This is a genomic window from Microvirga lenta (assembly GCF_020532555.1).
Lineage (GTDB): Bacteria > Pseudomonadota > Alphaproteobacteria > Rhizobiales > Beijerinckiaceae > Microvirga > Microvirga lenta.
The window spans coordinates 1-112,749 of sequence record NZ_JAJBBR010000012.1 but is presented as its reverse complement, the minus strand read 5'-3'; the positions used below and the strand labels follow the sequence as shown (position 1 = coordinate 112,749).

Here is a 112,749-nt window from a genome sequence, read left to right as displayed (position 1 = left end):
GGAAGCGCTGGAGGCCATGCCGGAGGTGGTGGCCTGTCACATGGTTTCCGGCACGGCGGATTTCATCGCCGAGATCGTGGTTCCGAACCTGAAGGTCTACGAGCGCCTGCTGACGGAAAGACTCCTGACGCTGCCCATGATCGGCGACATCCGCTCCAACTTCGCGCTCACGCGCGTGAAGTCGGACGGTCCCCTGCCGCTGACCCACCTCAAGCGCGAGGCGGGGGGCAGGGAAGCCGTGGGGGATTGCGACTGATTGGGCGGCCCGTCACAGGCGGCGGACGGTGGAATGTCCGGCGGTGTCGGCTCTGCCGACACGGTCCCGCTCGACCTCCACGTGGAACTGCTCGACCTTCGGGCTCTCGTCGCGGATTGCGCCGATCCGATAGCGGTAGGCGAGCTCGCCTCCGAGCCAGCCGCTGAAGAACAGCAGCGCGGTCGTAATCCCGGAGATCGTCAGGCCCCAGTTCTGGATGCCTGCCGCGGGATCGTCCCAGCGAAGCCAAAGGTTGAGCGCGGCAAGGCCCACGACCACCAGGTTCGCGATCATGTGCGTCCAGGAAACCCAGATGTTGCGGACGCGGTCGATGGACATGAAGTCGATGAAGCCCGGAATGGCCGCGACCAGGGCGGTGACGATGCCCGACAGGAGGAGCCAGAAGGACGCTCGTGCCCAGAACGTATCCGCCGTGCTGCGGAAGGCGATGTCGCTCGCAAAGGCGCCGATCAGGAAAGCGATGGGGAAGACGACGAGCATGTGATGGAGCGGATGCTTGGCGATGGACGCCGTGCTTTCAACCCCATGCCGATGAAACTGACCCATAGGAGCCTCCGTCTGCGATTTCCTGTGAAAATGCGGCGGTGAAGCTTTCGTTCCGGGTGGCATTCGGAGCACTCCCCACGGCGGGATTTCGACCATGGGGAGTGGCATGAGACATGCGTCAGTTGGCGCTCCTGCGCCTGAATCCCCGTAGATGACGCGCCCTGATCGAGGCGGCGGCCGAGAGGTATTCGCCCGCTGCGCAGGGGTCGAAACGGGACAGGGCCTCGATGACGTCGTCGATCCGGGACCTCGGCGTCAGATCCGGGGCCGCGCCCTTGGACACCTGCTCGATGACCAGCTCGTCACGGACCCAGGAGAGCAGGATCGTGCGCTTCTCCTCGTCTGTGAACCAGGGGTGATCCACCACTTCGGCCGGGTGACGGAAGACGGCCGCGGGGTCCAGGAGCGCGTCCAGGAACGAGGGACGGCAGAGGTCTTCCGGATGGCCGTGCCCGGTCATGTCAGGTCTTGCGTCGATGGTGCTCCCGATCTGTTCCAAATCATCCCTCCTCGTCGCGCAAGGTACGTGCCCCGGGCGGCGTCTCCGCCCGGAGCCTGCAGCGGGTTCCTTAGTGCTTGGTCCGCTCGCCCCTGTTGATGGCGATGCGCTTCACGTTCGCGCCGGCCTCGGCCGGTTTCGGCAGCTTCACGGTGAGGACGCCGTTCTTGAACGAGGCTTCGACCTTGTCCTCCTCCACATCCCAGCCCAGCGGGATGCGGCGCTCGAAATGGCCGTAATACCGCTCGCTGAAGGTGTGGTCCTTGTCCTCCGTCTCGGACCGCTTCTCGCCCCGGATGATCAGGGTGCCGTCGGACATCAGAACCTCGACATCCTTCTCGTCCAGGCCCGGAAGCTCCGCCGAGATGCGCATGTCGCGCTCGGTCTCCGTCACCTCCAGGCTGGGCCAGCGGGCCATGCGGCCGAAGGGGCTCATGTCGAAGCCGCGGAAGACGTCGTCGAAGAGCCGGTTCATCTCGCGATGCAGGGTCATGAAGGGATCGCCCTCGTCGCGATAGCGGGTCGGGGTCTGCTGGTTGCGACCCCACGGAATGAGATCGCGCATGTTCATGGTGTTCTCCTCCTTTCGTTCATGCGGATGCGCTCGGCGTCGGCCATGGGCCGGCGCCGTTCGGCATGGCAATGCCGCTGCGTGTTATGCCGCCTTGTTCTGCTCGGACTTGTCGTGCTCGATCACCTTCTGGCCGCTCGTGCTGTTGGTGATCGGGATGCGGCGCGGCTTCATCTCTTCGGGCACCTCGCGCACGAGATCGACGATCAGCAGGCCGTTCTCGAGGTGCGCCCCCGTGACGTTCACGTAGTCGGCCAGGCTGAAGGTCTGCTTGAAGGCGCGGGTGGCGATGCCCCGATGCAGGAACTGGACGTTCTCCTGCTCGGCATGCTTCTGGCCCGACACCAGCAGCAGGTTCTCTTTCTGGGTGATCTCGATCTCGTCAGGGCCGAAGCCCGCGACCGCCATGGTGATGCGGTAGTGGTCGTCGCCGCTCTTCTCGACATTGTAGGGCGGCCAGTTCGGCAGGGGCTCCACCCGGGCCGTCTGGTCGATCATGTCGAAGAGGCGGTCGAAGCCGACCGTCGAACGGTAGAGAGGGGAGAGGTCGAAGGTTCTCATCGCCATATCCTCCAATGAGCAACATGGATCCGAGAGCGCCGGACACCCGCCGGCGCCCGCTTCGCCAAGCTCAACGAGCCTTGGCGAGCGCCGATATGGGAATCGACCCGGCTTTTTGCAAGGGGCGGTCGCGTTCCGGGGACCTCACTCGGAGAGCGGCGTGCCCACGCCGAGCAGGGCCTCGCCCTTGTTCACCGAGAGGCTCGTCAGGCGGTAGAGAACGAAGCCCTCCTTCTCCGAGCGCACCGTGGCGAGGACGGTGCCGAACACGTCCCTGATCTCGCCGAGAACGTCGTCGACGCAGACGATCTCCGACAGGTCCTTGGCCGGGTACCACAGGCCGTCGGCGGGCGCCGTCGGCACCCACATGGTGACGTAGGCCGGCACCTGCGGCGGCGGCAATACCGGCTCGTCGACCATGCCCAGGTAGTGCATGACGCGCCGGATGCCCGCCATCATCTCGCCCACGGTGTCCTCGCCCCAGAGGCCGTTGCCGCTCACCTCCGGCAGCACGCTCGGCACGCCCACCCGGTAGGCCGCGTTGATGGTGTAGCCCTCGCCGCCGGCCGCGACCGCCACGGGCAGCCCGAAGACGGTGGCGAGGTTCTTCGAGACCTCGCAGTCCTTGGGATAGAGCGTGAAGGGCGCGAGGCTCTCGTCCAGGTCGCCGCCATGGAGGTCGAGATAGGCGTCGGCCTGCGGATAGACCTCGGTCACGAGCCAGTGGGCGAGGCGCTCGCTGGTCGTCCCGTCGGGCTTGCCCGGAAACATGCGGTTCAGGTTCTTCCCGTCCTCCGGCATCACGTAGATGCTGCGCTTGCGGAAGCCTTGAACGTTGAGGATCGGCAGAACGAGAAGCGTTCCCCTGATCTCCTCCGGCGACATGCGCATGAGCCGCGCGGCGGACTCGATCGAGCAGTATTCCGAGCCGTGCACTCCCGCGGTCACCAGCAGGAGCGGCCCTGGTTCCGCGCCTTCGACGAGGCCGAACGGAATCTCGACACCCTCGAACGGGCGGATGTGGCCGTGTTCGGTGCGGGGCTTACCCGTGCGCAGCGGGGGAAGTGTGTTCATCGGCGGAAATCCGTTCAGGGGCGTGAGTGCGGGGCTTGCCGAATAGGCAGCGTCCGACATTCGCAGATCACGGCCACGATTCGAAGGCCCAAAGGGAGGGCTCCAGCGCCGGCGGGCCGGGTCAGCGCCGCACACCCTCGGCGCGGATGACCGCCCGCAACGGACCGTATTCCGTCTGCGTCCGGACATCGAGCTGAACGCGCCCGCTCGTCTGGGTTCCGACCGCATCGAGCGCGCGGATTCGGTTCGAGGCGACCAGCGCATCGGCCCGCACCCGGCCGCTGATGCGCACGCAGGTGGTCGAGTTCTGGAGCGCTGCGAAACCCGGCGGGCAGAGGGAGGCCTTCGGCGCCGGTCCGCGTGCGCTCTCGCGCGGGCCCGCATGGGCGGGAGCGACGAGGACGAGACCCGAAAGGGCGAGGGCGAGAGGCAGCGGCTTCATGGCTTTCCGGTCTCCGTTGCGGCGATGATAGCGCAGATTGGCGGCTTGAGGAGAGGGGGCGGCGCAGCGGGGCCCGGCGATCACACGTTCCCCGCGAGGGAGCGGGCCGAGAGCGAACGGCGGATGCTGTCGTCGAGATCCGCCGCGTCGTAAGGCTTGCGCAGGATCGGGAAACCTTCGTCCATCGCCGTCTGGGCCATGCTGCTGTAGCCCGTCGTCAGGAGGATCGGCAGGCCGGGATACCGGTCGCGGATGGTCCGCGCGAGATCGACGCCGTTCGAGTCTCCCGGCATGACGATGTCGCTGAAGACGAGGTCGAACCGGGCGCCGCTGCCCAGCACGTCCAGGGCGCTGCGGGGATCCGCCGCCTGGGTCACCCGGTAGCCCAGTTCCTCCAGGTTGCTGCGGGTGACCTCGGCGATGTCCGCATTGTCCTCCACCAGGAGAATGTGGCCCTGTCCGTCCGGGCGCGGCGCGGGGACTGCGCGGTCGGCGTCTTCCGTGGCCGGCTTCATGGTGGGCGGCAGGTAGAGCGTGATGGTCGTGCCGTGCCCAGGTTCGCTCGTCGCAACCGCCGTGCCGCCCGACTGGCGGGCGAAGCCGTAGACCTGGCTCAGGCCGAGGCCGGTTCCCTTGCCGACCTCCTTCGTGGTGAAGAACGGCTCGAACACGTGCGGCAGCAGATCGGCCGGGATGCCGCTGCCCGTGTCGGACAGGCTCAGGGCCACGAAGGAGCCGCCGATGTCGAGCGGATCGGCTCCGGACAGGGAGACGTTGCGGGCCTCGATGCGCAGGCTGCCGCCGTTGGGCATCGCGTCCCGCGCATTGACGGCGATGTTGAGGATCGCGAGTTCCAGCTCGCTCGGATCCACCTTCACGTTCCAGGTCTCGTCCGGCACCCGGACCTCGACCGCGATGTCGCCGCGCAGGGACGAGCGCAGCATGTCCTGCAGGCCGGAGAGATAGCGCGGCAGGTTCACGACGGCCGGTTCGTGCGTCTGCTTGCGCGAGAAGGAGAGGAGCTGGCGCGTCAGCCCGGCGCCGCGCAGGGCGGCGTTCTCGATGGCGTCGAGGGAGCGTTTCTGCCGCTCGTCAGCCGGGAAGCGCCGGAGGCGGTCGACACTGCCCTTCACGACCATCAGGAGGTTGTTGAAATCGTGCGCCACGCCGCCGGTGAGATGGCCCAGAGCTTCGAGGCGCTGGGCCTGCTTGAGGGCGGCCTCCGCATTCTGGCGCCGTTCGATCTCGGCATGGAAGCTCTTCGTCTGCGCCAGCGCATAGAGGCTGAGGCCGAACAGGACCAGGGTGGTGGGAACGCCGAAGGCCAGGAGCCCCGCCATGGCGGAGCGGAGTTCGCGCCAGATGGCGGCGGTCTCGATGCCGACCTGCGCATAGACCGGGAAGCCCGGCACCTTGCGGTAGCCGATACGGCGTTCGATGCCGTCGATCTGCGACAGGGCCGTGAACTGGCCGCCCTCCGGCGCATCCCGGATCGCCTGGACGAAGGTGCTCTGGGCGTTGAGCCGCATCGTCTCCGTACCGCGTGACGGATAGCGGGCGAGGAACTCGCCGTCGGCGCGGATCAGCCCGAAGGAATCCGCGATTCCCTGGGACATGCGGGCATAGAAATCGCGAAAATGCTCCGGCCGCACCGAGATCGCGATGATGCCGTCGAAGGCGCCGTCGGGGCTCGGCCTCCGCTGGCTGACCACGAAGAACTGGATGCCCCCGATCTTGGCCGTGATCGTCCGGCCGATGAAGGTCCCGGCGTCCTGCTCGGCCTGGGCCCTGAAGTAATCCCGGTCGGAATTGTCGAGATTGCGCGGGACGGGAAAGACCGTGCTCGAGACCAGCGGACGCCCCGAGCGGTCGAAGACCCAGATCGCCTCGATCTGGGGCAGGTGGTCCTGCGTCTGCCTGAGGCGGCGTTGAAGCCGCTCCTCCCCGGCGCGGATGTCCTCCGGCGGGAGATCGCGCAGGATCTCGTTGGTCTCGGCGATGGTCCGTTCGATGGTCTGGAAGGCCTTGAGGGTGTGTTCCTGGAGCACGTCGAGCGCACGCTCGATGCGCTCCTCCGCCTGCTGCTCGATCCGTCGGTGGTTGGCCCAGGCCGAATAGGCGAAGAACAGGGCGGGGCCGATCAGGCTCGCCACGACGAGGACATGCAGGGGCCACAGAATGCTTCGGCTCTTCTGCTTCACGCGACCCACGAACAAGCCCTTCCTGGCCCCGTCTTGCGAAAACTCTCGCGGCGGACCGTTATCCGCCGTCCGCAGGACACGCAAGCTCGGCCGTAACAACGTCCCGCCTCGGGTTTTGTTCCGGGGAGGGCGCTTTGATCCGCTCGGACGCCCATGCTAAGCCTGACCGCAGAGCCGGACGCATCCGGTTCCGGGGTGTGAGAACCCCTTACGTAGCGGCAAGCATCTGCCGTGATGATGCCTTCCTTGCCTTAGGGCCGGGGAGGCGCTGTCGCATGTCCAGGGCGAAAGCCTAAAGGGCAGCGCGGTCGTCCCTGACGGCTTCTCAACTCCCCGACCACCAGGGCTCCTGGTGGTCGCCTCACTCGAAGGGGAGTTTTTTGCGATGGACCAGCCCTATTCCGTCTGGGCCGACGTGCTCAACAAGTTCCACACCTCGTCGGACGCCATCCAGGCGCTGTGGCTCCTCACCGTAGCGGTAACTGTGCTCGGCACGACATGGATCGTGATGCGCGGCTTGCGCGATATTGTGGCGGCCTGATCAACCTATTTTCTCAACAGCCACCGGAACGCCCGCCGCATCTGTTCCGTCCCGTCCCGGTCGAACCATTTGCCGTGGCTGAAGATGACCCGGGCGGGGGCGCGGGAGACGAGGTGGGAGATGGCATAGCGTGCGCCGCGGCGGCGGCGGCGGACGAGGAGGCGGAGATAGGCCGGGGCCTTTCCGTCCGGGGCCTGCACGCCGGTGAGCCTGGCGAAGAGGCGGGTGCCGAAGGGGAGCTTTTCCGGCTCCAGGTTCTGGATCAGGTCGGCGAGGATCAGCGTGCTCGTGGGCCTGTGGAAGAAGGCGACCTCGTGGAAGCCGGCGGCGCCGGTGATGACGGTCTGCTCGATTTCGTCGGCCCATTCCTCCGGCGGGGTCTGGCCGAGATCCCTGTCGAGGCGCAGGCCGGACGACTTCACCTGCGGCCGCTCACGCAGGCCCGGCGCGGCGGTAACGACGGCCCCGGGGCAGGCCTGCTGCCAGTCCTTCACATGGGTCCAGTGCGCCACATTGGGGGCCACGAGGTGGCGGATGGGACCCTGCGCCTCGATCTCCCGCTGCAGTTCCGGACTGAACCGGGTCGGCGAGTGGAGCCACATGTCGCCCGAGTTCAGGCGGATCACGGTCATCCGCACCGGCAGGGAGAGACCCATCGCCTGCTGCGGCCCGCTGTCGACGATCCAGACGTTCTCGGCCACGGGCTTGAGCACGTCGATGGGAGGGTAGGTCACGTCCGGATCCGCTGCCATCTTCGTCTGTCCCTCCCGGCTCGATGAGGCGGCCCGCTATTCCGCCGCCTCTCTGGTAACCTTCTTGTCCTTCTTTGGTGCCGTCTTCTTGAGCGGACGCCGCTCCAGCACCTCCTTGAGGAAGCGGCCGGTATAGCTCTCCTTGACCTTCACCACGTCCTCGGGCGTGCCCTGCGCCACGATCTGACCGCCGCCGTCGCCGCCCTCGGGGCCCATGTCGATGATCCAGTCGGCGGTCTTGATGACCTCGAGGTTGTGCTCGATCACCACCACCGAGTTGCCCTGTTCCACCAGCTCGTGGAGCACTTCGAGCAGCTTCGCCACGTCGTGGAAATGCAGGCCCGTGGTCGGCTCGTCGAGGATGTAGAGCGTGCGGCCGGTGGCGCGCTTGGAGAGCTCCTTGGAGAGCTTCACGCGCTGGGCCTCGCCGCCCGAGAGGGTGGTGGCCTGCTGGCCCACATGCACGTAGTCGAGGCCGACGCGGGCGAGCGTCTGCATCTTCTCGCGGATCGACGGCACGGCCTTGAACAGCTCGCGCGCCTCCTCCACCGTCATGTCGAGCACGTCGGCGATGGACTTCTCGCGATACTTCACCTCCAGGGTCTCGCGGTCGTAGCGCTTGCCCTTGCACACGTCGCAGGTGACGTAGACGTCGGGGAGGAAGTGCATCTCGATCTTGATCACGCCGTCGCCCGAGCAGGCCTCGCAGCGCCCGCCCTTCACGTTGAACGAGAAGCGGCCGGCCTGGTAGCCGCGCGCCTTCGCCTCGGGGAGCCCGGCGAACCATTCGCGGATCGGCGTGAAGGCGCCCACATAGGTGGCCGGGTTCGAGCGCGGCGTGCGGCCGATCGGCGACTGGTCGATGTCGATGACCTTGTCGAGATGCTCCAGGCCCTCGATGCGCTCGTGCGGGGCCGGATGCTCCAGGGCGCCGTTGAGCTTGCGCGCCACCGCCTTGTAGAGCGTGTCGATGACGAGGGTGGACTTGCCGCCGCCGGACACCCCGGTGATGCAGGTGAACGTCCCGAGCGGGATCTCCGCCGTCACGTCCTTGAGGTTGTTGCCCTTGGCGCCGACGACCTTGAGCATCCGCTTCCTGTCGGGCTTGCGGCGCTTGGCCGGCACCTTCACGTTCATCTCGCCCGTCAGGTACTTGCCGGTGAGGGATTTCGGGTTCGCCATGATCTCGTCCGGCGTGCCCTCGGCGACGATCTGGCCGCCGTGGATGCCGGCGCCCGGGCCGATGTCGAACACGTAATCGGCCTGCAGGATCGCATCCTCGTCGTGCTCCACCACGATGACCGTGTTGCCGAGGTCGCGCAGGCGCTTCAGGGTCACGAGCAGGCGCTCGTTGTCGCGCTGGTGCAGGCCGATGGACGGCTCGTCGAGCACGTAGAGAACGCCCGTGAGGCCGGAGCCGATCTGGGAGGCGAGGCGGATGCGCTGGCTCTCGCCGCCGGACAAGGTGCCGGAGGAGCGGGCGAGGGTGAGGTATTCCAGGCCCACATCCACCAGGAAGGTGAGGCGCTCGCGGATTTCCTTGAGGATGCGCCCGGCGATTTCGTTCTGCTTGGCGGTGAGCTTGTCGGAGAGCGCGCCGAACCACTCGTGCGCGTCCTTCACGGACAGCGCCGTGGCGTCGCCGATGTCGGAGCCGGCGATCTTCACCGCCAGGGCCTCGGGCTTGAGGCGCTTGCCGCCGCAGGCCTCGCACGGGGTCTCGCCCATGAAGCGGCCGATCTCGTCACGGGCCCAGTCGCTCTCGGTCTCCTTGTAGCGGCGCTCCAGATTGGGGATCACGCCCTCGAACGGCTTCTTCACCTCGTAGGCGCGAAGCCCGTCGTCGTAGGACATGCGGATCGCCTCGGTGCCGGAGCCGTAGAGGATCGTGTCGCGCATCTCTTGCGGCAGTTCGGTCCAGGGCTTGGTCATGGAGCCCTTGAAGTGCCGGGCGATGGCTTCCAGCGTCTGGCCGTAATAGGGCGAGGTCGACTTCGCCCACGGCATGACGGCGCCGCGCTTGAGCGACAGGGTCTCGTCCACCACAAGGTCGGGATCGATGCGCATCTCGTGGCCGATGCCGCCGCAGGTGGGGCAGGCGCCGAACGGGTTGTTGAACGAGAACAGGCGCGGCTCGATCTCCGGGATCGTGAAACCGGAGACCGGGCAGGCGAACTTGGACGAGAACACAATGCGCTTCGGCTGGCCCTTCTCGTCCTTCTCGTCAGCATATTCGATCACCGCGATGCCGTCGGCGAGGTCGAGGGCGGTCTCCAGCGAATCCGCCAGGCGCGCGGCGATGTCGCCCCGCACCACGATGCGGTCCACCACCACGTCGATATCGTGCTTGAACTTCTTGTCGAGGGCGGGGGCCTCGTCGATGGCGTAGTATTCGCCGTCGACCTTGAGGCGCTGGAAGCCCTTCTTCTGGAATTCGGCGATTTCCTTGCGGTATTCGCCCTTGCGGCCGCGCACCACGGGGGCCAGCAGATAAAGGCGGGTCTTTTCCGGCAGTTCCAGCACCCGGTCCACCATCTGGCTCACGGTCTGGCTCTCGATGGGCAGACCCGTGGCGGGGGAATAGGGGATGCCGACCCGGGCCCAGAGCAGGCGCATGTAGTCGTAGATCTCGGTGACGGTGCCGACCGTGGAGCGCGGGTTCTTGGAGGTGGTCTTCTGCTCGATGGAGATGGCGGGCGAGAGGCCGTCGATCTGGTCCACGTCCGGCTTCTGCATCATTTCCAGGAACTGGCGGGCATAGGCCGAGAGCGACTCGACGTAGCGGCGCTGGCCCTCGGCATAGATCGTGTCGAAGGCGAGCGACGACTTGCCCGAGCCCGACAACCCCGTGAACACCACGAACTTGTCCCGCGGGACCATAAGGTCGACGTTCTTGAGATTGTGCTCCCGCGCCCCGCGCACGGAAATCACGCGCGCATCCGGATCACCCGCCTTGGCGCGGTTGAAGAGTTCGTCGAGTTTGGCCATGGCCCGCCTAAGCCCTGAAGTGAGGAATTCCGGCCTCGTCAGACCGGCTCCGGGATATGTGATGCCTCACCCGCCCAGACAACATGCGGCAGATGATTCCAGGGATGTGACCTTAGAACAAAAAGGGTACGTTGGGCAATGGGGGCGGCTTATGAAACAGCGGGGAATAGCGCTACCGGCGCGAACGTTCATGGTCGCCGGCTTGCGAGGATATGGGTTATATGATACTAAATATCATTTCAAAAAGGAGTCCCGCCTTGCCGTCGCTTGTCATCCAGTCTTTCAGCCGTCCCGGAGCGTCGGCCTATATCGACCGTGTCTCGACGGGGGTGGGCGGCACGCAGGCCGACGGCGCGAGCCTCGGTTCCAGGCTCAGCGGAGACGGTCGATATCTGGTCTTCACGAGCGAGGCGACCAACTTGGTCGCGGACGACCGCAATGACGTGCAGGATGTGTTCCGGAAGGATCTCGTTACCGGCGAGGTGATCAGGGTATCTATCGGCCACGATGCCCACGGTAATGTCATTGACGGTAATATGGAAGTCTGCGGGGTCAGTGCAAATGGTCGCTATATCCTGATGAGCGGATGGGCGAGCAATCTGTCGGTCAATGATATCTTTCGCAAGGACCTCGTCACCGGGGAGTTGATCCGAATAACCACGGGACGCGACAGCCAAGGTAATCCGGTCCCGGCCGACCGCGACACATTCTATGCGGCGATCAGCGCGGATGGCCAGACTGTCGTCTTCTCGAGCAAAGCGACCAATCTTGTCGCGAACGACACCAATTCGTCCAGCGACGTTTTCCGGTGGAGCGCGAGCACCGGTGAGATCACCCGCCTCTCGGTCTCCAAGGATGCCGCAGGGAACGACGTCGAATTCTTGCTCGGCAGCTACCAGCCTACGCTGTCGGGTGATGGGCGTTATGCCTTTTTCCTGAGTGAGGCAAATATCCTCGGACCTGGCTACGTATGGGACGTTAGTCTCTATCGGATCGACCTGAATACAGGTGCTATTACGGACGTATCCTCACCCAAGGATGCACAGGGCAATTTGATCCGAGCATCGGACGACGTGTTCAGCCCTGCCGGCGTCTCGGAGAACGGCCGTTACATCGTATTCAGGAGCAAGGCGAACAACCTTGTTCCGAACGACACGAACAACGGGGGCGACGTCTTCTGGAAGGACCTGGAGACCGGCGAGACGCGTCTTGCTTCGACATCGTCCGCCGGCGTTCAGTCAAGTGAGGATCTAGTTTCAGCGCCAACCGTCAGCAACGATGGCCGCTTCGTCTATTTTAACAGCACATCGGCCAATCTCGTCGACGGGGATACGAACGGCAGCGTTGACATCTTTCGAAAGGATATGGTGACGGGCGAGACGATCCGCCTGTCCGCTGCAGTGAATGGCGTCGAAGCGAATCGCAACAGCTCCGAACCGTTCCTGAGTGCGGATGGTCGCAAGCTTATCTTCAGCAGTTCGGCTATCAACCTCGTGACTGGCGATACGAACGAGACCAGCGACATCTTCGTGGTCAGTATGGACTATCTCCCGCACCGCCAAGCTCTCGTTGATGGCCGTCACGTGGAGGCGACCTTCGCCGTCGGAGCGGCTTCTAAAATGAGCATCGCCTGGGGCGACGGAACCGTGGACTTGGTTACGCCCGCTGCAGGCAGTGCTGCTGTTCGCCATACCTACGCCTCCGCCGGCACCAAAGATGTGGTGATCACCGTCACCGAGGGGGAACAGACCTGGGCTGTTCCCCACACGATCGACATGGCGGCGGGCCGGATGGTGCGCAACACGGCCCTGTTCGACACGCTCTCCGGACTGTCAGGCCCGGACCGGCTGACAGGCGACGGCTTCGCCAACCGCCTCATGGGGCAAAAGGGGAAGGATGTGCACAAGGGCTTGGCGGGGCACGATGTGCTGTGGGGTGGGGCGGACAAGGACACCCTCTATGGCGGCTCAGGCAAGGACGTGTTCGTGTTCGATACCAAGTCGAGCAAGAAGAAGAACCTGGACACGATCCGCGACTTCAACGTGAAGGATGACACGATCTGGCTCGACAACAAGGTGTTCAAGAAGCTGGGCAAGAAGGGCTCGGAAGCCAAGCCGGCCAAGCTGAACAAGAAGTTCTTCAGCCTGGAGAAGGCTAAGGGCAAGGACGACTACCTGGTCTAAAGCAAGAAGAAGGGCATCCTGTATTACGATGCCGACGGATCGGGCGCCGGCAAGGCGGTGGAGATCGCCAAGCTGTCCAAGAAGCTCAAGCTCACCGCAAACGACTTCTTCGTCGTCTGAGAGTCGTTCAGAGCTGGCATTGGCGATGGCTTTACATGATTGCCGATGCCTTCTGATTCCAGCGAGCGGCCTAGCCCCGCCGAAGGCTGGGAAGGACCCTCAAACACGAGAGATTTGGGGCGCTTGCGCACCAAGTTCGATCATTGAACACCGATATAATTTGTTATAATATAACTTCAAATCGATCTGCTGATGCCGATCAGACGAGGGGTGCATTAACATGACTGTATCGAGTTCCACTTTGCTCCAGGGCCAGAACGCCAATCAGACGAGTGCTTCCTCGGGGGGCGCGGCCTCAACCCTGCAGCTCACCGGATTGCATGGCGATACTGTCCTTTTCAATTCCAGCGGACCAGTTCTTCTCGACAATGGTGGGAATGCGACAGTGGCGGCCGGTACGACCTTGAGCAGGCTCCATGTAAGCATCACCATAAATACGCCAAACGAGAAACTTGGAATCTCGACGTCAGGTGGTGTCGGACTTCCCGATGGAATGACCAATGGCGGCCGAGTTAGCGTTCAGGGAACCACGATCGGCACGCTTTCTATTTCTGAACAAGGCACACTGACGTTTTACTTCAACGACGAAGCCACAGCCGTACGCGTGCAGGAACTCATTCGCGCGCTGACCTTCTCGAACACGGCCCCAGCAAACGGGTTCGGCTCCCAAGGAGTCGTCGAACTTCGTCTGTATGACAAGAACGGAACTCTGGCCCAAGCCAATGTCGCTATCATCGACCACATTACTGGCACAAACAGTGGCGACACATTCTCATGCACCAGCAGCAATCTGTCGACAGGCGACATCATCCATGGCGCGGAGGGCAACGATACCCTGCTTCTGACCGGCGGAGGCACGTTCCGGATATCTGAGGTAGGAGCGATCACCAGCGTCGAGACGTTGCAGGGCTCGGCGGCCGACGACCGGATCTGGATCCATGAAAGTCAGTTGAGCGATGTGAGGACGATCGACGGCGGGGGACACGAAAACTGGAATGTTCTTGAAATTCTGGGGACCTCCATCGACTTGACCGGCAAAACCATCATCGACTTCGCTGTCATCCGCCCCTGGGATGACAACGCCACCTTCACGTTCGACGACAAGGAGGCGGCCAAGCTCCTCGAAGGAATCTCGACCGAGAACGATACGCTTATTCTGACGAGCGGCATCCTGTCGGACGCAGAGCGGCAGGCTCTGCACCGCAAGGGCGTAGACACGATCATCAACAACGGGGTCACCACCCGCTACGAAGCTCCCGTAATGATGGGTCTGAACGGTGATCGGATAGAAGCTTCCTTAGGGCACTCCGTCTTCATCGATGCCGGCAGAGACATGACGATCTCCGCCAATGACGCTCTGACATCGCTTACCGTTAGTCTATTGAACGATTACGATCACCTTGGGATCGACACGTCCGGTACCGTATCGCTTTCAAATGGCCTCAATAACGGCAGCAAGGTCAAAGTCGGTACAGTCGAGATCGGCGCGATTCAGACAGACTTCCCTTCTACCTCTTATCTCCGAATTGCGTTCAACGGGAATGCGACAGCGGATCTCGTACAGGAACTCGCTCGAGCCCTGACCTACACACACCATGGATCCATGGGCTCCCTTACTCCACCGTACGAGATCCGATTGTCTCTACGAGATGGAGGAGGGCGCGAAGCAGTGGCCGTTGTTGTCGCCGAAGTGACTGACGCTCCGGCTAACGCTCCAACCGGCATCTCGCTGAGCGGCAACAAGGCGGCGGAATATGCGGCGGCCGGCACGGTGGTCGGCAACCTCTCGGCGACCGATCCGAATGCGGGCGACGCGTTCACCTATACGCTTCTCGACAATGCCGGCGGTCGCTTCAAGATCGAGGGCGACAAGCTTCTGGTGGCGAACGGCTTCAAGCTCGACTTCGAGCAGGCCGCCTCCCACACCGTCAAGGTCAAGGTCACCGACCGCGCCGGCTCAAGCCTCACCAAGGACCTTGTGATCAACGTCACCGACGTGAACCCGGAGATCACCGCCGGTACGGCCGATCACGACGTGTTCTTCGGCGGCGCCCTCAACGACCGGCTCTCCGGCGGCGGCGGCCACGACACCATCGGCGGCGGCGCCGGCAAGGACAAGCTCTACGGCGGCAAGGGCAAGACCAGCAAGGACGCCTTCGTGTTCGACACCAAGCTCACCAGCAAGAGCGTGGCCAACCGGAACAAGGACAAGATCTATGACTTCGGGGCCAAGTACGACAGCTTGTTCTTCGACGATGCGGCCTTCACCAACAAGACCATCGCCAAGTACCTGAAGAAAAAGAACGCCTCGCTCGACAAGCCGGCCAAGCTCAAGGCGAGCTTCTTCAAGAAGGGCAGCAAGGCCACGGACAAGGACGACTTCTTCATCCTCAAGGGCAAGAAGCTGTACTGGGACGTGGACGGCTCGGGCCGCAAGGCCATGGTGGAGATCACCAGCTTCAAGTTCCAGAAGAAGGAGGGCGAGACCCTCACCCACAAGGACTTCTTCTTCATTTAGAACCGTTCAGGCGTATCCGTCGAAGGAAAAGGGTGTTCTAAGCTTTCCGCTGCGTTAAGCTTAGAACCCAATCACTTTTCTCGGAGACGAACCATGATCAATCGCCGAATTGCCATGGCCGCCGCCTGTGCGCTGATCTTCATGGTTCAGCCGGGCCATGCCGGTCCCTGCAGCGACGACATTGCCCGCATTCAGGCTCAGGTGGACGATCGGATCGACGCGATTGCGGGGGCGGGGCCATCCGCGCCCGAAACCAGGGCGGCCCGCCTTCACAGGGAGCCGACCCCCGGGACGATGGCGGCTGCGGAGCAGAAGCTCGGGGAAGGAGGGCCGGCCGAGGCCGCCCTCGCGGCATTGGCCCGGGCACGCGCCGCCGATGCGGCCGGAGACAGGGCAGCCTGCGAGCAGGCTCTGGGGCAGGCACGGCAGGCCATCGCGCGGTAATTTGAACCGCAGGCCGGCATGGGGCGGAGAAGGGCGGAAGACCTGAACGAGCCAGGTCTTCCGCATCGATGCCCGGTCTTAGCAGCGCTGGAGAGCCGGGTCGCCGTAGACGTTGTTCATGCGGCGGTTGTCCGGACCGTAGACATAGCACCAGCCGGGACGCGCCTGAACGACGCGGGTATCCGTGTAGCCCGGACCCGCAGCGGCGCCGACGGTTGAAGTCGCGGCACCGATGCCGCCGCCGACAACCGCGCCGATGGGACCGCCGACGATCGCGCCGGTGGTGGCGCCTGCCACGGTGCCGGTGGTGGTCGGCGAGCAGGCTGCGGCTGCCATGCAGGCTGAAAGTACGAGAGCGACCTTATACATCTGCTCTTCCTCCTCGTTTGAGTGCTTTCAGACCTCTCAGCGAATGGCTAGCTCGGCTTCCTGTCGGTTCGCTCGACTAGTCCAGTCCGCAGGGTCGAACGCTAACGTGTTGAGAAAGACGTAGGTTTCTTCCCAGGTTAGACTTTCCGTCCGTCCGACGACCCTCTGGGCGAGAGACTCAGTTCGATTCCGTACCGTGTGGCCGGCGGGGACCATGCCGACGCTTCCTGGGGACAGACCTGTGCAGAACCTCGCCGGCGGCTTGTCCCGCCGGTCCATGGGCTCCAGAACAGCCTCACGTGAACAGGAGAGGCTCCGATGGCGGGCAGCGTGAACAAAGTGATCCTTGTGGGGAATCTGGGGCGTGACCCGGAGGTGCGGCGGCTGAACTCGGGCGAGCCGGTGGTGAACCTTCGCATTGCCACGTCTGAGACGTGGAAGGACAAGGCCTCGGGCGAGCGCAAGGAGAAGACCGAGTGGCACTCGGTGGTGATTTTCAACGAGAACCTGGCGCGGGTGGCGGAGCAGTACCTGAAGAAGGGCTCGAAGGTGTACATCGAGGGCCAGCTTCAGACGCGCAAGTGGCAGGACCAGCAGGGTCAGGAGAAGTACACGACCGAGATCGTGCTGCAGCGCTTCCGGGGCGAGTTGACGATCCTGGACAGCCGCGGCGGGGGCGGGGCGTCCGAGTACGGCGACGAGGAGCCGGGCCAGATCAGAAGCGGCGGAGACTTCGGACGGTCGGCTCCCACGGAGCGCCGACCGGCCCCGGCCCAGTCCTCCTCCTTCGGCGGCGGCGGGGGCGGCGGATCGCGTTACAACGATCTCGACGACGATATTCCGTTCTAGTCCGGGAGACGAGAAAGGCCCGGAACGCTCCGGGCCTTTCGCTTTGTCAGAGAATGAAGTCGGCGGCCGAAAGGTCGGCCTTGAGGACGTTCTCCAGCTTGATGCGGTGGTCTGACCCGGCCAGGTAGATCATGGAATATCCCGTGCGCTGGGCGATCTCGATGTCGTCGAACGAGGCGATGCGCCAGGCCCGCAGATCGATCTGGTCTTCGCCGGGCTGGAAATACTGAACCACGTCCTTGCCGGAGGCGTGATCGAACGCAAAGATATCCCGCCCTCCGCCGCCGTCGAGCGTGTCGTGCCCGCTGCCGCCGTTCAGGTAGTCGAGGCCCGTGCCGCCATAGGCGGAATCCCCGGTCAGCTTGTCGTTTCCGGCGCCGCCGAGCAGGGTGTCGTTGCCATAGACGGCCTGAGGCCCCGTCGTCCTGGCGTCGCCATAGATCGTATCGTTGCCGGAACCTCCGCTCAGATAGTCGTGTCCGCCGGCACTTTGGTCGCCGAGCGTCAGCGCATCGCCGTAGAGCTTGTCGTTGGACGAGCTTCCATAAAGCCTGTCGTTCCCGCCGACAGAGGCGCCGTACATGGTCGAGGCGTCGCCGTACAGGACATTGGTTCCGCTTTCGCCGTAGATGAGGTCGGCTCCGCCTCTCGCGCTGTCGAAGAGCGTGTGGGCATCGCCATAGAGTTCATCGTTGCTCGTTCCGCCGTAAAGCGTATCGCTGCCGCCGACCGACGAATGGCGCAGTTGGTAGCCGTCGCCGTAGAGGCTGTCGTTCGAACTGCCGCCCTTGAGAAGATCGTGCCCGCCGATCGCGGAGTTCTTGAGCGAGCGCGCATCCCCATAGAGCACGTCGCGTCCGTCGTCGCCGGAGAGAACGTCCGACCCGCCCGCTGCCGAGCCTGCCATGGAATAGGCATCGCCGTAGAGCGTATCGTCGTCGTTGTCGCCGTAGAGGTAGTCCTTGCCCCCGGCCGCCCTCGTCGTCATGGACTGGGCATCGCCGAAGATGATGTCCTCGTCGTGGCCGCCATAGAGCCTGTCGCTGCCGCCGCGGGTGGATGAGGACATCGTGCGGGCGTCGCCATAGAGCTTGTCGTAGCCATGCTCACCCCAGATCCGGTCGTTGCCGCCCTGGGCAAAGCTGCGCAGGGACAAGGCGTCGCCATAGACCGTATCCCGGTCTTCCCCGGCCCAGATCGAGTCCCTCCCGCCGCGCGCGCGGCCGCTCATGGACGACCCGTCGCCGTAGAGGAAATCGGCCCCGCCATAGCCGTGAAGCTGGTCGCCCCCGGCCGTGCGGGAGGTGAGCGACGTACCGTCCCCGTAGATCCGGTCGGACCTGTCCGTCCCCTCGAGGAAAGTGCGCCCGCGCGTGCCGATGCTCCGTGCCATGATGAAAGGCCCCTCATGTTGGTTGCGGTTCTCTGGCTTAACCGCCGATGGGTTATCATTTCATTATAACGTGGCGATAGACGATGGCGATGCGGCATGGGGGCTCGGCTTGTCCACCGTGGGTTAAGCTTCTCCTGCTCGCCATGTGTTGCGACGCATCTGCAACTAAGTTGCTCAAGAAATTGTGATTATGTTACATGAATGCCATGCCCGCCTTTGCGGCAACCAGCGTGAGGAGCGCTCGCCATGACGATTGCAACTTGGGGTGAAGAAATCCGGATCAGCCCTTGGGCCGGCTCGCACCTTTCTCCTTCCGTGACAACCCTGACGGGAGGCCGTCTCTTAGTCGTCTGGGCTGCCGACAATGACGCTGACGACGGGTTCGGGGATCCCGACCGCGGCATCCATGGCCGCCTTTTCCATGCAGATGGGCAGTCGGTTGGGGACGGTGGAGCATTCCTCGTCAACACGACGACAGCGGGCTCACAGCTCTATCCCAAGGCTATCGGATCACGCGACGGCAGCTATATGGTCGCGTGGGAGGACTACAGTTCCGGTACCTCTGTTACGAGGCTCCGCATGTGGAGCCCGCAAGGCTTTGTCGGGAATGACGAACAATGGGGTGTTGCTGGGGCGACAAGGCCTCAGGCCGTCTACGACACGCTGGATGGCTCCTTCCATCTTTCGCATCGCATAGGCAGCGTCGATTATGCGAGAGCGCAATTCGGTAAAATGAGCACCGCTCCTGATGATCGTACGACATGGGACGTGGATCTTCCCGATGCGCCGGGAAAGGTGATGGACACGGCCCGTTCACCGGTCCTGGTCACAAACACAAACGAGCTTTCCTTCATGGCCAAGCAGGAACTGCAGGGAAGCACGGTCGTAGGCTACGGCATCTATGCCGATGCGGGTTCGAGTACTTGGACAAGAATCGCCACTGCTGCGGCGTCAGTCGGCAATGACCTGCGCATCAGAACGGTCGATCTGAACGCTGTGGAGGTGATGCTGATCTGGTTCGATGGTACGAAGCTTGCCGGACGCATTATCAATCGGGGCACTTGGGCAGGCCAGGGGACGAATGTCGAACTCTGGAATCCTGGGAGCAGCCAGCAGATCGCAAAAAATATCACCGTCGCGAAGATGACGGACGGCCTCGCGGTCGCATTCACCGCAGGCAGCAACATTCATGTGATCACATATACTTTGCAGGGTGTCAAAAAGGACGAGCGGGTCTTTGTAGCAGCAGGGAGCGAGCCATCGATCGCCGCACTCCCGGATGGACGGCTCCTGCTCAGTTGGAACGCTGGGGGTATGATCAAGGCCCAGTTCCTGGATCCCAGAACCGCAGCGGCGAACCTTCCAGGATCGAACGACAACGATCACCTTATCGGCACCGGCTTCAATGATGTCATCAGAGGGGGGATCTTCGGAGCGGACACCCTCAATGGATGGGACGGTGACGATACGCTCATCGGCGGCTCCGGCACGGACAAATTGGTGGGCGGCTCCGGATTAGACTTCGCCTCCTACGGGACTGCAGGATCTGCTGTAAAGGCCGATCTTAAACTGGGGCGCGGCACTGTCGGCGAGGCGGACGGCGACACCTTCTCCGGCATCGAGGGGCTTATCGGATCGAATTACGACGACGAGCTCGCGGGCGACGACGGTAACAACGAATTGCAGGGCGGCGGCACCCCTGGCGGCACAGACGGCGGCAAGGATACGCTCGACGGATACAGAGGCGACGACAAGCTGATCGGCGAGGGCGGCGACGACGTCCTCTATGGGCGTGAGGATCAAGACACGCTGATGGGCGGGGCCGGACAGGATTGGCTTGACGGAGGCACCGGAGCGGACTTCCTCGACGGCGGCAGCGAGAGCGACAGGCTCGACGGAGGCACCGGAGCGGACTTCCTCGATGGTGGCGAAGGCACCCTGGACTTCGTTTGGTACATGAATTCCACCGCCGGGGTGGATGTCGATCTCGAACGGGCCGGGCCGGTCGGCGTCGGCGGCACCGGGCTCCACGGCGACGCCGAGGGCGACCAGCTCTTCGGAATCGAGGGTATCTTCGGCTCGCTCGGCAACGATACGCTGAACGGGAGCGCCCTGGACAATGTGATCAACGGCGGAGGCACGAATTTCGACGCGGAGGGCGGTGCGCAGGATGGCGGCGCCGACACGCTCCGGGGGCGCGGCGGCAACGACAAGCTCAACGGAGAAGGCGGCAACGACGTGCTCGACGGCGGCGAGGGCGCTGACACGCTCCAGGGCGGGCACGGCAATCTGGACTTCGCCTGGTACAACAGTTCGTCCGTCGGTGTGGACGTCGATCTCGAAAGGGTGGCGTCCGGCCAGGAACTCGGCGGCTCCGGGCTACTCGGCGAGGCTGAGGGAGACGTGCTGTTCGGAATCGAGGGCATTTTCGGCTCGCTGGGTGACGACACCTTGTCCGGCAACAGCGTGAACAACGTGCTCAATGGGGGCGGCACCAATCTCGGAGCGCAGGGCGGCGCCGAAGATGGCGGCAACGATACGCTCCGGGGGCGCGGCGGCAAGGACAGTCTCAACGGCGAGGGCGGCAATGATACCCTCGAAGGCGGCACGGAGGATGACTGGATCACCGGCGGCCGAGGTGACGACCTGATCGATGGCGGCGCGGATGTCGACACGGCTGTCTTTTCGGGTGCGCTCACTAACTACCTGATCGAGCACAAAGCCGACGGTAGTTGGACCGTGACGGACCTGCGCCAGGGACCGGAGCAGGAGGGCCAGGACACGCTCTTGCACATCGAGTACGTGAAGTTCGGTCAGAACACTTACCGCCTGACCGAGATCGGGGCGGTTCCTACGGACCCGAACGATCCGGATACTCCGACGGATCCCAATGACCCGAACGACCCGACGGATCCGAATACTCCGACAGATCCGAATACTCCGACGAATCCTGGAAACCCCAACACGCCGACAGACCCGAGTATGCCGACACCGCCCCCGCCCTGGGTGGTTCTCTGGGGAACGAAGGGGCGAGATATGCTTGCGGGCCAGGATGGCAACGAGCGCATCTATGGGCTCGCCAATCACGACGTGCTGAACGGCGGCGGCGGTGACGACCGGCTCCATGGCGGTGCTGGCAAGGACCGCCTCACAGGCGGCGGCGGGCAGGACATCTTCGTGTTCGACACCAAGCCGCACAAGAAGAAGAACCTCGACGCCATCCGCGACTTCAACGTGAAGGACGACACGATCTGGCTCGACAACAAGGTGTTCAAGAAGCTGGGCAAGAAGGGCTCGGAGCTGAAGCCGGCGAAGCTGAACAAGAAGTTCTTCAGCCTGGAGAAGGCCAAGGGCAAGGACGACTACCTGGTCTACAGCAAGAAGAAGGGCATCCTGTATTACGATGCCGACGGATCGGGTGCCGGCAAGGCGGTGGAGATCGCTAAGCTGTCCAAGAAGCTCAAGCTCACAGCAAACGACTTCTTCGTCATATGAGGCGCGTTGCCGGTGAGGCGGCCGGACGCCTTTTTGCAGGAGCCTCTTGGCTCCCGCAGCTTCGGAAAGGGTGACACCCCGGCCGGATGGGGCTAAGAGCAGAAGGGCGGCTCCATGCCGCCTTTTTCATGTTCCTCGAACCCTAAGCGGCCCATGACCTCTCCATCCCTCGACACCCTCTGCACCTGGATCCGTACCGAGAGCCCGACCCATGACGTGGCGGGCGTGAACCTGATGATGGACCTCGTGGTCGAGCAGATGAAGGACGCGCCGGTCGCCGTCGAGCGCGTCCGGGGCGAGCAGGGGCTGGGCGATGCGCTGATCCTGCGCGCCGGCCCTGCGCGCGACGAGGCGGGGATCCTGATCATGTCGCATCTCGACACGGTCCATCCGGTCGGGACGATCAAGGAGGACCTGCCCGTGCGGGTCGAGGGCGACCGTCTTTACGGTCCCGGCATCTACGACATGAAGGGCGGCGCCTATCTGGCCCTCGAGGCTTTCAAGGAGGTCGCCCGCCAGGGCAACGCGGCGCGTCCCATGGTTTTCCTCATGACGCCCGACGAGGAGATCGGCTCGCCGATGACGCGCCCGATCATCGAGGATTTCGGCCGCCGTTCGGCTTACGCCCTCGTGACGGAACCGGCCCGCGACGGCGGCAAGATCGTCACGTCGCGCAAGGGCGTCGGCCGCTTCGACGTGCATGTGGAAGGCCGCCCGGCCCATGCGGGCTCGCGCCATCAGGACGGACGCAATGCCATCTACGAGGCGGCGCGCCAGATCCTCGCCATCGAGGCGATGACCGACTACGTTCGCGGCGTCACCACCACGGTCGGCATGATCTCCGGCGGCACGGCGGTCAACACCATTCCGCAGCACTGCCAGTTCCCGGTCGATCTGCGCGTCGAGACGGTCGCGGACGGGGAGGCGCTGACCGCTGCGATCCGGAGCCTGAAGGCCCACAATCCGGACATGAAGGTCACCGTGACCGGCGACATGAACCGGCCGCCCTATGAATGCTCGGAAGGCACCGCGAAGCTGTTCGACCATGCCAAGGGGCTCGCCGCCGAGATCGGATTCGAACTCGTTTCGTCTCCCCGCACCGGCGGCGGCTCGGACGGCAATTTCACCGCAGCCATCGGGGTTCCGACCCTCGACGGTCTCGGCATCGATGGCGACGGCGCGCACACCCTGCAGGAATATGGGCTGATCTCGTCCATCGCCCCGCGCCGGCAGCTCATGAAGCGCCTGCTCGAAACGTTGCGCTGATCTGCCGAGACGATCGGCGGGAGGGGCAGACCTCTCGCCGGTCTCAATTCAGCGCGGGCTGGCACTGGCGAGCTTCGAGGACGAGTTCGACGGCACGGTTGAGCTCATCCTCGTCGAATTCGAAGCAGCCGCAACTGTCGACCACAGACCCGCATGCGTGGGAATAGATTTCGACCCAGAACGGCGGCATCGGCGTGGCCTCGTCTCTCGAGGTCAGTTCCGTCAGGCGAACCTCCAAGGCGCCGAACTGCGCCAGCGTGATGGTCCGCATCCCGCTCGCCTGATCCGGTGTGAGGGCGAGGCGGATGTATCCTCGGATAAGCTCTTCCTCGATCCGGTCGCGACAGGCGGCGGCTCGTGCCGCGGCGTCGCCGGGCATCGCACGAGACTGCGACATCTCATTCTCCATGATTCCAGAGTGCCTTGCGATCCGGGCAGCATCTCCGGATCTCCCCGATGGCGGCTGTAGGTTCGCTCGCGACCAGTGACCGTTTAGTAGCGAACAATTAGATTGTGCGCAAGATAGATATTGCGCAATTTAATGCCGCACCATACAAAAGGTGTAGACACCTCGGGAGAACGCAATGCCGACGAAGAAGACCGCCGCTGTCAGCGCGGAAGACAGTCTGCAGCTTTCGAGCCAGCTCTGCTTCGCCACCTATGCGGCAGCGCATGCCTTCAACCGCTTCTACAAGCCTCTGCTCGACCCCTTTGGGCTGACCTACCCGCAGTATCTCGTGATGCTCGTCCTGTGGGAGCGGGAGAACGTGACGGTCAAGGATATCGGTCAGCGGCTCCATCTCGATAGCGGAACCCTCACGCCTCTGTTGAAGCGGCTCGAGACCGCTGGGCTTGTCCGCCGGACCCGGGACACGCATGACGAGCGGCAGGTGAGGATCGACCTCACCCAGAGAGGCCGCGATCTGAAAGCCCCGGTCGCTGCGGTTTGGCGGGACGTCGTCTGCGCCACCGGCTTGGCCATGGATGAGCTGGACGCCCTCAAGGATCAGCTCAACACCCTGCGCAGGAGCCTGAATGAGGCTGCGGAGAGCAAGGGGCCGGCTGAGGGCTAAAGCGCGGGCGGTCGCAGCAGCGCCTCGACTCCATTGATGATGAACTGAACCGCGAGGCCCGCGAGGATCACGCCGAGCAGGCGGCTCAGAACCACGTTGCCTGTGACCCCGAGGATGCGGGACACGCGGTCCGCCATCATGAAAACCAGGAAGCAGGAGGCGACCCCGAGCGCAATGAGCGCGATGAGGAAACCCAGGTAGATCGGGTTGCTGTCGGCCCGGCCGGCCAGGAGGATCGTGGCGGTGATCGCGCCCGGACCCGCCATCAGGGGAATCGCGAGCGGAAAGGCGGCCACGTTACGGATGTGGTCCTCGGTGATCGCCACGTCGGCGGTATGCTGCTTGCGCTCGTTGCGGCGCTCGAACACCATCTCGAAGGCGATCCAGAACAACAGCAGACCGCCGGAGATGCGGAAGGCCGGAATGCCGACGCCGAGCAGCCGCAGCAGGATCTCGCCGCCCAGGCCGAAGAAGGCCAAAATCCCGAACGCGATCAGGGCCGCGCGCAAGGCGACGCGTCTGCGCTCGTCCGCGTTCATGCCCCGTGTCAGCGACACGAAGATTGGTGCGAGCGCGGGCGGATCGAGCGTCACGAGAAGCGTGACGAGGGCGGCGGAGATGTAGTCGAGGAGCATCGGCTTACCTTATCGCTGGCTTTGCGTTATGGCGTCCCTGAGTCGTTTTGGCGAGGGCGTTTGCAACGATGTTCACGGTTTTGGATCGGATCAGCTGGCCCGGCTCACCCGAAAAGCCCAACGAGGATTCCTGCGGGGCCTGTCGGGACTGGGCCTGGGTCATCGATACCTCCATCTTCCCCGGCACGCCGGCGATCATGGGCGAGGGGAGCGATGCCACCTGGCTGGCAGGCTTCGCAAGCCGGCGCCTGTCCGATCTCGCGCCTCAGGCCGACGATGGGCCGGCGCTGGTGCGCCATGTGATGGAGGAGGCGCGCACGGCCTTTCTCGCGCGGGCTCCGCAGGAGCGGCACGACGCCTTCACCTGGCCGGTCGGAGCCATGACCCTTGTGCGCCGGAAGGGAGGCCGGCTCGACGTATGGTCCTTCGCGGACACGACGGCCTTCGTCCGCCGGTCCGACGGTGCGGTTCTCACGGTCGGCGAGGCACCGGGCATGCGCCAGTTCGAGATGGCCAAGGCCGCCGAGTTGCTGCAGGCGAGCGGAGCGACCCCGAAGACCATCGTGCAGACGACAGTGTTCCAAACCTGGCTGGCCGAACGCCGGGAGCGGCAGAAGCAGGGCCGGGGCCCGGCGCTGCTCGGGCTCGACCCGTCCGCTGCCGATCGACTGCGGCACGAGAGCGTGCCCTGCGACGAGGGAACGGTCGTCCTCCTGACAAGCGATGGCTTCTCGGCGCTGGTGGACCTCTATCAAGCCATGGACGCAAAGGCGTTGGTCGAGACCGCCCTGACAGACGGCCTCGAGGCCCTGGCCCGCCGTGCCCGGGAGATCGAAACGCAGGTCGATCCGGAAGGCAGGCTCTATCCCCGCTTCAAGGAAAGCGACGACACGACAGGGCTGCTGCTGCGCGCCTGAAAGCGGGAGGAGCGCCGCCGCCAAGCCTCAGGCGGGCGCCAGCGGGGCCGCCACGGTGCAAACCACCCCTGTGGGCGCGAAGACGATGCGAACGTCGCCTCCGAGGTCCTGGGCGAGGCTCCTCTCGATCAGGCGGGTGCCGAAGCCCCGGCGGGTAGGCGCCTGCACAGGCGGGCCTCCGCTCTCCTCCCACCGGAGCTGAAGCTGTGGAGGCTCGGCGGGATCGACCTCCCAGGCGATCCGGATCTCTCCCGCGGAACTCGACAAGGCGCCGTATTTCACGGCGTTCGTCGCCAGTTCCTGCAGCATCATCGCGAGCGACAACGCCGTGCGCGGCGGCAGGCGAACCTCCGGGCCCTTCAGGTGGAGCCGGTCTTCCCCCTGGCTGGAATAGGGGGCCACCGCCTGCTCCACGATTTCGTAGAGGTCGGCTCCCTCCCAGTTCTCTCGGGTCAGCACGTCATGGGCGCGCGAGAGGGCGATCAGGCGTCCCTCGATCGCCTCCCGGGCCTCCGCGGCCGTCTCGGACGTGCGCAGGGTCTGGCTGGTGATGGACTGCACCGTCGCGAGCGTATTCTTCACGCGGTGGTTCAGCTCGTTGATGAGCAGGTCGCGCCGCTCCTCCGCCACCTTGGCCGCGGTGATGTCCACGTTGCAGCCCGTATAGCCGAGGAAGCGATGGGCGTCGTCGAGGCGCGGCACGCCCTCGCAGCGCAGCCAGCGGACGGCGCCGTGCCGGTCCAGAACCCGCACCTCCGTCTGGATCGGACGGCGCTCCTGGAACGCCTCGAGGAAGGTCTGCTCAAACTCCTCCAGGTCGTCCGGGTGGACGATGTCGCGCCAGCCGCTTCCGGTCATCTCCGATGCCGGACGTCCGAAGAGATAGTCGTAGTGCATGTTCGCGAAGACGATCCGCCCCTGGTCGTCCGACATCCAGATCAGCGCCGGCGCCGAATCCGCCATGTGCCGGAAACGCGCCTCGCTTTCCCGCAGGGCGGCCTCGGCCTCCTTGCGGGCTGTGATGTCGAGGACGAACTCGACAATCTCGTCGCCGACCTTGCGGGCCGCGAAGAGCCCCCACCACCGGGAGCCGTCCTTGCGGAAATACTGCTTCTCGTACGGCGTGTTCTCTCCCCGGGTGGTGACCTCCTCGACGGCGCGGAGGGATGGCGGAAAGAACTCTTCGGGTGTGAGTTCCTGCCAGGTCTTGCCGAGAGCCTCCTCGCGGCTGAACCCTGTCATGCTCAGGAATGCGTCGTTCACTTCGGTCAGGCCGAACTTGTCGTCCCAGAACATCACGCCGACCGTGCTGATGCTCAATGCGCTCCTCTGCCGCTCCTCGCTTCGGCGCAGCGCATCTTCCGCCCGTTTGCGGTCCGCGATGTCCTTGAAGAGCACTGCCACCTGCCGCCGGTGCGGCTCGCCGATCCTGAAGGCGTTGACGTCGAACCACCGGCCCATCGAGGGCGCGTGATTGACGAACCGCGTGGCCTCTCCCGTGAGCGCGACCTTGCCGTAGATGTCGAACCAATAGGGCTCGATATCGGGGACGAGTTCCCGGATCGTCTTGCCGAGCGCATCCTTCATGCCGGTCTGGCGCTCGAAGGCGGGATTGGTCTCGACGTAACGGTAGTCCACGGGTCTTTCGTCGTCGTCCAGGATGAGCTGGAGAACGCAGAAGCCTTCATCCATGGAGTCGAACAGCGTCCGGTAGCGGGCTTCGCTCTGGCGCAGCGCCGCCTCCTTGCTCTCGCGCAGGGCTTCCTCGTTGCGGACCTTCTCGGTCGTCTCGGTCGCTGCGCAGTAGAAACCGGCGATCGCTCCCGCCTCGTCGCGCAGCGGCGTCCAGGAGAAGGTGAACCAGCTCGTCGAGAGACCCGTCCGGCCAGCCAGGCCCACCGGCTTGTCCACGAAATGCTGCGCCTCGCCGGCCATCGTGGCGGCCAGCACCGGGCGGTACTCCTCCCAGATCTCTGCGAACAGATCCGCATAAGGCTTCCCGAGACCATCTGGATGCTTCGTGCCGAGGATCGGGATGTAGCCGTCGTTATAGAGCGACGTGAGCTCGGGCCCCCAGGCGATATAGACCGGTTGCCGTGAGGCGAGCATCAGGTCGACGGCAGTCTTCAGGCTCTGCGGCCACGTCTCGACCGCGCCGAGCGGCGTCGAAGCCCAATCATGGCCACGTACGCGACCGGCCATCTCCCCGCGGCCGCCCGGCCATTGTGCCGGCGGCGCGGGGATGAGGCTTTCGGTCGGGTTGTATTTCATGGGGGTGCTCGGGTCTCGGCCGACAGGCCCTTTGCAGCGGACGGTATCTGAAGAAATCTGGGGCGGGTTTTCCCTGTTCCCATAAACTCGGAACACAATTAGGGCAGATGCGCAGAATGTCGCTCCAGTGCCGCATCGCCCTTCGTTCCGGCTGTGCCGGCCGGGGCAGGGGGCTGTTCACGCGGCGGGAGCTTCCGGCTCCGCCAGAACGGGGGCGATCACCGGGTGTCCGCCTGCGAAGCGCACCAGAGCATCGATCCGGTCCTCGACGGTGGGATGGGTGGCGAAAAGGTCCGAGAACCCCGAGCGGGGATTGTCGAGGCAGAGCTCCATCACCGCGGAGGGCACACCCTCGATCTCGCCCTTGCCCTCGATCTTGCGCAGCGCCGAGATCATGGCGTCCGGGTTCTTGGTCAGCTCGACCGCCCCCGCATCGGCCAGGTACTCGCGGCGGCGGGAGAGGGCGAAGCGGATCACAACCGAAAGCTGCCAGGCGACGACGATGAAGAGCACGGCCACCAGAACGGCCGCGAGGCGGGCGCCGCCCCCGCCCTTGCCGGAGGAGCGGCGGGAGGTCGATGCACGCCAGAGCCCGGGGCTATTGGCGAGCCAGCGATAGATCATCTCGCCCAGAAAGGAGATGATGCCCACCACGAGGACCGCGACCATCATGGTGCGCACGTCGCCGTTGCGGATATGGGTCAGTTCGTGCGCCAGCACCGCCTCCAGCTCCCGGTCATCGAGGGTGTCTAGGAGCCCGCGGGTGAGGGTGATCGTGTACTGGTCCGGGCGGGTGCCGGACGCATAGGCATTGGGGGCCGTCGTCTCCAGGATGCGCAGCTTCGGCATGGTCATGCCGCGGGAGATGCAGAGATTCTGGAGCAGGGCATAGGGGCGGGGAGCCTCCGCCCGGGTGACGGCCGTGGAGCCGGTGGTGAGATTGAGAATGAGGGTGTTGAGCCGGAAGCCGCACCAGACCCACAGGGCCGCCAGAGCGGTCGCGGCGGGCGCGAGCCAGAGGCTGTCACGGGCCGCCGCCTGCAGGATGGCCTCGAAACTGCCCGTTCCGTCGTCGAGCCAGGCCCGCCGCAGGATCGCGAGTGCGAAGGCCAGCAGGTAGAACAGCACGAACAGCCCGGCGATCAGGAAGCCCGAGCGGCGGCGGTTGGCCTGGATATGGGTGTAAAGGCCGAAGGCGGAGAGCACGGGGCGGCCTAGAACGCCACCTTGGGCGGCGTCTCGAGGGCCTGGCGCTGGGTTTCCCCAACGTCGAAGAAGACCTGCTGCCGGAAGCCCATGAGGCCGGCGAAGATCACCGCCGGGAAGTGCTGAATGGCGGCATTGTATTCGGCCACGCCGTTGTTGAAGAAGCGGCGGGCGGCGGCGAGCTTGTCCTCGATCTCGGCCAGATCCGTCTGCAATTGCTGGAAATTGGCGCTGGCCTTGAGGTCCGGATAGGCCTCCCCGAGCGCCACCAGGCGTCCGAGCGCCCCCGAGAGGGCGTTCTCCGCCGCGGCCTGGTCGGCCGGGCCCTGGGCCCTCAGGGCCGCGTTGCGGGTCTCGACCACCGCTTCGAGGGTGCCGCGCTCATGGACGACATAGCCCTTCACGGTCTCGATCAGGTTCGGGATCAGGTCGTGGCGCTGCTTGAGCTGGACATCGATGTCGGCGAAGGCCTGGTTCACCCGGGTCCGGAACGTGACGAGACCGTTATAAACCGAAATCCCGTAGAGAACGACGAGGGCGACGCCGCCCCAGAGAACCCAATCCATTGCCCATGCCCCCTTGTTTTCGAGGGGTTTACCCATGCCACGGCCGAGCTTTTCCGGCAAGTTATTGCATTTCAGGTTCGGTTTTTCCGCCTATCCCACGGGCATGCGGCAGTTTGTGCCCTCCCGGAAGCTCTCCAGGCTTTGGAAAACCCCTGAAATGCCTTGAAAATCCGGCTGTAATCGCCCATCTAACGAGTTGATTTCACTTGGATTCGCGTGGGCTGCCAGACAGCTTGATGAAGCGGCGGAAAGCCGCCTCTCGCGAAGGGGCAGACGAATTTAGAAAGACCTACCTTGACCGATCCGAACGATATCCGCTCCGGTCCTCCCGCGGGGGATCAGCCGGCCAGCGACGTGAAGCTGATCTCCATCGTCGATGAGATGAAGCGCTCCTATCTCGATTACGCCATGAGCGTGATCGTGAGCCGCGCTCTTCCCGACGCGCGCGACGGCCTCAAGCCCGTGCACCGGCGCATTCTCTACGCCATGCACGAAAGCGGCTACACGCCCGACAAGAAGCACGTGAAGTCGTCCCGCATCGTCGGCGACGTGATGGGTCAATACCACCCGCACGGCGACCAGGCGATCTACGACGCCTTGGTGCGCATGGCGCAGGACTTCTCGCTGCGCCTCCTGCTCGTGGACGGGCAGGGCAATTTCGGCTCCGTGGACGGCGACCCGCCGGCCGCCATGCGCTACACCGAGTCCCGCCTGACCCGCGCGGCGATGCCCCTGCTCGAGGACATCGACAAGGACACGGTCGACTTCAACCCCAACTACGACGAGTCGAAGCACGAGCCGGCGGTCCTGCCCGCCCGGTTCCCGAACCTCCTCGTCAACGGCGCCGGCGGCATCGCGGTCGGCATGGCCACCAACATGCCTCCCCACAACCTGGGCGAGGTCATCGACGGCTGTCTGGCCTTCATCGAAAACCCGGACATTTCGACCGACGAGCTGATCGAGATCATCCCAGGTCCGGACTTCCCGACGGGCGCTCTCATCCTGGGCCGCGCCGGCGTGAAGTCGGCCTACACGACCGGCCGCGGCTCCATCGTCATGCGCGCCAAGTCCGAGGTCGAGGAGATCCGCAAGGACCGTGAGGCCCTGATCTTCACCGAGATCCCGTATCAGGTGAACAAGGCGTCTCTCATCGAGAAGATCGCCGAGCTGGTGCGCGAGAAGAAGATCGAGGGCATCTCCGATCTGCGCGACGAGTCCGACCGCGACGGCATGCGCATCGTGGTCGAGATCAAGCGCGACTCCATGGCGGACGTGGTGCTCAACCAGCTCTACCGCTACACCCCGCTTCAGACGAGCTTCGGCGCCAACATGGTGGCGCTCAACGGCGGCCGGCCGGAGCTGATGACCCTGAAGGACCTGATCCGGGCCTTCATCGAGTTCCGCGAGGAGGTCGTCTCCCGCCGCACCAAGTATCTGCTCGGCAAGGCCCGCGAGCGTGCCCACGTGCTGTGCGGCCTCGCCATCGCGGTCGCCAACATCGACGAGGTGATCCGTCTCATCCGCACGGCGCCCGACCCGAACGCCGCCCGCGAGGCCCTCATGGGCCGCGACTGGCCTGCGCACGATATCGCGCCGCTGATCGCGCTCGTGGACGACCCGCGCCACAAGATCAACGAGGACGGCACCTACCGCCTGTCCGAGACCCAGGCCCGCGCCATCCTCGACCTGCGCCTGCAGCGCCTCACCGCGCTCGGCCGGGACGAGATCGGCGACGAGCTGTCCAAGCTCGCGGCCGAGATTTCGGACTATCTCGAGATCCTGCGCTCGCGGGTGCGCATCATGGGCATCATCCGCGACGAACTCACGGAAGTGCGCAATTCCTTCGCGACCCCGCGCCGGACCCAGATCGTCGATTGGGACTCGGACGTGGACGACGAGGACCTGATCGCCCGCGAGGACATGGTCGTGACCGTGTCCCATGCCGGCTACATCAAGCGCGTTCCGCTCTCGACCTACCGGGCGCAGCGCCGCGGCGGCAAGGGCCGCTCCGGCATGTCCACGAGGGACGAGGATTTCGTGACCCGCCTGTTCGTGGCCAACACGCACACGCCGGTGATCTTCTTCTCGTCCGAAGGACAGGCCTACAAGGAGAAGGTGTGGCGCCTGCCGCTCGCCGCCCCGAACGCCAAGGGCAAGGCGCTGGTGAACATGCTGCCGCTGCGTCAGGGTGAGCGCATCACCACCATCATGCCGCTGCCCGAGGACGAGGCGTCCTGGGACAAGTACGACGTGATGTTCGCCACGTCCCGCGGCACGGTCCGCCGCAACAAGCTGTCCGACTTCGTGCAGGTCAATCGCGGCGGCAAGATCGCCATGAAGCTGGACGAGGGCGAGCACATCGTCGACGTGCAGATCTGCACCGAGAACGACGATGTGCTTCTGACCACGGCCAGAGGCCAGTGCATCCGCTTCCCGGTTCCCGAGGTGCGCGTGTTCAAGGGGCGCGACTCCATGGGCGTGCGCGGCATCAACCTGGCCGAGGGCGACCGGATCATCTCCATGGCGATCCTGCGCCACGTGGAGGCTACCGGTGAGGAGCGCGCCGGCTATCTTAAGATGCGTCGCGCCATCACGGGCGAGCAGGGCAACGGTGAGAACGGGGCCGAGAACGGCAACGGAGGCGACGAGGAGAACGTCGCAGCCGAGGCCCTGTCGATGGAGCGCTACACGGAGATGAGCGCGCAGGAGCAGTTCATCCTGACGCTCTCCGAGAAGGGCTTCGGCAAGCGGACCTCGTCCTACGAGTACCGTATCACCGGACGCGGCGGCAAAGGCATCACGGCCATGGCGGTCAACAGCCGTAACGGTCAGCTCGTCGCCTCCTTCCCGGTGGAGAACGCCGACCAGATCATGCTCGTCACCGATGCGGGCCAGCTGATCCGCGTGCCGGTGGACGGCATCCGCACCGTCGGCCGCAACTCGCAGGGCGTCACCGTCTTCTCCACCAAGGGCAAGGAGAAGGTCGTCTCGGTGGAGCACATCGAGGGCGAGGACGCGGAAGACGGCGATCTCGAAGCCAACGGCGATGCCGGCGATGTGGCCGAGGGCGGCGAGGAGTAAGGCCACCTGCACAGAGCCTTGAGAATCGAAATGGCCGGGCACGGTCCCGGCCATTTCTGTTTCAGGTATTTTCGCTACCGCAGGTGCGGACTGAGCCTGTCAGTGCCAGGGTCTGGCAATGGAACAGGACCGAGTTGGCCCCGATCCGGCACCGGTACGCCCATGGACGCCCCGCACCGCTATGCAGCCGATAGCGGTACCGGAGATCATCACGCCACACGGACCGCCACGTGCCTCTTCCGTCCCGCCGCCAGGATCAGCGTTCCGTCGCGTAGGTCGGCGCTCGTGGCGATGGCGGCCTCGTCGGTGACGGAGGTGCCATTCAGCCTTGCGCCGCCGCCCTTGATCAGTCGCCGGCCCTCGCTCCGCGAGGAAGCCAAGCCGGCGAGATGAAGAAGGTTTGCCACGGGCACCCCCGCTTCCAGTTCGGCACTCGGCAGTTCGATGCTCGGCAAGCCTGCCGTCGAATCTCCCTCGACAAAGGTGCGATGCGCCGTCTCCTCGGCCTCCCGCGCCGCCTCGTCGCCGTGGGCGAGGCGCGTGACCTCCGTGGCGAGGATGCGCTTCGCCTCGTTGATCTCGGTGCCCCTCAGGCGGCCGAGGCGTTGCACCTCGTCGAGGGGAAGCTCGGTGAAGAGGCGCAGAAAGCGCGCGACGTCGTCGTCCTCGGTGTTGCGCCAGAACTGCCAGAACCCGTAGGGGCTCAGCCGCTCGACGTTGAGCCAGACCGCGCCGCCCGCGGTCTTGCCCATCTTGGTTCCGGCCGACGTGGTCAGCAGCGGCGTGGTGAGGCCGAAGAGCTGGCGCTGGTCGATGCGCCGGGCCAACTCGATGCCGTTGACGATGTTGCCCCACTGGTCCGATCCGCCCATCTGCAGCACGCAGCCGTGCTGGCGCGACAATTCCAGGAAGTCGAACGCCTGCAGGACCATGTAGTTGAACTCGAGCAGGGTCAGGGGCTGCTCGCGCTCGAGCCGCTGGCGCACGCTGTCGAAGCTCAGCATCCGGTTGATCGTGAAATGGGTGCCGAAATCCCTCAGGAAAGGCAGGTACCGCAGGGGATCGAGCCAGTCCGCATTGTTCACCATCACCGCGTCGGTCGGCCCGTCGCCGAAGGTGAGGTAGCGCGAGAAGACCTGCTTCAGCCCGGCGATATTCCTTGCGATCTGGTCGTCGTCGAGCAGCGGGCGGCTGGTGTCGCGAAAGCTCGGGTCGCCGATCTGCGTGGTTCCCCCGCCGACGAGCACGACCGGCTTGTGGCCCGAACGCTGCAGCCAGCGCAGGGTCATGATCGGCAGGAGGTGCCCCGTGTGCAGACTGTCGGCGGTTGCGTCGAAGCCGACGTAAGCCGCGATAGGCCCCGCCGACAGCCGCTCGTCGAGGGCCGCGAGGTCGGTGCATTGATGAATGAAGCCGCGCTCGGTGAGCGTCTTCAGGAAGGCAGAGGTGGGACTGGTCATCGTGGTCTCCTTGGCTCGGGGTGAGCCGCAGGCCGGAGACCGATCCTGAAATGAAAACGCCGCCGGACTGCGGCGGCATGGATCGTCAGGTCACAACCAAACGCAGCCGCCCTATGGGGACGGCGTATAATACTTCGCGGAATGGTTGCGGCGTGTGATCATGTGGCAGTTTCTATCCGTTCTCCCCACGCCGGTCAACGGGATCTCTGCGCAGCCACTCGTGCTTATTGGGTATAGCCGATGCCGAATTCCTTCACCTTCGGCCTCACTGCGACGATGGCCGGGTTCGTCGAGCTGGATCCCTGGTCGCTCGACACCTTCATGAGAGGAGCTTCGCCCCTAGGGCCCGGGCACCGTCTCCCATGCCACATCGCCATTTCCCACTCTCCTCTTAGGCCTGTTCCTGTCGGCCAGTAGCGTGGCCGCCCGCAAGGGGCAGGTCACAGATAGGCCGCCAGGGCCGCAGGGCTGAGAACGAGGGCTGCCGTCACAACGACAACGAAAAGACGAAAGATCATCGGACCCTCCTTTTCCAAGGCCGCAGCGGTTTTCGCATGGGAAGGCGAGGGCGGCTGTGCGCTGCGGCACAGCTTGCCCTTCTGCACATCTCAAGCTACGCCATAGGCGCATGACCCGAACCGCGCTCTATACCGGCAGCTTCGATCCCGTCACCAACGGCCACCTGGACGTCCTGCGCCAGGCTTGCCGTGTGGCGGATAGGATCGTGGTGGCCATCGGGGTCCATTCCTCGAAGACGCCGATCTTCAGCGCCGAGGAGCGGGCGGAGCTGCTGCGGGCGGTCTGCGGGCCTGTTCTGCAGGGGCAGGGGGTGGAGCTGGAGGTGGTGACCTTCCGCGACCTCGCCGTCGAGGCCGCCCGGCGTCACGGTGCCTCCCTCATCGTCAGGGGCCTGCGGGATGGGACGGATTTCGACTACGAGATCCAGATGGCGTCCATGAATGCCGCCATGGCGCCGGAGGTCCAGACGGTTTTCTTTGCCGCTTCGCCCCCCGTTCGCCCCATCACTGCCACGCTTGTGCGTCAGATCGCCGGAATGGGCGGCGATGTCTCGGCTTTCGTGCCAGACCTTGTCGCCGAGCGGTTAGGGGCCAAATTCAAGCGGCCATGACGCCGTAATCCTCGAAGGAGACTACCTCATGAAGCGTTTGCTCGCAGCCGGAGCGATCGTGCTCGCCGGCCTCGTCCCGGCCGCCGCCCAGCAGGCGGCCGATCCGCAGAACACGGTCTATCTCGACACCAAGGACGGCCGCATCGCCATCCGCCTGCGCCCGGACCTCGCGCCCAAGCACGTGGAGCAGATCAAGACCCTTACCAAGCAGGGCTTTTACGACGGCGTGGTGTTCCACCGCGTGATCGACGGCTTCATGGCCCAGACCGGCGACCCCACCGGCACCGGAACCGGCAAGTCCGACCTTCCCAATATCCCGGCCGAGTTCACCAAGACCCAGTTTAAGCGCGGCTCCGTCGGCATGGCCCGCTCGCAGAACCCGAACTCGGCCAACAGCCAGTTCTTCATCTGCTACGAGGGCTGCGGCCCGCTGACCGGCCAGTACACGCTCTTCGGCGAGGTGGTGTCCGGCATGGATGTGGCGGACAAGATCAAGAAGGGCGATCCGGCCGCCAACGGCATGGTCACGAATCCCGACAAGATCGTGAAGATGCAGCTCGCCGCCGACGCAAAGTAATGCGTGCCCTGCCGCCATCCGGAGCGTGGCGGGGTGCCGCCGCGTTGCTCCTCGCCCTGGCCGCCGCATCCCCGCTGGCAGCCCAGGACGAGGGGTTTTCGCCCGTCTGGGATCCGGATGAGCGGCAGCAGATGCTCGAGCCGCCGCTACCGCTGCCGGAGGGTTCCATCGGCACGGTTCACCCCCAGGACGATGCGACCCCGCTACGCCGCGTCGACAAGATCCGTGAGGTCTTCCAGGCCATCCAGGCCTGCTGGAAGCCCTCGCGGGATAAGGGATATTCCGGGCAGGAGCTCACCTTGCGCGTTGCCTTCAAGCGCAATGGCGAGGTGCTCGGGCCACCCCGCGCCACCTATTACAAGGCAGGGAAGGACGGGAACCGGCGGGAGGCCTTCACCCGGTCCGTCGGGGAGGCTTTCGAGCGCTGCACCCCGCTTCCCTTCACGGACGGTCTCGGTGCCGCCATAGCCGGACGCCCGTTCATCTTCCGTTTTGTCGACAACCGGCCTATGTGACCGGCACGGCTGTCGGACGACACCCCCTTAGAAAGCCAGAACAGGAGAACCCCATGGCTGACCCGGAAAACACCATCATCATGGAGACCACGAAGGGCCGTGTGGTCATCGAGCTGCGTCCCGATCTGGCGCCGAACCACGTGGAGCGGATCAAGACCCTGGCCCGCCAGGGATTCTACGACAACGTGCCGTTCCACCGGGTGATCGAGGGCTTCATGGCCCAGACCGGCGATCCGACCGGCACCGGAACCGGCGGCTCCGACCTGCCCGACCTGAAGGCCGAGTTCAACGCCGAGCCTCACGTGCGCGGCGTCTGCTCCATGGCCCGCACCAATGCCCCGAATTCTGCGAACTCGCAGTTCTTCATCGTCTTCGACGACGCCCGCTTCCTCGACAAGCAGTACACCGTCTGGGGCAAGGTCACCGAGGGCATGGAGAACGTGGACAAGATCAAGCGCGGCGAGCCCGTGCGCGATCCCGACCGGATCGTGTCCATGAAGGTTGCGGCGGACGCGGCGTAAGAGCCGTTCCGCATCAACTCTCCTCATGGCCGGACACGATCCGGCCATCCACGCCTTGAGCTAATGGATGTCCCCGGGGAGAGCCCCGGGGTCGCGTGGAGAGCGGGATCCCCCATGCGCGTCGACCTCTTCGATTTCGACCTTCCCGAATCCAGCATCGCGCTGCGCCCCGTGGAGCCGCGGGATGCCGCGCGCATGCTCGTGGTGCGGCCCGAAGAGGAGACACCTGAAGATCGCATCGTCCGCGATCTGCCGGATCTCCTGCGGCCGGGGGACGTGCTCGTCCTCAACAACACCAAGGTCATTCCGTCCCGTCTCTACGGCCTGCGCGTGCGCGAGGAAACGGCGGCGCGGGTCGAGATCATGCTGCATAAGCGGGAGGGGGCGGATTGCTGGCGCGCCTTCGCCCGGCCGGCCAAGAAGCTTCAGGTCGGCGACCGGATCCGTTTCGGCGAGGCGTCCGAAAGCACGGCCTGCGAACTTGTGCGCCTCGATGCGGAGGTCGAGGAAAAGGGCGAGGGCGGCGACGTTACCCTACGCTTCTCCTTCTCCGGCCCCTTTCTGGACGAGGCCATTGCCCGGCTCGGGGAGCTGCCGTTGCCGCCCTATATCGCGGGCAAGCGCGCCACCGACGACAAGGACAGGACCGACTACCAGACCGTCTATGCCCGGGACGAGGGAGCGGTCGCGGCGCCCACGGCCGGCCTGCATTTCACTGAGGATCTCTTCCGCCGCCTCGATGAACGCGGCATCGCACGGCACTTCGTGACGCTCCATGTCGGCGCCGGAACCTTCCTGCCCGTGAAGGCGGACGACACGTCCGAACACCGGATGCACGCGGAATGGGGCTCGGTCTCGGCAGAGACCGCGCGCGCGCTCAACGAGGCGCGGGCGAGGGGAGGCCGCATCGTTGCGGTGGGCACCACCTCGCTCCGGCTGCTGGAGAGCGCGGCCCGGGAGGACGGCTCCATTGCCCCGTTCTCCGGCGACACTGCCATTTTCATCACGCCCGGCTACCGCTTCAAGGCGGTGGACGTGCTCATGACCAATTTCCACCTGCCGCGCTCGACCCTGTTCATGCTGGTCTCGGCCTTCGCCGGACTGGAACGGATGCGGGCGGCTTATTCCCATGCTATCGAAACCGGCTACCGTTTCTATTCGTATGGCGACGCGAGTCTGCTGTTTCGGCATTGACGCTCATACCGGTCCCGATGCCCCGGCAAGCGGGAGCGACAGCGAGGTTTTTATGACCACGGAAAACTTCACCTTCACGGTCAACAAGACTGATGGCGCGGCCCGTACGGGCGAAATCCGCATGCCGCGCGGCGTCATCCGCACGCCCGCCTTCATGCCGGTCGGAACGGCGGCGACCGTGAAGGCCATGTATCCCGATCAGGTGAAGGCACTCGGCGCGGACGTGGTGCTCGGCAACACGTACCACCTGATGCTGCGTCCAGGGGCGGAGCGGGTCGCACGGCTGGGCGGATTGCACCATTTCATGAACTGGCCTTACCCGATCCTCACCGATTCCGGCGGCTTCCAGGTCATGTCCCTTGCCGCCCTGCGCAAGATCGACGAGACCGGCGTCACCTTCCAGTCGCATATCGACGGCTCGACCCATGTGCTGACGCCGGAGCGCTCCATCGAGATCCAGGGGCTGCTCGGCTCCGACATCCAGATGCAGCTGGACGAGTGCGTGAAGCTGCCCTGTTCCGACGAGGTGGCCGAGAAGGCCATGCGTCTTTCCCTGCGCTGGGCGGAACGCTGCCGCGTCGCCTTCGGCGAGCAGCCCGGCAAGGCGATGTTCGGCATCGTGCAGGGCGGGGCGGTCGAGCGGCTTCGCATCGAGAGCGCGAAGGAGCTCGCGGCCCTCGACCTCAAGGGCTACGCCATCGGCGGCCTTGCGGTCGGCGAGCCGCAGGACGTGATGCTGCGCATGATCGAGACGGTCGAGCCGCATATGCCGAAGGAGAAGCCGCGCTACCTCATGGGCGTCGGCACGCCGGACGACATCATCGAGGCCGTGCGCCGCGGCGTCGACATGTTCGACTGCGTCATGCCCACCCGGGCCGGACGCCACGGACAGGTCTTCACCCGCCACGGCCGCATGAACCTGCGCAACGCCAGGTTCGCCGAGGACACGAGCCCGCTCGATCCGGAATCGAAGTGCACGGCCTCCAATACCTATTCGCGTGCCTATCTCCACCATCTCGTGCGTTCCAACGAGATCCTCGGCATGATGCTGCTGACCTGGAACAACCTGGCCTATTACCAGGATCTGATGGCGGGTCTGCGCAAGGCCATCTCCGAAGGGCGGCTCGAAGACTATGTCGGCGAGGTCAAGGAGGGCTGGGCGAAGGGCGAACGCGACGCCAAGGCCGATATCGGCGAACACGTGGACAATACCGCCATGGTGGCGGAAGGATGAGCCATCGCTCCAACCCTGCGGTCCGATTTCGTGTGAGGAGAGCCGCGCTGCCGGAGGCGACACGCAATGAAGGCGGGACGCATCGCTAAAGGGCTGGTCGTCTTGAACCTTGCGGCCCTCGTTGCGACGGCGGTCGCAGCTTGGCTGACCGGCACTCGAGCGAATTCCGAGTTGCTCGATTTGGCGATGTATGTGGCGCTCGGCATGGGGGCCTTGGGGGCGCTCACGTTCGGCGGCGCGACCACCGGCTCGAACGGCTCTGCGGAAATCGCCGCGAGCGCCGCGGAGGAGCCGAGCAAGCTGATGAGTGCGCTCTGGACGGACAGGGATGCAGGCATCTCCGCCGGGGCGATGCTCGTCCTCGGCGGCTTGTCGTGGCTCTGCACGGCTTGGCTTGTGGCTGAAATGCTCCCCGACCCGCTGTTTTGACGCCTCCGATGGCGAGGCGAGCGGACAGGCTCCATTCCGGGCTCGGGCCGGGAGCCCGGAATGAGATCGGGCCGTTTCCCTGCTAACCCAAAGCCTTCAGGTGCCGGATCGGCCGTCCCGGAGCGATCATCTCGGCGGCCGCGATGATCCCCTGGGCGTCGATGCCGAAGTGCCGGTAGAGGTCCTGAACCGTGCCGGTCTGCCCGAAATGCTCCACGCCCAGCGAGCGGGTGCGGTGGCCCAGCACCGAGCCGAGCCAGGCAAGCGTCGCCGGGTGCCCGTCGATCACCGTCACGAGGCCGCAATGGGGCGGCAGGTCGCCGAGAAGCCGTTCGATGTGGCTGCGGGCGTGGACGAGACCGCGTTCCCGCGCCCGTTGCGCCGCCGTCCAGCCGGCGTTGAGCCGGTCGGCAGAGGTGATGGCGAGCAGCCCGACGTCCCGCCGATCCTCGGCCATGAGCCCGACCGCCTCGATGGCTTCCGGCGCAACCGTCCCGGTATAGGCGATCACCACCTGGGCATTGGGGCCGGGTTTGCGCATCCAGTAGGCGCCGTCCACGATATCGTCGGCAAGCTCCGGCGTGACGGTGCGCCCGGGCTGGTCGAGGGTGCGGGTGGACAGGCGCAGATAGACCGATCCGCCGGTTTCGTCGCGCAGCCAGGAGCGCTCGTTGGGCTCGCCTTCGCCATCGCGCTGAAGGTAGTCGAAGGCCCAGCGCATGATGATGGAAAGCTCGTCGACGAAGGCCGGCTCGAACGAGGCGAGGCCATCCTGTGCCAGGCCGATGAGCGGCGTGCCGATGGACTGGTGCGCCCCGCCTTCGGGAGCGAGCGTCACACCCGAGGGAGTGGCCGCGACGATGAAGCGGGCATCCTGATAGCAGGCATAGTTCAGGGCATCGAGGCCGCGGGCGATGAACGGATCGTAGAGCGTTCCGATCGGCAGGATCCGCTCCCCGAAGAGGGAGTGGGACAGGCCCAGCGCCGAGAGCAGGATGAACAGGTTCATCTCGGCGATGCCGAGCTCGATATGCTGCCCCTTCGGGCCGAAATCCCAGGTGAAGGTGGATGGAATGCGCTCGGACTTGAAGATGTCCTTCATCTCCTCGCGGGCGAAAAGCCCGCGCCGGTTCACCCAGGCGCCGAGGTTGGTGGAGACGGTCACGTCGGGGGCGGTCGTGACGATCCGGTCCGCGAGCGGCAGATCCGAGCGTGCCAGCTCGTTGAGGATGAGGCCGAAACCCTGCTGCGTGGACATGGAAGGCTGGGAGGGAGTCGGCAATGCCTCCGGCACGGGAATGGCCGGCGCCTCGAAGCGGCGCGTGCCCCGCGTATTGAACGGCACGGAATCGAGGAAGCGCTGAAGGTCCTCGGCCGGCAGGTTCAGGCCTTCGAACTTGTCCCATTCGTGGCCGGGCCGCACCTTCGCGGATGCGCGATAGCCCTCCATCTGCGTCGGGGTGAGCAGGCCCGCATGGTTGTCCTTGTGCCCGGCGAGGGGCAGGCCCATGCCCTTGATGGTGTAGGCGATGAAGACCGTCGGCCGGTCGTGGTCGATGGATTCGAAGGCCTGGAGCAGGCTCGGCAGGTCATGGCCGCCGAGATTTCCCATCAGCCGCGCCAGCTCTTCGTCGGAGCGCTTCTCGATGAGCCGGGTCACCGGCCCCTGATCGCCGAGATCGTCGAGGAGGCGCTTGCGCCAAGCCTTTCCGCCCTGGAAGGTGAGGGCGGAATAGAGCTGGTTGGGGCATGAATCGATCCAGTCGCGGAGCTTCTCGCCGCCGGGCTCGCGAAATGCCTCCTGCATGAGCGAGCCGTGCTTGAGCACCACCACGTCCCAGCCGAAGGAGCGGAAGATCGACTCGAATCGTGCATAGAGGCCCTCCCGCACCACGGCATCGAGGCTCTGGCGGTTGTAGTCGATGATCCACCAGGTGTTGCGCAGGCCCTGCTTCCAGCCCTCCAGGAGAGCCTCGAAGATGTTGCCCTCGTCCATCTCCGCGTCGCCCACCAGGGCGATCATGCGCCCCTCCGGATGCTCCTTCGCCCAGTGCTCCTTCACGTAGTCCTGAACGAGACTGGCAAAGAGCGTCTGAGCGACGCCGAGTCCCACCGATCCGGTGGAGAAATCCACGTCGTCGATGTCCTTGGTGCGGGAGGGATAGGATTGCGCACCCTTATAGCCGCGGAAATTCTCCAGCTTCTCCCGGGTCTGGTTGCCGAGGAGATACTGGATCGCATGAAAGATGGGGCTCGCATGGGGCTTCACGGCCACCCGGTCCTCCGGGCGCAGCACGGCGAGGTAGAGCGCCGTCATGATGGTGGAAAGCGAGGCGGAGGAAGCCTGGTGCCCGCCGATCTTCAGCCCGTCCCGGTTGGGGCGCAGGTGGTTGGCGTTGTGAATGGTCCAGCTCGACAGCCAGAGAATCTTGCGTTCGAACTCGGAGAGATACGGCAGGCGGGGGTCGGTCATCGGGGTGCCCAGAAAGCGGGAGCGGAGGGGGCCCTCGGGCCCACACCGCTTCTCGGTTGAGGATTTCGCTCCCCATACTAAGCGTTTTTGATTGACCCGCCAGCCGAGAGACCCTATTTCGGGCTCACCTCCGGCGGCACACGGCTCAGCCCGTTGATTGTCTGGCGGCCCGGCTCGGGTTCCTTCGCTGAAAAGCAAGGAGTGACAAGGGGTTGGGCGGCGGACGGCGCATTCGGAGCGTCCCTTTAGGGCGCGTAGCTCAGTGGTAGAGCAGCTGACTTTTAATCAGCGGGTCGATGGTTCGAACCCATCCGCGCTCACTTTCTCAAACCCATAACCAGCAAGGGTTTGGCGGTACATTGAGAGTGAATCGCCAAGCGTGCGGAGCTTGCCGTGCGCACCCCGTGCACACCAGCCGACCACGTATCTCTGAGGGCTCGTCTTGACCTCACTACCGTGGAGCGAGTGTGGATCCGGAGTGCTTTAGCCTGCTCGCCATCTGTTGCTAAGCTCAACATAACCGGAACTTATCAGCAGAAGCACTTGTCTAATGCCTGGGGCAAAGCAGACCTTTAGGAAGTCCGCGTTCTGTCTCAACTTGACCCTGGCTGTGTCAAAACGCGGCCGATGATATGATCTCCCTGGACTTGTTTGGGGGATCTGATGAGACGCTTTGTTGAAGGCGTGGATCGCAGCCAGACCACCCTGTTTCCCGAAAGCCTGGACGACTGGATCGGTGAGGACAACCCGGTGCGCGTCATCGATGCGTTTGTCGACGCGCTCGAGCTGAGGGCGCTTGGCTTTGACGGCGTCGTGCCCGAAGCCACGGGGCGCCCGTCGTACCATCCCGCCATCCTGCTCAAGCTGTACATCTACGGCTACCTCAACCGCATGCAGTCGAGCCGCAGACTGGAGCGCGAGGCCGGTCGCAATGTCGAGCTGATGTGGCTCACCGGCCGCCTGGCTCCTGATCACAAGACCATCGCCAACTTCCGCAAGAGCAGCGGGAAGGCCATCCGTCAGGTCTGTGCCCAGTTCGTCACCCTGTGCCGCAAGCTGGGCCTGCTGAACACGGCCAGCGTGGCCATCGATGGCTCCAAGTTCAAGGCGGTCAACAACCGCGACAAGAACTACACACGAGCCAAGGTCGAGCGGCGCCGGGCGCAGATCGAGGAGAGCGTGGCGCGGTATCTCCAGCAGCTCGACACCGCCGACCGGCATGAACCAACAGAAGCGCTGGCGGCCAGGACCACCCGGCTGAAAGAGAAGATCGCCCGGCTCGAGCAGGAGATGCGGCGCCTAGCGGAATTGGAGGCGCAGATGCTGCCCTCTCCCGATCAGCAGATCTCGCTCACCGATCCGGATGCACGCTCGATGGCCACGAGCGGGCGCGGCTCTGGCGTGGTGGGCTACAATGTGCAGGTGGCGGTCGAGACCGAGCATCATTTGATTGTGGCGCATGAGGTGACCAACGACGGCTGCGACCTCGCCCAGCTTTCCACCATGGGCAAGGAGGCGAAGGCTGTCCTGGCGGTGGAGACGCTCGAAGCGGTAGCAGATCGCGGGTATTGGGACAGCCAGGAGATCCTGGCCTGCGATCAGGCGGGGATTACGGTCACATTGCCCAAACCGATGACGTCGAGTGCCAAGTCCAAGGGCCGCTTCGGCAAGCAGGACTTCGTCTACCTGTCGGAGGAGGACGCATATCGCTGCCCGGCCGGTGAGAAACTGCGGTACTACTACAGCAATGTCGAGCGCGGACTGACGCTACGGCGCTATTGGACAACCGCCTGTCAGAGTTGCCCGATCAAGAGCCATTGCACCACAGGTCCGCAGCGCCGGATTGTACGTTGGGAGCATGAGGATGTGCTGGAGGCGGTGCAGCGCCGGCTGGATCTGAACCCGCAGGCGATGCGCCAGCGGCGGGAGGTGGTTGAGCACCCGTTTGGCACGATCAAGATGCGCATGGGCGCCACCCACTTCCTGATGAAGACCCTACCGAGGGTAGCTGGCGAGATGGCCCTGCACGTGCTGGCCTACAATCTCACCCGGGTGCTGAACATCCTGGGTGTCCAGCCTCTCATGGCCGCCCTCAGAGCATAGGGGGCGAAGCTTTGCCCGCGTTCTCCAGCCCATAAGCGTCGAACACACCGCCTACAGGGGTTGCGAGCCTCGTTCCGTCATAAATCAGCCCGTTCGCACTCGCCGATGATGTTGAAGGGCTTTGGAGCGTGGAACGTCGCAATCCGACTTCTGCCAAAGGGTTTTGACACGACCAAGACCCCAAGCGGACATTCCCTGCCTCCTGTGCGCACGCGGGAATCAAAGGTAAGCATCGCAAGGGTGCTACCGCTCAGGCCGCACAACCAAGCCTGAGAACGATCGCCGCCATTCGCTTGGCGATGCCTGCGTCATCCGACTGAAGACACGTGTGAAGTGACTCTGGTCGGCAAACCCGCATTGGCTCGCGACCTCCTCGAGGGGAAGCGTCGTGGTCCTGAGCAGGGTCTTCGCGACCTCGATGCGCCGTTGCAAAAGCCACTTGTGCGGCGGCATGCCGGTCGTCATGCGGAAAGCACGGGCGAAGTGGCTGCGGGAGAGGCCGCACTCGCTGGCGAGCCGATCAAGCGCGACGTTGCCGTCCAGATGTGCCGTCAGGATTTCCTTGGCACGGCGCTCCTGCCAAGCTGCGAGCCCGCCGCGCTTGAGCTGGATCCGGACCGGCGCGTCGCCGTACGTGCCGACTAGATGCGAGAGCAGGGCCAGCGCCAGGTATTCCACGAACAGGGAGTTGGTTTGCTCAGGCCGCTCGAGCGCGGGCAGCAGGCATTCTCCCAGGTCCCGGACGCGTGCATCGTCGACGGGGACGCCTAGCGGGGTACTGATCGACCCGAACCGCAGCAGGCCGTGCTCCTCCACAATCCCATCGAGCGCCTGGCGCGGCAGATACATCGCCACGCAGTCGATGGGCGCGCGCAGGAACGAGGCGTGTCCGAGGTTCAGGTCAAGCAGCGTGAACTGGCCACCCCTGACCGGACTCATCGGCACCGGGCGACCATCCACCCAGTACGGATTGGTCGGGATGTCGCGGCGCTGCAAGCACAAGAGATGGGCATCCTCCCGCGGGATCTCCGCCGCAACCCCGTCCGCCCGATCGTCCCATTGAATGCGGGTGGCCGCGAAGGTCGCCCGCTGGAGGATTTGCACGGTCGTGGTGGGAGGGGCCTCGGCCCCAACGGACGTGCCCAAGCGCTGGCCATAGGCTCCGGTCGCCATTTGCGAGCTCCGTTCACATCACATGCCCGTGAGGGCTGATGCTGTGGGTCATGGGTGAGGGCCCAAATTCGAGCACTAACGTACAAAACGCAGCACTCGCGACACTGGCGAGCTCGATTAGGGTCGGGGAACCTTAGCGCGTAGTTCCCCAAGAGTCGACACAGCGTCGGCCGGGCACGGCCGGCATCCCGACCAGGAGCCACCATGACCAAGTCCAACCATGATGCCCCCTCGGGCGAAGAGCGGTCGTTGTCCGGAGACGACGCACCCCAGCGCGGTCCCTCCCGCCGCTCGATCCTGCAAATGGCCGGGGGGGCGGCCTCCCTTGCTGCCGCCCCCGCAGCGATCGCGCAACCCGCCCCATCAGGCGGTCCAGCTACCGCACCGACAGCGCGTGTCCGTCTGGTCGTCAACGGCAGCGAACGGGAGTTCGAGGTTGATCCCCGGCAATCGGTACTCGACGTCCTGCGGGAGACGCTCGACCTCACCGGAACGAAGAAGGGCTGCAACCAGGGTGCATGCGGAGCCTGCACCGTGATTATCAACGGGCGGCGGGTGACCTCGTGCCTGACGCTGGCCGTCATGCACGATGGCGCCGAGATCACCACGATCGAGGGTCTGGCGAGGGGGGATGAGTTGCATCCGCTCCAGGCGGCCTTCATCGAGCATGACGGGTTCCAGTGCGGCTTCTGCACGCCAGGCCAGATCATGTCGGGCGTCGCCTGCATCGCGGAGGGCCACGCCACCTCGCCCGACGAGATCCAGTTCTGGATGAGCGGCAACATCTGCCGCTGCGCCGCCTATCCCGGGATCGTTGCGGCGGTGGCCGACGCGGCAGGGAGGACCTGACGATGCTTCCATTCAGCTTCGAGAAGGTGCGGACCGAGCAGGATGCGATCCGCGCGGCCGCGGCGGGCGCCCGCTACATCGCAGGCGGTACCACGTTGATCGATCTGATGCGTGACGAGGTTGAGCGTCCGGAGCGTCTGGTCGACATCAATGCCCTGCCGATGGCCGACATCCGCGCGGATGGGGCCGACCTCGTGATCGGCGCACTCGCCCGCATGAGCGATGTGGCGGCCCATCCGGAGACGAAACGCCTCCAGCCCCTGATCGCCGAATCCCTGATCGAGGGGGCCTCACCACAACTGCGCAACATGGCCTCGATGGGCGGCAACCTGTTGCAGCGGGTGCGCTGCCCGTACTTCCGGATGCTGGACGCGGCCTGTAACAAGCGAGCACCGGGCTCAGGCTGTTCGGCCATCGATGGCCTCAACGCCGGTCATGCAATTCTTGGAACGAGCGACCACTGCGTTGCCACGCATCCGTCCGACGTTGCCGTCGCCCTAGTTGCGCTCGGCGCCACGATGCGAGTGAGGGGGCCGAGCGGCGAGCGCACCTTCCCGGTGGAGGAACTCTTCCGGCTTCCCGGCGATACGCCGCATCTCGAACACACCCTACGTCCCGGCGAACTGATCGTCGAGATCCGGGTGCCGGGCGGCCCCTATGCCAGGCAGGCCCGCTATCTCAAGGTGCGCGACCGTGCCTCCTATGAGTTCGCTCTCGTCTCGGCCGCCGTTGCCTTGGAGATGGAAGGCAACACCATCCGCCAAGCCCGCGTCGCGGTCGGCGGCGTCGGCACGCGCCCGTGGCGCCTGCGTGCGGTGGAGGAGGCGCTCAGGGGCAAGGCCAAGGACCGCAATGCCTTCGAGACGGCGGCTCACCTCGCACTGGAGGGAACCCGGCCGCTTTCGCACAACCACTACAAGGTCGAGCTGCTGCCGAGAACCATCGTCCGCGCGCTCGAGATGGCAGGAGATACGGCATGACCATTACCTCGATCGGGAAGCCGGTGACCCGCGTCGATGGGCGGGCCAAGGTCACGGGTGCCGCCCGCTACGCGGCCGACTTCAACCAGCGCGCCCAGCTCCATGCCGTGATCGTCAGTGCCACCGCCGGCCTCGGCCGGGTGACGGCGTTGGACGATGCCGCCGTGCGGGCCATGCCGGGGGTCGTGGAGGTCATCAGTCACCTCAATGCCCCGCGCCTGGCATACGGACCCCACAAGAGCTTCATCGACCCGGAGGTCGGGGAACGGCTTCATGTCCTCCAGGACAATCGGGTTCGGTTTTACGGCCAGCCCGTTGCGGTGGTGGTGGCGGATACGCTCGACCACGCGGAGCGTGCCGCCAACGCGCTGCGCGTGAGCTATTCGGCCGAGAGACCCGTCATCGATCCGCGTGATCCGAAGGCGCAGACCATCGAGCCATCCGGCTCCAGGGGCCACTCCCACGCGGCCCGAGGGGATGCGGATCGGGCGCTGGCGGATGCCCCGGTGAAGGTCGACGTGACCTATGACATGGCACGCGAGAATCACAACCCCATGGAGCCGCACGCGGTCGTCGCCGCCTGGGAGGGCGACCGACTGACACTGTGGAGCAAGAGCCAGTTCGTCGTGAACGAGCAGGCCGAGATCGCGGCGATCTTCGGCCTACCAGCTCAGAATGTGCAAGTGATCTGCCCGTTCATTGGTGGAGCCTTCGGCACGTCCCTCCGGACATGGCCGCACGTGACCCTCGCGGCCATGGCCGCCCGGCAGGTCGGACGTCCGGTCAAACTTGTTTTGAACCGCAGACAGATGTTCTTCACCACCGGCCATCGGCCGCGCACCCTGCAACGCGTCGCAATTGGGGCGACCCGGGATGGTAGAATTATGGGCATCGTCCACGAGGGCAACGGCGAGACGAGCCGCTACGAGGAGTTCACCGAGGCGCTGCTTTCCGCCACGAGCTACATGTACTCGTGCCCCAACGTGCGCACGAGCTATCGTCTGACGCCGCTCGATACCGGCACCCCCAACCACATGCGCGGTCCGGGTGAGTCAAGCGGAATGTTCGCTCTCGAATCCGCTCTGGACGAACTCTCCTACGAATTAGGCGTCGACCCGATCGAGCTGCGGCGCCGCAACGAGCCGACCATGGACGAGGGCGAGAACAAGCCCTTCTCCAGCCGCTCCCTGGTGCAGTGCTATGAGCGCGGTGCCGAACGCTTCGGCTGGTCCCGCCGCTCCCCGACGCCGCGCTCCATGCGGGACGGGCGCCTGCTGGTTGGGATGGGTGTCGCCTCAGCTACGTACCCGGTGTGGTACCTCCCCACGAGTGCCCGGGTCCGGCTGCATGCGGACGGCACCGCCGCGGTCGAGGTCGCGGCAAGCGACATGGGACCGGGCACCTACACGTCGATGACGCAGGTGGCGGCCGAGACGCTCGGGATCCCCGTCGAACAGGTGCGCGTCAGCATCGGACGCTCGGACTTCCCGCCCGCGCCACCGCATGGCGGCTCCATGACGATGGCCTCGGTCGGCTCGGCGGTCTGTGCCGCCTGCCTCGCCGCGCGGGACGAGGTCGCGCGGCGTGCAATCGCTGACCAGCGTTCCCCGGTGTTCGGCGCGGCCCTGGAGGGCGTCGAGTGGATCGGCGGAAGCGTACGCCGCCTTGGGGACGCCTCCGCGGGGCAGTCCTATCGCGACATCCTCGCGGGCAGCGGGCAGCCCATCGAAGCCCATGCTTCCAACTACCGTGATCCCGAGGCTGCCCGGCGCTACTCGATGCACTCGTTCGGGGCCGTGTTCGCGGAGGTGGCTATCGACCCGGACGTCGGCACGATCCGGGTGCGTCGGGCCCTCGGCGCCTATGGGGCGGGCCGTATTGTCAACCCGCTCCTGGCCTCAAGCCAGTGCACCGGCGGCATGATCGGCGGGATCGGTATGGCCCTGATGGAGCAGACGGCCCTCGATGCGCGCGACGGACGTCCGGTCAATGCCCACATGGCCGACTACCTCATGCCGGTGAACCTGGACATCGGGCAGCTCGAGGCGCTGTTCGTCGACGAGAACGATCCGCACGTCAACACGCTCGGGGTGAAGGGCCTGGGTGAGATCGCCCTCGTCGGAATGGCCCCCGCAATCGCAAATGCGATCTATCACGCCACGGGCAAACGTGTGCGTCACCTGCCGATCCGCATTGAGGACCTTCTGACCGCTTGAGGCGGCAAGTGGCGATGAGTCGTGGCAGGGTCCAGGGTACAGGCGGCCTGCTCAAGGAATGGGACAAAAGATGCTGCAATGCGCTCCTGCCATTCGGGTCGATGACCAGCCCGTCGGGATCCCCGGACCGCGGGCGGCTGCCGACGCCGAGACCCCACTCGATGTCCTGCGGTTCGTCATGGAAGCGAGGCAGCGGGGGGGGCAGGTTGCCCTGGTGACAATCACCGGCCTCATCGGCTCGTCATCCCGGCCGATCGGGACGCTGATGGGCGTGGCGGCGGACGGCGGTGTCGCCGGCTCGCTCTCAGGCGGCTGTATCGAGGCAGCCGTCGTTGCCGAGGCACGGGAGGCGATCCGGGAGGGGCAGCCCCGGCAGGTGCGCTACGGTGCCGGCTCACCTTACATCGACATCAGGCTCCCGTGCGGCGGCGGCGTGGATCTTCTGTTCCAACCCAATCCCGATCCGGGCGAGATCCGGGAGGCCGTTGCCTGTCTCGAGGGGCGGCAGCCGCTGGTCCTCGCGCAGGTCAGGGCAGGCGGCTTATGCATCCTCCCTGGCTTGGCCCGGCAGGTACCCGGCTGGCAGACGCCGGGCTGGCAGGGAGAGACGTTCATTTCCTGGTACGCGCCGCCGTTGAGGCTTGTCATCGTCGGGCACGGAGCGGAGAGCCTCGCGCTGGTCCGGCTTGCCCTGACCTGCGGCATCGCTCCAACTGTCCTATCACCTGACGAGCGGCTGCTGGCGCTGGCCACGACGATGGGCGCCCGCGCGAACCTCCTCACGCACTCGCGGCCTCCGCCAGATCTGCGCGCCGATCCGTGGAGCGCCGTCGTGTTCCTGTTCCACGACCATGCCCGGGAGATGTCACTTCTGGAGGAGGCGCTGACTCAGCCCTGGTTCTTCATCGGTGCGATGGGAAGCCGACGGACGCACGCCAATCGGGTGGCGATACTGCGCGAACGCGGGCTGCCGGAAGAGGCGCTCGCACGCATCGTTGCGCCGCTCGGCCTGATACCGTCGGCGCGCGATCCCGTCACGATGGCGCTCTCGGCACTGGCGCAGGTGGTTGATGGCTATCGGCAGGCAACGGTCGTGACGTAGCGGATGCCCCGAGCGAGCAGCCTGTCCCCTCGTCACGGCAGGCGCCTAGGGGTTTCATAACCCGTCTCCGGATGTCGCCTCGCGCTGAGAGCGTGGCCTTTCGCGCGCCGAGGATCGCAGGCCTGTCAGGAGGGTTGTCGAGATGCTGCTCGGCCGGGAACCAGCCGTCGCTCAGGCCAGGCTGGGCCGCCCGGGTGTAGAGCTAGCCGATCAGGCGCCGCCGGTCGCGCAGAGGGCGAAACGCCTGTTCGCCGGAGGAGGCGGTCACCACGTCGTATCCGTCCCTGCGGTGAGCATGGACGAGGCTGTTCGCGAGCCTCGCGTCGGTATCGACGATCAGGATGCATACGGGCCCGGTGCCGGGGGCGACCTCTCCGCTGGCGCCAGAGCCGCTGATGCCCGACTTATACGCACTGTCTGCCTCATCCTGCCCGGGATGCACTCGGCACCTCGGACGGGCAGCACGGCCTCGCGCGGATGAGGGCTTCGGGCAAGGCCGTGCTGCTGTGCATGCCACCGAGGGCCGGTCTCGTGTTCTGCCCCTACGGCCGAGGTTATTTGTTCCATGGTGCATGCTCGATCCAGGTCATGGCGCGATCCCACATGGAAAGCTGCGGAGCGCCGGTGACGATGGGCAAATTTGCCCCATGCCGGTTAGGCCGCCTTGCGGCAGGCCTCGCCGATGGTGTCGCTGATCTGCCGGCGCACGCCCTCGATGGCCTGCTCGCGGGCTTCCGGTCCGAAGGCCAGCTTCTCTGCCCGCAGGAAGGTCACGTCGGTGATGCCCATGAACGCGAGAAGATTGCGAAGATGGGGCTCCTGCGAGTCCATCACCCGCGCGGGTCCCTCGCTGTAGAGCCCGCCGCGGCTCTCGACGACAAGGGCGTGCTTGCCCTTGAGAAGGCCCTCGGGGCCGCTCTCGCTGTAGCTGAACGTGATGCCAGCCCGCAGCACGTGGTCGAACCAGGCCTTCAACGTCGACGGAATGCCGAAGTTGTACATGGGCGCTCCGATGATGAGCGTATCGGCGGCCTTGAGCTCGGCGATCAGCCCGTCCGACAGGGTACGGGCGGCTACCTGGGCTTCGTTGACGGGTTCCCCGCCGCGCAGCGCCGTCGCCGAGTCGGTGGTCAGGTGCGGAATGGGATCGCGTCCGAGATCCCGGGCGATGACGTGAAGGGCGGGATCGTGCGAGCGCAGGCGGGCGACGGTTTCCTCGACGAGTTGGCTGGAGACGGAGACCTCTCCGAGCGCGCTGCTGGTGATGACGAGAGCTGTGGACATATGACAATTCCTCCAAGGATTTCGGTCATTGCGGTGCGCTCGATCTAATGGTTCATGACATGCTGCATAAGACGCACATCCCGCACCATGCTGTTGCCTGGAAAGGAACGCCGCCGTGACCGAGCTGGAAGACCTGAGGAGCTTTGTGGAGGTCGTCGACAGTGGCGGCCTCAACCGCGCCGCGGCCCGCCTGGGGGTCTCCAAGTCGATCATCAGCCGGCGGATCACGCGCCTGGAGGCCGAACTCGGCACGCGCCTCCTCACCCGAACCACGCGCGGCATCAGCCCGACGGAAGCCGGTGCCGAGTTCAAGGCGCGATGCGACCGGATCCTGAGCGAGATCGAGGAAGCGCGCGACGCCGTCGCGCAGCAGGGGCGATCGGTGCGCGGGCGCCTTCGCCTCTCCGCCCCATTGGCTTTCGGCGTGCGGCACTTGGCACCGGTCCTGGGGGATCTGGCGCGGCTCCATCCCGCGCTCGAGCTGGACGTTTCGTATACCGACCGGGTTGTGGACCTGCTCGGGGAGCGGTTCGACGCCGCGATCCGGATCGGCTCCCTCAGTGACTCCAGCCTCGTCGTTCGCCGGATCGCGCCTGTCCATGCAGTGCTGGTCGCAAGTCCCGACTATCTGTCCCGTCACGGGCGACTACGCGCGCCGCAGGATCTCACCAAGCATGAATGCCTGATCTACACGGGCACCCTCGTTCCGGAGTGGCAGTTTCAGTCAAACCAGCGTCGGATAGCGATCCGGCCCGAGGGCCGCCTCAGGTCGGACAGCGGCGAAGCCATTCTCCAGTGGGCAATTGCAGGGCTCGGGATCGCCGACCTTCCATCGTTCCTGGTCTCTGACGCCATTGCGAGCGGCGCCCTCGAACCCCTCCTGCCGGATCATCCGAGGCCCGAGTACGGTATCCACGTCGTGCGGCCGCCGGGTTCCCATGTCCCGGGCAAGGTCCGGGCCCTGATCGATTCCCTTGTCGACCGTTTCGGGGGCACGCCAGACTGGGATCGGTGCCTGACCGGATCCACCGGGCGGTAGTTCTCCGACGGGACAGATCCCTCATATCCGCACTACAATCGAAGGCGTCGCCAGTCGCCGGGCGATGCGTGCATGGTCTTCGAAAACACGCGGGTGAAGTGGCTCTGGTCGGTGAAGCCGCAGCGGATTGCGATCTCGTTGAGGGACAGCTTCGGGTTTCGGAGCAGTTCCTGCGCAAGTTCGATGCGCCGCGCCAGGAGCCATTTGTGCGGCGGCAGCCCCGTCGCCGCCCGAAACGCCCGTGCGAAGTGGCTGCGGGAAAGGCCGCACTCTCGAGCGAGTTCGGCGAGGCCAACCTTCCCATCGATGTGGGTCAGCAGGATGTCCTTGGCCCGGCGCTCCTGCCAGGGAGACAAGCCTCCCCTGAATGGCCGCAGGACGGGAGGCTGCTCGCAGTAGAACGCGGTGAGATGTGCGAGCAGTGCTAGCGCGACATGATCGACGAAGAGCTGGTTCGCGGTCTCGGGCCACTCGAAGGCCGGCAGCAGGCACTCTCCCAGATTGCGGACGATTTCGTCCTCGAATGCGATGCCGCGCGGGGACCTAAGCTGTCCGATGGGAGGGAGCCCATGCTCCTCCCCAAACCGATCCAGGGCATCCCGCGAGGAGTATATGGAAATGCAATCGACGGTCCCATATTGCAGGGACGAGTGTTCTTCGTTGAGATCGAGCAGCATGAACTGCCCGCTGTTGATCGGTAGCCGTTGCATGGGCCGGCCATCCACCCAATACGGGCCGGCCGACAGATCGCGCCGCTGCAAACACACCAGATATCCGTTGTTTCGATCGAGCCGAGTTGGATTGCCAGATCCGGTATCGCGCCAGAGGACCCGCATGGCTGTGAGGTCGGCCAGAGGCAAGGCGCGAGTATTGAGGGTAGGTGGCTGATCGAGCCCCGCGAACTTTCCCAGGCGCCGTCCGGATACGTCAGTCACGCCCCGCTCCTCGGGACCGATTCGGATACGGAAAGAAAACGTGGCTTCACAGCAAGATTATGGCACTTTCATACAAATGCAGCACTCCCAAGGCTTCCGGGAAAGCCTAGTGCCGACAAAGCTGCTCACCATCTCCCAGTATCTGTCTCCTTTGCCGTGACAGCGTAGTGCGTCTGCTATTAGACCTGCGCCCCGCGCCGGAGATTGCATGATGTAACTCACCACACACCAAGCGCGTACCATTGTGCCGGGCGTCGAGAGCAAGGCCGGCGAGTTGGGGCCTCCCGTGTTCATCGCGGTGTGCGAGGCAAATAAAGTTGGCGAGAGGGAAACCTACGTCGAGGGGCTCAAACGAAACGCGGGATCGGCCCCCGTTGTGGCGTCGGATCCGGCAAGTCGATCTCGATCTCGTCGATGTAGCACCAGCCCAAGCCCTCGGGCGGATCATAGCCCTCGATGGTGGGATGCTCGGTCGCCGCGAAATGCCTCGTTGCGTGACGGTTCAGCGAGTCGTCGTAGCAGCCGACATGGCCGCAGGTCCGGCACAGACGCAGATGCACCCAGGGCGAGCCCGTCTTCAGGCATTCCTCGCACCCAGGAGCGCTTAGCGTGACGTCCCGGATAGTCGCGGCATGCCTGCATTGCCCCCTCATCAGGTCATCCTCATCGATTGGGGCACACGCGGTTGCCGACGTCGCCCTGCAAGGCAGGCGTGCAATGCCGCCACGACCTGCGCACCTTCTCCGACCGCGGCCGAAACCCGCTTGACCGAGCCCGAGCGCACATCGCCGATGGCGAAGACGCCGCTCCGGCTCGTCTCCAGGGGATGGCGCTCGTGGCCTGCCGCGGCTCCGGTGCGGATGAAGCCCTTTTCATCCAGAGCGATGTCGCTTCCTGCAAGCCAGTCGGTATTGGGATCGGCACCAATGAACAGGAACAGGTGGCGGATGGGGCACATCCCTTCCTCTCCCTGGCGGTTGCGCCACCGGATGGATTCGAGGGCCTCTCCCTGTCCGTCCAGCCCCGTGACCGTCGTCTCGGGCAACACCTTGATGTTCGGCTGCGCCTCGATGCGCTCGATCAAGTAACGCGACATGCTGGCCTCCAAGCCGACGCCACGCACGAGAAGCCACACCGTCTTCACTTGGCTGGCTAGGTAGACGGCCGCTTGCCCCGCCGAATTGCCGGCTCCTACCAAGGCAACCTCTTGGCCAGCGCAGAGCCGCGCCTCGATCGGGGAGGCCCAGTAATGAACGCTTGCCCCCTCGAACTGCGTCAGGTTGGCCACATCAAGGCGACGGTAGCGGGCGCCGCTGGCTATGATCACGGCTTGCGCGTGCACGGTCTCATCGGCTTCTGTCCTGAGCCTGAATTGCTGGCCGTCATCAGTAGCCGCGAGACTCAGGTGCTCGGCCTCGTTGGGGATCACCATCTCCACGCCGAACTTCTGCGCCTGGGTATACGCACGCGCCATCAGGGCCAAACCAGAGATCCCAGTCGGGAACCCGAGATAGTTCTCGATGCGGGCTGAGGCGCCCGCCTGCCCGCCAAAAGCGCGGCAGTCGAGCACGATCACGGAAAGACCCTCGGAGGCTGCATACACGGCTGCCGCCAGACCGGCCGGACCGGCGCCGATGATGGCGACGTCATAGAGCTTTGTCTCGTCAATCGCCTTCACGAGGCCGATGCAGCGGGCAAGCTCCCGCTCCCCGGGATTGAGCAGGAGCCGTCCGTCCGGGCACAGCACGATCGGCAGGTGATGGGGGTCCACATGGAAGCGCTCGACGAGACATCGGGCGCAGGGATCTGCGTCGGCGTCCAGGACACGATGTGGGTGGCCGCAGCGGGTCAGGAAGCCTTGAAGGCGCACCACGTTGCCGTCGTTCTGGCGCCCGATGATGATGGGTCCGCTGCCAGCACTTTCCAGGAGGCCGACGCGGCGCAGGATGAGGGCGCGCATGACGCGCTCGCCAAGGGTGGCCTCCTGAACCATCAGGTCACGCAGCCGTCGCGAGGGGATGACAAACGCGTCGACGGGCTCGATGGCTTCGGCCGACACGAGAGACGGGCGTTCGGAGAGCTGCGCCAGTTCGCCCGCGAAGCTGCCGGGGCCATGCACAACGATGGTCTCGTGCCGATCACTGCCATCATCCTGGCTGATCTCGATCTTGCCGGACACGATCACGATAAGTCCCGGTGCGATGTCGCCGGCCCTGACGATGCGTGCGCCTGCCTCAAATGCCGCCGCCTCTCCGAAGCGTCTTATCCGGGCTATCTCGTCCGGGGAAAGGGTGGGAAACATCTGGTCGCGACGGGCAGTGTACGTGGCAGACAGTGACATGGCTTCCACCATTCCGCTCAAACCATGCAACGCAGCCTATCCCGTAAGGCCCGGCTTGAACAGAACCCAGGAGGTAACCTGTAGCGAAGGGCGGTAGACCTCCCTTGCCGAGTAAAAGCGAGCTGGCCGCTATCCCGGGGGTGCAAAATTGTGGCCGCCGCCTCTCCGCAAGGCGTCGGGCGACGCGAACGGCGGCTTTTGGCACGCCTGAGACGTAGGTGTTTGGTCCGCTTCAGCGCTCAAGAGCTGACGTTTGTTGAGCAGCCAGCATATGAAATTTTGACCCGAAGGCGACCTTCCGGGAAATCTCTACATTTCCTGGAAGTGACGAAGCATGCGCGCGGCGTCCGGCTCTTTCCCCGTAAAGAGACGAAAGGCGCCGACGGCCTGGAACACGGCCATGCCACCACCTGCCATTGTGCGGCACCCGTGCGCTCTGGCCGCGCGCAGCAGCTCGGTCTCAAGGGGAAAATAGACAATGTCGGCCACCCACAGTTCCGGGCGGAGCAGATCGGCAGGAACGGCCATACCAGGATACTTGGCCATCCCTACCGGGGTGGTGTTGACCACCCCGTCAGCTCCGGCCACCGCCTCCGCTGGTGTGGGATTGGCGACGGCACGGTCGTGACCGAAGCGCTTGCGCAGGGCGGCTGCAAGACCTTCGGCCCGCTCCTCGTAGGTATCAATGATGAAGACCTGTCCGCCCCCGAGGGTCAGCAGGGCATGGGCGACCGCGGCTCCGGCACCGCCAGCACCGAACTGAACGACCCGGTCCCGGCGCACATCCGGCAGTTCGCGGCGGAAGCTCTCTGCAAAGCCCCACCAGTCGGTGTTATGCCCGATGCGACGGCCATCCTTCAGGACAACGGCATTGACGGCCCCGAGCGCTTCCGCGTCCGGCGACAGACCGTCGAGAAGCGGGATCACGGTCTGCTTGCAGGGATAGGTGATATTCAGGCCGGCAAAGCCGAAGCGCTGGGCGGCGGTCAGGATCTCCGGGAGAATACCTGCATCAAGGCTGAGCGCCTCAAGATCGATCAGCTTATAGACGTAGCGAAGTCCCTGCTCGGCGCCCTCCCGCTCATGGAGCGCGGGCGTGCGCGATGCCTGGATTCCGGCTCCCACTAGGCCAGCGAGAACAGACGGGCGCTTCCACGACTCCGCAACTTCACCCACCTCGAGGCTGGATCCTGACGGCAGCAACTCGCTCATCTCTGCCTCAGCCTTCGGCCGTCATGACGAGTTCGTTCATGGCCTGGACTGCCGCCGGATAACCTCTGACTCCGAGGCCGGCGATCACTGCGGTCGCAATCGGAGAGACATAGGACTTATGGTAGATCGGCTCGCGCCGATGAATATTCGTGATGTGCAGCTCGAAGATGGGGCCTGGGAACATCTTCAGGGCGTCCATCAGCGCCATGGATGTGAATGTTAACGCAGCCGGATTGATGATGATTCCGCTGCCCTCGTCGATGGCTTCATGCACCCAGTCAATGAGCTCGAATTCCCGGTTGGATTGCCGGAACACAATCGGGCGGTCCGAGGCCGCTTCCCGGCACATCGCCTCTACCTCGGCCAAGGTCGTGTGGCCATAGATCTCCGGTTCGCGCGTCCCAAGGCGATTCAGGTTGGGGCCGTTGAGGATGTAGATCGGTTTGGCCATCGATACGCTTTCCGTGAATGCAGCCGGCTATCCCTGGTAGCCGAAGAGGCGCGGCAGCCAGAGGACGGTTTCGGGCACGAAGGTGAGGATTGCGAGGGCTACGATCATCGCCAGGAGAAACGGCATGATGTCCCGCACGATATGGCGCAGGGGCGCCCCGGAGATGTTCGCCATGATGAACAGGAGCAGGCCGTAGGGCGGCGTGATCAGCCCGATCATGATGTTGACCACGGCCACGACCCCGAAATGCACCAGATCAATCCCCAGGGCCTGGGCTGTCGGGATGAAGACCGGAACGACGATCAGCAGGATGGCAGTCCCTTCGAGGACGCAGCCCAGCACGAGCAGAAGAACATTGACGAGGATCAGGAAGCCGACAGGTGACAGTTCCCACCCTGCGAGAAGTGCCCGCACCGTATCCGGAATGTTCTCTACGGTGACAACATAGTTGAACACCAAAGAGCCGGCGATCAGCATGCCGATCGATATGCTCGTACGAGCGCTGATCGCGAGCGAGTTGTAGAAGTTGCGCCAGCCGACGCTTCGGTAAAGGCCCACAGAGATGAGGAGCGCATAGGCTGCTGCAACGGCTGCCGCCTCTGTCGGCGTCATCACGCCGCTGTAGATGCCGCCGAGCAGGACGACGGGCATCATGAGGGACGGGAAGGCGTCCCAGGTGATCCTCGGCAGCTTTCTGAGCGGCACAGGCTTCTCGACCGGGAAGTTCCGGCGGCGGGCCGTGACAGCAACGATCGCCATCTGACTGAGCGCCATGAGCAACCCCGGGATGACGCCACCCAGAAAGAGGAAGCCGATGGAAGCGTCCGACACCAGGGCATAGAGCACCATTGGGATCGACGGCGGGATGATCGGGCCGATCACCGACGAAACCGCCGTGGTGGCTGCCGCATAGCTTGGCGTGTAGCGGCCGTCCCGGGTCATCATCACCTGCATCATGCGTCCGGTTCCTGCCGCGTCCGCGATGGCCGAGCCGGACATGCCGGCGAAGATGATGCTCTGGAGAATGTTGACATGGGCCAGCCCACCCCGGAACCGACCGACCAGGGCATTGCAGAAGGTCATGAGCCGGTCAGTCATGCTGCCGATGTTCATGAATTCCGCGGCCAGGATGAACAGCGGTACCGAGAGGATGATGTAGTTGGAGTACATCCCATTGAGGAGCTGTTCGGCCGCCGTTCCCATATCCTGCCCGGCGAGCAGCAGATACAGGATTGATCCGGCGATCATCGAATGGCCGATGGGCAGGCCGAGAAAGGCGAGGGCGGTGATCGCGACGAGGGCGAGCGAGAAGGGGCTTGCGAAGGTCATACGCCGGAACTCGCCTGAGTGGGGTCGATCTCGTCTGGCGCCGCCCCGCGCAGGGCCTGCCAGGCGATCCAGATGTAGCGAACGATGACGGCGACCGCGAACACGATGTAGATCGAGAACAGAAGATCGAACCTGATGTTCAGGTAGGACGAGCTCTGCACCTTCATGAAGATGACATAGTCGACGACGGCCGGAAGTGACACGAGGTAGAGAGCGATGAGCGCGGCGGCGGTGATGATGCACATGATCCGGCGTGCACCAGGTCCCACAGCGCCATAGATGATGTCGAACCGGATCTCCTCACGCTCACTAACCACGAACGAAGCGCCCCACAGAACAAGCCAGATCCACAGAATAGCGCTCAACTCATGGGTCCACCCGATGGGTAGATTGAGCAGATACCGGAATGCGATCTGGAGAAGGAAGGCCGCGAACATGGCGGCAAGCATGGCGGCCGCCACATTCTCGGCGCGCCGCGACAGCCAGCGTCCTGTGGATCGTGCAAACGCCATCATGCGAAGAACCTCCTGTCAGGCCAGGGATCATGGAAGGATCACGCAAAGGAGAACCGCCGGGATCACGTCCCGGCGGCAGCCGACGGCAGGCGTCACATCGCGTTGATCTTGTCCAGCATGCCCGGAGGCCAGCTCTTGGCGAGGTCGGAGGCCAGGTACTTCTTCTGCGCGAAGTCGCGGAAGGCCTTAAGATCGGGAGTATAGACGTTCAGGCCTTTTCCCTTGAAGAAGCTGACGAGTTCCGCCTCCTTCTTCAGGTGCTCCTGGGTGCTCCACTCGATAGCCTTGTCGGCCGCGGTCTGGAAGGCTGCCTGCTGCTCCGGCGTCATCGCATCCCAGACTTTATTGGACACGGCCAGGAGGTCGAATCCGACGAGGTGGGACGTCAGCGCGATCTGCGACATCACCTCGTAGAACTTCATATTCTGCACATTGGGCAGCGGGTTGTCCTGCCCGTCGATGGCGCCGGTCTGGAGGCCCGTATAGACCTCGGCATAGGCCATGGGCGTCGGGTTTGCCCCGAGTGCCGTCCCGAGAAACTGCCAGGCGTCACCGCCAGGCATGCGCAGCTTGATCCCCGCCATGTCCGCTGGGGTGCTAATCTTCTTCTCAGGCTTCAGGCCCACCTGCCTCGCGCCGAAATAGGTCGGGCCCAGGATGTGGATCCCGAGTTTATCGGAAGCCATCTTCTTCAGGTCCTCGCCGACCTCGCTCTTGAATACCTTTTTCAGGTGGTCGGCATCACGGAACAGATAGGCCGAGGTCACGATGGACCAGGCCGGGATCTGGTTGGAGATATCCTGCGGCGCGATGTTGCCCATCTCGAGGTTGCCGCGCTGCATGGCCACCAGCTCGGTACCTTGCTTGAACAGAGTGCCACCATAGTAGGGCTGGAGGGCAAAGCCCTGTGCCTTCAGGTCCTCTCCCAGACGCTTCATCATTTCCGCCCGGATGTCCTGCTCCGAGAAGACGGCCGAGAAGCGCAGTGGCTTCGATGTCTGTGCGGTCGCGGGTCCGCCCACTCCCCACGTCAGAAGGGCCGCGCTCGCGGCGATGAGAAGACGTCGATTAATGCTGAGTGCCATGTGTTCCTCTCCTAAGTTCCTACCGCGCAGTAGCCTGCGTCTTGGCAGGTACTATCCTCTCGGAGTTTTCCAAAATCAATAGGCATTCGGTGGAACATATGATATTTTGCGTTTAATCATATGAGAGCTGGTGCAGCGCTGGCTCTTGGCGCGTGGAGAGGACAGACAGTGCCCAGGATCGGAATGCCGGCCTCATGAGTGTAGAGTTGCTCGCCACATCCATCGCGGATCGAGCCTACGACCGGATCCGCACCGACATCGTATTTGGCCGGCTCGCCCCTGGCGCGAGGCTCCGGCTGGATCGGCTTGCGACGGCCTATGGAGCCAGCGTCAGCACCCTGAGGGAGATCCTCAGCCGCCTGTCCTCCGAGGGGTTGGTTCTTGCCGAAGGGCAGAGGGGCTTCCGGGTCTCTCCGGTTTCTCCGGCTGGCTTTGAGGATGTCGCCGCGATGCGGCTGCTCCTGGAGACCTATGCGATGCCGCTGTCCTTCGCGGCAGGTGACCTGGAATGGGAGAGCCGTGTCGTTGCCGCGCATTACAAGCTGGCCGTCCTGGAGCGCCGGATGATGGCGGGAGACCGCGACGGCACCGAGCTCTGGAAGCGGTATGACCGCGAGTTCCATCAGGTGCTGATTGAGGCCTGCGACTCCCAGACCCTCCTCGACCTCTATGGCGGGGTCTTCGACCAGTACCTCCGGTACCAGATGGTGGCGATCGTCTTCCGGGGAGAGATTGCAGCCGAGGAGCACAAGATCCTGCTCGATTGCGCCCTCGCACGCGACGCCGACAGAGCCTGCGAGGTGCTGACCCGGCATGTGAACGGATGCGTGGCCAGCACGCTGGAAAGTGGCGTTTTGCGATGACCGACGATGTGCAAGCCAGTCTCCAGATTCTGGCCGTAGGAGAAAGCGCCTACCAAAGGATCCGGACCGACATCGTGTTCGGTCGCCTCCCGCCCGGCAAGAAGTTGAAGCTCGACCAACTCAAGGCGAACTACGGCGCAAGTGTCAGCACGCTTCGCGAAATCCTGAACCGCCTCTCCTCTGAGCGGCTCGTTATCGCCGAAGGCCAGAAGGGCTTTGAGGTTGCTCCCGTTTCGATTGCCAATCTGAGGGAGATCGCGGCCCTTCGGCAACTCCTCGAATGCCGTGCGCTTGAGCAATCGTTCCGGGCCGGCGACGTGGAATGGGAGGGCCGCGTCGTCGCCGCCCACCACCGGCTTGCCCGGATGGAGGAGCGCATGGCGAGGGGAGACCGGACCAGCACCGAGGAATGGAAGCAATATGACTGGCAGTTCCACCAGGCACTCATCTCGGCCTGCGGGTCGAAGATGCTGATCGACACGCATGCGGCGGTCTTCGACAAGTATCTTCGCTACCAGATGATCGCTCTGAGCTACCGGGGCGAGATCGCAGCGCGCGAGCATGCCGAACTGCTGGAATCTGCTCTGCGAAGGGATGCCGAAGAAGCGTGCGAGGTACTAAGGCGCCACGTCTCCGGCGGGGTCGAGCATGCGCTCGCCACCGGAACCATCGGCTGAAGAGGGAGCGGCCCGAAACGGCAACAAGCTCCCGCACTCCAGAGAGGAAATGGATTAACGAGCATGCGCACTGCCATCGCCACTGTTTGCCTCAGCGGCACCCTGACCGAGAAAATCGAAGCCATAGCGGCGGCCGGGTTCAAAGGGGTCGAGATCTTCGAGAACGACCTTCTCTCCTTCAATGGCAGCCCCAAAGATGCACGACGGATGATTGAGGGGCTAGGGCTTTCCACGATTACCTTTCAGCCGTTCCGGGATTTCGAGGGTATGCCCGAGCCGCAGCGGTCGAAGGTGTTCGCCCGGGCGGAGCGCAAGTTCGACGTCATGGAGGAACTCGGCTGCGATCTTCTGATGGTGTGCAGCAACGTCTCGCCGGATGCCCTCGGAGGGATCGACCGGGCGGCCGCCGATTTCCATGAACTCGGCGAACGCGCCGCAAAACGCGGCATGCGTGTCGGATTCGAGGCCCTATCCTGGGGCCGGCACATTCACGACTACCGCGATGCCTGGGAGGTCGTGCGGCGGGCCAATCATCCGGCAGTCGGGCTCGTGCTAGACTCCTTCCACATCCTGGCCCGGAGGACGGACCTGTCGGCCATCCGCTCCATCCCGCCGGAGAGGATCTTCCTGGTTCAGATGGCGGACGCGCCCAAGCTCGACATGGACTATCTGTCCTGGAGCCGGCATTACCGCTGCTTCCCCGGACAGGGCGAGTTGCCCATCGACGAGTTCATGCTCGCGCTTCACGCGACCGGGTTCGACGGGCTCCTGTCCCTGGAGATCTTCAACGACCGCTTCCGCGCGGGTTCGACGCGCAGCGTCGCCATCGACGGCCAGCGCTCCCTGATCGTCATGCTCGACGAACTCCGCCAGAGAACAGGGGCGGTCTTCCCGGAACTCCAGGGCCTCCCGCCCAAAGCTGACTGCTCTGGTGTCGAATTCATCGAGTTCGCGGTCGATGAGCGCAGCGCCGTCGGGCTCGAGAAGAGCTTGATCGGGCTCGGCTTCCGCAAAGCCGGGATCCACCGCTCCAAGGCCGTGACCCGCTGGCGCCAGGGCGATATCAACATCGTCGTGAACGCGGACAAAGAGGGCTTCGCCCATTCCTTCAACATCACGCATGGCACATCCGTGTGCGCACTGGCGTTGCGGGTCAATGATGCGCCCGGGATGTTGGAGCGAGCCGTGATGCTGCTCGACCAGCCTTTCCAGCAGCCGGTCGGGCCTGGCGAGATGAACATCCCGGCGGTCCGTGGGCTTGGAGGCAGCTTGCTGTACTTCGTCGACCATAAGACCGGACTCGACCGACTCTGGGATGTCGATTTCGAACCCCTCAAGGACGGTGACTTTGCGGGTGCCGGGCTCACCACGGTCGACCACGTCTCCCAATCGATGCACTACGAGGAGATGCTGACCTGGCTTCTGTTCTACACGTCGCTTCTCGAAGTGCAGAAGACGCCTGTTCAGACGGTGATCGATCCTGGCGGTGTGGTTCAGAGCCAAGCCATCGAAACCCGCGACGGCTCGCTGCGTCTCATCCTGAATGCATCGCAGAGCCGACAAACGCTGTCATCCCGCTTCCTGAACGACCTTTTTGGATCCGGGGTCCAGCACATTGCGCTCGCGACCAGCAACATCTTCACAACCGTCGAGCACCTGAAGGCGAACGGGATCGAACTCCTCCCGATCCCCGAGAACTACTACGACGACCTCGAGGTGCGGACGGACCTTTCCGCCGATGACGTGGAGCGCCTTAGAGCGGGCAGCATCCTATATGACCGCGAGGGATCCGCCGAGTATCTCCAGGTCTATACCAGGATGATAGAGGGCGGGTTCTTCTTCGAGATTGTGGAACGACGCAACTATCAGGGCTATGGCGCAGTGAATGCGCCAATCCGACTGGCATCGCAGACACGCCTCGCATCTGCGGCATTGCCTTCTGGTATTTGAGATCAGGTGCCGCCCTCGAACAGAACTGCATGCACTGCGCAACTCGGCCCGTTTGTTTGCATGATCCCTCGCACCTGCTGCATAGTGTGAGCCCTCGCCGGACGCTGCCTGGCATACCGATCGGCGTATGGCCTTGTCCGGTTCCCGAGGCGGGGAAGGATAGCTGCATTGCTTCAGACCTCGTGAATTCTCAAAAGGTCTGAACTTGGCACTCCTGAGACGTGCACGTTTGGTCCGCTTTGCCACTCAAGTGCTGACGTTTGTTAAGAGGCCGGAAGGTGAATTTCTGACCCGTTGGAGACCTTCCCACTATCAAGACAGATCTTACATTCGGAGTTGGATGCAAGCGACACCGAAAGGGGCACTCAGGCCTAAAGGCATCCGTTTGGCTGCCCTGCGCCGGCGGCTTCGCGAGCCTTGTCCGGCAGTGGCACATCAGGATGGACAGTTTCCCTTACCGCTCGATCATCTCACGAATGCGGATTGCGAGCGCTTCCACCGCAAACGGCTTCGTGATCATTTCCATGCCCTGCTCAAGGAAGCCGCTCGCCACGGCCGCGTTCTCCGCATAGCCGGTGATGAACAGCACCTTGAGGTCAGGGCGATGCTCGCGGGCCTGATCCGCGAGTTGACGTCCGTTCATCCCCGGCAGGCCGACGTCCGTCACGAGAAGATCGATCCGTCGTGAGGATTGCAGCATCCTGAGGCCGGAAGGGCCGTCGACCGCCTCCAGTGCCCGGTATCCAAGATCCTTGAGCACATCGACGATCAGGTCGCGCACCACCGGCTCGTCCTCGACCACGAGCACCGTTTCACCCGTTTCTGACCGGGGTGCATCCGCCAATCCGGCTGTCTCCGCTTCCTCCTCCACCGCCCCGTTGAAGCGCGGCAGGTAGATCTTGACCGTAGTACCCTGGCCGACCTCGGAATAGATCCGGGCATGGCCCTCCGACTGCTGTGCGAAGCCGTAGATCATCGACAGGCCAAGGCCGGTTCCCTGGCCCAGCGGTTTGGTCGTGAAGAACGGATCAAAGGCGCGCTCGATCACTTCCGGCGGCATGCCGGTGCCCGTGTCGGTGACCGCGACGCAGACATACTGGCCCGGGCGCACCCCCGGGTGCAGCGCCGTGTAGGCGTGGTCAAGATGGGTGTTGCACGTCTCGATCGTGAGCCTGCCGCCATCGGGCATGGCGTCACGGGCGTTGATGGCCAGGTTCAGGATTGCACTCTCGAGTTGGTGCGGATCACAGCGCGTCAGCCAGAGCCCGCCGGCCGTGACAAACTCCATCTGGACCGCCTCGCCAAGGGTACGCCGGAGCAGGTCCTCCATCGAGACCACAAGCTTGTTCGTGTCCACGGTCCTGGGCGCCAGCGGCTGGCGACGCGCGAAGGCGAGAAGACGGTGGGTCAGGCCAGCGGCGCGCTGGGCCGAACTCATGGCCGCCTTGGCATAGCGCTCCACCGCCTCCGTGCGGCCCTGGGCAATGCGGGTCTGCATCAGGTCGAGCGAGCCGACGATGCCGGTGAGCAGGTTGTTGAAGTCGTGCGCGATGCCGCCCGTGAGTTGCCCGACGGCCTCCATCTTCTGCGCCTGCCGCAGCGCCTCCTCGGTCTGCCGCAGAGCCTCTTCCTGTTCCTTTGCAGCCGTGACGTCGCGGCCATAGGCGTAGACGAGATCTCCTTCTGCCGAGGTATGCCAGGAGATCCAGCGCGGCGTGCCGTCCTTGTGCGTGTAGCGGTTCTCGAAGTTCGTCAGGTCACGGCTGGACACCGCGTCGTCAAGGCCGCTCTGGGTGAGGGCGGCATCCTCGGGCCAGATGAAGTCGAGGAACGAGTGCCCGACCACCTCGTCCGGCGCATGCCCGAGGATCTCGGTCCAAGCCGGGTTTACGGCCCGAAAGATCCCGTCCGCGTCAACGACCACGAGCAGGTCGCGCGAGTTCTTCCAGACCCGGTCGCGCTCGGCGGTGCGCTCGGCCACGCGCGTCTCCAGCGTGTGGTTGAGGTCCCGCAGCGCCTCCTCGGCGCGCCTGCGTTCGCCGATCTCGTGCTGCGACGCCCGGAACAGACGGGCATTGTCGATAGCGATCGCCGCCTGGCCGGCAATCCCGGTCAGCAGGTTCTCGTGCTCCTGAGTGAACACGCTTGGCCTCTCATGGCCGAAGAAGAGCCCGCCCAGAACCTCTCCGGACCGGGAGATGACCGGTACGGCGAGATAGCTGCGGACGGGGAGGTGGCCCTTGGGCATGCCGTAGTACGGATCGTTCTTGCCGTAGCGCGGGTCTTTTAGGATGTCATCCGAGCGCACCACGCCTTCCCCGGCGAAGGTCGGGTGGAACACAGCGGTGTTGCTAGGCATCGGGAACCGGGAGAAGGCCTCCCGCGCAACTCCTGAGAGGGAGTAGAGCATGTAGCTCTCGCCCTGCTGGTTCACGACATTGTAGAAGAACGCGCCAAACTGTGCCCCTGTCAGGGCCACACCGGCATCAGTGGCGGCCTGGACCAGGGTGTCGAGGTCGAGTTCCGAGGCAAGCTGCGAGCCGATCCGGTTCAGGATCTCCAGGCGCTCCTTCTCCCGGGCGAGGGCCTGTTGGGCGATGTGGGTCTCGGTGACGTCATGGCCTTCGCAGAAGATGCCGATGATGCCAGCCTCATCGATTACCGGCTCGTAGATGAAGTCGAGAACGAGATGCTTCGCAGGTGCGCCAGGCGAGGCTTGCAGGCGGACCGGGAGATGGTTGGCCACAAACCGTTGCCCGGTCTCGTAGACCTGATCGAGCCACTCAAAGAAGCCCTGGCCCTCCAGCTCCGGGAATACGTCGCGGACGGTTCTCCCAACATAGTCACGATCCCCAAACAGCCGCACATAGGCCTGGTTGACGAACTCAAATACGTGGTTAGGTCCGGTCAGGACGGTAATGAAGCCCGGTGCCTGCTCGAACAGGCGCTGCTGACGCTCCTTCTCGGCTGCCTGGCGACGTTCGGCCATCACTTGGGCGGTGGTCTCGATGCAGGGGCAGAGGAAGCCAGCCACCGCGCCGGTCTCGTCCCGGATCGGCGTATAGGAGAAGGCAAAGTGGGTTTCCTCGCGGAAGCCGCGTCGCATCATGAACAGGGTGATGTCATCCATGTGGACCGGCTCGCCGGCATAGGCCTGCTCGACGATGGGGATGAGGTCGTCGCGGATCTCGTCCCAGACGTCCAGGAAGGGCTGACCCAGCGCCGCTGGATGTTTTTGGGCCAGGATCTCGGAATAGGCGTCATTGTAGAGCAGGATGCGCTCTGGCCCCCAGGCGATGAACATCGGCTGGGAGGAGCCGAGCATGACGCTGACCAGCGTCTTGAGCACCTGTGACCAGGTATGTGGCGGGCCAAGCGGGGTTGCCGCCCAGTCATGGGCGCGGATCAACGCTCCCAGGCACCCACCGCCGGAGAGGAAGTCCAGGGGAGCCGTGGGATCGGGCCTGCCGTGCATTACGCAGTATTCCTTTAGGCCGTGTCGTCGCCCCGAGCGGCGAGGATGCTCAGAGCCTCCACGTATCGTGCCCCACAGTTATCAGCCAAATTGGACGCCCCTCTTGTGTCGATGGCAAAGCGCCCGGGTACTTAGAACGTGACTGGGCCAGGACAACCCCACTCCCTTTGACGCGTGATCTGGCACAGCCCTTTCAGGAACGCCAGTGTGATGCAAAGGACGGGAAGTCGCCCGCGGGAGCCTTTTGGAGCCCATTACCAGCGCTCGATTGCCTTGATCAGCGCCTTCTGGAGCTGCGACTGTGGGAAGGGCTTGGGGACCACCGGATAGGTGCGAAAGTCCTCCCTTACCCCTTCAGCCCCATACCCTGTTGCAAACACGAAAGGGATCTTTCGATCCCGGAGCTTCTCCGCAACAGGGAAGACCTTCTCGCCGGCCACATTTACATCGAGCACAGCGGCGTCGATGTCCGTCGCCTCGATCAACTTCAAGGCTTCTGAGACTCTGGCCGCACTGGCCACCACGTCGCAGCCCATGTCGGCGAGCATGTCTTCCACCAGCATGGCAACGTGGCTCTCGTCTTCCACCACGAGGAGGCGCAATCCACTCAGCTCGGACATTGAGAGCCTCAGAGCTGTTGGAGCGGAAGCTCAAGGGTGCAACGCAGGCCCGCGGGATCAAAATCGAGCGCGGTTCTGCCTTGAAGATCCTTGGTCATGGTGCGCTCGATCAGGCGGGTGCCGAAGCTGCGCGTGGCCGGCGGTGTCACTGTAGGTCCGCTGCTTTCGATCCAGTCAATGCGAAGGTTGGCGGAAGCGCCGGATCCTGAAGCGCTCCACCGCACCGTGACGAGACCCTGCTCGGTCGACAGTGCGCCGTACTTGGCGGCGTTGGTGGTGAGCTCGTGCAGGACCAGACTGAGGGCGAGGCCCACCCGCGGCTCCAAGAGGAGATCCGGCCCATCGATGTGCACGCGCGTAGCCGAACCGTCGCCATAGGGCTCCAGCTCCTGTTCGATCATGTCACACAGACCGACGCCCGTCCAACCCCGGCGTGTCAGCAACTCGTGAGCCCGGCTCAGGGCGAGGAGGCGGGGCTCGAAGTTCTCGCAGAAGGTCCGGAGATCGGGTGCGGTCCGAATGGTCTGGGTGGCAATCGACTGCACGGTCGCGAGCGTGTTCTTTACCCGATGATTCAGCTCGTCGATCAGCACCCTCTGGCGCTCCTCGGCCTGCTTGCGGTCGGCAATGTCTACCAGCATGTTGACCGCGCCAATGACCTGACCTGAGGCGTCCAGGAATGGCGTGGGGAAGGCCAGGAACGGTACGCGGGTTCCATCCGGCCGCTCCGCCATCGCCTCCACGCCTCGCAACGGACGACCTTCCTTCAAGGAAACGGCCATCGGGCACTCCTCGTGGGGCAGCGGGGTCCCATCCGGCATGAACAGCCGCAGCGTCACGCACCAGGTGTCCTTGCCCAGCTCCGGCCGCCTGCCGGCAAAGGCGACTGCGGCCTCGTTAAAGTAGGTGATCCGGCCATTGGCATCGGTCGTGTAGATCGCGGTCGGCAGCGCCTCCAGAAGATCCCGGACGTGGCGCTCACTCTCGCGCAGCCGCTCCTCCGCCTCGAGCCGGGCCGTTATGTCCTCGACCACGCGCACGCCGTAGCGGAACCGGCCCTGCTGGTCGAGCACAGACGAGCTGAGGACGCTCACGAAGACGATGCTGCCGTCCCGGCGCAGAAAGCGCTTCTGGACCGAGTAATGGGTGATCTCGCCTCGCACCTGCCGCGCATATTGCTGCACATCCTCATCCCGGTCCTCAGGGTGGGTCAGCTCGACGAAGGATCGCCCTAGCAGCTCCTCAGGAGAGTAGCCGATAATGGCCGAGAGCGCCGCATTGACCCGAGCGAACTGTCCCGTGGCATCCACCTCAGCAATCCCGATGGGAGCTTGGTCGTAGGTCACGGCCAACCGCTGCTGGCTCTCGCGCAAGGCCTCATCGGCACGGTGCTGGTCGGTCACGTCAACGGTGAAGCAGCGGGTGTTGCGGAACTCACCATCGCAGAAGTGAACGTTGGACGTGATCAGGACATGCCGGATGGAGCCGTCCCTGGCCTTCAGGCGGGCGGGGTATTTGTCCAGCTTCTCGCCCTGGGAGAGGCGCGCAAGAATATCCTCGATCACGGGAGCATCGGCGTGAAAATCTGTGATTTTTCGCCCGACGTACTCGTCCGCCGTGTAGCCGATGAGGTCAAGCTCTGCCCGGTTGGCCTTCAGGATCGTCCCATCCGCAGCCACCAGATGGAGACCTACGGCACCGTTCTCGAAGAAATCCTCCAGATCCTGCCGGCTCCGGCGGAGTTCGTCTTCCATGGCCTTGCGCTCGGAGATGTCCTGGAAGCAGTTGATGGCACCGAGGACGGCACCGTGCTCATCGAGCAGCGGCTCGATTTGGACCAGGAGGATGCGACGGCTGCCATCTGGCCGCTCGACCATGACCTCAAGCCCATGCGCAGGCTGGCCAGTGCGCAGGACGTCGGCCATGGGCGTTTCGGCATGCGGGAGTGGGCGTCCATCCAGGTGGTAAAGGCGATGGGCCCCACAATACCGCTCGTCAGTCTCACCCGGGCAAGGTGTGCGTCCCCAGAGTTCGAGGGCATGCCGGTTGTAGCGCACAATAGCTCCATCGGCCGAGCAGACATACACGGCGACGGGAATGGCATCCAGGACTGCTTGGCTGACGGTGGCCAGCTCGTGAAATCCGGATGGGAGTGATGAACTGCCGGAAGGCAGGGCGACAACGGTCATCAGGGTCGACCTTCCATTGAGCCAATCACCTCGAACATGGGGAAGCCCAAGCGCTGACCATGGCAATGCACCGGCAGCGCGAGGTCCCCGTCTGGTTGAGGTGCCGTCGGAACAATCATCCTAGGGCCGGTGGCCAAAACCTACAGGTAGGGCGTTGTCGGGTGAATTCGACAGCGGGTCAAGACTCTTTTCTTCCTTGAAACGGCTGACGGGCTTGATCGCGTTCGCACGAGTCACTTCGCTCGGCAGCGACACGGCAGCGACACGGCAGCGACACGGCAGCGACACGGCAGCGACACGGCGGCGACACGGCGGCGGCGCGGGAACTCTCTGTCTCGCCATCGGCGGTCAGCAAGAGCGTGCAGGGCCTGGAGCAGCAGTTCGGACTGCTGTTGCTTACCCCGACCACGCGCTCGCTGACGCTGACCCCGAGGGCCGTGACTTTCACGAGCGCATCCTGCGGCTGCTGCGTGACGCCGAGGAGACCGAGCAGGCGGCGCTGGCCGCCCACGCCGAGCGGTTCGGCACACTCAGTGTCACGGCGCCGCTGCCGATCGGTGTACATGTGCTCGGGCCTGCCCTGCCGCGGTTCCGGGAGTGCTACCTCCAGCTCTCCGTCGACCTGCGCCTGGGCGACCGGATCGTCGCCACCATCGACGTGACCATCAGCGTCGGGGAACTCGCCGCCTTCCACCTCATGTCGCGCCGGCTGGCCCCGAACCGTGCCTGCACCTTGGCATCGCCTGCCTACCCGGCCCGCCGGGGAATGCCTCAGCATCCCGATGAACTCGTGAGGCATGACTGCGTGAACGTTCACCTTCAGAACTCAGGCTGCCTGCTTCGCTGGTCCTTCCGGATCAGCGCACGCATGATCGAGATCATGAAGGCGGGGATCACGGTCGACAACAGCGACGGGGTCCTGGCGGAGCTCGCGGTCGGGGCGGGATCGGCATCTCGGCCACGTACATCGCCGCACCCTATGTCGTCCGCGGCAAAATGGGGCCAATCCGTGCAGAGTTCGCCGTGGAGCGCTCGAGCATCACAGCCCTATGGCCCGAGAGCCGGCGCGGCAGTCCGAACGTGAAAGCATTCCTTTCCTTTCTCTCCGAGGTCTTTCCGTCGCCGCCGTCATAGGATGAATTGTTCACGGCGAACCGGCTCTCCACTAATCCTCCTCTCGTTAGGGTGAGAAACGCGAACTCAGGCGACGTCCACAGAACTATATCTGAATTCCACACTTGCAGCCGGAATGTCGCCTCCTGGCACAACTCGGAAGTAGACCGGACGTCCGCCCTAAAGCGCTTTTGGTCTCAGTGTAGGGCATAGCCAGCGTGCCTGATCCAGCCTCGAGCATCCTGTGCGGTGATGGTGTCGAGGGCTGGTTTGAGTTCTGCTTCCAGGGCTTCAAGAGTGCGTGGCGCTTTCCCCTTGAGCCGCTCTTTCATCTTGCCCCAGGCCGGCTCGATCGGGTTGAACTCGGGCGAGTAGCGCGGCAGGTACAGCACTCCGATCCCAGCTTGATTGAGCAGGTCCCGCACTTCGGTGGCGTGATGCGGGCGCAGGTTGTCCATCACCAGAATGGCATCCGGCTTCACCTGCTGGAGCTTGGGCACCAGCACCTGTTCGAGATAGGCCAGCAGCACCGGCGTGGAGGTGGACGCCTCGATGCTCATCGTGGCGACCAAACCGTCACAGGCGAGTGCCCCCAAGACCGTCAGCCGCTGCCACGAGCCCAGCGGAATACTCCCGTATGCCCGCTGCCCGCGTGGGGCTCGCGCACGGGGGCGCGCCATCTTGGTGGTCACCCCGCTCTCGTCCAGGAACACCAGGCGGTCCACGGGAAGCTCACTCATCTGCTGGCGGTAAGCCTCACGCTCGGCTGCAATCTCGGGCCGCTCCTGCTCGGCCGCCCGAAGCGTCTAATGGCATGGACCGGCCGTGCTCCCGGGCGGAGCATGGGAGCACGGGAATATCCCGCAGGCAAGGAGCCATGCCATGTCACACCAGACCACAGCTGAATGCATCGCCACGATTGGCATCGACCTGGGCAAGACCACCTTCCACCTCATCGGTATGGATGCGCGCGGCAGGATCGTGCTGCGCCGGAAGGTCTCGCGCGGACAACTGCAGTCCTGTCTGGCCAACCTGCCGGCCTGTCTGATCGGAATGGAAGCTTGCGCCGGAGCCCACCACGTTGGGCGCCAGCTTGGCGCTCTCGGTCATGATGTCCGCCTGCTGCCGGCCCGATACGTCAAACCTTTCCTCAAAGGGCACAAGAACGATTACCGCGATGCCGAGGCCATCGCCGAGGCGGTGCAACGCCCGACCATGCGGCCGGTGCCCGTGAAGGCGGCCGAGCAGCTCGACTTGCAGGCCCTGCACCGCGTCCGCCGTCGACTGATTGGGCAACGCACCGCCGTCATCAATCAGATCCGCGGTATCCTGCTCGAGTGTGGCATCCCGGTGCGTCAGGGGCCAACTGGCTTGCGCGAGGCGCTGCCCACTCTTCTCGCCCAGCGTACGGACGTGCTCTCAGCGCGCATGATCCACCTGATCGAGGATCTCACGGGAGATTGGCGCTGGCTGGATGGGCGCATCGAGACGCTCACCCGAGAGATCGGCGATCTGGCCCGTCAGGATGCGGCCTGCCAGCGGCTGATGGGCATCCCGGGTGTGGGCGTGATCACGGCCAGTGCCATGGTGGCGGCGGTGGGAACAGGAGCCGCCTTCAGCAAAGGCCGCGACTTTGCCGCTTGGCTTGGGCTCGTGCCCAAGCAGATCTCCACCGGAGACCGTACCATTCTGGGCGGCCTGTCCAAACGTGGGAACCGCTACTTGCGCACCCTCTTCGTGAGCGGTGCGCAAGCCCTTCTCCAGCGCCCACATTGCTGGGCCGGGCACAAGTTTGGCCAGTGGCTGCAAGCAGCCGGAGCGCGGTTGCACCGCAATGTGCTCGCCGCGGCCTTGGCCAACAAGCTCGCTCGCATTGCGTGGAGCGTGCTGAACCACATGAACGGTTACGATCCGGAGTTTACTCCCCACGCAGTCTGAGCCTGCTCAGAGGGCCGACAGTTCGAGGATAGAGTTCCCGCCGAGGTTCGCGAGAAGGATGTGACAGGATGGATGAACGGTTGCCCGGCGCATCGCAAGCCTGACCAAAAAAATGGCCTTTGAGGTCTCGCGTCTAAGTAGGCGCGGTGCGTGCGGATTCCCATGATGGCCCGGAGCAGATGCTCCATACTGAGGCCGGATAGATTGATGCGAACCGTTTCTCACCCATTTGCCACAACCCTCTTGCAACGCACGGCCGGTCCATAGATTGGGGCGCAGCTTGAGCCGCTTGAGCGCCTCGCAGATCACCGCCAGACACACCGTCACGCCGGTGCGCTCGGCCAGGCGCTCGCGGTACTCGCGCAGCAGCGCGTCATTGTCTTCGATCACGAGTTGGCGCAGCACCTCGAGAACTGCCGCGTCCAGCCGCGAGGGCACGCCGCCGCTGTGCGGCTTCGGCTTGCGCCGGCCCTCCTCGCGCTCTTGGCGGCGCCAGTTTGACACGGTGGCGGGACAGACCTGAAAGCGGCGGGCAATCTCGACCTGAGGAAGGTCGCCCCGCTCACAGGCAACCAGAACGCGCTCACGCAGATCAGGAGAATAGGGCTGGGGCATGGCTCGCCTCCCGGGCCATATCCCCGTCAACGCACAGGCCACCCGAATGGATTCAAGCCCAAATCAAAAGCGCTTTAGCAGCGAACAGCGGACATTCCTGAAGGGAAGGGGATTTCATGTTTTGCCCCCGATCTGAACGAACAATCCGTTTCGGACCTCGTGTCCTGCAAATGGGGACCGGAATAGGTGAAGGGGCTATGGGTGTTCGCCGGATCCGTGTAGCGAGAAAATCATCTGCTCGTCTGGAACACCCTTCAGAGCAAACGCACCCAGAGCATGCGTTGCTGCTGATGGGAGCAGTGCGGCGACCTCCCGGGAGCACACCGCCACGTTGCCTGTACTCTTGGCAAACGCTTCGAGCCGGCTGACCAGATTGACCGTCGGTCCAACCACGGTGAAGTCGAGGCGGTCAGGGCTGCCGATATTGCCATAAGTGACAGGGCCGATATGCAGGCACGCGACAAACTGCAGATCACCCTCCTCATGGGCTCTCGCCAAGGCGGCGTCCAGAGCCCGACAAGCCTGCTGGGTGGCTTCCGCTCGTCCGCTTTCCTCAACAGAAAAGATCGACAGAATGCCATCGCCGATGAACTTCAGCACGTCACCGCCCTCTGCCCGCACGGCCCCGACAACCACCTCCAGATAGCGGTCAAGGTGGTCCAGCACCTGATCGGGTGGCAACTGCTGCGACAGAGTTGTGTATCCGCGCAGGTCCGTCAGCAGCACGGCGGCTTCGATCTCAAAGCAATCGCCTCGTCGAATGGCCCCTGCCGCAACGCGTTTGGCAGGCCCCTCACCAAGATAGGTTTGCAGAAGGCTCTCACTGGAGCGCCGCATCGCGGCCGGTTCCAGGGCCGCGGCAAGGAAGGGCCCCAGCTCCTCGATGAGGACCACCTCCTCTGGGCTGAAATCCCGTAGGCCGTCGGTCGTGAAGGAGGCGCCCTGAACCGAACCATCGCCGTATATGATAGGAATAGCCAAGTAGTCTGTACCGCCCTCAGCGGCCACCTCGAGGAGCACGTGATGGTCGAGGGCCGGATCCAGGTGCCGAAGGGAGCGGCGGAAGCTGGCTCTCGTTTTGTTGACATGCTCGAAGGGACTGCCTGTGTAGGAGCGTGTCGCGAGGATCCTGTGGGGCACGGTGTACGCCTCGGCCCCGGCTCCGCGCACCCATTTGACACCCCAGACGCCGATGAGAGGATTGGCCAGGCGTTGCCCAACCCGAACGCGCCAGAGTGGCACGCCTGCGGTCAGCAGCCGTTCGCAATACTCTGTGACGATAGCGGCTGGAGCGAGTGCGGTGCGGGCTGGCCCAGCAAGCCACCGCGCAAGGTCGAGGACACTGGGGAGGCGTTGGGGGGTCTGGGGCATCCTTTGCCCCCGCTTTCTCGTCAAAGACCGGTGAACTGCTGGATATGCTGCTTCGGAACGCCAGAGGGGACGAATAGGTAACGTCGGGTGATCCGATAGGTCCCACTGGGACATTCCGGAAGTATGCCGAATGTCGGCGTTAAACGGGAGCATCGGACGCTCCCGAACGGCAGGTGATTTCCCAGTGTGCCTCGAAGCAACCCTTCAGGTGATGTCTCATGAGGTCTGATGCGCTGGATCTGTGGCGATCACACCGGCGGCAAACGCTGTCGGATTATGGCGGCATGGAAGCGTACCCCATAGAGCAGCCCTCGTCGGCGAAGTCATAGACCGGGTTGTGCAGAGCTTGGACGACCTTCGTTCCATCTCTTTCCTTCTGGCTTGCGCGTTCCCCTAGTATTAGTGGCGCTGCACAAACGGCTTGGGCAGACGGCACTCGTCCTGACGCAGCCATTGTTCCTTGGATGTAGCAACGCAAGGACGTTCACCGGCACGGTCACCATACGAAGACCAACTATCGGAATTAGAGTTGCCGGTTCCCGTAGGTCTGGAGGTCGCCATGTACGTCGTCATCCGCAAGTTCAACCGCATGAGATCGGTTGCGGAAGCTGCCCGTCGCGCGGAGAGTGGCCTTGGCCAGATGCTCAAGCAAACGCCAGGGCTTCAGGGCTACTGCGTGTTCGACGCAGGCCATTGAATGGGTGGATCGATCAGTTTGTTTGAGAACCGGGAGGCTGCACTTGCAGCCAACGAGAAGGCATTGGCCTGGATCCGAGCGAGCCTGACGGATGTCATTGATGGTGAGCCTGAGATCACCATGGGCGAGGTTCTAGCCACCGTGACACCTTGAACAGGGCTATTTCAATTTTCCCGCCAGCATCTCCAACGTGACCAACAACGAGCTTAAGTATTTAGGATTAAGGCCCACTCGTGGCTGATGCTGCAGGGCGTACACTCATTATAGAACCCTGGTGCGTCGAAGGCTCGATCTAGCCATCCACCCGGGGCCGGACGTGAAGGCATCCGCGCAAAAAAGCGTTATGGCTCTGCATGCGGATCAACGCCTCCACTTACCTTCGTACCGGAACTCCGGGGCGGACTTCAGTTGATCAACGTCGGCGTTCATAGTCGCCTGCCACCTGTTCTCGCCCTCCGTATACCGGACCGAGATCGCTGATGGATCGACTGCCACATAGCGTTGGCCACCACCCAGGATCTCACCGACGGATAACACGATGCCAACAATCTGGCCGCCCTCGAAGACAACGTCTTCGACCTTTCCCATTCCTTTGCCGCCCGCGCTTTGAACATCCAGACCAATCAGCCTTGAGCTAAGTATGGCATTGTTGCTGATCGTGCTGAACTGCGGCGCACCGGACGCAGGCGGTGTGCTCTGGGCTTGTGCCACACCTACCATGCCAAGAGTGACGAGAACCATAAGAGCTGAAGAACGCATAAATATCTATCCTCGAAGCGCGATCCGAAACCAGCAGTCCGCAGGATAGTGGCCGATTTAGGAAGATCGTCTGACGCCGTCCGTCTTGGGACTTGCCGATCTCAAACGCTGTGGCGAACAACGCCAGAACTCCACGACGAGTTCGGACACTTGGCGAAGCGGAGCAATTTTTGTTGGGGAACTGCTCCGAGCCCCCATATACAAGGTTGGAGCTGCGATATGCTGCTTCGGGAGTAACCTATGCGGATCATAACAGCTACGGCCGTGCTGGCCTTGCTAATCGCATCTCACTCTGTGTTGGCCAAAGATGCAACAGAATCAAGGGCAGGGATCCCAAAGGTGTCCGCGTCGAAGTCGTACACGGCTGAGGAATCTGCAGCGATGGGGAGAGCGGCTCGGACCAAGGCCGAGGCGCAGGAGAGGGTCTGGGATCGCAAGATGAAGATCATCTCGAGAGGCGTCTGCACAGGATGCTGAGCCTTGCATCAACCTTCGCGGTTCCGAGGCATGACAAGCGCAAGTCACTCGTCCACCTGTTATGATATTCCGACCGGTTCCAGCATGGCCTCGATTATCCACGCAACGTGCACCTGCACATAGGAAAATATCGTCACGGTGGGCAAAAGGGTGTTGTGGAGGGACTTCCGCAGGAGGCTGGGCATGATGAGGCCGCGCCTTGACCATTTCCGGACGCAGCCTAGGAGGAGCGTTTCTTGATGTTGACCAAGATTAACGCCGTTGATTTGATACGTGTTAAATTGAGGAGGTCGGGCGTCGGCTTCTGAAGAGGGAACCCCAAATCAGCAGCAGGACAACCGCTCCGAAGACGGCTGCTACCAACCCGGTACTGTCCTCCGCCTGATACCATCCTGCCTCTTGTCCCAGATACGAGGCCGCAAAGGCGCCTACGATGCCAAGCACGCCGGTCAGCATGAACCCGAATGGTCCCTTTCTGCCGGGCGTAACAAGCCTAGCAATCACACCAACGACCAAGCCCAGTGCCACAATCCACATGATGCTCATGAGCGCTCCTGCCGAGAGAAATGATCCAGGGAGGCAACCCCGAGTGTCCAGCCCGGGTTGCAGCCCAGGATGGGGTTCTGGCGGGATAGACGTTTCCCTCAAGTCGTGCTCAGGGTGGCGTAGCATTCCGAGAAAACATCACCGGCTTTGCAGGCTCATCCACCTTCGTGCTCGACGATCGTGTAATGAACATTGGCCATAACTGTCGTTCAGGGAGCCTCAATGCTGGCGAACAACCAGCGAGGAGAGGCAGGTTCAGATTGAGGCACTTGGGCGCTCTGGACTCCAGACAAACACCTCATCGCCTGTGTGATCCAGGATCCGCAGGGCATCGGGCTTTTGCGGCATGTCCAAGGTCTCGAAGAGGGACAGGGCTCTCACTTTCGCGTCGTCCAGATCCGTTGTGTCATGCTCGACCCGATCCAGGATTGCATGAGCTTCGTCTGTATCTCGAACCCGAAAGAACTCGATGATAAACATTATAGAGGCTCCGTCTCGCACAGAACTGCGACATCAGCATCCTTTCGTGCCAGGATTGCCTGCAACACCGCCAGAACGGCTTCATCGGCGGCGGCTGCCGCTAGCTCGAAGACCGCAACGGCGTACTCCTCAGCATCATCGGCGCGGGCTTCCAGCAGATGAGCTTGATGGCGTTCTGTCCAAAGGTCCTTGCCCACGACAGAGCCGATCTTTTTCTCCGCGAGCCACGTCTTGACCCTGACATTGGCGGCCTCAACGGTGGCTCGGTTGTCGTAGATACGCTGCTCGACCCGGTCGAGTTGGCTTTCAAGGACCTCCTGGGACTGGTCGAAGGTCGCTGCGCCATTCGATTTGAGCACTTCAAGGCGACGGTCCATGCCGTGAAGCTTGATCCGCAGCTCGTCACAAAGGCGACTGATCCGCTCACTCATTCGCGTCTCCTGTAAGATCCCCTCGGGCGATGATCATAGTGGGAGCGAGTTGGCGCCGCCCTTCGATGGCCACTCCGCGCTGAATTGGCTGACAATCCCTGCGCTGAAGACCTTGGCTCCAGGCCCGGCAGACTGGGCCTCTGTGACCGCGGCGTTGATGGCCGAAACACGGGATCCATACTCCCCGTGGTGCTTGCCGTTCACGCGGATGCGCCACGCGCCATGATGCCGAACGACGTAAAACTCGGTTGCCATCAAATGATCTCCACTGATTGTCAGTTCAGACTGCGAGGCACAGTCGCCCAATCTGGATTCGATAGAGCCCAGAACTCAACATCTCTGGTCGCCTGCTCGTGGGAGAGGCTGTAGCTCTCCTCGACCTTTTCGATAAGCTCCGACGTGGTTCGGATCCCCATCATCTCGACCATGGTGAGCCGATCCCACTTGGACTGCACCTTCGGCAGTGCGTGAAGCGCCAGTCCGGGTCCGTCGCCCGCTTGACAGTGCTGAAGATCAAACATGAAGCGGCTGTTCAAACACATTGGGAACCTCCGCAATCGTCCTCAGATCTCAACCTTGGCCGATAGCGAAAGCCCCGAGGTCGAAAGTCAATCTTGATTTTATATGGGGACGAAGGAGGCTGTTTGCAGCCGTTGTTATAAATAAATCCAAATTGATCGGGTTTGTGTATCTAAGTTTTACATGAGGGAGTATGCTGTAGTTCATCGCATCATGGGGTAGGCAGGAAGGGATCCTGTCATGAGAGCTCATCGATACGCCGTCGGCCAGCATGTCAGCTATGCCGCAGACTATTCGCCCAATAAGATCTGGCTCAGCGGTTACGAGATTGTTTCCCTGCTTCCCGCCGGCAACCGGGAGCCTCAGTATCAGATCCGGACCGATGGTCAGACCTATGACCAGGTTGTCTGGGAGTCCCAGTTGCAGGCAGAGAATGGGAGAAGGAAGCGCTTGAACGATCGTGGGATGCGGACCGCAACGGCCTTAGCATCACCAGCCCGTCGTGCCCGCCAGCATCGCACTGATCCGAAACAGGCAAGCCAGCACCAGGACCTCACGAGGTGGGATGATGAGGGCGGGGCGCCCCGATCGGGCTACCACTTCAGTGAACCTCCTCCATCGCAATCTGTGACGGAAACAGCTCTCTATTATTTCAACGTCCGGACGGAGAGTAGCCTCATGGACGACCCTGAAGGCAACAGGTACCCGGACCTTCAGACCGCGCGTGAGGTTGCCATCGCGATGGCCCGCGACATGATCGCAGAAGGTGATCAGAAGGGCGAGGACCGGCGGGGCTGGCACATTGAGATTACCAACCGGGCCAACCAGCCGGTGCTGACAGTTGCGTTCGTGGAGGTACTCGACCCCAGCACGGCTTCGGCTCGGCAAGGGAGCCAACCATGAGCAAGAGTCCTCTCACTGCTACCCAAAAGCTTGTGAACTCAGTCTGGAAAGCCGTGAGGATGCTGGAAGATCGCCCAGAGCCACCTCCGAAGGTTAAGCTTGATGGCCGGCGCGGCTATGGCGACGGCGACATTCCCCCGCCGGATCAAACGCGCGACCGCAAATGATCTGAGACCCACGATACCACGGCATGCGAAGTGCCGAGATGCTCACCGTCACGCTGGTATTGGCTCAGGTGTAAATGGTGAACGCTCCACCAGGAGAACCTGGGCAGTCACGCCAACTGGTTGCAGCCTATCCAGAACCTTCCGCAACTGCTCGGATGCTTGCGCCCCGCGCGTTTCCTCCACAGTTCGGAACTCCAGCATCGTGATCGTGTCCAGGCTAGCCCCATCAGACGTGCGATACGCCACAAACGATACCGCACCCGGGATCTGCAGGAGCTGCGCGATCCAATCCCGAACCTGCTGGTTGTATTCGTTCCAGCGATGCGAGTCGTTTGGACCGTCATACTGAAACATGACGTAGGCCATGAGATACCTCCCTGAAGGCTCGTGCCACCACAACACACAAGAGCGAGCGCTCATAGCAACCAGACTGATGCACTCCTGCCGCCTGCTTGAACCTGGGTCAGCTGAAGCGACGGCTCGCCTTGAGTTCGTTGGCATTGATCACGCGAGCCAAGAGGTCTTGCAAGGTCTCCCGCTCGCGTTCTGAAAGCGACGCCATGACCTGGTCCCGCACCGCAAGGATGGCCGGGTGGAGGCGTTCGAAGAGATCGAGCCCCGCCGGAGTGAGGCTGAGCAGCCGTATCTCGCTGCCGCGTTTGCCCCGTGTCCGGCTGACGAAGCCTCGAAACGCAAGGTGCCGCACCATCTGTTGAGTGCTCGCGAGATCAACGCCAATTCGCTCGGACAGTCGCCGCTCGTCGATATTGGGAGCCTCGTGAAGGGAGGCGAAAACCGCAGGCTCGACCAGCGTCGGACCCTCCGGCTACGATGCACTAGGGGCAGGACCCGGAACGGCGGATGATCGGGGCCGTGGACAAGATAGGCCCCACGGGGGTGCCGAGGCTTTCACGGGCTGCGCCCCGAGATCGTCGAAGGTCAGCGGCAACACCCTGGCCACATAGGCGTGAGCGGCTTCCGGCAGGCACACGAACCCGGGTCGTGCCAGCTTCTCCATGCGGGCCGCAATGTTCACGCCATCGCCGAACATGTCGCCGTCCCGAACCATGACCTCTCCGACGTGGACGCCAATCCGGAACGTCACCCGCCGCCCCTGGGGCGTTTCCTCACGTGCCGCGGCAATCCTCTCCTGGACGCCGAGCGCGCATTGGACCGCCTAAATGACGCTGGGGAACTCGGCCAGGATGCTATCGCCCGCGGTGTCGGCAGTCCGGCCTCTTGTATTGGGTGATTTGGCGATCCATGATCGCGCGATGGGAATCGAGCAAACACAACGTTCCAGCCTCATCGGCATTCATGAGGCGCAGATAGCCGGCCACGTCAGCGTAGAAGATGGCCGCGAGGCGGCGTTGCATGACTGAGGCGCGTTTGTTCATGATCGGACGCCGCCTTTGTGAGCCTGCCCAGACGCGCGATACGGGCGAGCTCCTCAGGTTGCCGGGAGTGCCGGCCGGTACCGAGACCCACCTCTAGCGGCCAGGCTGCGCCGGCCCGGTTTCCAGATTGGCGCTCTCACCAGTGGTAGCGGATCGCCAGTGTGCCGATGGCGAGAATCCCGGCCATCAGGAGGAATGCAATCAACACCTGGGAGAGCATTACATCACCCCCAGGATTACAGCCCCACAAAACAGAAACGCCAGGGCTGCAACAAAGAGGGCTTGGCTTTCGAAAGATGCGTAGGACCGGATTCTCTGAATCATGACGTCCTCCTAACCTGCCCAAAGTATACGCTCATGACCAGTACAAATATATGATTATCTCAAGGCGGGAGTCATTTAATCATCTCTAGATGTATAAAGATTTGTCAGGAAAGAGGATAAAAGACGGGAGGTTGATCTGGTAATTGTCTTTCGTTCAGCAGTCCAGCTACTATCGGTGTTTCCCCGTGGGCATGCCGCTCGTCATGATAACACAGAGCCAACGCAAAGCGGCGATCCGAACCCGGTGGGAGCAGGAGATTATGTGTGAGACGGTGGCTTGAACAATCGGCCGCTCCAGCCATTCCCGGCCTCGGTACCGGATGGGGCTGCCGTGCGTTAGAGCGTGCAGCGGTTGCGTGGAATCGCGATAACTGATTCCATGGAGCTGGTTTTGAACGGCCGGGAGGCCTCCCATGCCAGCTCCTCTGTCCCGAGACTTGCGTGAGCGGATCGTGCGTGCGGTGGAAGGGGGATCCTCCATCCGGCAGGCGGCCCTGCGCTTTGAGGTCAGCCCGTCGGCCGCCGTGAAGCTGATGCGGCGCTTCCGCCAGAGCGGCAGTCCCGCTCCGGCCCGCTTTGGTGGCCACCGTCGGCCCATCCTCGCGCCGCATGAGGCGCTTGTGCGCGCTCTCCTGGATACCAAAGTCGACATCTCACTGAAGGAGATCCAGGCTGAGCTGCGCCAGCATGGCATCATGGTCGGTGCGACCTCCACCATCAGCCGCTGGCTCAAACGAGCCGGCCTGACGCACAAAAAAGAGCCTGAGAGCCGCCGAGCAGGACCGTCCGGACGTGGCGCGCGAGCGACGGCACTGGCGCGTGTGGCAGCGCTACATGGATCCTGCCCGCTTTGTCTTCCTGGACGAGACGGGCACATCCACCAACATGGTGCGCCGTTATGGGCGTTGCCCCAGAGGCGAGCGGCTGGTGGATGCCACGCCGTGGGGGCATTGGAAGATCACCACCTTTGTGGCCGGTCTGCGCGCCAGCGGCGTCATCGCTCCGATGGTGCTGGACGGCCCGATGACTGGCGAGGTGTTCCGCGCCTATGTGGAGCAGGTGCTGGTGCCGGAACTCCAGGCCGGCGACGTGGTGGTGCTCGACAACCTTGCGGCTCACAAGGTGGCAGGCATCCGAGAGATGATCCAGGCCGCTGGGGCGAGCCTGCTGTACCTGCCACCGTACTCGCCGGATCTGAACCCGATCGAGCAGGTGTTTGCCAAGCTCAAGGCGCTGCTACGCAAGGCGGCAGTTCGCACCAAGGAGGCGCTCTGGACGACCATCGGAGAACTGCTCGACAGCTTCCCGGCGGACGAATGCCAGAACTATCTCAGCAACTGCGGATACGAGTTCACCTAAATCGAATCCGCTCTAGTCGGAAACCTTCCGAATATGCTCAGAAGACCCATTACCCGGTTCCAGAAACGGGGTTCCGCGACTTACGCGGCCTTGCCCATCAGGGTCTGCTCAACCCAGGCTCCGGCTCCCTCGGGCGTCTTGAACACGTGTGGAGCAACACGCACGTCGCATTTGCCGAACCCCGCCTCCAGGTGCCACCACCCTTTGTGCTCAGGATCATGGTGCGTTCCGTCGAGGCGCACGAACACGGCGGCAAGCTGGTTATCAGCAAGGACAAGGTTGCCGTCAGTGTCATGGCCGTCGATGAGCACGCGCATAGGAAAAAAGGAGATGTCGAGGGTCATGGCCTTCGCCTTCCATGTTGGGGCGAAGGGTCGGTTGCCAAATGGCCAGACACCCAAGGGGAACAAGACAGCCTTTTTGCACCCTTCCCCCGAAGGATCCTTCATCTATGTGTGGCTTGGCCCTTAACATCGGCGTGGTTGGGCCGTGGTATAAAGGTCATCTGAGAATTACGGCCATGTCAGCTTTTCTCGATAAAGTTAATCTCAAAACCAACCTAGGTATAGGACAGGCACTCATTTTTGTGCCATTGTTGTCTCACTGTTAGCAACCAATCTCAGGCGCTGATGGCTGAGAGATGTACATGCTCCCGCCTGCAAGGCAGGGAGCATGACCTTGACCACAGCATTTCACCCTAAATACAACCCGATGATCCGTAAGCTCGAGAGCATCTTCACGCTCACGGATGACGAGCGCCACGCCCTCCAAACGCTGCCGATGCAGGTTGTAGCCATCAAGGCCGATCAGGACATCGTGCGCGAGGGCGACGTTCCCTCCCGGTCCAGCCTGATCCTGAGCGGCTTTGCCTGCACCTACAAGATGACGGCACAGGGCAAGCGCCAGATTGTCTCCTTCAACATTCCGGGCGACATTCCCGACCTCCAGAGCCTGCACCTGAAGGTCATCGACAACGGCGTCGGCACCATCAGCCCATGCACCGTCGGGTTCATCACCCATGAGGACCTGCGCGCTATCTGCGAGCGCTATCCCCGGATCACCGCCGCCTTCTGGCGCGAGACCCTCATCGATGCATCCATCTTCCGCGAGTGGGTGCTCAACGTCGGACGCCGTGAAGCCTACATCCGCATGGCGCACGTCCTTTGCGAGTTGCTGACGCGCCTGAGGGCGGTGGGCCTTGTGGAGGATCATGCCTGTGACCTGCCGATCACCCAGGGCGAGTTCGCGGACGCGCTCGGCGTCACCAACGTCCATGTGAACCGTGTTCTTCAGCAGATGCGGGCCGAGGGCCTGATCGAGCTGAGCGGCGACCGGCTGAACATTCCCGATTGGGAGAAGTTGAAAGAAGTAGGCGAGTTTGACCCGACCTACCTGCACCTGGAGAGCGATCAGGCGGCCGCATGACCTTCACCCTTCAACCCATCCGCGTGGCGACCGGCTTCGACGAGGAAGGCATGATGGTGCTCGACGAGGAGCGGCGGCTTGTGGCCGTGCTGGTACGCCTCTCGGACGAGAACGAGGTGGCTCCGGGGCAGTGGTACCTGGAGGCAGGCTTTGGCCAGATCGATGGGATCAACCACCCGATCTTCTCCAACCTGGACATGGCCAAGGATTGGATGGCGCAGCGCCTCACAAGGGGGCAGTAAGCGGCTTCCGCTCGAATTCGCTTTGGCGCACAGGCCTACCGGCCGAGTTCATCTCGTGGTCCGCCGTTTTGGACAATCGTGGGGTCGGTGGCCACCATGGGCATGCGGGTTGCCTCGACCGCAGCGACGAACGAGCCGCCGTCGGGCCGGAAGGCACTCACCCGCTCTTCGGCTCATCCTTGAAGGATGTCAGCGGGTGTTGGATCAAGCCTCAATAGTTTCGCTCCCGTTGCGGTCCAGCTACGATGCCCGCTTGCCGCCGGGCGGTTTAGGCGGAACGCTGCCCTTGCCTTGGTTCACGAAGGGAGAGGCGGGGATCGGGTTCTTGGGCTTGTCCTGCTTCGGCTTCTTTGCTTCGCGGTTGCCGCGCTTTTCGCCTCTGGCCATCGATTGTCTCCGTTGTCAGTCAGGATCTAGGAATAATCGGCTTAGTCGTGGGGTGGCTTATCGAGCAGATGATCGAAATCGGCCAGCACCCGGTCAATCAGCCTGCGGCGACGCAGATCGGCTGCGTCCAAATTCCGCGCAAGCAGACCCAGCAGATAGCGCGCCTTCTCGACAGCCTCCGGCCAGTCGGTGGCGGGTGCTGCCGCAAGCAGATCTTCGAGTTCCGCCTGTCTTGCGTGGAGGGCTGCCTGGTCGGCTTCGACCTCGGATCGGAGGCGACGCAGGTCGGTGGTTTTCTGAGCCGCCATGCCGCGATGCGCATCAAGATTGGTTGGTTGATCAAACATGGTGAGCCTCCTCCTGCGGGTTGAGAGGCGGAACTGTTGCGAGCGATGGGATCTCACCCATGTATTCAGCTCCGCACCAGTCACTGTCAGGTTCGCTCCGTGAGCAGCCGCGCCAGCGTCTTGGCTTGCTGAGCACTCCCGCCCACAGGCTCGGGCGTCACGAGGTGCCACGCGTGTGCTCGAAGCGCCCAGGCAACGTCGGAGAGGCTGCCGAGCGGCTCGTGCGGCCACGTTGGCTCGCCTGATGGCGTGAGGATCATAAACTGTCGTGAGGCCCTCATGCCGACGCGCGCGACGTACAGGATCTCATCGTCCCGGCGAAGCACCGCAACAGGATCGTAGATCTGTGATCCGTGGAGGAAGGCCTCACCACCGGTCAAATGACTGACGCCTTGGCCGAGATCTCGCTTTCGCGCACGGCGCGCTCACCGAATCCAGACGACTTGATGCGATACGAGACTTCACCGGTCTGATCTGCCGGCATGAGACGCGTCACCTCGTAGATGCCGCTTGCACTTGCGCGCTTGTCCCAGATCCGCGGATGGGTGATGCAGACCAACTGATGAACCTGATACTTATGGGACATTCATCCCTCCTGAAGCGCAGCTGTTGTGGGGCAGGGGGGTGTGGGTAACCGCTGCTGGCCGATAGCCGGTACGAACGAAAAAGCCGCTCCCATCTGGGAGCGGCTTCAAGGCTTAGCGGCGCAGGTTTGTATCCTGTGCCCATCATCAGAGATTAAGCCATCTCGATGTTGTTGACGGCGATCTTGCCGGAGCGGCGGTCTTCCGCCGTGTCGAAGGCAACCTTTTGGCCTTCGACGAGGCCGCGCACGCCGGCGCGCTCAAGAGCGGTGGCATGGACGAACACGTCCTTGCTGCCATCGTTCGGCTGGATGAAGCCGAAGCCCTTCATGTCGTTGTAAAATTTTACAGTGCCCATAACCATTGGGGTAACCTTTCGCGATTGATGCAGATGCACGTGAGCGAAGACGTGCATCTGCACGGCCTCAGCTCGGCTCGTCGATGTAATGGTAAGAAAGTCCGAACGTGCGCCTGGAAATACCAAAAGCGAAACGACCCGATTGTCCGGCCAAAATCCGATAAGAATTATATAGGTCTTAACGCGAATAATAACAAGCACCTTGGATATTTAGTTTTTATTCAGGCGAAGCTTCTCTGTGAGCGAGCGGAAGGTCGTCCTGTGCATGCGCTAAGGCGAAGGGAATTCGTCACAGGGCTGAGCCACATACCGTCCCTCATCCTGGATGTCGTACTTGTGCGCGAACTTGCATGCCGCGCGAGCAGCTTCTGCCTTTCCCGTATCTTGCGCAGGAAGGTCAGGTCTTGGCACGAGGCAGAAGAAAGCCGAGCTTCCGTAGCCTCAGGGTAAGCCGACCTTCACAAGGCCACGCCCAACGGCTCAGTTTGACCGATGCTGTTGAAGAACTCGGTTGTGTCGGCGCGAGGGGTATGATTCCGTTCTCGTTATGATTTGCGGGGAGACGCAGCGATGATGGGGCGTCAGCGGAACGACCAAGCGCAGTTCTTCCATTCCTTTCACTTGGACGATCGCGTGCCCACCGGCCATCTCCTGCGCAGGATCGACGTCTTCGTCACCCAGGCGCTGGCTGGCATCCATCGCGAGATCGCAGCCTTCTACAGCCACACAGGCCGCCCCTCAGTTGATCCCGAGCTGATGATGCGCATGCTAATCGTCGGCTACTGCTACGGCATCCGCTCGGAGCGCAAGCTGTGCGAGGAGGTCTCGCTCCATCTCGCCTACCGCTGGTTCTGCCGGCTCGACCTGGACGACGCGGTGCCGGATCATTCGACCTTCTCGAAGAACCGGCACGGACGCTTTCGCGACTGCGATCTGCTGCGCCTGGTGTTCGAGCGCGTGGTCGGCCTCTGCCTGGCCACCGGATTGATCAAAGGCGAGGGCTTTGCCGTCGACGCAAGCGCCATCGAAGCCGATGCCAGTCGTTATCATGGCCTCGAGCCGGAGAAGATCGACTGGAATGCTGTCGAACGGCCAAGACGAGCCGTGCGCGAGTATCTTGAGGCCCTCGACGGCGCCGAGGAGCTCGAGGCCGGCCGCAAGGCTCCAAAGGTGATCTCACCCTCCGATCCGGCCTCTGCATGGACGGCCAAGGCCAACAAGCGGGTCCAGTTTGGCTATGGGCTGAACTACCTGATCGACAACGAGCATGCCATCATTGTCGATGTTGAGCCGACGCCAGCACGGACCTTCGATGAGGTGCGCTCCACCGCCACCATGCTCGAGCGCACTCAGGCGCGGTTTGGTCTCACGCCGAAGAGGCTCGCGGCGGACACCGCCTACGGAACAGGCAAGTTCCTGGACTGGCTGGTTGGCCAGGAGATCGAGCCGCACATTCCGGTCTGGGACAAGGGCAGCCGAGACGATGGCACCTTTGGCCGCTCCGATTTCAGCTTCGATCCGGATCTGGATCAGTACACCTGTCCGGCGGGCAAGACTCTGAAGCAGTTCCGGCGCAACTACGCGGTGGCGCGCACCGACAGCGCTCATGACGGCATTCGCAAGTACCGCGCCTCGCAGAAGGACTGCCAACCATGCGAGCTCAAGGCGCGGTGCTGCCCGAACATGGCCTCCCGCAACGTGTTGCGCAGTGTCCATGAAGAGGCGCGTGATCAGGCGCGTCAGTTAGCTGGAACACCGCAGTTCGCGACCTCGCGCAACGAGCGCAAGAAGGTCGAGATGCTATTCGCTCATCTCAAGACCACCCTGCGGTTCGAGCGCATGCGCCTGCGAGGTCTGACGGGCGCCGGCGACGAGTTCCATCTTGCCGCCATCGCTCAAAACCTGCGCCGCATGGCTCGGCTGACTGCGGCAGCGGCCGCCTGAGCAAGGTGATGGGCTGAGGCCCGGGGCCTCGGCTTCTGATCCTCTCGACCCCGGCCGCTAAGAAGCGAACGCCGGGTACCCAGCGGCTTGACCGGCGGAGTTCTTCAACAGCATCGACCCGGTGCAGACCTTCGGCCGGTGTTCCGGGAGGCATGGCCCGTGCGCAGCTTCGGTCTGGTCGTCGATGCCCTAGTGCCGGGGAGCGTTGACCTCTAGGTGCTGCAGTTGTCCGTTGCGGCGGTCATCGCGATGTTCCGGTTCAACGTCGGCATGATCCCGACGCTGGCGCCTGCTCGGCGGCTGGCATTGTCCTCTACCTGCTCAAGGTGATCGCCTGATCGGAGCCTTGGCCTTCCGGGAATGTTCAGGGAGGCCCGAGCCGGTCCTTGAGAAGCTGCCAGTCTCTCCTCGGCCAACTATCGCAGCAGGACGAGGCTGAGCGCGACCACCGCCATTCCGGCCACCATGCCATAGGCCGTCTCACGGCCCTGTGCATAGCGCTTGGCCGCCGGGAGCAACTCCTCCAGGGCGAGGAACACCATCGTCCCGGCGAGAACGCCGAACACAGTGCCGAAGGTGGCCGGGGACATGATTGGCGTCAATGCCACATAGCCCAGAACGGCACCAAGCGGTTCGGCCAGGCCGGACACCAGGGACGCCAGGACAGCCTTCGAGCGGCTTCCGGTCGCGTAGTACACCGGAACGGCGACTGAGACGCCCTCCGGAATGTTGTGGAGCGCAATCGCGACGGCGAGGGAGGCTCCAACCGCAGGATCGTCCAGAGTCGCGAAGAACGTCGCGAGCCCCTCGGGGAGATTGTGGGCCGTGATGGCCGCCGCCGTGAGCAGGCTCATCCGGGCGATGGTCGCCTTGTCCCGCCTGGTGGCTGCCGCGACGTCCGGATGCGGGTTGGGAACGAGCCGGTCAAGCAGCACCAGCAGGCCGATGCCGCCGAAGAATGCCAGGGTTGTCCAGGCGTAGCCGGCCTTGTGACCATAAATCTCGCCCAGCGAAGCCGCGGACTTCGGAAAGATCTCGACGAGCGAGACGTACACCATCGCACCACCCGCGAAGGCCAGCGCCAGCGCGAGATGATGCGAGTTCGTCTTGTCCATTCCCAGGACAAACAGGCTGCCCAGCACTGTGGCGAGACCTGCGCTGGCGCTGACGCCAAGCGCGACCAGCACCTCCGGCGTGAACAGACCGTACATCCTAACCGGGCCCGACACCTGTCACAGCTCGTCCTCCTGACTTGGCTTTGCACTGTCGGACGCCTGCGCGTCCTTTACGGTGATCCTGACCGTGTGGCTCTCCACCTTGCCGCTGGCGGACCGGACCTCATAGGCCACCTCGTCGGTTCCCTTGAACGTCGGATTGGCCTTGTAGAAGATCCCTTGGGCCTTCGGAGCCAGCTTCGGGCAGCGGGTGATCCGGCCCATCTTGAGGGTTCCGCTGCGCACGTTCAGCTCGCCATTTTTCGGCGGGGTCACCACCCGGATCGTCGGCAGCGGCCCGGGCGTGCAGTCCTTCTGCACATTGCCGTACACTCCGAGGCGCTCTTGCTTCCCGGCGACCACCTCGGCGCTCCGGAAGGCACTGTTGTTCTGAGCCCAAGCGGCGCCGTGAGGCACAGCAAGCGCGCCGGCACCGACAGCAGCCGCAACGACGAGGGATTTCACGGGGACCATTCAGGAGCTCCTTTCAAGGGGCGAAGGCGGGATGCTCAACGAGGCCGGTTTTGCCACAGCCTCGTTGAGCGAGATCTCAGTGCTTCTGGTCAGTGGATCCCGCCGCCTTGCGCCGAGAGGCCCGGCGCGAGAGCATGTTGAGGCTTTCGATCAGGGCCGAGAACGCCATGGCGGCGTAGATGTAGCCCTTTGGAACGTGCGCTCCGAATCCTTCCGCGATCAGGGTCATGCCGATCATCAGAAGGAACCCCAATGCCAGCATCACAACCGTCGGGTTGTTGTTGATGAACTGGGCGAGCGGATTGGCCGCGAGCAGCATGACCGTCACCGCGACGACCACCGCGATGACCATGATCATCACCACGTCAGTCATGCCGACGGCCGTGATGATGCTGTCGAGGGAAAAGACGAGATCGAGCAGCAGGATCTGGGTGATCGCCGAGCCGAACGTCATCGTGGCCTTCGCGGTGTCGAAGACGTCCTCGTTCGGGGTGGGGTCGACGTTGTGGTGGATCTCCTTCGTGGCCTTCCAGACGAGGAAGAGGCCGCCTCCGATCAGGATCAGGTCGCGCCAGGAGAAGGCGTGCCCGAACAGGGTGAAGATCGGTTCGGTCAAGGTCACGATGATGGCGATCGTGCCGAGCAGGCCGAGGCGGAGGAACAGCGCCAGCCCGATGCCGATCCGGCGGGCCTTCGAGCGCTGAGCTTCGGGCAGCTTGTTGGTCAGGATCGAGATGAAGATGAGGTTGTCGATACCGAGCACCACCTCCATGACGATCAGGGTCGCCAGTGCCGCCAGTGCCGTCGGGTCGGAAATCCAGGAGAAGTCCATCAGGTGTTCCTTCGGGTCCTATTGTCGGAATGGGGCGCTGCTAGTCCGGACGGCAGTCGGTCACATGCCACAGGCCCGACGGCGGCGAGGTGTAGGGCTCCACGTTGCGGCTCCTGCGCATGCGGAAGTCGACGAAGGCCCGCCCCAGGTCGTAGAAGGACACATGTCCGATCTCGCCGGCGGAGGTGGTTTTGAGGCCTTTTCCGTCCAGCAGGTGGAAGCTGGACCTGATCCCCGGATCCTGTCCCGCAGCGTCGGGGACGGATGTGATCGTTCCCGCGCCCGTGCCCCCATCGGCATCAACGCGGAAGCGGAAGGTTTCGCGGGTCTTGTGCACCGTCACGTCGAACACAGTGACGCCATCGACGCGGCTGCTGCGGATCTCAAAGCGCTGGGCGGCATATTTCGGTCGGAAGGTGGCGTTCTCCAGCTTGCAGGTTGCCGCCGTTGCCATGGAAGGCGCCAGGAGCATCAGCCCGGCGATCAGGGAAGCAAGACGCGTACGCATGGTCAGGCCGCCTCCTTGGTGTCGACGCGCGAGGCCAGGACCTTGTCGATCCGCCGGCCGTCGAGGTCGATCACTTCGAATCGCCAGCCCAAGGTCTCCACCGCCTCCCCCGTTTCCGGCATATGCTGCAGCTCGCCGATCACGAGGCCAGCTACCGTCTCGTAGTCGCGCCGCTCCGGAAGAGAGATCCCGAGCTGGTCGGCCATCTCGTCGGCCGGCATCCAGCCGGCGAGCAGCCACGAACCGTCCTCGCGCATCACCGCTTCGGGCTCCTCCTCGTGCTCGTCGGACCGGAAGGCGCCTGCGATAGCGTCGAGGATGTCAGCTGGTGTCACCACGCCGTCGAAATGGCCGTACTCGTCGTGGACGAGCGCCATCGGGACCTCGGCCTCCCGCAGCACCTCAAGGGCGTCGAGGGCATCAAGCGTGTCGGGGATGATCGGCGCCTTGCGGATATGGGCCCGGATGTCGAGGGGCTCCTCCCGCAGCGTGGCAGCCAGAAGCTCCCGAGCCTGCACCACGCCGAGCATGTTGTCGGGGTGGCCCTCGGCGACCGGGAGCCGGGAATGAGGCGAGTTGATCAGGCAGTGACGGATGCTCTCCTGCGAAGCATTGATGTTGATCCAGTCAACATCGGTTCGCGGCGTCATCACCCCCCGCACGGCGCGGTCGCCCAGGCGCAGGACGCCGGCGATCATCTTGCGTTCGCCGGTCTCGATCACGCCGGCCGTTTCCGCCTCGGCGACGATGGTCTTGATCTCCTCCTCGGTCACAGCGCTCTCGGATTCCGTGCTTTGCCCCATGAGGCGGAAGATCAGCTTGGTGGAGGCATCCAGGAGCCAGACCACCGGGGCCGCGATCCGGGAGATCAGCGCCATCAGGGGCGCGACGGCGCAGGCGATCCCTTCCGGATTCTTGAGCGCCAGGTGCTTGGGCACCAGCTCGCCCACCACGACCGACAGATATGTGATGGCAGCGACCACGAGGCCGAAGCCCAAGGGCTCCGCCACGGTATCCGGCACACCTTGAGCCTTCATGATGTCGGTGAGCATGGCACCAAGAGCCGCACCGGAGAAGGCGCCGGCGAGGACACCCACCAGGGTGATGCCGATCTGGACGGTGGACAGGAAGCGGCCTGGCTCCTCGGCCAATCTCAAAGCTGCGCCGGCTCCGGCGCGGCCGTTGTCGGCCATCATCTTCAGGCGGGCCTTGCGAGCGGAGACGATGGCGAGCTCCGACAGGGCGAAGAGACCGTTCAGGCCAATGAGAAATAAAGCGATGCCGAGTTCAAGCACGGTGCGTCAGGTGCCGCGGGCACCCCTCCAGGATTGGCGATGGTGTAGCTGCGGGGTTTACGTCGACGTCTGTCATCCGAGGATCACCCACAGCTGGTTGAGAAAGGCGTTGATGCCGGCGATGATCGCGGAGGAAATCGCCGCCAGGATCAGCAGGCTGCCGATGGCGGAAAGCCAGCCCACGAGCGTGGCCAGGCCATCCCGCTCCAGGATGCCTAAGGCGAAGGCTGCGATGGCGAAGGCCGGAGGAATGTTGCCGAACGGGATCGGTAGGAACAGGATGATCGCCAGCAGCAGGCAGGCCGCGCCGACGATCCGCTCCGGAAGCGGATGAAGCAGCACGCCGAGCCGGGGCCGCAGGAAGCGTTCCGCCCGGTGCAGAATCGGACTGAGCTTTGTTGTCAGCAGGGTGAAGAAGTCACGGGAGATCGACCGCTCACGGATGAAGCGCGGCATCCACAAGGTGGAACGTCCCAGCATCAGCTGGGCCGTGATGAAGAGCAGGGGCGCTCCGAGCACTGCCGACATGCCAGGCGGCAGCGGCAGCACGTTTGGCGCGGCGAACAGGAGCATCAGGGCGCCAAAGGCCCGGTCGCCGAAGGCATCCAGCACGTGGCCGATGCTGATGGCCTGGCTGGGCCGGTCGGCGAGGTCGCTCAGGACCTCGGAGAACCGTTGTCGGGGCTCCACAGCGTCGTCCGGTGACACGACGGTGGAGAGACTACTGGAAGGGTCGGGCATGGGCCTGTCTATAGTGGCTCACATTGAAGAACGCGAGTGGAGATGATCAAACGGTCGTCAGCAATCCTTGAGCGGTCCTGGCCGGAGCCGAACCGCTTGACCGATGATCGCCTTCGGCGATCATCGGTCCTCAGCGCCGCAGAAGGAGGGGGCTACTGCTGCGGCACGCTGATCTGGTGGCTGTCGTCAAGATCGCGGAAAGCGTTGCTGTCGTTCCTGAACTCCGCCAAGCCGTCGAGCTGGGCAACATCCATGTTGTGCAAGGTCACCCTCTCACTCTGAACGGCGAGGTTTTCCAGCGGGAGCGTAATCGTCTTGGCGCCGAAGCCGAGGAAGCCGCCGCGCTCGATGACCACGAACTGCTTCTTGTCCGTGTTGTTCTCGACCACACCTTCGATGTCACCGATCCCCTTTTCGTCCGCGCCGACGAGGTCCATGTCCTCCAGGGCGTCGACGGTGAGGATGCGTGCCGTCGCCCCCAGCATCGTCGTGGCCGTCGTGGAACCGGTAGTTCCCGGCGCCGGAGAGGCCGGGGTAGTGACAGCCGGGCTTGCGGCCGCAGGTGGGATCGGGGCCGTCTCAGGAGACGCGGTCTGTGCCATGGCTGGCGCAATCATAGTCATCAGCATGGCTATCGGTAGGACAAAGGTTCTGGTCATTTCATCTCCTAGATCCCCACTAGACCGTTCTGCCGGCGTGATGCGCCGGCAGAACGTTGGTTTGTGTTCGCTTTGAGGAGGCGGGTGGCCCGAAGTTAGGGTAACGCCCGCTTCGGCGTCAGATGTCTTCCTCGAAGCCAAAGTCGCCGCCGCCATCATCGAAGTCCTCGGCAGCCGCCTGTTGCGGCTCGACCTGACCGGCATCAGCGGCCTTGGCTTCATCACCCCCTGAGAAGGCACCGGCGATCATGTTGCCGAGGATCACACCGCCGGCGACACCCATGGCGGTTTGGGCGGCTCCGGCCAGGAAGCCGCCGCCTCCGCGGGAAGCCATGCCTCCCATGCCCGGTGCCATGCCGCCCATGCCGGGAGCACCGTGAGGTGGCATGCCGTGCATCGGCTGGGCTTGGTAAGGCTGCTGAGGCTGGGGACGGGACTGCCCGCCGCCGAAGAGGCCCGAGAGGAAGCCACCGCCTCCGGCCGGACGGCTGGCGAGTTCCTGCTCCAGCTGCTGGATGCGGCCCTGGGCGGCGCTCAGGGCCTGCTCCTGCACCACGATGGTCTGGGCCATGTAGTAGGGCGCATTCGGCTGCTGGTTGATCTGCGAGCGGATGAAGTCCGCCGCCTGCGCGTCCGGAGGCGTAGCTTGGCGCTCAACCTGGGCGATCTTGCCGAATAGCTGCTCGATGGCCTGACGGTCCTGATGGTCCATGTAAATTGATCCTTTCTGGCAATGGACGGAGGTTACTCTTCCCGCTGCCCGGTGAGGCTCAGCAGCAGCTGGAAGATGTTGACGAAGTTCAGGTAAAGCGAGAGCGCGCCGAACACGGCCATCTTGCTGTTGGCCTCGTGGCCGTAGCCTTCAGCGTACTGCTCCTTGATGGTCTGCGTGTCGTAGGCGGTCAGGCCCGTGAACACGAGCACGCCGATGATCGAGATCGCAAACTGCAGCGCACTCGACGCGAGGAAGATATTGACCAGCGAGGCGATGATGACGCCGATCAGACCCATGACCAGGAACGAGCCGAACTTCGAGAGATCGCGCTTGGTGGTATAGCCGTAAAGGCTGGTGGCGCCGAACATGGCAGCGGTGATGAAGAAGGTGCGGGCGATGCTCGCACCCGTGAACACCAGGAACACAGAGGCGAGCGACAGGCCCATCACCGCCGAGAAGGCGAAGAAGGCCGTGCGCGCGGAGGCCGCGGTCATCCGGTCCATGCGGAACGAGAAGAAGAAGATGAACGCCAGCGGCGCCAGCATCACCACCCACTTGAGCGGCGTCTGGAAGATCGGCACGTAGAGTGCAGGCGTCGAGGCGACGAAGAAGGCCACGAGCCCGGTCACCACCAGGCCGAGGCCCATGGTGTTGTAGACCCGCAGCATGTGCTGGCGCAGGCCCTCGTCGAAGACGGCGCCGCTCGGGCGGGCCATGGCGGTGTGCCAAGCATAGGGTGTGTTCATCGATGGTGTCTCCTGGAGGTTTACTGAAGCTTGCGGGACAGCCGGAGGGCCGCCCGTTCAAGGGCTTTGTCGCTGCCGGTTCCGGTCAGCGCGTAGGCGAGCTGACCTGTCTGCCAGTACACGGCCGTCGCCTTCTCGAAGCGGGCCGGCATCGGAGCGATCACGTCGAAGGCGGAAGCCTGGGCGGCGAACAGCGACACCCGCCCGAGGTCGCCGGCGTCAATGGCAATCTCGATGCTGTGGCCGTAGCGGGATGGGAAGATCTGCGCGTCCCGCACCTGCCAGTCCTCGGGCAGGGACGGGAGCCGGATCCCGGTCTCGGCCAGGATCTCAGCGGGGTCGTAGTCTTCCACCTCCGGCTGCGAAACCATGCGGGCCCGCAGGAGGCTTGTCTCATGCGAGTGCAGGGCATCCTCGACGAAGGCCGGCGGCTTGGGCGAGGCCTCGCTGTCGGTGACGCCCAGGCCAACCTGTCCGTGAGCGAACCAGCCGAAGCCGACGAGGGCCACGACGGCGGCGACCCGGCGGAGCTTCAGGCCCAGCTCCTGCCAGCCGAGAGCCCGCTCAAGTCGACCAGCGGCCACCAGCATCGGCTCGGTCGGACGGGGCAGGGGCGCCGCATGGAGCAGCCGGAGGGCGTCGCGATCCTTGAGATCGGCCATGATCCGCGCGGCGGCTTGCGGGTCGTGGGCAAGATGCTCCTCGACCTCGATCCGTCGGGCCGGGTCGAGCTGGTCATCGACATAGGCGAGAAGGTCGGCTTCAGTGATCGGGTCAGGCATCGGATCCTCCGACGACGCGCAGGCTTGGGCGCCTGGCTTCGGCTGACTGAGCATCGGCTCCCGCCTCGAACCCCCGCAGCGCGGCGCGGGCGCGCCCCAAGCGGGACATAAGGGTGCCGACCGGGATCTTCAGGGCATTGGCGGCCTCTTGGTAGGACAGGCCCTCGATGGCCACCAGGTGCAGGACAGTCCTCTGCTCGTCCGGCAGGCTCATGAAGGCGGCCTGGACCTGCTGAAGCCGCACCCGGCTCTCCTGCTCGGGAGGAGCCTCGGTGTCGATGAGGGCGGCGACCTGCTCCAGACGGCGGAATTCTGCTACATGGCGGCGACGATGATCGATGAAGGTGTTGTGCAGGATCGACAGCAACCAGCTGCGCAGGTTACCACCTGAGCGGAAGGAGCCGCGCCGCTCATAGGCGCGAACAAGCGCGTCCTGAACCAGGTCCTCGGCCTGCGACTCGTCGCGCGTCAGGGAGCGGGCATAACGCCGCAAGGGCCCGAGCATTCCGATCACATCCGTGCGTGTGGCGTCGTTCATGTGAGGTGTACGGAGCTGCTTAAGGGCTTAATCCGCATGCTTGCGAACATATTTGCGTCTGGAGTGATCATGCCAGCGCCTGTCTTGCCCGCGCGGCTGTTGCGCTGGTCTCGAAAACCGTGACGAGCCGGTCCAATCCGAACGGCTTGTGCAGGAAAATACCCTTCCGCAGCCGCCCCGGTGGCCCGGGAGCCAAGGCGGAGGCGTAGACTGTCGGCTTGTCAGGCCAGACGAAGCTGAAGGTGGCGCCGACTTCCCAGCCGTCGACCTCGCCGGGGAGTTGAACCTCACAATATAGGCCATCGAAATCGGCGGCGGAGATGAGGTCGAGAGCCGCCTCACCGGATCCGGAAGGAGCCAGCACAGCGTCATAGCCGGCATGCCCGAGGGTGCGGGCAATCAGCTCGCGAAGGTTTGCATCAGTCTCGACAACGAGAATGGTGGGCTGGGCTCCCTGAGGAGCAGTGGAATCCATCGTCGGATCCTCCAGTTGCAGTCGCGCTCGTGGGCGCAAGGGCAAGAGAAGGTGTCCGACATAGCGAGCAGCGACATGCTCGCCAGAGGGGCCCGGACCCCAGTTGTTCAAAGGTGAGGATGGCAAGGCTTGGGTTCAAGATCAGCCCGCCATCTGCCGCTGGGAGATGATCTTCCTAGCGGTGCTCGATGATCGTATACTCCGCATCGATCACACCATCCTTTGGCCGCTGCTGTGCCTGACGCATCCTGCGGCGGAGATAAATGCGCAGGGCGATGCCGCCGGCAAGCATCAATGGCAGGACGACGAACAGCCCAATGAGCAGGACAGCCAGAAGGGCAGCCGCGGCGCAAGCCAGAACAATGAGCCTTGTGAGACCGCCCCAGAACCGGTTCGTGCTGGCCTTGATGCCGTGACCGGCATAGTTCATCCGCATCGGCGTACCTCTTGCAACCGCCGCATGAAACCCGCCTGCGTCGCGAGTACGGCTCCATGCTGCCCTATGGCGGTATACGGAGCCGATGGGGCTATTAATCCCGAGATCAGGTCGGGCTTCGTCGGATAGCGAAGGCCTAAGGATTGCAGTCTCACGACAATGCTGCTGCCGGCCCTGCTGCCACATCTCGCAGACCGAAATGACGACTTATCCGGGCATTAGTGCCTGGAAGCAAAGTTCGGTGGCTGGAATGAATGAGTCAGCCCACATACCCGATTTGGATGCAGTCCGAGAAGGAATACGCAGCATCAAGACAGACGATGCTGAAATGGTTTGGCAGTTCCACACACGGCCTTCAGCGAAACTGGACGAACCCCGGAAGGTCCAAAGCTGGCCGATTTCGTTCTCTAATGGGTCAAGGGGGCAGCTCTCTGATCCTGAGCGATTGTGCGCTTCCAAAGGGTGTCTGCGTTCTCTACGTGCTCCAGGGCACTTGATGGGGTCAGTTGGAGTGGAGCGACTTGGTTGAAACCGCAGTCGGCCCTTGTCACAGGCCGCATGCGACAGAATCGGCGTCGTATTCACACCCTCCCTTGGGCAACGCTCCGCACGGGAGCTCGTCTCGACCTGTTTCCGCTGCTCCTCTCAGGCTGCTTGGAATGAGGTGCCGTGCCGGAGCATGGCATGCATGATAATTGCCAACCGGCGGGCGAGCGCCACGCGTGCCTTCCTCATGGTCGAGCGCCGGGCAATCCCCAGCGCCCACTCCTTGAGGGCCAGCACACCGCGGTAGCGCGTCAGCATCACGTTGGCGGCCTCGTACAACAGGGTTCGGACCCGTCGGTCGCCGCACTTGGAGATACTGCCCACGTCGTCGATCTCGCCGGACTGGAAGCGCCGCGGCACCAAGCCGAGATAGGCACCAACATCCCGCGAGCGGCGGAAGCGCTCCGGCGCGTCGACGGTGGCGACAAAGGCCAGGGCCGTCAGTTGCCCCACACCAGGGATGGTCATCAGCCGCTGGCAGGCCTGAGACGAACGGGCCAGCAGCCGCATGTCTCGGTCGATCGCCACAACTGCTTCGAGAACGGCCTTGCGGGCCGCGAGCAGGCCCTGCATGGCACCCGACAGACCCGCAATCCCTTGGCTGGCTCGTAGGACCTCGTCGCCAAAGCGTGGACTGAGCCCGCGGGGAAGCCGGACACCGAATACCACCGCCAGACCGCGGATCTGATTTTCCAGGGTGACGCGCTGCCCCACCAGCTTTTTGCGCACGATGATCAGGGCGCGCACCGCATGGGCCGGCAACGATTTGACGTGGACGGGCTTGAAGAAGCCGGTGCGGGCCAGATGCGCCAGCCCGCGAGCATCGTTGCGGTCGGTCTTGTGGGTCGCCAAGGACTTGAGTGCCTGGTAGGCCTGCCGGCTCTCGATGCAGATCACCGGCAGCCCGAGGGCGGCAAGGCCATGGAAGAGCATGGGCGCCATGCGGCCGGTCTCGAGCACGATCCTCTCGCAGGCTGGTGCCGTCTCCAGCACGGCGGCGATCGCTTCTGGGGTGCTGGAGGCCTTCGCCTCCAGAACAACGCTTCCATCCCGCTCGACCACACAGATGTGGGTCTCGTTCATCGAGACGTCTAAACCAGCGTAGTAGTCCATGGCTGCTCTCTCCTGTGCACGTGGCCTGCCGATCTTATCGGCATCCAGGGAGAGCCGCCCCATTACCAATGTTGAAAAAGTCCTCGTGATTGGCGCCGGTTCGTGATTCCCTGATCGGGCATTCTCAGCGGAGGATCGGGTCATGATGGGCGAGCGTCTCGTGATGCAGGAGGGCCTGTTCTACGAGTTCCGGCTTGAAGATCATGTCCCCTGCGATCACCTCCTGCGGCGCATCGACCGCTTCGTCGACGGCTCCGGGCTGCGCCAGCATCTCGCCGGCTTCTACAGCCCGACAGGCCGACCCTCCATCGATCCCGAGCTGATGATCCGCATGCTGCTAATCGGCTACTGCCTGGGCATCCGCTCCGAGCGGCGGCTCTGCGAGGAGGTTCATCTCAACCTCGCTTATCGCTGGTTCTGCCGCCTCGGATTGGAGGGCAAGGTGCCCGACCACTCCACCTTCTCCAAGAACCGGCACGGCCGCTTTCGGGAGTCAGACCTGTTCCGCCACCTGTTCGAGGCCGTGGCGCAGCGCTGCCTGGACGAGGGGCTGGTGGGCGGTGAAGGCTTTGCGGTCGATGCCAGCCTCATCCAGGCCAATGCCAACAAGCAGCGCTCTCTGGTGCCAAATTTTGACACCGGACCTGTTCCTGCTCACCCGCCCATGAGAACCCGCAAAACCCGTAACGTCTCGCTCACCCCTGAGCTTGAGGCCCTCGTCGACCGCAAGGTCGCCTCCGGCCGCTACCGCAGCGCCAGCGAGATCGTGCGGGCCGCCCTGCGGCTCCTCGACGAGCGCGAACGACGCATGGAGCGCAGACAGCAACTCCCGCAGGAGCTTCCTGATGCACGATAGGCTGTCCGGAGCGGCAGCTCCTATAGCACCCTATTTCCTCTCTGGCGGGGGCAGGATGGGCGCGCTGATGCGCAAAGGCTTGGCTCTCAAACAAGCGGTCACGGATCTCACCACGCTCGTGGAAGAACACCGCGCGTTTGAGCTTGTGGGCTGCCTCTCCCTTGTTCAAGCCAGCCTGACAACGCCTCCGCAGAGCAGGGTCCGAATACCACTCGATCATGAACAGCGTGCGCTCAAGACGACCGAGTTCGCGTAGAGCGCGGGCCAACTGACTGGGATTGCGAGAGGCGGCAAGCCGCTTAAGGATTGTCGAGGGAGCGATCGTGCGTGTCTGGATTGAGGCTGCCAGATGAAGGAGGTCGTCCCAGTACTCCATAATCACACTGGTGTTGATTGGCGCCAATGTGCCCCTGCAACGCCGGATAAGCATCCGACTTCTCGAAGGTATGGAGCTTCCGCTCCTTGAGGTTGCGCAGCCGCGGAGCAAACCGCCGGCATGTCAGGGCAAAGAGACCAAAGACATGGTCGCTGGCGCCGCCCGTGTCAGTAAAGTGCTCCTGGATGTTGAGTTCCGTCTCATGATCAAACAAGCCATCTAGCACGTAGGGAGCCTCGCTCTCAGAGGCGCTGATCGGTAGGATGCTGAAATAGCATATTCAACTGCATTCGGTTTAGGTGTTGGGGTATAGTAGGTGGGGCGGACGCGCCACCTGATGGACAAGCCAGAACCCTATGGAGTTGCCTCCCTCGGATCCGGTTCAGCGGAACGCACTTGGATCAGGAAGCCTCAGACAGTGAGACAACATGGGACAGAAGCAAATGGAGCTAAACTGACACGGTGTACACCTACTCACCTCCATGATGCGGGAAAGGTTGAGGACGCTGAGTAATGATGTCGTCCATGAACCGCTTGTCGTACCAACCTGAGCAACTCGGGTCAGTGAGGATAAGCATGATCAATCAGGGCAATGAGGATGACCTGGACTGTGCGACAACACCTTCCCGAGGAGCACAACACCATGGACGAAATTGGCGCCGACAGCGAGCGCGCTGAAGATAGCCAGGGCTTCGATCTGCGTTGGCTCGGCGCGAGGATTAGTGAAGAACATTGGCACTTCCACCGTCAACTCCTACAGCGCTACTCGATTGTGCTCGCACCAGGCGAACTTTCGCGGTTACACGCTGAAATCAAGGACGGCAAGGCTCCGCTGATCGAGAGGCGCCGGGATGGGACTGTAATCTATTCAGTCCGGATCAGAAGCGCTAATGAGCGCATCTATGTTCTTGCCGCGGGCTTGCAAATTATTACCGCGTGGCCCCCAAACAGAAAATTGAACGAGAAGCGGCGGCAGATTAGGAATCGCACCGCAGAACATGGCGCGGTGAATACCAACCTAGCAATGTAGACATTATCGACGCAGCATCCTCGAACGGGCGCACAGTGGTCGGGAGCCGCTCCAACCTGGAAGCACGGCTGCACGGTAGCCGGTCAAAGAACCGCGCTTTAGGCGAATGCAAGTCGCAAATCGGAATCCGTTTCCGCTAATTCATTCCAGCGGATCGAACGCGCGGCAGGTCATACCTGAATGATGGGACCACATGGGACAAGGGCGGACAGCATGGGACAGGATCGGACAGCATGGGACAACGGGAATATGGGCGGCACGGCGGAGGATCGGACAGCATGGGACAGCATGAGACAACATGAGACGCGCGGGGACAGCATGGGACAACGGCAGGTCAACCGGGATGACGGGCGGCACGCTTGGCACGTCGTCAGGTCGCTCCGGGTCCTTCCCGTCAGAACGGGCCACCGGGAGGCGCGCGGAGCGGGGTTCTTGAGAGTTTTCAAACTTTTTTTCGGATTTGTTCAGGGGTTTGCAACAGCGTTTCGCGCTTCAGGTCAAATGTTGCCAAAACCCCCTTTTGACAACACGTTTTGAGCATTGATTATCTTTTGTTTCCAAGCGGTTAGGAGGTTTCGGGGGTTTTGGCAACATCCCTAAGACCCACATTCTTGAATCTCTCTCTCTTTTTCGAGATGTCTATATGCCTCGGGGATGTTGCCAATGTTGCCAAAACCCTCAAAACCCCCTCGCAACATCGCAGATCACCGCCGCGCCAGGACTCGAGATGTTGTCCCATGTTGTCTCACGCGGCCAAAGAAAAACCCCGCCGAAGCGGGGCTCATCATCTCATTTGTCGAGTAGCTCCCAAAGCCGCGGGTTGACCTCGTAGACTTGCGTCGGCCTTCCACCTTTCTTGCTCGTCCGGTCGATAACGTTCAACCAACGGAGCGCCACGAGATAGAGAACCGCTTCCTCAACCCGCTCCTTATCCGTGCGTCCCGAGATGCCAGGAATGCCACCCTCGCGGCGCAGGTCCCGCACCTTGAACTCCTCGATCTCGTTGCTGACGATCCATTGTGCAATGCCCTTCGCAAGCTGCGCCTCCTCCGACGCTGCCCCGTGACCGAACACGCGCATCTGCATCGGCTTGATATAGCTCTCGCGGAACTCAATCGCCTTGCGCACGGAGTCGGCGCCGATCTCGGACGGTCCGAGCACGTCGTCATCGAACAGGTCTTCCGCCCACTTCAGGATTTCGAGGATCAGCGCCACGCGGGCGACCTGGCCCTCGGCCTTACCGTAGGCACCTTGCAGCTTCGTCGGCGCGTGCTTCTCGGACAGCTTGCGGCGGTTCGTCCACTCCTCGAACACGTCAACCGCCTTCTCCGTGAACGGGACCGGCACGGGCTCGCGGAGGCCGGTCTTCTTGTCCCGGCGCATGTTGAGTTCCGAGATCCGCTCGAACGCGCCGAGCGCCCGGCTCTCGATGATCTTGCCGCGGTTGAACGGCCGGAAGGTGTCTTCGGGCCAGAACGGAATGAAGCGGGCTTGCAAGCCGTCGTCCGTCCCTTGCACCATGTTGATGAGCGGATCGGGTTGGATGCCGCCGAGGATGCAGACAGAGAAGCGCGGCACGCGGACCGGCTTGCCGTCATCCTTCACGCGGTCCACGACGTAGGTTCCGCCGCCGTAGGCTTCGAGCCATGCCGGGCGATCCGACGCGCCGTTGCCGCCATAGCGGCTCATGTTGGTCAGCCAACCCGTCATCTCGTCGCGATAGTTGAGAAGACCGCGCTCGTTGCCCGCCAGGACGCGGATCATGGCTTCGAGTGTGGTGTCCGTGACGTAGGCGCGGCGCTTCGTCGGTTCGGGCGGAGCCTTGCACTCGGGCGACATTGGGCCGACGTCCTCGCCTTTCTCCAACGCCGCAACCATCTGTTGCTCCCATTGCTTGCGCAGGGTGTCGGCTTTCTTCTTATCGCTCTGCCAACGGCGATGAGCGTCCTGAAACTCAGGCTCCCAACTCGCTTCGAGGATGTCGAGCATCTTGATAAGTGGGCGCAGGGCGGGCGATTTGTTCGCGGATGGCGGGCCGATAATCTGACACCACACGACCGGAGGCTCGCGCCAACCGGAACGGACCTCGACCACGCGGGAATTGCCGATGGTAGAGCCCGCGACCGCCATAATACCGGCAGCGGCGTAGTCGATGGGGGCGGCGCCGTTGTTGGCGAGCGCCTCGATCTCATGTTGCCAGAACTTCGAGAAGATATGCAGCGGAAAATCGGGCGCATCATAGCGAGCCTGACGCAAAATCGTTAGGTCGGGATCGGTTGCCCGAGGCTTGACCGGCTCCTCCTTCGGCTTTTCGCCGGGAATCGGCTCCAAACCGTCCACCCATGCGCGCTTTTCCGCCCGCGTCAGCGGCTTCGGCCCGTCAAGCTCCTCAAGATCCTCGATGTCGGCCATGAGTTCGGCCTTCCGACGCGATTTTTTGGACTCTGCGATGATGGTTCGCAGCGTGACCGGGCGCTGGGTCTTGTGATTGAACGATTTCCAGTTGCGGCGACCGTCTTCTTCGTCCCAACGGTCGGGCATCTGCATCGAAAACCGGCGCCAAAGCTGATATGCGCGGTCGCACTTGCCGAAATTGTAGCTGATTGCCATGCCGACCCGAATCCACTTCGGCCGGTCATCGCACCAATCGGGATCAAGGTCCCCAAGCCACTCTTCAACCTCTTCATAGGTGACATCGAGCGGCTCCATCTCGCCACCCGCGGCATCTTCGTCCTCTTCGTCGCCCTGTCCGGTGAGATCCTTGAGGAACTCCACCTCGACGCACGGCAGTTCGGCGGTCGGGTCGATCTCGACCTCCCAACGGTAGGTTCCGCCGTTCGGGTGGATCGACGGTGGAAGGGCAACCTGCTTTCCGGTGCCGAACAGCTCGATTTCCCATTCCTGCTTGTTGGTGCCGGGGACCTTGTTCTCGCTCCTGGCGAGCTTCTTGCCCCGGAACGCCTTGTCCGTCATGAAATAGAAATGACGCGACTCTCCGCCCGAACCCGACAGCACGCACGGCCAGGACCACACCTTGTAGCCCTTGAACAGAGCTTCGAGACGTGCGAACGCCTCGTCGGCCAAGTCGGGGTTGCGGATGTCCACGTCGATGACGTGCAAAAACCGTCCGTCGATGACGGACTTCTCACCGAGCCGGATGCCGACATTATAGCCGGGCCGATAACTCGCCTTCAGCTCCTCAAGGGAAGCTCTCGGCTTTTTCGACCAATCTTTGCCGATGGGTTGCTTGGATCGTGGACGGAGCAGGATGACCGATGCCCCCATCCGAACGAGATGTTTGATGTCTTGAATCACGGTCCGCAGAGTGGTGGGTGCGGAGGGAGTCGCTAGTCTCTGGTCCGCGTGTGCAGGAATGCGGTTCTCATATGTTGTCATGGCTGCTTGAGTGTTGTGAGGACCACCGCAACTGGAACTCTTTGGGAGTGGAGACTGTGGTTGTCAGTCTCCACTCCGTCAGCCGAAGGTCTGCGATCAAGGCGCAATGCACCGTTCGCCGGATGCACTAGCTCCGTCGCTAGGATTGAGGTTCTTGTGAAAAGGAGAGGAGGCTCTTTAGAGCGTCGCACTTTCCATTTGCGCGAGATACTCCCCGACCGCCTCAGGTCGGTAACGGATCGGGCTTCGACGGCCGCGTCCCAGGCGGATCCAGGACGGGCCTTGTTTTTGCCCGCGCCACCAGATCAAAGTGGCAGGTGCGATGCCGAGCAACCCGGCGACATCCTCGGTGGTCAGAAGTCGCTCGAGACGCTCACTCCCCCGTGAGGCTGGGGCCTCATTTGAAGGTTTGCCGTTCCTCTTGGCTGATGATACCGCCGGTGTATCTATCAAACCCGAACGGAGCTTGGGGGACGTGCTAAGATGGTTCACTAATCTCATGGTCGAATACTTAATTGTGTGGCGCTTGCGGCTAAGCGCCAACGAGTGGGGTTCTCCGAAGACCATTTCCTAGAGTAAATTTGAGAAAGCAAGCCTTTGCTTATGTTTTTCCCACTCTCGTTCTGCTCATTCAGCGAACATCGCGCAGTATCCATTCGAATTTAGAGTGTATACGGATCAGATACGACTTGATGCAGATGGATTTTTGATGTTGAAGTGTCAACCTGATGTTGAATGCGGAATCCCGTGAGCCGCCTTTTACGAGCCGGGTGCGTGACTAAGTTATTGCCTAGAATGTGTTTTGGCAGAAAAGCACTTTTTGCTGGCTATGCGGTTCTGCATCACGGGATTCCCAAGGCTGCGGCGTCTGCTGGTCAAGGGTCGGGCAAAGTCCAAAGGCAGCCGTTTGACCGGCCCCGAGCAGGAATCCTGTGACTTGTGGTGATAACTTGCTCTCAGCGGCCGCAGCTCGGTTTCCGCGACCCGTATCTACGACACAGCCTCAGCGATTCGGTCGGGGGTGCGGCCGGCGATCTCGGTCAGGCTTGAGTCGAGACCAGCGACATGCGTGAGGAGGCGGTCCCAGGCGTCAAATGCGGCGCGCCGCTCCTTCAGCAGGGGAGCGCGGTTGTACACGCCCACGATGCCGCCGAACGTGCCCGAGATGTGGTTGATCGCGCGCTCGATCACCGGAATGTCGACTCCAAGCTGATCATGCGCATGCGTGACAAAGCTGCGGCGCAGATCATGCAAGGTCCAGTGGGGCAGGGGACCGGCTTTGGGATCCTCAGCACGCCGCAACTCCAGAATCTTGGCATCGAGCCGCCGCTTGGCCTTGGAGAGCGCGCCAAATGGGGTGCCGTGTGGAGTTGAGAAAACCAGGTCCCGACCGTATTGCCGTGAGGCGAGAATGGCCAATGCAGTTGGTGACAGCGGCACGTCATGCGGGCGCCTGTTTTTGGTCCGCGCTGCTGGCAAACGCCAGAGCCTCTCCTCAAGATCGATCTCGCTGTGGGGCATCTCCAGCACCTCAGCCCGGCGCTGGCCGGTCAGCATGAGAAAGCGCACGGCGGCGCCATAGGGGTCATCCACCTCCAAGGCTGCGCGGTAGATCAGCCCGAGTTCCTCCATCGAGAGGACCCGCTCGCGCCGCATGTCTCGGCCGGCCGGGGCGGTATCCCGGACCGGGTTCTCGTCACAAAGGCCTACGGACCTAGCCCAGGAGAACATCTTGCGGATCACCGCCCGGGCGAGATTGGCCTGCCGGATACCGCGCTCAGAGATGGCGTGAAGAGCGTCCGCGATGTCGGCCCGCGAGACTTCATCAAACGGCATATTGGCCAGCGGCTCAAACAGGCGCGTCAGGATGCGCCGGTACTCGGTTGCCGTCCTGGGTCTTAGGCGAGGGTCCGCATACTTGGCAAGGAACTCGTCGCGGACATCAGCAAAGCGCCGCTTGCGCACACGGTCCAGCTCGCTCTGGCGCTTCTCCGCCGAGGGATCTCCGCCTCGGGCGACCTGGCCCGCAAGGTCACGTGCCACCCGTCTGGCGTCCTCGAGCCCGAGCTTGCGCACATCGCCGATGGTGACCATCCGGGCCGGGGCACTCCGGCTGGCTCCAGCGCGGTAGCGGTAGACGTAGCGTCGCTGACCCGAGGGATAGACCCTGACGCCAAACCCTGGGGTGGTCTCATCCCAGGCGGCATATTCCTTGGCTTGGATTGGAAGAGACCCGACCCGACTGGCGGTGAACTTGAGACGCTCTGGCACGGCTTGCCCCTGATGTCCGTGCGCACCCCGTGCGCACGCTGCTTCGATGTTGCTGCAGCTTATTCGGGTTTGTTCGACTTATTCAATGCCGAAAACCCGAGTCTGAACAGATACTTAGCCAAAAATGCCCTGTGCCACAAGGACTCGCAGGGACTCGGTCGTTCTAACTTTTAATCAGCGGGTCGATGGTTCGATCCCATCCGCGCTCACCAATCCTCTCAAGGACTTAGCCACAGTTTTTGAGAGGATTGGTCGACTCTGTTTCCGGCGTGCCGGGCTCACCTGATTGTCCCCGTTCGATCCGGGTCGGGGCCTTTTCTCTTCCCCCGAAGTGCACCAAACTCCTCGATGTCGGCGATGCTGGTGCTCCACTTTCCGCCGTCGGCGCGGATGAGACGGATTGGGTGAGTTGACGCTGTTCGCAGTTCTAATCGTGTTCCCGCCGCAGGTTCGGCGCGGGGCGGGCCTCTAGATGATCCGCCGACCGGCCATACAGCGCGTTGCCAGGCAGCTCCTCAGCCTTCCAGCCGATCTCGTCAGGCCGAACCTCTCGGTGTTCCTGGCCGAGGGGCACGTGCGAGCCTGGGCCGTGGCGCTTGTCGCTGGGCTGCTGGCAGCCTGTGCCTCCGTCGCCTTCCGCCTCGCCCTCAACGCCGTCCAGTTCCTGTGGCTCGGGACCATGTCCGAGCGCGTGGTCAGTGCCGCGAAGGGCGTTGCCTGGCCGATCATCCTTGCTGCCCCCGCCCTCGGCGGGCTGGCTGTCGGGCTGATCCTCCTGTTCGTGCCGGGTCGGCGGGCCGGCGGTCCTGCCGACGTGATCGAGGCGCAGGCCCTCGGGCCTGACCGGCTGCGTCTTCGCGGCGGCCTGCTCGGAGCGGTTGCGGCCGTGCTGACGCTCGGATCGGGCGGGAGCGCGGGACGCGAAGGGCCGGTCATCCATCTCGGCGCCACCCTGGCTGCCGCTCTCGCACGATGGGCCAGGCTGCCGGAGCGGGAGGGTAGGGCCTTGATCGGCGCCGGGGTGGCGGCCGCCATCGCGGCCTCGTTCAATGCCCCGATCGCCGGCGCCCTCTTTGCCCTGGAGGTCGTCTTCAGGCGCATTTCGGCGGCGGCGTTGCCGTCCATCGTCATTGCCTCGGCGGTTGGCGCGATCATCGGCCGGTCGGTCTTCGGAGACTTTCCCGCTTTCGCCATTCCTGAACACCGCATCGCCTCGTCGTGGGAGTTCCCGGCCTTCGCGGTTCTCGGGGTTGTTGCGGCAGCGGTCGCCATTGTCTTTCAGCTGGCCGTGATGGGGGCCGAATGGGCGTTCCGGACCATCACCATTCCCCTCTGGTTGAAGCCGGCTCTGGGAGGGCTGTGCGTCGGAGCGCTCGGCGTCTTCTTTCCCGAGGTGCTGGGGGTCGGTTACGAGACGGCGGAGGCTGCGCTGATCCAAAGCCTTCCCCTCGGCCTCTTGATCAGCCTGCTTCTTCTCAAGACCGTTGCGACCGCCCTGACGCTCGGCAGCCGTTTGGCCGGTGGAGTCTTTTCTCCCTCGCTGTATCTCGGCGCGATGGCAGGAGCCGCATTCGGGATCATGGCCGCTTCTCTGGCCCCGGAGCTGGCCTCCAGCCAGGCCGTTTATACCATTCTGGGAATGGGGGCCGTGGCAGGGGCGGTCCTCGGCGCGCCGATCTCGACTACCGTGATCGTGTTCGAGCTCACGGGCGGATATGCCATGAGCATTGCCCTGCTGCTCACCGTCGCGATCGCCAGCACCCTGTCTCGAGCTTTCCTCGGCCGCAGCTTCTTTTTCCTGCAGCTGGCCTCCAGGGGACTCTTTCTCGATGTGGGGCCGCATCGGCGGGTTGGACGAGAGCTCACGATCAAGAGCCTCATCAGACCTCTCGGGCCGGACGAGTCCTTTTCGGAGGCCGAAGATTGCCGTCTGACCACGGACGACTCCATCGAGGCGGCGCTCAGGGCGTTCGATGCCTGTGGGCTGGAGAGCCTTCCTGTCGCCGATGCGCGGGATGCCGACCGGGTCGTCGGGGTTCTGGATCAGGCCGAGGCGCTCAAGGCCTTCAATACCGCCTTGATCGACGCCGTCGCCGAGGAGCATCGGTGACGATCTCCTTTGCTCGCCTTGCGATCCCATGACCGGCTCCCGCAGGCAGGCAGGACGGGCGGGCTCGCCGCATCCTCGTGAACTGTCTCGGAGCTCCGCCGTTTCACTGTTGTGACTGAAACCAGATTGTTCAATGTGAACCGCGTGATGCTGGTGACGACTGCCGCGCGGGTCGGATACGGCGCTCGCGGTGTTTTGTATCTCATCATCGGCGGGCTCGCCGTTCTGGCGGCTCTCGATCTCGGCGGAGATCTCGTCGGCACGCGAGGCGCCTTGCGGGTCCTGTTTGCGCAGCCGGCAGGCTATCTGCTCATCGGCGCCGTAGCGGGAGGGTTTGCATGTCTTGCCGTCTGGCGGCTGATCCAGGCCTGGGCGGATCCTTCCGGCTACGGCCGGGATTTGAAGGGGTTGAGCATCCGAGCCGTGCTTGGCGCAAGCGCACTTGTTCACGGTGCTATCGCTGTGTCCGCGGTTCGCCTCATGCTCGGTTGGGAGATTGCCGCTTTGGCCCATCCCGGTTCGGCCTTTGCGGCGTGGTTTGCGTCGATCCTGTCGGCTCCGCTCGGCCCGTGGATTACCGGAGCCATCGGAGTGGCGGTCGTCGGCGCGGGCGTGATCAAGATCGTCAAGGCATGGCGGGCCGAGTTCGACGATCACTTGGAATGTGGAGATTGGATCCGGCATTGGGCCATTCCCATCAGCCGGTTCGGCCTGACGGCGCGCGGGGTCGTTTTCGTTCTGATCGGCGCATCCATATGTCTGGCAGCGTACCAACTGAAGGCAAACCGGGCGAACGGGCTTGCCGGCGTGCTCCAATGGTTGGAGCAGACGCCTTATGGGTGGATCCTTCTCGCGGCTGTCGCTCTCGGACTTGCAGCCTTCGGCGTCTTCGGTCTGATCGAGGCGATGTACCGCCGGATCGGTGCCCAGGATATCGACTGACGCAGCAACTCGCTTGCCGTTGATCAATCCAGTGTCCGGCCAATCTCCCGCAGGTTCTTGTTCACCTCCCTGAGACCGAAAACGAGCGCCTGAACCGGGAGGGGATCTCCCGCCTTGGGAGCATCGTCCGCCGGTTCCTTCGCGGCGAGGCGCTCCACGATCTCCGTCATTTTGTCCAGATGCTCCATGGTGGGCGCAGAATCGCGCCCCTGCAGGTGTCCGGCGACTTCACCCAGATAGGCGCAGGCCTCCTCCTGGATGTTGCGAAGGGCCGAAGCCATAGCAGCGGACCACGACGGATCTATCCGCCGGTCGCCCTGGATCACACGGTCCAAAATGATCAAGGAGTGCCACAGGCGCTCGAGGGCATGGACGAACTCGTTGAGCGATGGGCGGTTGTTCCGTCCCAATCGCGCCCGGTCTGCCATCTCGTGAGCTCGCTTCACATCGGTCAGGAAGCGGCTATGGATCGAGCCGAGCTCGCGCTTGCGCGGGTCCAGCGTCTCATCCAAAGCGACCTGCAGGAGGTCGGAACAGCTATCGAGAGCCCCTTGCGCCGCTTTGATGGCCCTGTACCGGGCGCTTTGCGGCCAGACTCCGAAACCGGCGGCCGTACCGACCAGCGCTCCGAGCATAATGGCGATGCCACGGTCGAGCGCGCCGCCCCAGACATCGGAGCTCGGCTCAAGCGCTATTGCGGCAGCGGCAACGACGCCGAAGCGCAACCCTGGCCACGAGCGGGCGAGCGCATTCACCACGAGCGCGGCGGCGCCGAGGCGCAGGATAGTGGCGAACTCACCACCGATGAGCTGCACCGATGCCAAGCCGACAGCCGTGCCGAGCGCGGTTGCCCCGATGCGGGCGCTGGCAGCTCCGAGAGTTCCGTCGCTGCTTTGCTGCACGACGAAGAGAGCCGATATGACGCCCCAGGATACCTCTGACAATCCAAACTGGGCCATCAGAAGGTAGGTTGCGATTGCGGCGACCGCGCTCTGCAGGCCGAGCCGGACCGAGTCCCGAAGCGTTTCGGCGCGAGGCCTCTTCAGAAGGGTCATCCATCCTCTGTACCACCGGCCTGTTGAGGCATTGGCAGGTTCTCTGGCGGAAGGGTCTTTCCGACCGGAATTGGAGGAGGAATGTACCGTTATCGGTCGCATGATTCTGGTGGCTTCGATTGTGGTGACGACATCCGAACGAGCCGCAATGCTCGGCAACTGCGCCACTTCGGTGGTGTGAGGGACTAAGCGGGCAGGCACAGCAGGAGTAATGTACGGCAGCTTGCCTGGTTCCGACGGCGCAAGGTTACGGCAATTCGACGTTGGCGCCGGTGCGTGCGTGAGCCGTATCTCAGGACCGGGTTTTATCTCGCTGTCTGCTGGTGTGCAGCAGCTTGGCGGCAGCGCGGGAAGCTTCTTGTCCTACGACGAACGCCGAGTGTCATGTGGCGTACCAACTTCTGTGATGGGCGGGAGCGGGGGGCGGAACGTCGGAGGAGTCTGAACATTCATTCACCGAAGGTCGAGCCGGGACACTCGAGGCTCTCTCCGGGGGCG

106 protein-coding genes, 1 tRNA gene and 3 pseudogenes (1 of these 110 only partly in view) are annotated in these 112,749 nt (G+C 63.7%); 43 read left to right on the top strand and 67 right to left on the bottom strand.

All coding sequences use genetic code 11. The features are described 5' to 3' along the window. Window positions 1-256, top strand: the 3' end of a protein-coding gene (locus tag LGR44_RS17555) for an Lrp/AsnC family transcriptional regulator (protein WP_226742002.1). It extends 263 nt beyond the left edge of the window; 256 of the gene's 519 nt are visible here — the last part of the coding sequence; the start codon falls outside the window, past its left edge; the stop codon is at window positions 254-256. A 12-nt stretch (window positions 257-268) separates the two neighbouring features. Here the strand turns inward: LGR44_RS17555 and LGR44_RS17550 are convergent, their stop codons facing one another. From LGR44_RS17550 to LGR44_RS22000, 7 genes are all read right to left on the bottom strand, one after another. Beyond that, window positions 269-823, bottom strand: a complete 555-nt coding sequence (locus LGR44_RS17550) for a DUF2231 domain-containing protein (RefSeq protein ID WP_226742001.1) — start codon at window positions 821-823, stop codon at window positions 269-271. Window positions 824-941: 118 nt separating this feature from the next. After that, the gene (locus LGR44_RS17545; RefSeq protein ID WP_226742000.1) at window positions 942-1,322 is read right to left on the bottom strand and encodes a hypothetical protein; all 381 of its coding nucleotides are present in this window, start codon (window positions 1,320-1,322) and stop codon (window positions 942-944) included. A 70-nt stretch (window positions 1,323-1,392) separates the two neighbouring features. Next, a complete protein-coding gene (locus tag LGR44_RS17540; protein WP_226741999.1) occupies window positions 1,393-1,893 on the bottom strand; it encodes an Hsp20/alpha crystallin family protein in 501 nt (166 codons plus the stop codon). A gap of 84 nt (window positions 1,894-1,977) precedes the next feature. Next, on the bottom strand, window positions 1,978-2,454 hold the full coding sequence (locus tag LGR44_RS17535) for an Hsp20 family protein (protein ID WP_226741998.1): 477 nt from the start codon (window positions 2,452-2,454) through the stop codon (window positions 1,978-1,980). A gap of 144 nt (window positions 2,455-2,598) precedes the next feature. Then, window positions 2,599-3,528, bottom strand: coding sequence for a succinylglutamate desuccinylase/aspartoacylase family protein (locus LGR44_RS17530; protein ID WP_226741997.1), 930 nt, complete (start codon window positions 3,526-3,528; stop codon window positions 2,599-2,601). Window positions 3,529-3,649: 121 nt separating this feature from the next. Next, a complete protein-coding gene (locus LGR44_RS17525) occupies window positions 3,650-3,970 on the bottom strand; it encodes a porin (protein ID WP_226741996.1) in 321 nt (106 codons plus the stop codon). Between the two features lie 80 nt (window positions 3,971-4,050). Continuing rightward, window positions 4,051-6,180, bottom strand: a complete 2,130-nt coding sequence (locus tag LGR44_RS22000) for a hybrid sensor histidine kinase/response regulator (RefSeq protein ID WP_226741995.1) — start codon at window positions 6,178-6,180, stop codon at window positions 4,051-4,053. 376 nt (window positions 6,181-6,556) lie between these two features. Here LGR44_RS22000 and LGR44_RS17515 point away from each other — a divergent pair, with 376 nt between their 5' ends. Next, window positions 6,557-6,712 (top strand): hypothetical protein, encoded by a 156-nt coding sequence (locus tag LGR44_RS17515; RefSeq protein WP_226741994.1) that lies wholly within the window; start codon window positions 6,557-6,559, stop codon window positions 6,710-6,712. Window positions 6,713-6,717: 5 nt separating this feature from the next. Here the strand turns inward: LGR44_RS17515 and LGR44_RS17510 are convergent, their stop codons facing one another. Both LGR44_RS17510 and uvrA read right to left on the bottom strand, forming a co-directional pair. Further along, window positions 6,718-7,464, bottom strand: a complete 747-nt coding sequence (locus tag LGR44_RS17510; protein WP_226741993.1) for a DUF4336 domain-containing protein — start codon at window positions 7,462-7,464, stop codon at window positions 6,718-6,720. A 36-nt stretch (window positions 7,465-7,500) separates the two neighbouring features. Continuing rightward, on the bottom strand, window positions 7,501-10,452 hold the full coding sequence (gene uvrA / locus LGR44_RS17505; RefSeq protein WP_226741992.1) for an excinuclease ABC subunit UvrA: 2,952 nt from the start codon (window positions 10,450-10,452) through the stop codon (window positions 7,501-7,503). Between the two features lie 257 nt (window positions 10,453-10,709). Between uvrA and LGR44_RS17500 the strand changes: the two genes are divergently transcribed. From LGR44_RS17500 to LGR44_RS17490, 3 genes are all read left to right on the top strand, one after another. Continuing rightward, entirely contained in the window at window positions 10,710-12,635 is a 1,926-nt protein-coding gene (locus LGR44_RS17500) for a hypothetical protein (RefSeq protein WP_226741991.1), read from the top strand. A gap of 340 nt (window positions 12,636-12,975) precedes the next feature. Next, the gene (locus LGR44_RS17495; protein WP_226741990.1) at window positions 12,976-15,273 is read left to right on the top strand and encodes a cadherin repeat domain-containing protein; all 2,298 of its coding nucleotides are present in this window, start codon (window positions 12,976-12,978) and stop codon (window positions 15,271-15,273) included. 93 nt (window positions 15,274-15,366) lie between these two features. Then, window positions 15,367-15,717 carry a hypothetical protein gene (locus LGR44_RS17490; protein ID WP_226741989.1) on the top strand — a complete coding sequence of 117 codons (351 nt, stop codon included), beginning with the start codon at window positions 15,367-15,369 and terminating at the stop codon, window positions 15,715-15,717. Between the two features lie 78 nt (window positions 15,718-15,795). On the opposite strand, the gene LGR44_RS17485 is transcribed toward LGR44_RS17490, so the two are convergent. Beyond that, the gene (locus LGR44_RS17485) at window positions 15,796-16,086 is read right to left on the bottom strand and encodes a hypothetical protein (RefSeq protein WP_226741988.1); all 291 of its coding nucleotides are present in this window, start codon (window positions 16,084-16,086) and stop codon (window positions 15,796-15,798) included. Window positions 16,087-16,404: 318 nt separating this feature from the next. Here LGR44_RS17485 and LGR44_RS17480 point away from each other — a divergent pair, with 318 nt between their 5' ends. After that, the gene (locus LGR44_RS17480) at window positions 16,405-16,935 is read left to right on the top strand and encodes a single-stranded DNA-binding protein (RefSeq protein WP_226741987.1); all 531 of its coding nucleotides are present in this window, start codon (window positions 16,405-16,407) and stop codon (window positions 16,933-16,935) included. Window positions 16,936-16,981: 46 nt separating this feature from the next. On the opposite strand, the gene LGR44_RS17475 is transcribed toward LGR44_RS17480, so the two are convergent. Further along, complete coding sequence (locus LGR44_RS17475) at window positions 16,982-18,328, bottom strand: calcium-binding protein (protein WP_226741986.1); 1,347 nt, start codon at window positions 18,326-18,328, stop codon at window positions 16,982-16,984. A gap of 246 nt (window positions 18,329-18,574) precedes the next feature. On the opposite strand from LGR44_RS17475, the gene LGR44_RS17470 reads away from it, so the two are divergent. Next, window positions 18,575-21,823 (top strand): calcium-binding protein, encoded by a 3,249-nt coding sequence (locus LGR44_RS17470; protein ID WP_226741985.1) that lies wholly within the window; start codon window positions 18,575-18,577, stop codon window positions 21,821-21,823. A 153-nt stretch (window positions 21,824-21,976) separates the two neighbouring features. Continuing rightward, window positions 21,977-23,089, top strand: a complete 1,113-nt coding sequence (locus tag LGR44_RS17465) for a M20 family metallopeptidase (RefSeq protein ID WP_226741984.1) — start codon at window positions 21,977-21,979, stop codon at window positions 23,087-23,089. 43 nt (window positions 23,090-23,132) lie between these two features. Here LGR44_RS17465 and LGR44_RS17460 read toward each other — a convergent pair whose 3' ends face one another. Next, on the bottom strand, window positions 23,133-23,486 hold the full coding sequence (locus tag LGR44_RS17460; protein WP_226741983.1) for a hypothetical protein: 354 nt from the start codon (window positions 23,484-23,486) through the stop codon (window positions 23,133-23,135). Window positions 23,487-23,673: 187 nt separating this feature from the next. Here LGR44_RS17460 and LGR44_RS17455 point away from each other — a divergent pair, with 187 nt between their 5' ends. Then, window positions 23,674-24,162 carry a MarR family winged helix-turn-helix transcriptional regulator gene (locus LGR44_RS17455; RefSeq protein WP_226741982.1) on the top strand — a complete coding sequence of 163 codons (489 nt, stop codon included), beginning with the start codon at window positions 23,674-23,676 and terminating at the stop codon, window positions 24,160-24,162. Here LGR44_RS17455 and LGR44_RS17450 read toward each other — a convergent pair. After that, window positions 24,159-24,797, bottom strand: coding sequence for a MarC family protein (locus tag LGR44_RS17450; protein WP_226741981.1), 639 nt, complete (start codon window positions 24,795-24,797; stop codon window positions 24,159-24,161). The genes LGR44_RS17455 and LGR44_RS17450 overlap by 4 nt on opposite strands. A 68-nt stretch (window positions 24,798-24,865) precedes the next feature. On the opposite strand from LGR44_RS17450, the gene LGR44_RS17445 reads away from it, so the two are divergent. After that, window positions 24,866-25,714, top strand: coding sequence for a protein phosphatase 2C domain-containing protein (locus LGR44_RS17445; protein ID WP_226741980.1), 849 nt, complete (start codon window positions 24,866-24,868; stop codon window positions 25,712-25,714). A gap of 27 nt (window positions 25,715-25,741) precedes the next feature. On the opposite strand, the gene LGR44_RS17440 is transcribed toward LGR44_RS17445, so the two are convergent. The 3 genes from LGR44_RS17440 to LGR44_RS17430 form a co-directional block, all read right to left on the bottom strand. Then, the gene (locus tag LGR44_RS17440; protein ID WP_226741979.1) at window positions 25,742-27,985 is read right to left on the bottom strand and encodes a PAS domain-containing sensor histidine kinase; all 2,244 of its coding nucleotides are present in this window, start codon (window positions 27,983-27,985) and stop codon (window positions 25,742-25,744) included. Between the two features lie 177 nt (window positions 27,986-28,162). Next, on the bottom strand, window positions 28,163-29,191 hold the full coding sequence (locus LGR44_RS17435) for a M48 family metallopeptidase (RefSeq protein WP_226741978.1): 1,029 nt from the start codon (window positions 29,189-29,191) through the stop codon (window positions 28,163-28,165). A gap of 8 nt (window positions 29,192-29,199) precedes the next feature. After that, on the bottom strand, window positions 29,200-29,757 hold the full coding sequence (locus tag LGR44_RS17430; protein WP_226741977.1) for a LemA family protein: 558 nt from the start codon (window positions 29,755-29,757) through the stop codon (window positions 29,200-29,202). A gap of 381 nt (window positions 29,758-30,138) precedes the next feature. Here LGR44_RS17430 and gyrA point away from each other — a divergent pair, with 381 nt between their 5' ends. Next, complete coding sequence (gene gyrA, locus LGR44_RS17425) at window positions 30,139-32,838, top strand: DNA gyrase subunit A (RefSeq protein ID WP_404809948.1); 2,700 nt, start codon at window positions 30,139-30,141, stop codon at window positions 32,836-32,838. A gap of 209 nt (window positions 32,839-33,047) precedes the next feature. Here the strand turns inward: gyrA and tyrS are convergent, their stop codons facing one another. Continuing rightward, window positions 33,048-34,298, bottom strand: a complete 1,251-nt coding sequence (gene tyrS, locus LGR44_RS17420; RefSeq protein ID WP_226741975.1) for a tyrosine--tRNA ligase — start codon at window positions 34,296-34,298, stop codon at window positions 33,048-33,050. A 628-nt stretch (window positions 34,299-34,926) separates the two neighbouring features. Here tyrS and coaD point away from each other — a divergent pair. The 7 genes from coaD to LGR44_RS17385 all read left to right on the top strand — a co-directional run bounded on the left by coaD (window position 34,927) and on the right by LGR44_RS17385 (window position 39,897). After that, entirely contained in the window at window positions 34,927-35,427 is a 501-nt protein-coding gene (gene coaD / locus LGR44_RS17415; protein WP_226741974.1) for a pantetheine-phosphate adenylyltransferase, read from the top strand. 28 nt (window positions 35,428-35,455) lie between these two features. After that, entirely contained in the window at window positions 35,456-36,004 is a 549-nt protein-coding gene (locus LGR44_RS17410) for a peptidylprolyl isomerase (protein ID WP_226741973.1), read from the top strand. Further along, window positions 36,004-36,519: a hypothetical protein gene (locus tag LGR44_RS17405; RefSeq protein ID WP_226741972.1), complete on the top strand. Its 516-nt coding sequence runs from the start codon at window positions 36,004-36,006 to the stop codon at window positions 36,517-36,519. Before LGR44_RS17410 ends, LGR44_RS17405 begins: the two co-directional genes overlap by 1 nt. 53 nt (window positions 36,520-36,572) lie before the next feature. Continuing rightward, window positions 36,573-37,040 (top strand): peptidylprolyl isomerase, encoded by a 468-nt coding sequence (locus LGR44_RS17400; protein WP_226741971.1) that lies wholly within the window; start codon window positions 36,573-36,575, stop codon window positions 37,038-37,040. Window positions 37,041-37,154: 114 nt separating this feature from the next. Next, window positions 37,155-38,234, top strand: coding sequence for a tRNA preQ1(34) S-adenosylmethionine ribosyltransferase-isomerase QueA (gene queA / locus LGR44_RS17395; protein ID WP_226741970.1), 1,080 nt, complete (start codon window positions 37,155-37,157; stop codon window positions 38,232-38,234). 52 nt (window positions 38,235-38,286) lie between these two features. Continuing rightward, window positions 38,287-39,468 carry a tRNA guanosine(34) transglycosylase Tgt gene (tgt, locus tag LGR44_RS17390; protein ID WP_226741969.1) on the top strand — a complete coding sequence of 394 codons (1,182 nt, stop codon included), beginning with the start codon at window positions 38,287-38,289 and terminating at the stop codon, window positions 39,466-39,468. Window positions 39,469-39,534: 66 nt separating this feature from the next. After that, window positions 39,535-39,897, top strand: a complete 363-nt coding sequence (locus LGR44_RS17385) for a hypothetical protein (protein ID WP_226741968.1) — start codon at window positions 39,535-39,537, stop codon at window positions 39,895-39,897. A gap of 82 nt (window positions 39,898-39,979) precedes the next feature. On the opposite strand, the gene LGR44_RS17380 is transcribed toward LGR44_RS17385, so the two are convergent. Further along, complete coding sequence (locus LGR44_RS17380) at window positions 39,980-42,370, bottom strand: transketolase-like TK C-terminal-containing protein (RefSeq protein ID WP_226741967.1); 2,391 nt, start codon at window positions 42,368-42,370, stop codon at window positions 39,980-39,982. Window positions 42,371-42,618: 248 nt separating this feature from the next. Here LGR44_RS17380 and LGR44_RS17375 point away from each other — a divergent pair. Together LGR44_RS17375 and LGR44_RS17370 are read left to right on the top strand one after the other, a co-directional pair. Then, window positions 42,619-42,690: transfer RNA gene (locus tag LGR44_RS17375), tRNA-Lys, on the top strand. A 343-nt stretch (window positions 42,691-43,033) separates the two neighbouring features. Beyond that, window positions 43,034-44,473: an IS1182 family transposase gene (locus tag LGR44_RS17370; RefSeq protein ID WP_226741966.1), complete on the top strand. Its 1,440-nt coding sequence runs from the start codon at window positions 43,034-43,036 to the stop codon at window positions 44,471-44,473. Window positions 44,474-44,716: 243 nt separating this feature from the next. On the opposite strand, the gene LGR44_RS17365 is transcribed toward LGR44_RS17370, so the two are convergent. Continuing rightward, entirely contained in the window at window positions 44,717-45,646 is a 930-nt protein-coding gene (locus LGR44_RS17365) for an AraC family transcriptional regulator (RefSeq protein WP_226741965.1), read from the bottom strand. 303 nt (window positions 45,647-45,949) lie between these two features. Between LGR44_RS17365 and LGR44_RS17360 the strand changes: the two genes are divergently transcribed. From LGR44_RS17360 to LGR44_RS17345, 4 genes are read left to right on the top strand one after another with little or no spacing between them, the layout of a single operon-like run. After that, window positions 45,950-46,495, top strand: a complete 546-nt coding sequence (locus LGR44_RS17360; protein WP_226742088.1) for a (2Fe-2S)-binding protein — start codon at window positions 45,950-45,952, stop codon at window positions 46,493-46,495. 2 nt (window positions 46,496-46,497) lie between these two features. Continuing rightward, window positions 46,498-47,475 (top strand): FAD binding domain-containing protein, encoded by a 978-nt coding sequence (locus LGR44_RS17355; protein WP_226741964.1) that lies wholly within the window; start codon window positions 46,498-46,500, stop codon window positions 47,473-47,475. Continuing rightward, window positions 47,472-49,691 carry a xanthine dehydrogenase family protein molybdopterin-binding subunit gene (locus tag LGR44_RS17350; protein WP_226741963.1) on the top strand — a complete coding sequence of 740 codons (2,220 nt, stop codon included), beginning with the start codon at window positions 47,472-47,474 and terminating at the stop codon, window positions 49,689-49,691. Before LGR44_RS17355 ends, LGR44_RS17350 begins: the two co-directional genes overlap by 4 nt. A gap of 58 nt (window positions 49,692-49,749) precedes the next feature. Continuing rightward, a complete protein-coding gene (locus LGR44_RS17345; RefSeq protein WP_319004866.1) occupies window positions 49,750-50,793 on the top strand; it encodes an XdhC family protein in 1,044 nt (347 codons plus the stop codon). 202 nt (window positions 50,794-50,995) lie between these two features. On the opposite strand, the gene LGR44_RS17340 is transcribed toward LGR44_RS17345, so the two are convergent. Together LGR44_RS17340 and LGR44_RS17335 are read right to left on the bottom strand one after the other, a co-directional pair. Then, window positions 50,996-51,235 carry a hypothetical protein gene (locus LGR44_RS17340; protein WP_226741962.1) on the bottom strand — a complete coding sequence of 80 codons (240 nt, stop codon included), beginning with the start codon at window positions 51,233-51,235 and terminating at the stop codon, window positions 50,996-50,998. A gap of 212 nt (window positions 51,236-51,447) precedes the next feature. After that, a complete protein-coding gene (locus LGR44_RS17335) occupies window positions 51,448-52,077 on the bottom strand; it encodes an FMN-dependent NADH-azoreductase (protein WP_226741961.1) in 630 nt (209 codons plus the stop codon). 115 nt (window positions 52,078-52,192) lie between these two features. Here LGR44_RS17335 and LGR44_RS17330 point away from each other — a divergent pair, with 115 nt between their 5' ends. After that, entirely contained in the window at window positions 52,193-53,116 is a 924-nt protein-coding gene (locus LGR44_RS17330) for a LysR family transcriptional regulator (RefSeq protein ID WP_226741960.1), read from the top strand. Between the two features lie 32 nt (window positions 53,117-53,148). Here the strand turns inward: LGR44_RS17330 and LGR44_RS17325 are convergent, their stop codons facing one another. The 8 genes from LGR44_RS17325 to LGR44_RS17290 all read right to left on the bottom strand — a co-directional run bounded on the left by LGR44_RS17325 (window position 53,149) and on the right by LGR44_RS17290 (window position 60,984). Further along, window positions 53,149-54,051 carry an AraC family transcriptional regulator gene (locus LGR44_RS17325; protein ID WP_226741959.1) on the bottom strand — a complete coding sequence of 301 codons (903 nt, stop codon included), beginning with the start codon at window positions 54,049-54,051 and terminating at the stop codon, window positions 53,149-53,151. A gap of 347 nt (window positions 54,052-54,398) precedes the next feature. Beyond that, window positions 54,399-54,704, bottom strand: a complete 306-nt coding sequence (locus tag LGR44_RS17320) for a UBP-type zinc finger domain-containing protein (RefSeq protein WP_226741958.1) — start codon at window positions 54,702-54,704, stop codon at window positions 54,399-54,401. After that, on the bottom strand, window positions 54,704-56,404 hold the full coding sequence (locus LGR44_RS17315; RefSeq protein ID WP_226741957.1) for an FAD-dependent oxidoreductase: 1,701 nt from the start codon (window positions 56,402-56,404) through the stop codon (window positions 54,704-54,706). The genes LGR44_RS17320 and LGR44_RS17315 overlap by 1 nt, the downstream gene beginning before the upstream one ends. A gap of 297 nt (window positions 56,405-56,701) precedes the next feature. Next, complete coding sequence (locus LGR44_RS17310) at window positions 56,702-57,604, bottom strand: shikimate dehydrogenase (RefSeq protein WP_226741956.1); 903 nt, start codon at window positions 57,602-57,604, stop codon at window positions 56,702-56,704. 7 nt (window positions 57,605-57,611) lie between these two features. Beyond that, complete coding sequence (locus LGR44_RS17305; protein ID WP_226741955.1) at window positions 57,612-58,055, bottom strand: type II 3-dehydroquinate dehydratase; 444 nt, start codon at window positions 58,053-58,055, stop codon at window positions 57,612-57,614. Between the two features lie 27 nt (window positions 58,056-58,082). Then, window positions 58,083-59,384 (bottom strand): TRAP transporter large permease, encoded by a 1,302-nt coding sequence (locus LGR44_RS17300; protein ID WP_226741954.1) that lies wholly within the window; start codon window positions 59,382-59,384, stop codon window positions 58,083-58,085. Next, window positions 59,381-59,899: a TRAP transporter small permease gene (locus LGR44_RS17295; protein ID WP_226741953.1), complete on the bottom strand. Its 519-nt coding sequence runs from the start codon at window positions 59,897-59,899 to the stop codon at window positions 59,381-59,383. Before LGR44_RS17295 ends, LGR44_RS17300 begins: the two co-directional genes overlap by 4 nt. A 92-nt stretch (window positions 59,900-59,991) precedes the next feature. Beyond that, on the bottom strand, window positions 59,992-60,984 hold the full coding sequence (locus LGR44_RS17290; protein ID WP_226741952.1) for a sialic acid TRAP transporter substrate-binding protein SiaP: 993 nt from the start codon (window positions 60,982-60,984) through the stop codon (window positions 59,992-59,994). Between the two features lie 194 nt (window positions 60,985-61,178). On the opposite strand from LGR44_RS17290, the gene LGR44_RS17285 reads away from it, so the two are divergent. From LGR44_RS17285 to LGR44_RS17275, 3 genes are all read left to right on the top strand, one after another. Further along, window positions 61,179-61,847 (top strand): GntR family transcriptional regulator, encoded by a 669-nt coding sequence (locus tag LGR44_RS17285; RefSeq protein WP_226741951.1) that lies wholly within the window; start codon window positions 61,179-61,181, stop codon window positions 61,845-61,847. After that, window positions 61,844-62,524, top strand: coding sequence for a GntR family transcriptional regulator (locus LGR44_RS17280; RefSeq protein WP_226741950.1), 681 nt, complete (start codon window positions 61,844-61,846; stop codon window positions 62,522-62,524). Before LGR44_RS17285 ends, LGR44_RS17280 begins: the two co-directional genes overlap by 4 nt. A gap of 63 nt (window positions 62,525-62,587) precedes the next feature. Beyond that, entirely contained in the window at window positions 62,588-64,474 is a 1,887-nt protein-coding gene (locus LGR44_RS17275) for a bifunctional sugar phosphate isomerase/epimerase/4-hydroxyphenylpyruvate dioxygenase family protein (RefSeq protein ID WP_226741949.1), read from the top strand. Window positions 64,475-64,928: 454 nt separating this feature from the next. Here LGR44_RS17275 and LGR44_RS17270 read toward each other — a convergent pair whose 3' ends face one another. The 3 genes from LGR44_RS17270 to LGR44_RS17260 form a co-directional block, all read right to left on the bottom strand. Further along, window positions 64,929-67,949: a PAS domain-containing protein gene (locus tag LGR44_RS17270; protein ID WP_226741948.1), complete on the bottom strand. Its 3,021-nt coding sequence runs from the start codon at window positions 67,947-67,949 to the stop codon at window positions 64,929-64,931. Window positions 67,950-68,203: 254 nt separating this feature from the next. Beyond that, the gene (locus LGR44_RS17265) at window positions 68,204-68,569 is read right to left on the bottom strand and encodes a response regulator (RefSeq protein WP_226741947.1); all 366 of its coding nucleotides are present in this window, start codon (window positions 68,567-68,569) and stop codon (window positions 68,204-68,206) included. An 8-nt stretch (window positions 68,570-68,577) separates the two neighbouring features. After that, complete coding sequence (locus tag LGR44_RS17260) at window positions 68,578-70,758, bottom strand: PAS domain-containing sensor histidine kinase (RefSeq protein WP_226741946.1); 2,181 nt, start codon at window positions 70,756-70,758, stop codon at window positions 68,578-68,580. A gap of 196 nt (window positions 70,759-70,954) precedes the next feature. Here LGR44_RS17260 and LGR44_RS22110 point away from each other — a divergent pair, with 196 nt between their 5' ends. Beyond that, window positions 70,955-71,842 (top strand): LysR substrate-binding domain-containing protein, encoded by an 888-nt coding sequence (locus LGR44_RS22110; protein WP_449871036.1) that lies wholly within the window; start codon window positions 70,955-70,957, stop codon window positions 71,840-71,842. Between the two features lie 226 nt (window positions 71,843-72,068). Here LGR44_RS22110 and LGR44_RS17250 read toward each other — a convergent pair whose 3' ends face one another. After that, window positions 72,069-72,596, bottom strand: coding sequence for an IS630 family transposase (locus LGR44_RS17250; protein ID WP_404809946.1), 528 nt, complete (start codon window positions 72,594-72,596; stop codon window positions 72,069-72,071). A 157-nt stretch (window positions 72,597-72,753) separates the two neighbouring features. On the opposite strand from LGR44_RS17250, the gene LGR44_RS17245 reads away from it, so the two are divergent. Further along, window positions 72,754-73,809 carry an IS110 family RNA-guided transposase gene (locus tag LGR44_RS17245; RefSeq protein ID WP_226741945.1) on the top strand — a complete coding sequence of 352 codons (1,056 nt, stop codon included), beginning with the start codon at window positions 72,754-72,756 and terminating at the stop codon, window positions 73,807-73,809. A 6-nt stretch (window positions 73,810-73,815) separates the two neighbouring features. Here the strand turns inward: LGR44_RS17245 and LGR44_RS17240 are convergent, their stop codons facing one another. Next, window positions 73,816-74,424: a helix-turn-helix domain-containing protein gene (locus tag LGR44_RS17240; protein ID WP_226741944.1), complete on the bottom strand. Its 609-nt coding sequence runs from the start codon at window positions 74,422-74,424 to the stop codon at window positions 73,816-73,818. 195 nt (window positions 74,425-74,619) lie between these two features. After that, on the bottom strand, window positions 74,620-75,795 hold the full coding sequence (locus LGR44_RS17235; RefSeq protein WP_226741943.1) for an adenylate/guanylate cyclase domain-containing protein: 1,176 nt from the start codon (window positions 75,793-75,795) through the stop codon (window positions 74,620-74,622). 559 nt (window positions 75,796-76,354) lie between these two features. Between LGR44_RS17235 and LGR44_RS21995 the strand changes: the two genes are divergently transcribed. Both LGR44_RS21995 and LGR44_RS21990 read left to right on the top strand, forming a co-directional pair. Next, window positions 76,355-76,492, top strand: coding sequence for a hypothetical protein (locus tag LGR44_RS21995; protein WP_319004865.1), 138 nt, complete (start codon window positions 76,355-76,357; stop codon window positions 76,490-76,492). After that, the gene (locus LGR44_RS21990; protein ID WP_319004864.1) at window positions 76,493-76,645 is read left to right on the top strand and encodes a hypothetical protein; all 153 of its coding nucleotides are present in this window, start codon (window positions 76,493-76,495) and stop codon (window positions 76,643-76,645) included. 207 nt (window positions 76,646-76,852) lie between these two features. Here the strand turns inward: LGR44_RS21990 and LGR44_RS17225 are convergent, their stop codons facing one another. From LGR44_RS17225 to LGR44_RS17205, 5 genes are all read right to left on the bottom strand, one after another. Beyond that, window positions 76,853-77,251: a PRC-barrel domain-containing protein gene (locus tag LGR44_RS17225; RefSeq protein WP_226741942.1), complete on the bottom strand. Its 399-nt coding sequence runs from the start codon at window positions 77,249-77,251 to the stop codon at window positions 76,853-76,855. 753 nt (window positions 77,252-78,004) lie between these two features. Beyond that, window positions 78,005-78,274 (bottom strand): GlsB/YeaQ/YmgE family stress response membrane protein, encoded by a 270-nt coding sequence (locus LGR44_RS17220; protein ID WP_226741941.1) that lies wholly within the window; start codon window positions 78,272-78,274, stop codon window positions 78,005-78,007. 255 nt (window positions 78,275-78,529) lie between these two features. Then, window positions 78,530-78,754 (bottom strand): hypothetical protein, encoded by a 225-nt coding sequence (locus LGR44_RS17215; RefSeq protein ID WP_226741940.1) that lies wholly within the window; start codon window positions 78,752-78,754, stop codon window positions 78,530-78,532. Continuing rightward, window positions 78,754-79,185, bottom strand: coding sequence for a hypothetical protein (locus LGR44_RS17210; protein WP_226741939.1), 432 nt, complete (start codon window positions 79,183-79,185; stop codon window positions 78,754-78,756). Before LGR44_RS17210 ends, LGR44_RS17215 begins: the two co-directional genes overlap by 1 nt. 275 nt (window positions 79,186-79,460) lie before the next feature. Then, a complete protein-coding gene (locus LGR44_RS17205) occupies window positions 79,461-79,706 on the bottom strand; it encodes a hypothetical protein (protein WP_226741938.1) in 246 nt (81 codons plus the stop codon). A gap of 238 nt (window positions 79,707-79,944) precedes the next feature. Between LGR44_RS17205 and LGR44_RS17200 the strand changes: the two genes are divergently transcribed. Further along, on the top strand, window positions 79,945-80,607 hold the full coding sequence (locus LGR44_RS17200; protein ID WP_226741937.1) for a DUF6894 family protein: 663 nt from the start codon (window positions 79,945-79,947) through the stop codon (window positions 80,605-80,607). Between the two features lie 215 nt (window positions 80,608-80,822). Here LGR44_RS17200 and LGR44_RS17195 read toward each other — a convergent pair whose 3' ends face one another. The 3 genes and pseudogenes from LGR44_RS17195 to LGR44_RS22060 all read right to left on the bottom strand — a co-directional run. After that, entirely contained in the window at window positions 80,823-81,140 is a 318-nt protein-coding gene (locus LGR44_RS17195) for a hypothetical protein (protein WP_226741936.1), read from the bottom strand. A 97-nt stretch (window positions 81,141-81,237) separates the two neighbouring features. Then, window positions 81,238-81,585, bottom strand: coding sequence for a MarR family winged helix-turn-helix transcriptional regulator (locus tag LGR44_RS17190; protein WP_226742085.1), 348 nt, complete (start codon window positions 81,583-81,585; stop codon window positions 81,238-81,240). 15 nt (window positions 81,586-81,600) lie between these two features. Further along, window positions 81,601-81,933, bottom strand: a pseudogene (locus LGR44_RS22060) (adenylate/guanylate cyclase domain-containing protein); the annotation flags it as partial. 22 nt (window positions 81,934-81,955) lie between these two features. Between LGR44_RS22060 and LGR44_RS17180 the strand changes: the two are divergent. Both LGR44_RS17180 and LGR44_RS17175 read left to right on the top strand, forming a co-directional pair. Then, window positions 81,956-82,156 carry a hypothetical protein gene (locus LGR44_RS17180; protein ID WP_226741935.1) on the top strand — a complete coding sequence of 67 codons (201 nt, stop codon included), beginning with the start codon at window positions 81,956-81,958 and terminating at the stop codon, window positions 82,154-82,156. 752 nt (window positions 82,157-82,908) lie between these two features. Further along, a protein-coding gene (locus LGR44_RS17175; protein ID WP_449871033.1) for an IS630 family transposase occupies window positions 82,909-83,854 on the top strand; the annotation gives its coding sequence in 2 pieces (ribosomal slippage) (window positions 82,909-83,244 and window positions 83,246-83,854; 945 coding nt in all). An 80-nt stretch (window positions 83,855-83,934) separates the two neighbouring features. On the opposite strand, the gene LGR44_RS17170 is transcribed toward LGR44_RS17175, so the two are convergent. Continuing rightward, the gene (locus LGR44_RS17170) at window positions 83,935-84,198 is read right to left on the bottom strand and encodes a hypothetical protein (RefSeq protein WP_226741933.1); all 264 of its coding nucleotides are present in this window, start codon (window positions 84,196-84,198) and stop codon (window positions 83,935-83,937) included. A 334-nt stretch (window positions 84,199-84,532) separates the two neighbouring features. Here LGR44_RS17170 and LGR44_RS17165 point away from each other — a divergent pair, with 334 nt between their 5' ends. Next, window positions 84,533-85,279: a Crp/Fnr family transcriptional regulator gene (locus LGR44_RS17165; protein WP_226741932.1), complete on the top strand. Its 747-nt coding sequence runs from the start codon at window positions 84,533-84,535 to the stop codon at window positions 85,277-85,279. Then, the gene (locus LGR44_RS17160) at window positions 85,276-85,521 is read left to right on the top strand and encodes a hypothetical protein (RefSeq protein WP_226741931.1); all 246 of its coding nucleotides are present in this window, start codon (window positions 85,276-85,278) and stop codon (window positions 85,519-85,521) included. Before LGR44_RS17165 ends, LGR44_RS17160 begins: the two co-directional genes overlap by 4 nt. A gap of 240 nt (window positions 85,522-85,761) precedes the next feature. On the opposite strand, the gene LGR44_RS17155 is transcribed toward LGR44_RS17160, so the two are convergent. From LGR44_RS17155 to LGR44_RS17140, 4 genes are all read right to left on the bottom strand, one after another. Then, a complete protein-coding gene (locus LGR44_RS17155) occupies window positions 85,762-85,908 on the bottom strand; it encodes a hypothetical protein (RefSeq protein ID WP_226741930.1) in 147 nt (48 codons plus the stop codon). A gap of 41 nt (window positions 85,909-85,949) precedes the next feature. Next, complete coding sequence (locus LGR44_RS17150; RefSeq protein WP_226741929.1) at window positions 85,950-86,255, bottom strand: hypothetical protein; 306 nt, start codon at window positions 86,253-86,255, stop codon at window positions 85,950-85,952. Window positions 86,256-86,631: 376 nt separating this feature from the next. After that, a complete protein-coding gene (locus tag LGR44_RS17145) occupies window positions 86,632-86,841 on the bottom strand; it encodes a hypothetical protein (protein ID WP_226741928.1) in 210 nt (69 codons plus the stop codon). Window positions 86,842-86,993: 152 nt separating this feature from the next. Next, entirely contained in the window at window positions 86,994-87,203 is a 210-nt protein-coding gene (locus LGR44_RS17140) for a cold-shock protein (protein ID WP_226742083.1), read from the bottom strand. Window positions 87,204-87,767: 564 nt separating this feature from the next. On the opposite strand from LGR44_RS17140, the gene LGR44_RS17135 reads away from it, so the two are divergent. Further along, the gene (locus LGR44_RS17135; RefSeq protein ID WP_404809944.1) at window positions 87,768-89,141 is read left to right on the top strand and encodes an IS1182 family transposase; all 1,374 of its coding nucleotides are present in this window, start codon (window positions 87,768-87,770) and stop codon (window positions 89,139-89,141) included. Between the two features lie 416 nt (window positions 89,142-89,557). Here LGR44_RS17135 and zupT read toward each other — a convergent pair whose 3' ends face one another. The 14 genes from zupT to LGR44_RS17065 form a co-directional block, all read right to left on the bottom strand. Continuing rightward, window positions 89,558-90,370, bottom strand: a complete 813-nt coding sequence (gene zupT / locus LGR44_RS17130; RefSeq protein ID WP_226741927.1) for a zinc transporter ZupT — start codon at window positions 90,368-90,370, stop codon at window positions 89,558-89,560. Between the two features lie 3 nt (window positions 90,371-90,373). After that, window positions 90,374-90,829, bottom strand: a complete 456-nt coding sequence (locus tag LGR44_RS17125) for a 4-aminobutyrate aminotransferase (RefSeq protein ID WP_226741926.1) — start codon at window positions 90,827-90,829, stop codon at window positions 90,374-90,376. A 76-nt stretch (window positions 90,830-90,905) separates the two neighbouring features. Beyond that, the gene (locus tag LGR44_RS17120; protein WP_226741925.1) at window positions 90,906-91,661 is read right to left on the bottom strand and encodes a TerC family protein; all 756 of its coding nucleotides are present in this window, start codon (window positions 91,659-91,661) and stop codon (window positions 90,906-90,908) included. Window positions 91,662-91,701: 40 nt separating this feature from the next. Continuing rightward, a complete protein-coding gene (locus LGR44_RS17115) occupies window positions 91,702-92,169 on the bottom strand; it encodes a hypothetical protein (protein WP_226741924.1) in 468 nt (155 codons plus the stop codon). Window positions 92,170-92,171: 2 nt separating this feature from the next. Further along, window positions 92,172-93,464 (bottom strand): hemolysin family protein, encoded by a 1,293-nt coding sequence (locus LGR44_RS17110; protein WP_226741923.1) that lies wholly within the window; start codon window positions 93,462-93,464, stop codon window positions 92,172-92,174. A 72-nt stretch (window positions 93,465-93,536) separates the two neighbouring features. Further along, the gene (locus tag LGR44_RS17105; protein WP_226741922.1) at window positions 93,537-94,205 is read right to left on the bottom strand and encodes an exopolysaccharide biosynthesis protein; all 669 of its coding nucleotides are present in this window, start codon (window positions 94,203-94,205) and stop codon (window positions 93,537-93,539) included. 152 nt (window positions 94,206-94,357) lie between these two features. Continuing rightward, a complete protein-coding gene (locus LGR44_RS17100; RefSeq protein WP_226741921.1) occupies window positions 94,358-94,807 on the bottom strand; it encodes a PRC-barrel domain-containing protein in 450 nt (149 codons plus the stop codon). Window positions 94,808-94,982: 175 nt separating this feature from the next. Next, window positions 94,983-95,576: a DUF2076 domain-containing protein gene (locus LGR44_RS17095; RefSeq protein ID WP_226741920.1), complete on the bottom strand. Its 594-nt coding sequence runs from the start codon at window positions 95,574-95,576 to the stop codon at window positions 94,983-94,985. Between the two features lie 32 nt (window positions 95,577-95,608). After that, complete coding sequence (locus tag LGR44_RS17090) at window positions 95,609-96,325, bottom strand: Bax inhibitor-1/YccA family protein (protein WP_226741919.1); 717 nt, start codon at window positions 96,323-96,325, stop codon at window positions 95,609-95,611. 20 nt (window positions 96,326-96,345) lie between these two features. Continuing rightward, the gene (locus tag LGR44_RS17085; RefSeq protein WP_226741918.1) at window positions 96,346-97,107 is read right to left on the bottom strand and encodes an anti-sigma factor family protein; all 762 of its coding nucleotides are present in this window, start codon (window positions 97,105-97,107) and stop codon (window positions 96,346-96,348) included. Then, window positions 97,100-97,645: a sigma-70 family RNA polymerase sigma factor gene (locus LGR44_RS17080; RefSeq protein WP_226741917.1), complete on the bottom strand. Its 546-nt coding sequence runs from the start codon at window positions 97,643-97,645 to the stop codon at window positions 97,100-97,102. Before LGR44_RS17080 ends, LGR44_RS17085 begins: the two co-directional genes overlap by 8 nt. 67 nt (window positions 97,646-97,712) lie before the next feature. After that, window positions 97,713-98,120 carry a DNA-binding transcriptional response regulator gene (locus LGR44_RS17075; RefSeq protein WP_226741916.1) on the bottom strand — a complete coding sequence of 136 codons (408 nt, stop codon included), beginning with the start codon at window positions 98,118-98,120 and terminating at the stop codon, window positions 97,713-97,715. A 175-nt stretch (window positions 98,121-98,295) separates the two neighbouring features. Further along, complete coding sequence (locus LGR44_RS17070; protein WP_226741915.1) at window positions 98,296-98,556, bottom strand: hypothetical protein; 261 nt, start codon at window positions 98,554-98,556, stop codon at window positions 98,296-98,298. Between the two features lie 645 nt (window positions 98,557-99,201). Continuing rightward, window positions 99,202-100,215, bottom strand: coding sequence for an IS110 family RNA-guided transposase (locus LGR44_RS17065; RefSeq protein ID WP_226741914.1), 1,014 nt, complete (start codon window positions 100,213-100,215; stop codon window positions 99,202-99,204). A gap of 142 nt (window positions 100,216-100,357) precedes the next feature. Here LGR44_RS17065 and LGR44_RS17060 point away from each other — a divergent pair. Both LGR44_RS17060 and LGR44_RS17055 read left to right on the top strand, forming a co-directional pair. Next, a pseudogene (locus LGR44_RS17060) lies at window positions 100,358-100,834 on the top strand (transposase); the annotation flags it as partial. 45 nt (window positions 100,835-100,879) lie between these two features. Further along, window positions 100,880-101,071: a type II toxin-antitoxin system ParD family antitoxin gene (locus tag LGR44_RS17055; RefSeq protein WP_226742082.1), complete on the top strand. Its 192-nt coding sequence runs from the start codon at window positions 100,880-100,882 to the stop codon at window positions 101,069-101,071. A 73-nt stretch (window positions 101,072-101,144) separates the two neighbouring features. On the opposite strand, the pseudogene LGR44_RS17050 reads toward LGR44_RS17055, so the two are convergent. Continuing rightward, window positions 101,145-101,721 (bottom strand): annotated as a pseudogene (locus LGR44_RS17050) (Tn3 family transposase); the annotation flags it as partial. A gap of 369 nt (window positions 101,722-102,090) precedes the next feature. Here LGR44_RS17050 and LGR44_RS17045 point away from each other — a divergent pair. Further along, on the top strand, window positions 102,091-102,477 hold the full coding sequence (locus tag LGR44_RS17045) for a hypothetical protein (protein ID WP_226741913.1): 387 nt from the start codon (window positions 102,091-102,093) through the stop codon (window positions 102,475-102,477). A 789-nt stretch (window positions 102,478-103,266) separates the two neighbouring features. Here the strand turns inward: LGR44_RS17045 and LGR44_RS17040 are convergent. The 3 genes from LGR44_RS17040 to LGR44_RS21985 all read right to left on the bottom strand — a co-directional run bounded on the left by LGR44_RS17040 (window position 103,267) and on the right by LGR44_RS21985 (window position 108,144). After that, complete coding sequence (locus LGR44_RS17040) at window positions 103,267-105,792, bottom strand: DUF3987 domain-containing protein (RefSeq protein ID WP_226741912.1); 2,526 nt, start codon at window positions 105,790-105,792, stop codon at window positions 103,267-103,269. Between the two features lie 258 nt (window positions 105,793-106,050). Next, window positions 106,051-106,374, bottom strand: coding sequence for a helix-turn-helix transcriptional regulator (locus tag LGR44_RS22055; RefSeq protein WP_226742081.1), 324 nt, complete (start codon window positions 106,372-106,374; stop codon window positions 106,051-106,053). Between the two features lie 489 nt (window positions 106,375-106,863). Then, on the bottom strand, window positions 106,864-108,144 hold the full coding sequence (locus LGR44_RS21985) for a tyrosine-type recombinase/integrase (protein ID WP_226741911.1): 1,281 nt from the start codon (window positions 108,142-108,144) through the stop codon (window positions 106,864-106,866). A 472-nt stretch (window positions 108,145-108,616) separates the two neighbouring features. Between LGR44_RS21985 and LGR44_RS17025 the strand changes: the two genes are divergently transcribed. Next, on the top strand, window positions 108,617-110,254 hold the full coding sequence (locus tag LGR44_RS17025) for a chloride channel protein (RefSeq protein ID WP_226741910.1): 1,638 nt from the start codon (window positions 108,617-108,619) through the stop codon (window positions 110,252-110,254). Between the two features lie 135 nt (window positions 110,255-110,389). Further along, window positions 110,390-111,196 carry a DUF1206 domain-containing protein gene (locus tag LGR44_RS17020; RefSeq protein WP_226742080.1) on the top strand — a complete coding sequence of 269 codons (807 nt, stop codon included), beginning with the start codon at window positions 110,390-110,392 and terminating at the stop codon, window positions 111,194-111,196. 23 nt (window positions 111,197-111,219) lie between these two features. Here LGR44_RS17020 and LGR44_RS17015 read toward each other — a convergent pair whose 3' ends face one another. Beyond that, the gene (locus tag LGR44_RS17015; protein ID WP_226741909.1) at window positions 111,220-112,251 is read right to left on the bottom strand and encodes an FUSC family protein; all 1,032 of its coding nucleotides are present in this window, start codon (window positions 112,249-112,251) and stop codon (window positions 111,220-111,222) included. Window positions 112,252-112,749 lie beyond the last annotated feature (498 nt).

Coding starts and splice junctions, on each gene's coding strand:
- LGR44_RS17430 (WP_226741977.1), bottom strand. CDS start 29,757: ATGGATTGGGTTCTCTGGGGCGGCGTCGCCCTCGTCGTTCTCTACGGG.
- LGR44_RS17320 (WP_226741958.1), bottom strand. CDS start 54,704: ATGAGGGGGCAATGCAGGCATGCCGCGACTATCCGGGACGTCACGCTA.
- LGR44_RS17550 (WP_226742001.1), bottom strand. CDS start 823: ATGGGTCAGTTTCATCGGCATGGGGTTGAAAGCACGGCGTCCATCGCC.
- LGR44_RS17240 (WP_226741944.1), bottom strand. CDS start 74,424: ATGCCCCAGCCCTATTCTCCTGATCTGCGTGAGCGCGTTCTGGTTGCC.
- LGR44_RS17065 (WP_226741914.1), bottom strand. CDS start 100,215: ATGGACTACTACGCTGGTTTAGACGTCTCGATGAACGAGACCCACATC.
- LGR44_RS17540 (WP_226741999.1), bottom strand. CDS start 1,893: ATGAACATGCGCGATCTCATTCCGTGGGGTCGCAACCAGCAGACCCCG.
- LGR44_RS22055 (WP_226742081.1), bottom strand. CDS start 106,374: ATGAGATTAGTGAACCATCTTAGCACGTCCCCCAAGCTCCGTTCGGGT.
- LGR44_RS17400 (WP_226741971.1), top strand. CDS start 36,573: ATGGCTGACCCGGAAAACACCATCATCATGGAGACCACGAAGGGCCGT.
- LGR44_RS17290 (WP_226741952.1), bottom strand. CDS start 60,984: ATGGCACTCAGCATTAATCGACGTCTTCTCATCGCCGCGAGCGCGGCC.
- LGR44_RS17095 (WP_226741920.1), bottom strand. CDS start 95,576: ATGGACCATCAGGACCGTCAGGCCATCGAGCAGCTATTCGGCAAGATC.
- gyrA (WP_404809948.1), top strand. CDS start 30,139: ATGAAGCGCTCCTATCTCGATTACGCCATGAGCGTGATCGTGAGCCGC.
- LGR44_RS17275 (WP_226741949.1), top strand. CDS start 62,588: ATGCGCACTGCCATCGCCACTGTTTGCCTCAGCGGCACCCTGACCGAG.
- LGR44_RS17220 (WP_226741941.1), bottom strand. CDS start 78,274: ATGAGCATCATGTGGATTGTGGCACTGGGCTTGGTCGTTGGTGTGATT.
- LGR44_RS17150 (WP_226741929.1), bottom strand. CDS start 86,255: ATGTTTGATCAACCAACCAATCTTGATGCGCATCGCGGCATGGCGGCT.
- queA (WP_226741970.1), top strand. CDS start 37,155: ATGCGCGTCGACCTCTTCGATTTCGACCTTCCCGAATCCAGCATCGCG.
- LGR44_RS17090 (WP_226741919.1), bottom strand. CDS start 96,325: ATGAACACACCCTATGCTTGGCACACCGCCATGGCCCGCCCGAGCGGC.
- LGR44_RS17180 (WP_226741935.1), top strand. CDS start 81,956: ATGACGCTGGGGAACTCGGCCAGGATGCTATCGCCCGCGGTGTCGGCA.
- LGR44_RS17235 (WP_226741943.1), bottom strand. CDS start 75,795: ATGCCCCAGACCCCCCAACGCCTCCCCAGTGTCCTCGACCTTGCGCGG.
- LGR44_RS17305 (WP_226741955.1), bottom strand. CDS start 58,055: ATGGCCAAACCGATCTACATCCTCAACGGCCCCAACCTGAATCGCCTT.
- LGR44_RS17105 (WP_226741922.1), bottom strand. CDS start 94,205: ATGCCCGACCCTTCCAGTAGTCTCTCCACCGTCGTGTCACCGGACGAC.
- LGR44_RS17530 (WP_226741997.1), bottom strand. CDS start 3,528: ATGAACACACTTCCCCCGCTGCGCACGGGTAAGCCCCGCACCGAACAC.
- LGR44_RS17535 (WP_226741998.1), bottom strand. CDS start 2,454: ATGAGAACCTTCGACCTCTCCCCTCTCTACCGTTCGACGGTCGGCTTC.
- LGR44_RS17515 (WP_226741994.1), top strand. CDS start 6,557: ATGGACCAGCCCTATTCCGTCTGGGCCGACGTGCTCAACAAGTTCCAC.
- LGR44_RS17380 (WP_226741967.1), bottom strand. CDS start 42,370: ATGACCGACCCCCGCCTGCCGTATCTCTCCGAGTTCGAACGCAAGATT.
- LGR44_RS17300 (WP_226741954.1), bottom strand. CDS start 59,384: ATGACCTTCGCAAGCCCCTTCTCGCTCGCCCTCGTCGCGATCACCGCC.
- LGR44_RS17160 (WP_226741931.1), top strand. CDS start 85,276: ATGACCTTCACCCTTCAACCCATCCGCGTGGCGACCGGCTTCGACGAG.
- LGR44_RS17045 (WP_226741913.1), top strand. CDS start 102,091: ATGGACGAAATTGGCGCCGACAGCGAGCGCGCTGAAGATAGCCAGGGC.
- LGR44_RS17285 (WP_226741951.1), top strand. CDS start 61,179: ATGAGTGTAGAGTTGCTCGCCACATCCATCGCGGATCGAGCCTACGAC.
- LGR44_RS17485 (WP_226741988.1), bottom strand. CDS start 16,086: ATGTATAAGGTCGCTCTCGTACTTTCAGCCTGCATGGCAGCCGCAGCC.
- LGR44_RS17135 (WP_404809944.1), top strand. CDS start 87,768: ATGATGGGGCGTCAGCGGAACGACCAAGCGCAGTTCTTCCATTCCTTT.
- LGR44_RS17140 (WP_226742083.1), bottom strand. CDS start 87,203: ATGGTTATGGGCACTGTAAAATTTTACAACGACATGAAGGGCTTCGGC.
- LGR44_RS17335 (WP_226741961.1), bottom strand. CDS start 52,077: ATGTCCACAGCTCTCGTCATCACCAGCAGCGCGCTCGGAGAGGTCTCC.
- LGR44_RS17410 (WP_226741973.1), top strand. CDS start 35,456: ATGAAGCGTTTGCTCGCAGCCGGAGCGATCGTGCTCGCCGGCCTCGTC.
- LGR44_RS17015 (WP_226741909.1), bottom strand. CDS start 112,251: ATGACCCTTCTGAAGAGGCCTCGCGCCGAAACGCTTCGGGACTCGGTC.
- LGR44_RS17070 (WP_226741915.1), bottom strand. CDS start 98,556: ATGCGGATGAACTATGCCGGTCACGGCATCAAGGCCAGCACGAACCGG.
- uvrA (WP_226741992.1), bottom strand. CDS start 10,452: ATGGCCAAACTCGACGAACTCTTCAACCGCGCCAAGGCGGGTGATCCG.
- LGR44_RS17310 (WP_226741956.1), bottom strand. CDS start 57,604: ATGAGCGAGTTGCTGCCGTCAGGATCCAGCCTCGAGGTGGGTGAAGTT.
- LGR44_RS17455 (WP_226741982.1), top strand. CDS start 23,674: ATGCCGACGAAGAAGACCGCCGCTGTCAGCGCGGAAGACAGTCTGCAG.
- coaD (WP_226741974.1), top strand. CDS start 34,927: ATGACCCGAACCGCGCTCTATACCGGCAGCTTCGATCCCGTCACCAAC.
- LGR44_RS17215 (WP_226741940.1), bottom strand. CDS start 78,754: ATGTTTATCATCGAGTTCTTTCGGGTTCGAGATACAGACGAAGCTCAT.
- LGR44_RS17450 (WP_226741981.1), bottom strand. CDS start 24,797: ATGCTCCTCGACTACATCTCCGCCGCCCTCGTCACGCTTCTCGTGACG.
- LGR44_RS17465 (WP_226741984.1), top strand. CDS start 21,977: ATGACCTCTCCATCCCTCGACACCCTCTGCACCTGGATCCGTACCGAG.
- LGR44_RS17055 (WP_226742082.1), top strand. CDS start 100,880: ATGAGAACCCGCAAAACCCGTAACGTCTCGCTCACCCCTGAGCTTGAG.
- LGR44_RS17295 (WP_226741953.1), bottom strand. CDS start 59,899: ATGATGGCGTTTGCACGATCCACAGGACGCTGGCTGTCGCGGCGCGCC.
- LGR44_RS17280 (WP_226741950.1), top strand. CDS start 61,844: ATGACCGACGATGTGCAAGCCAGTCTCCAGATTCTGGCCGTAGGAGAA.
- LGR44_RS17120 (WP_226741925.1), bottom strand. CDS start 91,661: ATGGACTTCTCCTGGATTTCCGACCCGACGGCACTGGCGGCACTGGCG.
- LGR44_RS21995 (WP_319004865.1), top strand. CDS start 76,355: ATGTACGTCGTCATCCGCAAGTTCAACCGCATGAGATCGGTTGCGGAA.
- LGR44_RS17470 (WP_226741985.1), top strand. CDS start 18,575: ATGACGATTGCAACTTGGGGTGAAGAAATCCGGATCAGCCCTTGGGCC.
- LGR44_RS17085 (WP_226741918.1), bottom strand. CDS start 97,107: ATGCCTGACCCGATCACTGAAGCCGACCTTCTCGCCTATGTCGATGAC.
- LGR44_RS17370 (WP_226741966.1), top strand. CDS start 43,034: ATGAGACGCTTTGTTGAAGGCGTGGATCGCAGCCAGACCACCCTGTTT.
- LGR44_RS17260 (WP_226741946.1), bottom strand. CDS start 70,758: ATGACCGTTGTCGCCCTGCCTTCCGGCAGTTCATCACTCCCATCCGGA.
- LGR44_RS17115 (WP_226741924.1), bottom strand. CDS start 92,169: ATGCGTACGCGTCTTGCTTCCCTGATCGCCGGGCTGATGCTCCTGGCG.
- LGR44_RS17125 (WP_226741926.1), bottom strand. CDS start 90,829: ATGGTCCCCGTGAAATCCCTCGTCGTTGCGGCTGCTGTCGGTGCCGGC.
- LGR44_RS17100 (WP_226741921.1), bottom strand. CDS start 94,807: ATGGCACAGACCGCGTCTCCTGAGACGGCCCCGATCCCACCTGCGGCC.
- tgt (WP_226741969.1), top strand. CDS start 38,287: ATGACCACGGAAAACTTCACCTTCACGGTCAACAAGACTGATGGCGCG.
- LGR44_RS17345 (WP_319004866.1), top strand. CDS start 49,750: ATGGGACAAAAGATGCTGCAATGCGCTCCTGCCATTCGGGTCGATGAC.
- LGR44_RS17510 (WP_226741993.1), bottom strand. CDS start 7,464: ATGGCAGCGGATCCGGACGTGACCTACCCTCCCATCGACGTGCTCAAG.
- LGR44_RS17480 (WP_226741987.1), top strand. CDS start 16,405: ATGGCGGGCAGCGTGAACAAAGTGATCCTTGTGGGGAATCTGGGGCGT.
- LGR44_RS17080 (WP_226741917.1), bottom strand. CDS start 97,645: ATGAACGACGCCACACGCACGGATGTGATCGGAATGCTCGGGCCCTTG.
- LGR44_RS17245 (WP_226741945.1), top strand. CDS start 72,754: ATGTCACACCAGACCACAGCTGAATGCATCGCCACGATTGGCATCGAC.
- LGR44_RS21990 (WP_319004864.1), top strand. CDS start 76,493: ATGGGTGGATCGATCAGTTTGTTTGAGAACCGGGAGGCTGCACTTGCA.
- tyrS (WP_226741975.1), bottom strand. CDS start 34,298: ATGACCAGTCCCACCTCTGCCTTCCTGAAGACGCTCACCGAGCGCGGC.
- LGR44_RS17315 (WP_226741957.1), bottom strand. CDS start 56,404: ATGGTGGAAGCCATGTCACTGTCTGCCACGTACACTGCCCGTCGCGAC.
- LGR44_RS17145 (WP_226741928.1), bottom strand. CDS start 86,841: ATGTCCCATAAGTATCAGGTTCATCAGTTGGTCTGCATCACCCATCCG.
- LGR44_RS17200 (WP_226741937.1), top strand. CDS start 79,945: ATGAGAGCTCATCGATACGCCGTCGGCCAGCATGTCAGCTATGCCGCA.
- LGR44_RS17155 (WP_226741930.1), bottom strand. CDS start 85,908: ATGGCCAGAGGCGAAAAGCGCGGCAACCGCGAAGCAAAGAAGCCGAAG.
- LGR44_RS17265 (WP_226741947.1), bottom strand. CDS start 68,569: ATGTCCGAGCTGAGTGGATTGCGCCTCCTCGTGGTGGAAGACGAGAGC.
- LGR44_RS17405 (WP_226741972.1), top strand. CDS start 36,004: ATGCGTGCCCTGCCGCCATCCGGAGCGTGGCGGGGTGCCGCCGCGTTG.
- LGR44_RS17225 (WP_226741942.1), bottom strand. CDS start 77,251: ATGCGTTCTTCAGCTCTTATGGTTCTCGTCACTCTTGGCATGGTAGGT.
- LGR44_RS17025 (WP_226741910.1), top strand. CDS start 108,617: ATGATCCGCCGACCGGCCATACAGCGCGTTGCCAGGCAGCTCCTCAGC.
- LGR44_RS17365 (WP_226741965.1), bottom strand. CDS start 45,646: ATGGCGACCGGAGCCTATGGCCAGCGCTTGGGCACGTCCGTTGGGGCC.
- LGR44_RS17195 (WP_226741936.1), bottom strand. CDS start 81,140: ATGGCCTACGTCATGTTTCAGTATGACGGTCCAAACGACTCGCATCGC.
- LGR44_RS17475 (WP_226741986.1), bottom strand. CDS start 18,328: ATGGCACGGAGCATCGGCACGCGCGGGCGCACTTTCCTCGAGGGGACG.
- LGR44_RS17355 (WP_226741964.1), top strand. CDS start 46,498: ATGCTTCCATTCAGCTTCGAGAAGGTGCGGACCGAGCAGGATGCGATC.
- LGR44_RS17525 (WP_226741996.1), bottom strand. CDS start 3,970: ATGAAGCCGCTGCCTCTCGCCCTCGCCCTTTCGGGTCTCGTCCTCGTC.
- LGR44_RS17205 (WP_226741938.1), bottom strand. CDS start 79,706: ATGTTTGATCTTCAGCACTGTCAAGCGGGCGACGGACCCGGACTGGCG.
- LGR44_RS17460 (WP_226741983.1), bottom strand. CDS start 23,486: ATGTCGCAGTCTCGTGCGATGCCCGGCGACGCCGCGGCACGAGCCGCC.
- LGR44_RS17270 (WP_226741948.1), bottom strand. CDS start 67,949: ATGCACGGCAGGCCCGATCCCACGGCTCCCCTGGACTTCCTCTCCGGC.
- LGR44_RS17210 (WP_226741939.1), bottom strand. CDS start 79,185: ATGAGTGAGCGGATCAGTCGCCTTTGTGACGAGCTGCGGATCAAGCTT.
- LGR44_RS17440 (WP_226741979.1), bottom strand. CDS start 27,985: ATGAAATACAACCCGACCGAAAGCCTCATCCCCGCGCCGCCGGCACAA.
- LGR44_RS17490 (WP_226741989.1), top strand. CDS start 15,367: ATGATCAATCGCCGAATTGCCATGGCCGCCGCCTGTGCGCTGATCTTC.
- LGR44_RS17445 (WP_226741980.1), top strand. CDS start 24,866: ATGTTCACGGTTTTGGATCGGATCAGCTGGCCCGGCTCACCCGAAAAG.
- LGR44_RS17075 (WP_226741916.1), bottom strand. CDS start 98,120: ATGGATTCCACTGCTCCTCAGGGAGCCCAGCCCACCATTCTCGTTGTC.
- LGR44_RS17495 (WP_226741990.1), top strand. CDS start 12,976: ATGACTGTATCGAGTTCCACTTTGCTCCAGGGCCAGAACGCCAATCAG.
- LGR44_RS17360 (WP_226742088.1), top strand. CDS start 45,950: ATGGCCGGGGGGGCGGCCTCCCTTGCTGCCGCCCCCGCAGCGATCGCG.
- LGR44_RS17350 (WP_226741963.1), top strand. CDS start 47,472: ATGACCATTACCTCGATCGGGAAGCCGGTGACCCGCGTCGATGGGCGG.
- LGR44_RS17385 (WP_226741968.1), top strand. CDS start 39,535: ATGAAGGCGGGACGCATCGCTAAAGGGCTGGTCGTCTTGAACCTTGCG.
- LGR44_RS17170 (WP_226741933.1), bottom strand. CDS start 84,198: ATGACCCTCGACATCTCCTTTTTTCCTATGCGCGTGCTCATCGACGGC.